This window comes from Solwaraspora sp. WMMD1047 (assembly GCF_029626155.1).
Taxonomy (GTDB): domain Bacteria; phylum Actinomycetota; class Actinomycetes; order Mycobacteriales; family Micromonosporaceae; genus WMMD1047.
In genome coordinates this window covers 2,912,688-3,026,110 of the sequence record NZ_JARUBL010000001.1, presented here as the reverse complement: position 1 = coordinate 3,026,110, position 113,423 = coordinate 2,912,688, and the positions used below count along the sequence as shown (strand labels likewise).

Below are 113,423 nucleotides of genomic sequence, written 5' to 3'. Positions count from 1 at the left end.
CTCCAGCAGCAGGCCGGTGAGGGCGAAGTGGCCCAGCAGGTTGGTGCCCAGGTGCAGTTCGAACCCGTCGGCCGTGGTGCGGCGCGCACCGAGCAGCACCAGGCCGGCGTTGTTGATCAGCAGGTCGATCACCGGGTGGTCGGCGGCCAGCTTGGCGGCGAAGGCGCGGACCGAGGCGAGCGAGGCCAGGTCCAGCTCCCGGACCTGGACGTCACCGTCGATCTGCCGGGCCGCCGCCGCGCCGGCCGCGGTGTTTCGCACCGCGAGGACGACCCGGGCTCCGGCGCGGGCCAGTTCGGTGGCGGTCACCAGGCCGAGCCCCGAGTTCGCGCCGGTCACCACGGCCACCCGGCCGCGCTGGTTCGGAATGTCTGTGGTCATGCCCCGACGCTAGGGGCGGCCCGGCGCGTTCCGGTCGCACCGGTTTGCCTAGGACCGCCAGACCTACCCACACCGCCGCCGGCAGCGGCACACTTGCCGCATGGCCGGCACTCATCCGTACGCCCAGGAACTCGGCAGCTTCCTGCGCGCCCGCCGCAGTCGACTCCGTCCGCAGGACGTGGGCCTGGCGCCGGGCGGCCGCCGCCGGGTGACCGGGCTGCGGCGCGAGGAGCTGGCCCTGCTGGCCGGGTTGAGCACCGACTACTACCAGCGGATGGAGCAGGGCCGGGAGGTACGCCCGTCGGACGCCGTCCTGGACGCGCTCGCCACCGCCCTCGCCCTCGACACCGAGGAACGCCGGCACCTGTTCACCCTGGCCCGGGCCGCCCGCCGGCCGGCGCCCACCCGGGTGGAGCGCGAGCCGGAGCGGGTGCCGGAGAGCACCTGGCGGCTGCTGCGAGCGCTGGGCACCCCGGCCGTGGTGCTCGGCCGGCACCTCGACCTGCTCGCCTGGAACCACCTGGCGGAGGCGCTGCTCGGCGACCCGGACAGCTACCCACCCGACCGGCTCAACATGCTCCTGCTGCTCTTCGACGACGCGCGCACCGACGGGCGGCGGTGCCGGGACTGGGAGCAGCAGGCGCTGGACTACATCAGCATGATGCGCGCCGGGATCGCGGCCGACCCGACCCACCCGCGCGCCACCGCGATCGTCGGCGAACTGAGCATCCGCAGCGCGGAGTTCCGGCGGATGTGGGCGCGGCACGACGTCCGGGAATCGGTGCACGGCACCAAGACCTTCCAGGTCCCCGAGGTCGGCGAGATCATCCTGGACTGGGACACGTATCCGCTGCCCGGCAGCCCCGGGCCGGTGCTGCTGGTCTTCACCGCCGAGCCGGGCAGCGCGGACGCCGACCGCCTCGAACTGCTGGCCACCCTGCACGCCACCCGGGCCGGCGCGGCGGCTGAGCGCTCCCGGGTGGCTGATCGGGAGATCCGGCGCTGATCGGCTGCCGGTCAGGGAACGATCACCACCCCACCCCGGACTCCGCCCCGGGCCAGGCGGTCGTGCGCCGCCGCCGCCTCCGCGAAGGAGAACACCTCGGCGACCCGCAGCGGGATGTCCCCGCTTTCGACGAGTTTCACCAGGTCGCCCAGGCGGGCGCCGTCCGGCGAGACGTCGAGTGCGTGGACGCCGATCCCCCGCACCGGCTCCGGGCGCAGCGGCGGCGAGGCCGCCACGAAGCCGCCGCCGTCCCGGACCAGGTCCAGCAGCGGCTCGCCGACCACCGCCAGATCGACGACCGCGTCGAAACTGGCGGGCGGCACCGCGGGCGGACCGTCCGAGCGCGGTACGAAGGCGGCGCCCTGGGACTCGACGAACTCCCGGTCACCGGCCCCCGCGACCCCCGTGGCGCGCAGGCCGGCGGAGCGGGCCAGCGCGAGGAGGAACCCACCGACCTGCCCGGCGGCGCCGGTGACCAGCACCGACGAGCCGGCCGGGAGCCCGAGCAGGTCGAGGGCCTGGGCGGCGGCGAGGCCATTGGTGGGCAGGGTCGCGGCCTCGGTGGCGGGCACCCCGGCCGGTGCGGCGGTCAGCCATTCGGCCTGCATGACCACGAACTCCGCGTGCGTGCCGACGGTGGTTTGCAACCAGGGCGAGAAGCCGACGACCTCGTCGCCGATGGTGAGACCGGCGACGGACGGGCCGACCGCGTCGATCCGGCCGGCCACGTCCCAGCCGGGGGTGTACGGCAGTCCGGTCGGCAGCGGCGCCGGGAACCGGCCGGCGCGAACCATCAGGTCGACCGGGTGGACGACGGACGCGCCCACCCGTACCCGCACCTGCCCTGGCCCGGGCTCCGGCACCGGCCGGTCCGCGACGTGCAGGACCTCCGGCCCGCCGAACTCCGCATAGCTGACTGCGCGCATCGCTGTGCCCTCCCCTTCATGTCCTTGACGCCACGACCGTAGGTACCGGCGGGCACTGGGGGAAAGTAGGTACCTTGAAGTGCCTAGGGCACCGGCAAGGATCGTGAGACATGTCGACAGTAAGTGCTGAGCAACGGCGTGAGCAGGCAAAACGCGACTATGACGCGTTCCTGGCGGCCTGCCCGACCCGGGAGTTGCTGATCACGCTCACCGACAAGTGGGCGGCGCTGGTGATCGCGGCGCTCTCCGACGGCCCGAAGCGGCATGGTGAGCTCGCCCGCCGCATCGCCGGGGTCAGTCAGAAGATGCTCACCCAGACCCTGCGCAAGCTGGAACGCGACGGTCTGCTCACCCGTACGGTGACCGCGTCGGTGCCGGCCCGCGTCGACTACGCGCTGACCCCGCTGGGCTGGGAGCTGGTCCCGGTGATGGTGGCGATCAAGACCTGGGCGGAGACGCACATGGATCGGGTTTTCGAGGCCCGCGCCCAGTTCGACGCCCGGCCGTGACGACCCGAGGCACCTCCCGGGCGGGGGCGGCACCGCACGCCGTCCGGGCGGGCCGGCGGGACCGTCAGTCGGCGAAGGTCATGCCCCGTTCGGCCAGGGCGGCGGCCAGGATGCCGACCGCCTTCGGCCCGACCCCGTGCATCGCCAACAGGTCGCGGCGGGAGTGGCCGGCCGCCTGCGCCAGGGTGGTGATGCCGGCGCCGAGCAGGGCGCTGTTGGCCGGCCGGCCGAGTGGTGGCAGGTCACCGATCTGCGCGGGCACGTCGCGGGTACTCACCCGGCCACGATAGTCGCGGGCCACTGCCGGCGGAGCGGGTCCCGGCCGGCACGCGACTGCGCTGGAGCGACCTGGCGCCGATCAAGGACAGCAACGTCGGTTACCACGGCAGCCCGGGGCGCCGCCGCCGGCACCAGCTTCCGCCCTGACCGACTCACCCGTTCGCGGTCGTCGTCACGGCCAATGGGAAGGTGACGCCGGTCAGCTGCTCGGAGACCGTCCACAGGCGACGGGCGAGTGCGTCGTCCCGGGCACTCCTCGACCGGCCGACGAGCTTCGGCGCCCCGCGCCCCTGCAGGAATCCGTCCGGGCCGGCGTAGCTTCCGCCGGGGACGTCCGCCACCGCCGCGTAGAGGGTGGGCAGCGCACCGGCTTCCTCGCTCTGCGAGAAGCGGCTGAGGAAGGCTCTGTTCACCGCGGTCAGCACGGACCGTCGATTCTCGGTGTGCCCGAGGAGGTTGGTGGCCGCCATGCCGGGGTGCGCGGCGGTCGCGAGCACCGCCGAGCCGGCCCCGATGAGCCGGCGCTGCAGTTCCGCGGTGAAGAGCAGGTTCGCCAGCTTCGACTGGGCGTACGCGGCGAACGGCCGGTAGGAGCGGCGTTCCCAGTTGGGGTCGTCGAAGTCGATCCGGCCGACCTGGTGCGATCCGGAGGAGACGGTCACCACCCGGCCGCGGATCCGCGACAGCAGCAGGTTGGTGAGCGCGAAGTGCCCGAGGTGGTTGGTGCCGAACTGGAGTTCGAAGCCGTCGGCCGTCCGGCCGAGCGGCGGGATCATCAGGCCGGCGTTGTTGATCAGTACGTCGATCGGCTCGGTCCAGCGCTCGGCGAACGTGCGGACCGAGGCGAGATCGGCCAGGTCCAGGCGCCGCACGTCGAGGTCGCCGGTCATGGTTTCGGCGGCGGCACGGCCCTTGGCGAGGTCGCGGACGGCGAGCACGACCCGGGCGCCCCGGGCGGCCACCGCGCGGGCGGCGGACCGCCCGATGCCACTGTTCGCGCCGGTGATCACGAAGGTGCGGCCGGTCAGGTCGGGGAGCTGCGCGGGGGTGAATGTTGTCATGAGAAACAATGTAGTCAGCGCAAACAATGCTGTCAACGGCAACATCTGGGTAGGGTGTGACCGTGCCCTCGTACCATCACGGGAACCTCCGCCCGGCGCTGCTCGCCGCCGCCGAGCGCAGCCTGCGCCAACACGGCGCAGATCAACTGTCGCTACGCGAGCTGGCCCGCGAGGCCGGGGTCAGCCACGCGGCGCCCCGCCGACACTTCCCGGACCGGCAGGCGCTGCTGGACGCACTGGCCGAGACCGGATTCGCCCGGTTGGAGGCGGAGCTGCGGGTGGCACTCGACGCCGCCGGGGCCGGGTTCAGGCCCCGCCTGCATGCCATGGCGGCGACCTACCTGCGATTCGCCACCGAGGACGCCGCGCTGCTGGAACTGATGTTCACCAGCAAGAAACGCGCGGGCGCCGATCGGCTCGTCGCCGCCGCCGCGGCGCCGTTCGGGCTGATGCAGGATCTGATCGCCCAGGGCCAGGACCAGGGCATCCTCCAAGCCGGCGACCCCGAGCGCGTGGGGGTCGTCCTGTTCGCCACGCTGCAGGGCATCGCCACGCTCACCAACGGCAAGCTGGTGCCGCCGGAACTACTGGAGGGCATCGGGCAGACCGCCGTCGACCAGTTCATCCGAGCAGCGGGACCAGCGACGTCGGCACCCGGGCCGGCCGGTAAGGCGCGGCAGTGACCTGCCCGTCCCTCTTGCTCGACCCGTTGCCGCCCCACCGGCGTCGACGTGGTGGTCCGGCCAGGTAGCCCTGCGGGTGCCGGGGGCGCCTCAACGCCGCCGGTAGTAGTCGGCGAGGGCGCCGAACGCGGCCTTGGGCTCCCACGGCAGGTCCGGGTAGGTGTCGCCGGGCCGGTCTTCGAGGACCTTCACGATGCCGTAGCTGGCGAGGTCCAGGTCGTCGCGGGGGTCGCCGGTGCGGCGGTGCCGGATGGTCGTAGAGCGCGAAGATGAAGACGAAGGCGGCGTCGACCCCACCGGCGTCGAACACCGCCAGCAGCTCGCGCAGGTACGCGGCCTGGCCGGCCTCGTCGCGGGCGTACTCGCCGTCGAGTCGGACCGGGCCGCCGCGCTCGTCGTACTCGACGATCTCCAGACCGTGCGTGCCGCGGTCGCCGGCGCCGCCGTAGGTGGCCGAGCCGAACTCGGTGATGGCGACGGGTTTTCCCTGCCGGGCGAGGCTGCGCATCCCGTCGGTGAAGCTGGCGGCGAACCCGCCGGCGGTCTCAGCCGACCGGTAGACATCCATCATCGACGACGTGTACCTGCCGCTGGTACGCGGCCGCTCCGCCGGTCGAAGCTGACCGCGCCGGCCGAACCGACCAAGAATGTCAGAGGTCGCTGAGAGAGTGGGCGACATGGACAACGTTCTGGAGGACAACGTTCTGGAGGGCAGGGTCGCGCTGGTGGCCGGGGCGACCCGGGGAGCCGGGCGGCAGATCGCCGTGCAGCTGGGCGCCCGGGGGGCGACCGTCTACGTCACCGGGCGCAGCACCCGGCAGCAGCGGTCGGAGATCGACCGTCCCGAGACGATCGAGGAGACCGCGGAGCTGGTCACGGCGGCCGGTGGCACCGGGATCCCGGTGCAGGTCGATCACCTCGAAGCAGACCAGGTCCGCGCCCTGGTCGAGCGCGTCGACGCCGACCACGGTCGGCTGGACGTGCTGGTCAACAACATCTGGGGCGCCGAGGCACTGTTCAGCTGGGACCAGAAGCTGTGGGAGCACCCGCTGGAGACCGGCCTGCGGATCCTGCGGTTGGCCGTCGACACGCACATCGTCACCAGCCACTTCGCGCTGCCGCTGCTCACCCGTCGGCCCGGCGGACTGGTGGTCGAGATGACCGACGGCACCGACGCCTACAACCGGGAGAACTACCGGATCTCGTTCTTCTACGACCTGGCCAAGACGTCGGTGCTGCGGATGGCGTACGCCCAGGCGAAGGAGATCGGCCCGCTCGGCGGGACGGCCGTGGCGCTGACCCCGGGCTGGATGCGGTCCGAGCTCATGCTGGAGCACTTCGGGGTCACCGAACAGAACTGGCGGGACGCCATCGCCAAGGAGCCGCACTTCGCCATCTCGGAGAGCCCCGCGTTCGTCGGCCGGGCGGTCGCCGCGCTGGCCGCCGATCCCGAGGTCGCCCGTTGGAACGGGCAGTCGCTCTCCAGCGGCGGGCTCGCCCGGGAGTACGGCTTCACCGATCTGGACGGCAGCCGACCCGACGCCTGGCGCTACCTGGTCGAGGTGCAGGACGCCGGCCGGCCCGCCGACGTCACCGGCTACCGCTGACCGATCGGCTCCGCGCCGGTCACGCTCCGACGAAGTACTCGTACGGGCCGACGGAGACGCCCTCGGAGACGGCGCGCTCGTCGTCCTCGTCGGCGTTCGGGTCCAGGTCCAAAGCCCACCGGGACCCCATCGACCAGACCGCGAAGCCGGCGCGGAAGTCGTACCCGATGTCCGACGGGGTGTATTCGTGGCCCTTGGCCTCGAGGTCGGCGACCACCTCCTCCAGGAACCGGAAGGTGAGCTGTACACCGTCGAAGAAGACCTCCTCGCCACCGTCCCCGGCGTAGCCGATCTCGACCAGCTCGACCCGGTCGTCAGGCGTGTACGCGATGACCAGGCCGGGGGTGGTGTCGTAGACGGCCTTGCGACCGCCCGGTCCGTGGACCGGTGCGCCGATCCGGGCCTCCACATCGGACCTGGGTTCGCCGATCCGGGCCTGCTCGACACCGATGCCGGGAATGATCTCCATGCGGCTCAGTATGCCCTGGCCGGGTCGAGCCGATCGCGGGCGGCTGCGCACCCGAGCCCGTCGCGGACGCGGACGGACCGGCCCGCCGCGCCACGGCGCGGCGGGCCGGGTGGCTCGCGATGTTCCGCGGCGCGGCATCACCCGCCTTTCCGGGTCGGCTGTGGACGGTCGACTTCTCAGCGGGCGGGCGGCGGGGATCGCTGCCGGCTTCTCGGCCGCGCATCGGCTCGCGGCCGTCGCCCGGCCGGTTCCCGGCGGGGTGCCGGCGTCGCCGGCCACCCGGCGGGGCGCGGCACCGGGCGCGGCAGCGCCGGTGGTGGCGGGGGCGGCGGCCGGGTGGGCCAGTTGGCGGCGATCAGCGCGTCGAATTCGGCCCGCATCAGATCGTCGTCGTGGCGAACCGCCTCGACGAAGGCTTCCCGTACCGGGTCGAGGGTTGATCCGCGGCTGCCGGCCGACGGACCGGTGATCGTCGTCCGCATCATGCTTGGCCACCTCCCGGTTCTGTCCGGTCCCGGCCGGTGCATCACCGGCCGGGACGGTGCCCTGCGAGCTGTCAGGCGTTGATCGCCACGCGATCGGTCAGGCGTTGATCGCCACGCGATCGGTCAGGCGTTGATCGCCCTGCGGGTGGTGTCGGTCGTGCCGATCGCCACCTTGCGGGGCTTGGCCTGCTCGGCGACCGGGATCCGCACCACCAGCACCCCGTTGTCGTAGCTGGCCTGGATGCGTTCGGTGTCCAGGGAGTCGCCGAGGAACAACTGGCGGGAGAAGACGCCGAGCGGGCGCTCGCTGAGCTGCACCTGGGCGTTCCCGTCGAGTTGCAGAGGTCGTCTTTCGGCCTTGACCGTCAGGACGTTGCGTTCGATGTCGAGGTCGATGGCGTCCGGGTCGACCCCGGGCAGATCGAACGCGACGACGAACTCGTCACCGGTACGGAAGGCGTCGATCGGCATGGGTGCCGGGCGGGACCAGGTGCCCGATTGCACGGTGCCGAAGAACTGCTGGGCGAGGCGGTCCACCTCACGGAAGGGATCTGTGCGCATCAACATCTCTGCACCTCCTGTTGCTTGACGACGTGGCCGTCAATGCGCGATACCTAATCTTGTAGCATGTCGTCAGAACGTTGACAAGCAGATCGTCATCACAACGATGACGAGCCGGGAAGGGGCAGCCGGTGACCGGGACCCAGGGGGCACCCGAGGGCGTGGCGGACCCGCCCGCCGGGCCGGCCGACCGCGCCCTGAGTCGGGCGATCCACGCGATCGAGCAGCTTCCGGCGGACCTCTCCCCCGCCGACACGGTCGCCGCCCTGGCGGCCCTGCGCCGGCTGCGGACCCGGCTCGACCTGCTGGAGCCGCGGCTGATCGCCGCCGCGCGGTCGCAGGGCGCGAGCTGGGCCGAGCTCGCCCCGGTGCTCGGGGTGGCCAGCCGGCAGGCCGCCGAACGCCGGTTCCTGCGGATGCGGGTCGCGGACCAGGAGGCGCCGGCCGCGACCCGGGAGTCGCGGGTGCGGGCCGAGCGGGACCGGCGGGCCGGCGACCGCGCGGTCGACCGCTGGGCCCGCGACCACGGCGCCGACCTACGTCAGCTCGCCGGCCAGATCACCGCCCTGACCGACCTGGACACCCGGGCCGGCCCGGACGTCGCCCGGCTGCACCGCGCGCTGGGCGCCGCCGGGGTCACCGACCTGGTCGACTCGCTGGTGGAGGTCGCCGACCACCTGCGCGCGGATCACGTCGGCCTGGCCGAACGCGTCGACACCGTACGCCAGGAGACCGATCAGGTCCGCCACCTGACCCAACGCCGCCGCGACGCCACCAGGGCCGAGGCCGACTGACCCGGCCCCGGCGGCACCGCGGGCGGCGCCGGCGCCGGCCAGGACGCCGTCGGTCCCGACGGGACCGGCGATGCCGCCGCCACACTCCCACCCGGGCCGGGACGCGCTGCGTCACCCCGGCGTGAAGCGGATCCGGCTCCGCAGTCGCCGGAACCCGGTCCGTTCCAGCTCCGCCACCGTCGCGACCCGGTGCGCGTCCACATCGGCCACCACCTCGCGCGCACCGGCCCCGGCCAGCGCCCGGACCGCCTCGGCCAGCAGGTCGCCGCGCACCCCCTCGTCGAGCAGTCCCAGGTAGCCGATCAGCGGGAAACACGCCTCGCCGGCCGTGCCGACCAGACCGACCGGTTCGCCGCCGTCCAGCGCGATCCGCCACTCGGTGGCCGGGCCGGTCAACCAGGCCAGCGGATCGGTGGCCAGGTCCACGCCGGCCACCGCCAGCGCGGTCTCCTTCCCGGTCAGCACCTCCGGTCGGTCGACGCGGGCGACCAGCGCGGCGACCTCGGCCGGGCCGGTGGCAGGGCGGAACGTGTACCGACCGGACGAGGCCGGCAACGGGGTGCCCGTCCACGAGCAGCGCAGCCGCTCGTCGCGTTCGACGAGGCCGGCGAGCCGGGCCGCCGCCATCGGTGCCCGCAGCACGGCGCGCACCTCCGGGCGCCGCCGCCAGTACGGCGGCGCCGCGGCGTGGTAGACCAGCGGGCCGCCGAACGCCTCGTGGGCGGCGCGCAGCAGCGCGGCCCCCACCTCGGCGTCGGCGGCCAGGTCGAAGCGTTCCAGCCAGGGGTCGCCGACCGCGCCCGGCAGGTGGAGCCAGGCGGCCCGGCCGACCACCCGGCCGGCCCGCACGGCGATCCAGGTGTTCCCGGGTCGGTAGCCGCCGCCCGCCAGCCCGTCGGCGTAGCCGATCTGGCGTAGTTGCGGCAGCGGGTCGGGCAGGGCGTCGAACAGTGCTTCCTCGCCCGCGCCGAGCGGGCGGATGACCAGGTCGGTCATGGGTTGAGCCTCCGGAGAGCAGGCGCCCGGATCAGCCCCGCGGGAACGCCGGAACGCGGAGGGGGCGCAGAACATTGGACATTGCTCTGGACCTCCTCCCGGCTCGACGGCGTGTCCGCAAATTACTCGACCACCCGGGCGGCCGCAACTGCCGTCCGCGTCGGCGCGATCGCCCTGGGTTGTGTTACCAGCACGTTACCGAGATGTGCCCGGTGATCGTCGGCGAAGTGTTGACCGTAATACAGGATGACAGTATGTTGCTCTGACAGACATACAAGTGGTGATCGCCAAGCTAGCTGCGCAGGTCACCGCCGCTGCCGCCCGACCGGCGGGCAGCGCGACCGGGGTACCCCACCCCTGACGACCGGGGTCCCCAAGCACGGGACGACGAACCTTCGCCGCCGACTCGACCCCGGCGCCGACTCACCCCTTTGTTGATGACTACGCATGGAGGTATCTCCGTGACGAAGCGTTATGGCCGCACGGCCATGGCCGCCCTCAGCACCATCGTCATGCTGGTCGGGATAGCCGCTTGTGGCGGCGATTCGGCCGAAACCACCGGCACCGACTCCGACGGGATCCTCCGCTGGGGATCCTCGACCAAGCCCGCCTCGCTCGACCCCCGCAAGTCCGCCACCTTCGACCCGATCTTCCTGCTCGAGATCTACGACCCGCTGATCCGCCGCGACGCGCAGGGCGAACTGCAGCCGTCGCTGGCCACCGAGTGGAACCTCTCCGAGGACGCCCGGACACTGGAGCTGACCCTGCGTGAGGGCGTGAAGTTCCAGGACGGCGCGGACTTCAACGCCGAGGCCGTCAAGGCCAACATCGACGCCGGGCGGGCGCCCGGCAGCAACCTCACCGCCAGCCTGTCGGTGGTGGAGTCGGTCGAGGTCGTCGACGCGACCCACGTGACCCTCAACCTGAACACCCCGTCCAGCCACATCCTCAACGTGCTCGCCGGCGAGGCCGGCATGATGATCAGCCCGGATGCGCTGAACAACGAGGACCTGGCCACCAAGCCGGTCGGCGCCGGACCGTTCACGGTCACCACCTACAACCAGTCGACGCTGGTGTACGAGAAGTTCGACGACTACTGGGACGCCGACAACATCAAGTTGCAGCGGATCGAGATGACGTTCCTGCTCGACGAGGAGACCCGGCTGCGGGCGCTCACCTCGGGCCAGGTGGACGCGGCCCCGATCCGGTCCAACCAGAAGGAGCAGGCGTCCGCGGCGAACCTGGAGTTCACCGAGGGCGAGGCCGCCTTCCTCTACGGTCTGATGCTCAACACCAGCCGCTCGGAGCTGGACAAGCCCCTGGTCCGGCGGGCACTCATCCACGCCATCGACCGGGAGGCCATCAACCAGGCGTTCTTCGACGGCGACTGCGCCCCGGTGGTGCAGCCGTTCCCGAGCAGCCACTGGGCGCACGTCGACGGGTTGGAGGAGTCCCCCGAGGGCCGTTACGACCCGGCACTGGCCAAGCAGCTGCTCGCCGAGGCCGGGTTGCCGAACGGGTTCGACCTGAACATGTTCATGGGCACCGCGCCGACCTTCCAGGCGGTGGCCCAGGCCATCCAGGCCCAGCTCGGCCAGGTCGGCATCCGGGTGAACCTGACCGCGATGGAGAACACCGCCCTGGCCACCGCCCGCCGCAAGGGTGAGTTCGAGTCCAGCTTCGCGTCCATCCAGTCCGGACGGCCGGACCCGAGCCAGTTCGCGGTCGACTTCTACACGCCGAACGGGGTGTTCAACCCCGGCAAGGCGACGATCGAAGGGATCGAGGCTCCGCTGCAGCGGGTCCGGGAGGCCGCCGACCCCGACGAGCGGGCCGCGGCGATGGCCGAGATCGTCACCACCGCCCTCAAGACCGGTCCGCCGATGACTCCGGTCTGCAGCGCGCTCGTCGTCTGGGCGCACACCGACAAGGTCAAGGGGCTGGAGATCGCGGTCAACTACGACTACGACTTCCGGTCGGTGTCGATGGCCGAGTGACCCCGGCGGCGGCGCGCGGCCCCGCCGGCCCGCGCGCCGCCGTTCCGGTCAACCCCCAAACACATTCCCGGGTACGGAGAGGAGGTGTCGGCATGAAGGCGACGGTGGTGATCCGCCGCATCGGTGGCGGACTGCTGGTCATGTGGCTGGTCTCGCTGCTGACGTTCGCGTTGATCCAGTTACTGCCCGGGGACGCCGCCCAGGCCATCGCCGGGGAGACCGCGACCCAGGCCGATGTCGACCGGATCCGCCAGGAACTCGGCTTCGACCGGCCGCTGGTCGAGCAGTACTCCGGCTGGTTCGGCAACGTCCTGACCGGCGACTTCGGTAATTCGCTCTACACCGGCCGTCCGGTCATCGACCTGATCGTCGAGGCGGCCCCGGCGACGCTGAGCCTGACCGCGATGGCCATCGTGATCGCCGTCCTGATCGGGGTGACGGCCGGCCTGGTCGCCGCCGTCCGGCAGGGCGGCTGGATCGACCGGCTGGTCACCTCGGCCGCCACCGTCGGCATCGCGATGCCGAGCTTCTGGGTGCTGATGCTGCTCCTGCTGCCGTTCGCCGTGCTGAACCGGTGGTTACCGGCGACCGGTTACGTGCCGCTGTCGGACGGACTCTGGCCGTGGCTGAGCCACATTCTGCTGCCCGCGACCGCGCTGGGGCTGGCCTCGGCCGCCGAGCTGGCCCGGCACACCCGCGGTTGCGCCGCCGACGTGCTGGCCCGGCCGTACGTGCGCACCGCCCGGGCCCGCGGCGCCGCCGGCGGCTGGCTGATCCGCCGGCACGTGCTGCGCAACTCGGCCATCCCGGTGATCACCGTGCTCGGCCTGCACGTCGGGCGCCTGCTCGGCGGGTCGATCGTCATCGAGTCGGTGGCCGGCATCTCCGGGCTCGGCACCCTGGCGATCCAGGCCATCCTGCAGCGCGACTACACCACCATCCAGGGCTACGTGCTGTTCAGCGCGGTCATCGTCGTCGTGGTGAACCTGCTGGTGGACCTCCTCTACGGCTGGATCAACCCGAAGGTGAGGGCATGATGACGGTGACCGTGGCCGATCAGGTGGCCGAACCGGTCGCGACCCCGAGGCGACGACGCGCTGGTTCCACGTTCTTCGCGCTGCTGCGCCGCCCCTCCTTCGTGGTGGCGTTCGGCTTCCTGGTCTTCCTCATCGTGGTGGCGGCCGCGGCGCCGCTGATCGCCCCCCGCGACCCGGACGCCCAGGTGCTCGCCGACCGGCTGCAGGGCCCCAGTGGGCAGTACCTGCTGGGCACCGACAACCTCGGCCGGGACGTGCTGAGCCGGCTCATCTTCGCCGCCCGGTTGGCGCTGCTCGCGCCGCTGATCGCGGTGGGCGTGGCGATCCTGGTGGGGGTGCCGGCGGGGCTGTGGGCGGGGCTGCGCGGCGGCTGGGTCGACGCGGTCACCGGGCGGCTCTCGGACACCCTGCTCAGCCTGCCCGGCCTGGCGTTCGCCCTCGCCGTCGTCGCCGTGCTCGGCCCCGGCCTGGTCAACGCGATGGTGGCGATGGGCATCGTCTTCGCCCCGAGTCTGTTCCGGGTGGTGCGGGGCTCGACGCTGGCGGTGGCGGAGGAGTCCTTCATCGAGTCGGCGCGGGCGATCGGCGCCTCGGTGCACCGGATCATCTGGATCCACGTGCTGCCGAACATCGCCGCGCCGTTCCTGGTCCAGGTGACGATCCTGATGGGCGTCGCCCTGCTGGCCGAGGCGAGCCTGAGCTTCCTCGGCCTCGGCGTGCAGGCGCCCGATTCGAGCTGGGGATCGATGCTCGAGGTCGCCTACCAGAACCAGTACGCCGCGCCGCTGGGCGTGCTGCCGGCCGGCGCCGCGCTGGTGCTGACCGTGCTGTCGTTCAACACGATCGGCGACTGCATCCGCGACGCGGTCGCCAGGAGGCGGGACACATGACCGAGGCGGGACAGACGACCCCGGTGCTCTCCGTCGACGGACTGACCATCGACCTCACCGGCCCGGGCGGCCAGCGCGGCCTGGTCCAGGACGTCTCCTTCGAAGTGCCGCGCGGCGGCTCGGTGGCGCTGATCGGCGAGTCGGGGTGCGGCAAGACCCTGACCGCGATGTCGATCCTCGGGCTGCTGCCACCCCGGCTGCGCGCCACCGGCGGGGCCATCCGGTTCGAGGGCACCGACCTGCTGACCGCCTCCCGGCGGACCCTGCGGGGCATCCGCGGCGGACCGGTCGGGATGGTCTTCCAGGATCCGATGAGCAGCCTCAACCCGACGATGACAGTCGGTGACCAGATTGGCGAGGCCCGCCGGCTGCACCTCGGGGAGAGCCGCCGGCAGTCCCGGCTCAAGGCCCGCGAGCTGCTGGACCGGGTCGGCATCGCCAACGCCGCCCGGCGGGTCGACGTCTACCCGTTCGAACTCAGCGGCGGCATGCAGCAGCGGGTGATGATCGCCGCCGCGATCGCCTGCGACCCCCGGCTGGTCATCGCCGACGAGCCGACCACCGCCCTGGACGTCACCATCCAGGCCGAGATCCTCGAACTGCTGCGCGACCTGCAACGGGACCTGGGCCTGGCGGTGCTGCTGGTCACCCACGACCTGGGCGTGGTCGCCGACTTCTGCGACGACGTGGTGGTGATGTACGCCGGGCACGTCGTCGAACGGGCGGCCGTCGGCCCGCTCTTCGCCGCGCCGCAGCACCCGTACACCCGGGCACTGCTGGACTCGGTGCCGCAGTCCGGCCGGGCGCACACCCCGCTCGACGTCATCCCCGGCCGGGTGCCGCCGGCCGGGTCGTTCCCGACCGGCTGCCGGTTCCGGCCCCGCTGCGGGTACGCCGTCGAGCCCGCTTGCACCCAGCCCCAGCCGGAGTACCAGCCCGAACCGGGACACCGCTGCCGCTGCGTGCGGGTGGGCACCCACGAGCTGACCCTGGAGGCGGCCCGATGAGCCACCCCGAGCCGACGAGCCAGACCAGCCCGATGAGCCGGGCCAAGTCGAGCAACCAGCCCCGGCCGAGCAACCAGACCGGACCGAGCGACCAGACCTGGCCAGCCGACCAGACCGGGCCGGTGGGGACGGCCGTCGGTGGCCCGGCGATGGCGTTGCAAGCGACCGGGCTGCGCAAGGCGTTCCCGCTGCGGCGTGACCTGCTCGGGCGGGTGACCGAACGGGTGCACGCGGTCGACGGGGTCGACCTGGCGGTGCCCCGGGGCGAGACGCTCGGCCTGGTCGGCGAGTCCGGCTCCGGCAAGAGCACCGCGGCCCGGCTGGCGGCACTGCTGATCCGCGCCGACGCCGGCCGGGTCGAGGTGGACGGCGTGGACGTCACCCGGGCCCGGGGACGGGAGCTGAAGGCGCTGCGCGGGCGACTGCAGATGGTGTTCCAGGACCCGTACAGCGCGCTGGACCCGACCAAGACGGTCGGTCACGCGGTGACCGAGCCGCTGGTGGTACACGGACGCCGGGACGACCTGGCCGACGCGGCGGCGGCGCTGCTGACCCGGGTGTCGCTGGACCCGGGCCTGGCCGCGCGCCGGCCCGAGGAGCTCTCCGGCGGCCAGCGGCAGCGGGTCTGCGTGGCCCGCGCGCTCGCCCTGGAACCCCGGGTGCTGATCGCCGACGAACCCACCTCCGCGCTGGATCTGTCCACCCGGGCCGGCATTCTCAACCTGCTGCTGCGGCTGCGTCAGGAGTCCGGCCAGTCGATGATCCTGGTCTCCCACGACTTCGCCACGGTGCGACACCTCTCCGACCGGATCGCCGTGATGTACCTGGGGCGGGTCGTCGAGGAGGGGCCGGCCGAGCAGATCGTCGAGGCGCCGCTGCATCCGTACACGAAGGCTCTGTTGTCGGCCGTGCCGGTCCCCGACCCGGTGGTGCAGCGGGGCCGGCGCCGCACCGTGCTGCAGGGCGACCCGCCGAACCCGGCCGCCCCGCCGGCCGGCTGCAACTTCCGGGCCCGGTGCCCGATCGCGGTGGCCGAGTGCGCCCGGGTGGACCCGGAGCTGCTGGCCGTCGGCGCCGACCACCGGGCGGCCTGCATCCGGGTAGACCCGGCGGGCACGCCGCCACCGGACCCGGCGGGCACGCCGCCACCGGACCGGGCGGACCAGCCGCGACCGGGCACCGGCCCGACGACCACCGAATCCGTCAAGACGAGGAGCTGACGCCGATGTCCGAGCCGACGATCGCCGCGTACCACGACTTCAACGACCGGGACCCGGACGAGACCGGGGAGCTGGCCGCGCACTGGTACGCGCCGGCCACCAATTTCGTCGTGGTCACCTCCCGGGTCGACCCCGGCGCCCGGCTGGTCACCGAGGCCAACCCCGACGAGCACTGCCTGATCCTGCCCACCGGAGCCGCCTCGGTCCGGGTCACCGCCAGCGGTGACGAGGTCACCGCCGAGGAGAACACGCTCGTCGTGCTCCCGCCCGGGGACAGCGTCATCGAGGTGCTCACCGCCGGTCACGTGCACCGGGTGTTCAGCAGCGCCACCGCGACCTACGCCCGCGCGAAGCGGTACGCCGTGCCGGTGCATCCGGCCGCGCCGGTCGCCCCGCTGGTGCCGTGGCCGGACCCGGTGGACGGGTTCCGGTTGCGCCGGTACGCGCTGGCCGAGCTGACCCACCTGGACGGGGTGCAGCGCACCTTCCGGACCACCAACATGATGATCAAGCTGGCGCCGGCGAAGGACCACCGCCGCGAGCCGACCGCGCTCTCGCCGCACCAGCACGACGACTTCGAGCAGGCGTCGCTGGTCGTGCACGGCGAGTGGATCCACCATGTACGCAGCCCCTGGGGGAAGGACTCCACCACCTGGCGGACCGACGAGCACCGCCGGGTCGGCTCCCCGTCGGTGACCATCATCCCGCCGCCGCAGATCCACACCTCGCAGAGCGTCGGCCCCCGGCTCAACCAGCTCATCGACATCTTCGCCCCGCCGCGGGTGGACTTCTCGCTGACCCCCGGCAAGGTCACCAACGCCGACGAGTACCCGATGCCGGAGGGGCTGCGATGACCTCGTTCCGGTCGCTGCTGGGCGGCGACGACGGGCCGGCGCTCGGGATGTTCGTGAAGATCCCGGCCCCCGAACTGACCGAGATCATCGCCGGGGCCGGCGTGCAGTTCGTCGTCATCGACACCGAGCACGCGCTGCTGTCGGTCCGCGACGTCTACGACATGACGGTGCTCTACGCCAGCCTCGGCGTCCGGCCGCTGGTCCGGGTCGCCGACCACGGCTACGGCGACGCCCAGCGCTACCTGGACGCCGGCGTGGACGGGCTGCTGTTCCCGCACGTCTCCGACGGCGCCGAGGCCGCCGCGCTCGGCCGGCAATTCCTGTTCCCGCCCCGGGGCGCCCGCGGCATGGGCTTCGCGTCGCGGGCCGGCCGCTGGGGGATGCTGCCGGGCGGTCGGGCCGAGTACCTGCGCCACGGCGACGACGAGGTGGCCCGGGTGGCGATGGTCGAGGAGCGCGGCTCGGTCGACGACATCGACGCCATCCTGGCCGCCGAGGGCATCGACGCGGTCTTCATCGGCCCGAGCGACCTGGCGTTGAGCATGGGCGCGTCGGGAAAGTCGCCCGAGGTCTCCGCCGCCATCGACCACGTGATCGAGCGGGCGGTGGCGGCCGGCAAGCCGGTCGGCACGGTGGCGGCCGACCCGGCCGACGCGGCCCGCCGCGCCGACCAGGGCTGCGACTACCTGCTGGTCGGCAACGACACCGGCATCTTCGCCCGCGCGCTGCGTACCTCGTACCAGGGCTTCCGGGCGGCCCTGACCGGCGCGGAGGAGGACCGATGATCAACAAGCTGGTTCCGGACCCGGCCACCGCCACCGCCGAGGTCCGCTCCGGACACAGCGTCGCGATCGGCGGCTTCGGCCGGGCCGGCATCCCGTTCAACCTGATCGACGCGATCTGCGACCGGGACGTGACCGACCTGCACGTGATCTCCAACAACGCCGGCAAGGACGACGACGGGATCACCCGGCTGGTCCGGGAGGGGCGGGTCCGGAAGCTCACCTGCACCTTCCCGGCGCGGCCGGAGTTCCTCGACCGGTACCAGGCCGGGCAGATCGAGCTGGAACTCGTGCCACAGGGGACGCTCGCGGAGCGGCTGCGGGCCGGCGGCGCCGGCATTCCGGCGTTCTACACCCCGACGGCGGTCGGCACCATCCTGGCCGACGGCGGACTGACCAGCCGGTACGGCCCGGACGGCGAACCCGCCGCGCGGCAGCCGGCCCGGGAGACCCGCCGGATCGGCGACCGCGACTACGTCCTGGAGCACGCGCTGCGACCCGACATCGCCCTGGTCACCGCGCACCGGGCCGACCGGTACGGCAACCTCCGGTTCCGGCTCGCGGCCCGCAACTTCAACCCGCTCTGCGCGATGGCCGCCCGGATCGCCATCGTCGAGGTCCGGCACGCCGAGACCGAGGCGGTGCTCGACCCGGACGACATCCACCTGCCCGGCCCGTTCGTCACCCACGTGGTGCAGTGCGAAGCCAGATTGGACAGCGCGCTGTCCGGGGCCAGATCGGATAGTGCGCTGTCCGGAGCCAGATCGGACGGCACGCCGTCCGGTGCCCAGGCGGCCGGGGTGCGGTCGTGACCGCCGCCGGGCGGGGCTCGGACGCGCTGGCGGCGCGGGTCGCCGCCGACCTGCGCGACGGCTGGTACGTCAACCTCGGGCTGGGCATGCCGACAAAGGTCGCCCGGCACGTGGCACCCGACATCGAGGTGATGTTCCACTCCGAGAACGGGCTGATGGGCATCGGCGACGTGGCCGAACCCGGGTCCGAGGACCCGGACCTCTGCGACGCCGGCAAGAACTACACCACCCTGCACACCGGCGCCGCCGCGTTCGACTCCTCGCTGTCGTTCGCGCTGGTGCGCGGCGGCCACCTGGACGCGGCAATCCTCGGCGGGCTGCAGGTCAACAGCGCCGGCGACCTGGCCAACTGGTACGTGCCCGGCGGCCAGCCCGGCGTCGGCGGGGCGATGGACCTGGTGGTCGGCTCCCCCCGGGTCTGGGTGGTGATGACGCACACCGACCGGTCCGGCCGGCCCAAGGTGGTCGACGAGTGCAGCTACCCGCTGACCGGGCGGGCGGTGGTGGACCGGGTCTACACCAACCTCTGCGTCTTCGACGTACGGGACGGCCGGCTGGTCCTGATCGACCTCTCCCCCGGCATCGGCGTCGACGACGTCCGGGCGGCGACCACCGCGACCTTCGACACCGCGATATGAACGCGAACCCCACCACTACGCCTGGAGGCGCCAGCATGGACGTGACCGCTCAGCCGCACCCGGACCTGGACGGCGACCGGGCCACCCCGGACCCGGAGGTGGACGACCTCCTGGTCGGCGCGGTGGACCTGCACACCCACCCGAGCCCGAGCCCGTTCCCGCGCCGGATCAGCATCATGGACGCGGCCCGCGACGCCGCCGGGGCCGGCTTCCGGGCGATCGCCTGCAAGTCGCACCACGACAGCACCCAGCCGATGATCCTGGCGCTGCAGTCGGCCGGCCTGGCCGACATCGACATCGAGGTGCTCGGCGGCATCGCGCTCAACCGCACGGTCGGTGGCATCAACCCGTACGCGGTGGAGCTGACCCTGCGCACCGGCGGCCGGATCGTCTGGTTCCCCACCCTCTCCTCGGTGGCCCACTCGAACCACACCCACTCCGCCGACAGCACCTTCTCCAACGCGGCGGTGAAGCTGCGGCCCAACGAGCCGCAGACCATCTTCGACGAGAACGGGAAGATCCGCGAGGTGGTCCGCGACGTGCTGGCCGTCATCGCCGGCGAGGACGCCATCCTCAACTGCGGCCACCTGGGGGCCGAGGAGATCGACGCGCTGCTGCCGGCGGCCCGCGAGGCGGGGGTGCGGCGGATCGTGGTCAGCCACCCGATGTTCGTCATCGGCGCGACCCCGGAGCGCACCGCCGACTGGGTCCGGCAGGGCGCCAAGATCGAGCAGTGCATCGCGGTGGCCCGCAAGCTCGACCCGGCCGAGTTCGCCGCGTACATCGACGCGGTCGGGGCGGAGAACACCATCATCTCCTCGGACTTCGGGCAGAAGAAGAACCCGCTGCCGGTCACCGGATTCCGCCGGATGGCCCGCACCCTGCTCGACGCCGGCCGCAGCCACGACGACGTGCGCAGGATGATCGGCGGGAACGCCGCCGAGCTGATCGGCCCCCGTCCCGCCGGGGTCGGGACGCCGTGAGCGCTCGCGGATCGGCGGTCATCGTCGGCGCGTACGAGCACCCGGAGCGGATCATCCCGGACGGCTCGGTCGCCGGGGTGGTGGCCGAGGTGGCGCACGGCGCGCTGGCCGACGCCGGCCTGGGCGTCGAGGACGTCGACGGCTTCTGCTACGCCGGCGTACACCAGGGCGTGAACCTGGTGTCGATGGCCGACCACCTCGGTCTCGGGTCGCTGTCCTACTACGACTCCACCGACACCGGCGGCGCGTCGTACCCGACCCAGATCGGGCACGCGGCGCTGGCGATCGCGGCCGGGGTCTGCTCGGTGGTGCTGGTGGCGATGGGCGGGCTGGCCCGCTCCCAGCCGCGCGGCTCGACCGGCGGGCCGGTCCCGCAGGACGGCTTCGAGGGCGTCTACGGCCTGACCCAGCCGGCCGCGTACGCGATCGCCGCGCAGCGGCACCGGCACGAGTTCGGCACCACCGCCGAGCAGTTGGCCCAGGTCCGGGTGGCCGCCTCGCACCACGCGCAGTTCAACCCGCACGCGCTCTACCGCGACCCGGTCACCGTCGAGCAGGTGCTCGACTCGCCGCTGATCAGCGACCCGTTGCACCGGCTGGACTGCTGCGTGACCACCGACGGCGGCGGCGCGGTGGTGCTGGTGTCGCCGGAGGTGGCCCGGCGGCTGCCCCGGCGCGGGGTGCGGGTGGTCGGCCACGGCGACGCGGTCAAGACGCCGGGCGCCGGCCGGATCGACCTGGTGCACAGCGCGGCGGCGGTCTCGGGGCCCCGGGCGTTCGCACAGGCCGGCATCTCGGTCGGCGACATCGACATGGTGTCGCTGTACGACTCGTTCACCATCACGGTGCTGATGTCGCTGGAGGATCTCGGCTTCTGCGCCAAGGGCGAGGGCGGCCGGTTCGTCGCCGACGGCGCCCTGCTGGCCCCGGACGGCGCGCTGCCGTTCAACACCGACGGCGGCGGGTTGTGCAACAACCACCCGGACCGGCGCGGCGGCATGATCCGCACCATCGAGGCGGTCCGGCAGCTGCGCGGCGAGGCCGCCCCGCAGGTGCAGGTCCCCGACTGCGAGTTCGCCCTGGTGCAGGGGCAGGGGCACGCGTTGGGCACCCGGTCGGCGGCGTCGACGCTGATCCTCGGACGGGAGGACGTGTGATGACCACGTTGCCGACGCCGGAGCCGCACCAGGACCCGACCGGTCGGGGCTACTGGGACGCGGCGGCGCGCGGGGAGCTGCGGGTGGTGCACTGCCCGTCCTGCGAGAGCCTGAGCTGGTATCCCCGGTCCCGCTGCCCGCGCTGCCTCGCCGACGGGCTGGAGCTGGTGCCGGTCTCCGGCGACGGGACGGTCTACAGCTTCACGGTGAACCGGCGGCCGGCGGGTGCCTACCGGGAGGCCGGGCCGGTGGTGATCGCGTACGTGGAGCTGGCCGAGGGGCCGCGGGTGCTGACGAACCTGATCGGCGTCGAACCCGACCAGGTCCGCATCGACCTGCCGGTACGCGCCGTTTTCGACCCCACCGCGGCCGGCGCCGGCCTGCTGCGGTTCACCCCCCGGGAGGTGAGTGCCGGATGAGTTTCCCGACCTACCGGGAGCTGCGCGAGCGCACCGACGCGCCGGCCGGCTCGTCGTGGGGGGTCTTCGGCCCCGGCGACCAGCTCGGCTCGGCCAACAACGTCACTCCGGAGGCGGTGGTGGCGGCCGCCGGGCTGATCCGCACCGGGGAGTTGTTCAACCTGGACTACCCGGTGAACACCTTCGTGCCGAGCCCGGCCGGCACCCGGCCGGCGACCCAGCACCGGATCTTCTCGAACAACCCGAACCACCGCGACGACTGGCTCGACTCGTTCTATCTGCAGGCGACCTCGCAGATCGACGGGCTGCGACACATGCGGCACCCGGAGCACGGCTTCTACGGCGGGGTGCCCGACGAGGCGGTCGACGTCGGCACGCCGGACCTGGGGATCGGGCTGGTCGCCGAGAAGGGGATCGCCGGACGCGGGGTGCTGCTGGACCTGGGGCGGTACTTCGAGAAGATCGGCGACCCGATCGACCTGAGCACGAACCGGATGATCACGCCGGCGGAGCTGGACGCGGCGGCCGCCGACGCCGGGATCGCCTTCCGGCCCGGCGACATCCTGCTGCTGCGGCTCGGCTGGGTGCCGTTCTTCCTGGGGCTGCCGCTCGACCAGCGGCCGAAGGGCAAGGGACGGTCCGGCAACCCCGGGCTGATCCAGTCCGAGGAGATGCTGGCCTGGCTCTGGGACCACCGGTTCGCGCTGATCGCCGCCGACAACTCCGGGCTCGAGGCGACCCCGGTCAATCCGGACTCCGGCTGGATCGACCCGGACGAGCCGCCGCCGCCGGCCGGTCCATCGCACAACGGCATGCTGCACCGGCCGCTGCTCGCGCTGCTCGGCATGTTGATCGGCGAGCTGTGGAACCTGGAGCCGCTGGCGCGCTCGTGCGCCGCCGACGGGGTCTACGAGTTCTTCCTGACCGCCAAGCCACTGAACCTCGTCGGCGGCGTCGGCTCCCCGGCCAACGCCGTCGCGATCAAGTAGTCGGAAGGAGTGCCATGGGAAGCATGACCGCGGACCTGATGGACGACATCGGGGCCGGCTACCAGAGCTGCGAGACGCAGTTCCGGCAGTTCGGTGGGCGGGACCGGTTCGAGGGTCGGATCCGGACGGTGCGGTGTGACGGCGACACGGTGCTGGTCAAGCGGGTGGTCGAGGAGCCGGGCGAGGGTCGGATCCTGGTCGTCGACGGCGGTGGATCGCTGCACACGGCCCTGCTCGGCGACCGGACCGCGGCGGTGGCCGCCGGCAACGGCTGGGTCGGGATCGTCATCCACGGGGCGGTCCGGGACGTCGACGAGCTGCGCAACGTGCCGATCGGCATCAAGGCGCTCGGCACCAACCCGCGCAAGCCCCGGCAGGAGGGGGCGGGCGAGGTGGACTGCGAGGTGGTCTTCGGCGGGGTCACCTTCCGGCCCGGGGAGATGGCCTGGAGCGACGGTGACGGCCTGGTCACCACGGCGTTGCGGTGACCGCGACCGACCGGGTTATACAGTACGACGATAGTCCGGGACGACGAGACATCCCGATGCGTCGATAGTCCCGAACCCGCCTTCCGAACATCAGTCGACCGAGGTGAAGCCAGTGAACGGTTCCCGCTCATACCGCACCGGGGCGGTCTCCGAGACCGCCATCGACGGCACCCCGAGGCAGTTGCTCCGGGTCGCCGCGCCGCTGCGGCAGGAGCTGATCAACCAGATCAGGTCGTCGATCCTGATGTTCGAGCACGAGCCCGGCAGCCGGCTGGTCGAGCGCACCCTCTGTGACCAGTACGGCGTGAGCCGGACCGTGGTCCGGGAGGCGCTGCGCCACCTGGAGGCCGAAGGGCTGGTCACCATCGTCCCGAACCGGGGCCCGGTGGTGACCGTGCTCAGCCGCGAGGACGCGGTCGCGCTCTTCGAGGTGCGGGGTGATCTGGAGGCGTTGGCGGCGCGGCTGTTCGCCCAGCGGGCCACGGCGGACGAGCGGCGCCGGTTGCAGACCACCGTCGACGAGGTCGAGACCGCCTTCGCCTCCGGCGACCTGCAGGAGGCGTTGGCCGCCAAGGACGCGTTCTACGACGCGCTCTGCGCGGGCGCGCACAACGAGATCATGACCGGCATCCTGTTCGGACTGCACGCCCGGGTGCAGCTGCTGCGCGGGGTGTCGCTGCGGGCCAGCGGCCGGCAGCCGGAGACGCTCAAGGAGATCCGGCGGATCTGCGAGTGCGCGGTGGCCGGTGACGCCGAGGCCGCCGCCGGGGCCGCGGCGTTCCATGTCCAGCAGGCGGCGACGGTGGCGTTGCGACAGATGGCGGGGCAGAAAACCGAGGTCTGATCCCGAAAGTCCACAACCGAACAGATCATTTCTCGGCGTTGATTTCCCACTCCGAGCGCATTCCGCCGTGCCCGGAAACAGTTTGAGAAAAGGCGATGTGGATTCGCATACGCGCCTTGACCGTCATACGATCAGACCGTAATACTGTCAGTCATTGAGCAAGGGATGGGAGGCGTCGTGGATTCGGAACATCAGCTGTACGCGTACGCCGCCGGCCTGCGCTTCACCGACCTGCCCGCCGGCACCGTCGAGTCGGCCGCCGCGCTGATCCTCGACCACCTCGGCTGCGCCCTGCTCGGCATGCCGCTGCCCTGGACCCGCGCCCTGCTCACCGCGCTCGCCGACGGCGGCGAGCTGACCCCGCCGGGCGACCGGCCCGGCGGGCACGCGGTCGGCCGGCCCGGCGCCCTGCCGCCGGGCATCGCCGCCCTGGTCAACGGCACCGCCGCCCACGGATTCGACCTCGACGACACCCACCTGCCGACGATGAGCCACCCCGGCGCCGTGGTGATCCCGGCGGCCCTGGCCGCCGCCGAGGCCACCGGCGCCGACGGCCGGGACCTGATCACCGCGGTGGTGGCCGGGTACGAGGTGATGGGTCGGATCACCCGGGCCACCGGCCTGGGCTTCGGCGAGAAGGGCTTCCACGCCACCGGACAGGTCGGCCCGATGGGCGCCGCGGTCGCCGCCGCCCGGCTGCTCACCAACGGCACCCCCGGTGCCGCGGGCTCAGCCAGTCTGGCCGGGGCGGTGGGGCTGGCCGCCTCGTTCGGCGGCGGCATCAAGGCGTTCAGCGTCGGTTCCGGCAACGTCAAGCGGCTGCACGCCGGCCGGGCCGCCCAGGCGGGGTACTTCGCCGCGACCGTGCAGCGGGCCGGGCTGGCCGGCCCGCCCGCCGCGGTCGCCGGCAAGTTCGGCTTCGTACCGACCTTCTCGACCGACCCGGAGCCCGCCTACCACGCGCTCGCCGACGGGCTCGGTGACCGGCACCTGGTCGACGAGATCTACCTCAAGCCGTACGCGGCCTGCGCCGCCGTGCACGGCGCGGTGGAGGCCGCCGCCGCGCTCGCCCCGGTCGACGGCGACCGGGTCGACCGGGTGCTCGTCGGCACCTCCCGCCGCGCCCTCGCGCAGAACAGCAACCCCGACCCGAGCGACGTCATCGCCGCGCAGTACAGCACCGAGTACTCGGTCGCGCTGGCCCTGCTCGGCGGTGCCACCGACCCCCGCCGCTACCTCGACGTCGGCACCGGCGCCGACGCCGCGGTCCGGCGCCTCGCCGCGAAGGTCACCCTGCGGGTCGACGACCAGGCGGAGCAGTCCTACCCGGACGCCAACGGCGCGCACGTCGAGGTGACCGACGCCGACGGCGGGCGGCGTGCCGCCCGCGCCGCGGTCTCCGCGGCCACCGGTCCGGGCTGGGCGTCGGCCGAGCAGAAGTTCACCGCCATCACCACCGGGCTGCTCACCCCGGCGCGGCAGTCCCGGCTGGTCGGGGCGGTCGCCGCCCTCGCCGACGGCGGCCGGGCCGCCGACTGCCTGACCACCACCACGGAAGGAACCAGTCATGACTGACCCGGTCGGCGGCACCAGCCTGCCGTTCCTGCGCCGCAACGAGCGCGCCGGCAAGCCCCGCGAGGTCGGGGTGACCGAGGTTCGCGGGCCGTACTACAGCACCTTCGGACCGGCGTACCTGCAGGACCTGCTCGACGCGGCGGCCGAGTACGTGGACTGGATGAAGATCCCCGGGCCGTCGTTGGCGCTGCTGCCCCGGCCCGCGCTGGCCCGGATCGTCGAGGTCTGCCACGACCACGGCGTACAGGTGAGCGCCGGCGGACTGATCGAATCCGTGGTCGGCCAGGGCGCCGCCGCCGTCGACAGCTACTTCGGCGCGCTGGAGGAGCTCGGCTTCGACGTGGTCGAGGTCTCCGCCGGCATGATCTCGCTGCCGACCTCGGACTACCTGCGCCTGGTCGAGCGGGCCGCGCGGACCTCGATGAAGGTCAAGGCCGAGGTGGGCATCCAGTTCGGCGCGGGCGGCACCTCCGACGCGGGCGCGCTGGCCGCCGAGGGCACCGGCTCGGTCAGCTTCGCCGTCCAGCGCGGCCGGGCCGCCCTGGAGGCCGGCGCCGACCTGGTGCTGCTGGAGTCCGAAGGGGTCACCGAGTCGGTGACGACCTGGCGCACCGACGTGGTCTCCGCCTTCGCCGAGGCGTTCGGCCTGCAGCGGCTGATGTTCGAGGCCGCCGACGCACGGGTCTTCGAGTGGTACATCAAGCACTACGGGGCCGAGGTCAACCTCTTCGTCGACCACAGCCAGGTGCTCCTGCTGGAAAGCGTGCGCTCCGGAATCTGGGGATCACATTCGCTGTGGAATCGGGTCTACACCTACAAGGGCTGAATCGACCAAGGCTGGGAAAGGGATGGTTTCAGTGACGGACGTCGTCATCATCGGAGCCGGCAACGCCGGACTGTGCGCCGCTTTGGCCGCCGTCGAGGCGGGCGCGCGGGCCACCGTGGTCGAATGGGCCGAACGGGATTCCTACGGCAGTGACTCGTACTTCTCCGGAGGTCTGTTCCGGATCGCCTACGACGACCTGACCGACCTGGAGCGGATCGTCGGGCCGATGGAGCTCGGCGACGCCGCGGGCCTGGAGGACCACCGCCGGTACGACGAGTCGGACTTCCTGGCCGACTGGGGGCGGGTCACCGGTTACCGCTGCGACCTCGAACTGGCCGACCAGGTGGTGTCGCGCAGCTTCGAGACGCTGAGCTGGATGTCGACCTTCGGGGTACCGTTCCGGTCCCCGATCGTGGTGGACGAGACCGGTCGGGCCCGGCACAGCCGCCCCGGCTGGCACGGCGGTTTCGTCGAGGTCAGCGGCGCCGGCGTCGGACTGACCGAGGCGTTGCTGAAGTCGGCCGAGAAGGCCGGCGTCGCCATCGTGTACGGGGTCGAGGCGCGCGACGCCAGCCAGGATCCGACCAGCCGGCGGTGGACGCTGACCGGCCGCCGCTCCGACGGCACCGCCGTGTCGTTCGAGGGCGACGCGCTGATCGTGGCCAGCGGCGGTTTCCAGGCCGACACCGAGTGGCGCACCCGCGCGCTCGGCCCCGGCTGGGACCTGGCCAAGGTACGCGGCTCGCGGTTCAACACCGGCCGGGGCCTCCGGATCGCGATGGAGCACGGCGGGGTGCCGTACGGCAACTGGTCCGGCTGCCACGCGGTGGCCTGGAGCACCGGCTCGGGCGAGGCCGGCCGGGCCGACGCCAACCACGTCTTCGAGCGGGAGAGCTACCCGTTCGGCATCACCGTCAACCGGGACGGGCTGCGCTTCATCGACGAGGGCAGCGACTTCGGCGCGTACACCTACGCCCGGTACGGCCGGGAGATCCTGCGCCAGCCCGGCCAGACCGCGTGGCAACTCTTCGACCAGCAGGCCGTCGACCTGATGACCACCGAGTACCACTACAAGAACCCGGAGGCGGCCCGGCTGCAGCTGGACTCGATCGAAAAGATCGCCGACCGGCTCGCCACCCAGGGGGTGGACCGCGACCAGCTGCTGCGCACGGTCGCCGAGTACAACCAGGCGGTCGACGGCGCCACCGACTTCAGCCCGTACGTCAAGGACGGCAAGCGCACCAACGGGTTGGCGATCGACAAGACCAACTGGGCCACCCCGCTGACCAAGGGGCCGTTCTACGCCTTCGAGGTGACCTGCGGCATCACCTTCACCTTCGGCGGCGTGCGGGTGAACGAGGACTCGGCGGTGCTGGACCGGGCCGGCCGGCCGCTGCCCGGCCTGTACGCCTGCGGCGAGGCGGTCGGCGGCCTCTACTACTTCAACTACCCGAGCGGGACCGGGCTCACCGCGGGCGCGGTGCTCGGCCGGGCCGCCGGAACGAAGGCCGCCGCGACGACGGCCGCCGGGGGCCGGGCATGACCGGCTGGCAGGACCAGGCGTACGCGACGCTGCGCGAACGCGGCACCACCCAGTTCTGCTACGTGCCGGACTCCGGGCACCGCCGCCTGATCGAGTTGGCGCACGCCGACGAGGCGGTCCGGGCGATCCCGCTCACCTGCGAGGAGGAGGGCGTCGGCGTGGTCGCCGGGGCACACCTCGGGCTGTCCCGGGGGGTGCTGCTGATGCAGAGCAGCGGGGTCGGCAACACCATCAACTTCCTCTCCCTCATCCAGCACTGCCGGATCCCGTTCCTGACGCTCGTCACGATGCGCGGCGAGTTCGGCGAGCAGAACCCGTGGCAGTTCGCGATGGGGCGGGCGGTGCCCGCGACCCTGCACGCGATGGGGGTGAGCACCTGCCGGGCCGACTCCCCCGACGACGTGGCGCCGGTCCTGCAGGCCGCGATCGGCATGGTCGACCAGGGCGGGCAGGCGGTGGCGGTGCTGCTCGGGCAGCGGCTGCTCGGGGCCAAGAAGTTCGGGCCGGCGTGATGGCGGGCGGCATGGGACAGGGAGACGCGATGAATCGGCGGGACGTGGTCGATCGGCTGCTCGGGGACGCGAGTGAGCTGCTTGTCGTCACCGGCCTGGGCAACGCCGCGAACGACGTGGCCGCCCTGACCGACCAGGGCGCCAACGTGTTCGCGATGGACGGCGTGATGGGGGCGGCCGTCTCGGTCGGCCTGGGGCTGGCGCTCGCCCAGCCGGACCGGCGGGTGCTCGTCGTCACCGGCGACGGCGAGCTGCTGATGAACGTCGGCGCGCTGGCCACGGTCGCCGTGCAGCGGCCGGCGAACCTCGGGGTGCTCTGCCTGGACAACGGCAGCTACGAGCTGACCGGCGGCCAGGCCACCCACACCGCGCACGGGGCCGACCTGGCGGCGATGGCACTGGCGGCCGGCTTCCCGGCCGCCACCACGGTCCGCCAGCCGGCGGAGCTGGCCGCCGCCGGGGCGCTGCTGCGCGGCGACGGGCTGGCGTTCGTCCGGGTGTTGGTGGCCCCCGGGAACACCCCGTACGACCGGTTGGACCGCAACGGGGAGAGCATCCGGCTGCGGTTCCGGCGGGCCCTCGCCGGCGACGAGCGGCTCGGATAGCGGCCCTTCGGGCCCGGACATCGACAGGCGGAGGGGTGATGACGGCGACACGGCGGACCGCAGGCAGGCAGGACCGGCGGATGCTCATCGACGGCGAGTGGGTCGCCGGCACGGGCGACTGGATCGAGGTACGCGACCCGTACTCGGGTGACTGCTGGGCGCGGGTGCCGGAGGCAACTCCGGAGCAGGTCGACGCGGCGGTGGCGGCGGCGGGGCGGGCGTTGCGGGAGGGGCCCTGGCCGGCGTTGACCCCGACCGCGCGAGCCGGTGTCCTGCGCCGGTTCGCCGAGGTCGTCGCCCGCGAGGCCGATGAGCTGACCACCCTGCAGGTGCGGGAGAACGGCAAGGCGATCCGGGAGCAGGCCGCGCAGACCCGGGGACTCGCCGCGCATCTGGCGTTCTTCGCCGGGGTGGCCGAGGACATCTGCGGCCGGACCATCCCGATGGGCGCCGAGGACCTGGCCTACACGGTGCGTGAGCCGGTCGGCGTGGTCGCCGCCCTGACCCCGTGGAACAGCCCGCTGAGTCTGCTGGTGTGGAAGCTCGCGCCGGCGCTGGCGGCCGGGAACACCATGGTGATCAAGCCGTCGGAGATTTCCCCGGTCTCCACCCTGCGGTTCGTGGAGCTGGCCGCCGAGGCCGGCGTCCCACCGGGGGTGCTCAACGTGGTGACCGGCGCGGCCGGGGCCGGCGCGGTGCTGGCCGGTCACCCCGACGTGGACCGGATCGCGTTCACCGGCTCCACCGCCGCCGGCCAGGCCGTCGCCCGGGCCGCGGCCGACTCGCTGGCCCGGTACTCGCTGGAGCTGGGTGGCAAGTCGGCGAACCTGGTCTTCGCCGACGCCCGGCTGGACGCCGCGATCGAGGGGGTGGTCGGCGGGATCTTCGCCGCCGCCGGCCAGAGCTGCGTGGCCGGTTCCCGGGTGCTGGTCGAGTCGTCGGTGTATGACGAGTTCGTCGAGCGGCTGGTGGCCCGCACCGGGCGGATCCGGCTCGGTGACCCGATGGACTGGGAGACCGAGGTGGGCACCATCTCCTGCCGGCGGCAGTACGACAACGTGCTGGCCCGCATCGAGGCCGGCCGGCGGGAGGGCGCCACGCTGCTGGCCGGCGGCGGTCCGACCGGCGATGCCGGCGACGGGTTGTTCGTCGCACCGACGATCTTCGGCGACGTCGAGAACGACATGCGGATCGTCCAGGAGGAGATCTTCGGGCCGGTGGTCTGCGTACAGCGGTTCGAGACCGAGGAGCAGGCCGTGGCGCTGGCGAACAGCACCCCGTTCGGGCTGGCCGCCGGGGTCTGGACCGACGACGTCCGGCGGGCGCACCGCCTCGCCCGGCGGTTGCGGGCCGGCACGGTCTGGGTCAACACCTACCGCCGCACCTCGCACCTGACGCCGTTCGGCGGGCGGGGTCTCAGCGGCGTCGGCCGGGAGAACGGGCGCGACGCAGTGGACGAGTACACCGAGGTGAAGACGGTGTGGCTGGGGCTCGGTGCCGGGCTCGGCGACCCGTTCAACCCGTTCGCAGGACAGGAGTCGACACGATGAGGGTGCTGTTCGTCGGACTGGGCGCCATGGGTACGCCGATGTCGCGACACCTGGCCGAGGCCGGTCACGACCTGGTCCTGTGCGACCTGCGCGCCGAACAGGCCGACCGGCTGGCCGGCGAGTACGGCGCGACGTCGGTGCCGCTCGCCGGGGTGGACGAGGTGGCCGGCGCGGTCGACGCGGTGATTCTGATGCTGCCCGACTCCCCCGCCGTGGAGGCCGTGCTGGCCGGTGGGGACCGGGGCGGGCTGTTCGCCGGTCTGGCCCCCGGCTCGCTGGTGATCGACATGAGCTCGGCCTCCCCCACCTCGACCGTGGAGCTGGCCGCCCGGGCCGCCGAGCGAGGGCTGCTGATGCTGGACGCGCCGGTCTCCGGCGGGGTGGCCCGCGCGCAGACCGCGGAGCTGGCCATCATGGTCGGCGGCGAGCCCGAGGCGGTCGAGCGGGCCCGGCCGCTGCTGGACGCCCTCGGCTCGACCACCCACGTCGGGCCGGCCGGCGCGGGCCACGCGATGAAGGCCCTGAACAACCTGCTGTCGGCGATCGGCCTGGTGGCGGCCTCGGAGGTGCTGGCCATCGGGACCAGGTTCGGCCTGCAGCCGCAGGTGATGCTCGACGTGCTCAACTCCTCCACCGGCGGCAACCACGCGACCCGGGTCAAGATGGCCCGCTACGTGCTGTCCCGATCGTTCGACGCCGGGTTCTCCCTCCAGCTCATGGTCAAGGACCTGCGCACCGCGCTCGACCTGGCGCAGGAGACCGGCACTCCGACGCCCGTGGCGGCGGCGTGTCTGCAGGAGTGGACCGCGGCCCGGCGGACCCTGCGCGGCGACGCCGACCACACCCACATCGCCGCGTACGTCGAGGCCCGTTCCGGGATCGAGTTCCACGCACCACCCGCGGATACCCCCACCGGCACACCATCTTCAGATCGAGAGGCCAGCTGATGACCGTTCAGGACACCTCACCGCCGGACGAGCGGCAGGAGTACATCGACGCGATGGCCCGCAGCCGCGGGTACGTGCTCAACTATCACAAGATCATGGCGAAGCACGACTACGAGACGTTGAAGGCCGCCAACGAGATGGTGCACGCCGCGTACCTCAAGGAGCGCACCCTCGACCGGCGGACCAAGGAACTGATCTTCATCACCAGCCTCACCGTGATCCGGGCGCCGAAGAGCCATATCCAGAGCCACATCCGGGTCGCCCTGGAGCTCGGCCTCTCGCCGACCGAGATCCTGGAGGCGATCGAGATCGCGCTGCCGGAGGCGGGGGTGGTCGCCTTCCAGTGTGGCTTCGACGCCTGGGCCGAGGTGGTGGGCGCGGACGGCATCGAACCAACGGTGGAGGCCTTCAACGCCAGCGCAAGCTCCGAGTAACCGTTGGCGAGGATGCAGTAAGCTCCTCGGCCGACGGCCCGCCGCCGCCCGCCGGCGACCCGGTCGGAGCCGTCGGCAGACACGGGGAGGACGGATCCGATGGCACGTCGGTTGCTGACCGCGTTGACCCTGGCCGGCGTGGCCGCGCTGGCCCTGACCGGTTGCGGGACGCCGGCCGGGGTGGACGGCGACCTCACCGACGACTGGGCTCCCGTCGCCGAACCGGTCGCCCTGGTACCGCAGGCCGGTGACTGTCACCCGCGGTTCGAGGAGGTCGGCTACCTGCACTCCTACGAGCCGGTGGACTGCGGGCAGTCGCACAAGGCCGAGACGGTGCATGTCGGCACCTTCACCGGCGCCGACGCCGGCCTGCCCGCGCCGCCGCAGCCCGGCTCGCCGGGCATGAAGACCGCCCGGGCGGACTGCGAGAAGCGGATCAACGACACGCTCGGCGCGCCCTGGCGCAGCGGGCCGATGGCGGTCCAGGTGGTACTGCCGTCGCCGCAGGGGTGGAGCGGTGGGGCCCGCTGGTACCGCTGCGACGTGGGCCAGATCCGCAGCCTGGACGACGAGGACCTGGTCATCCGCACCGGCAGCCTCAAGGGCGCGCTCGGCGACTCGTCCGACATCCGGTACGGCTGTTTCCAGACCACCCTGGTCGACGGCGACATCACCGAGATGAAGCCGGTCGCCTGCACCGAGAAGCACAAGGCCGAGTTCGTCGGGGTCTGGGACGCGCCGGCCGGCAGCTACTCGGCGTTCAGCGGCGACAAGGAGCGGCAGAACCGGGCCTGCCGGAAGCTGGTCGCCGGTTACGCGAAGGTCCCCGACGACGGCAACCTGCGGTACCGGACCGGCACGATCGTCTACCCGCCGAGTCCGGAGGACTGGGAGAACGGCAGCCGGGGCATGAAGTGCTTTCTCTGGTCGAGCGACAAGGACCTGACCCGGTCGATGAAGGGCGCCGGCACCGCCGGCCTGCCCATCAACTACGCCTGACGCGGGGCCGCACCGCCGACGACGCAGGGCGACGCGGACGACCCGTGATCATGAGCTTCTAGTCGACGATGGCCGTTATCAACTGCGCGATCGAGGATGACCAGTCGTCCGAAAAGTCGAGATGGTGTATCTGCTCCAGCGTCTCGCCAGCTCCGATCGGATACTTCGGGATCTCACACTGATCAAGTGTGATCGGGATGAACCAACGGCGTGCCCGGGGGCGACGACGCAGTTGCTCCACCGCGAGCAGCAACTCCTCGTTCATGTACGTGCTCGTTCGATTTGAGTAGGCACGCGAGAAGAATGCAAGGAAGTAGTCACCCTCGGAGATCGCATCCTTGATGGTGTCCGCCCACCGATCGCCGACCTTGAGGTGGGTCCGATCCATCCAGACATCTATTCCCACCATGCGAAGCGCATCGGCGATCTTGACGACCGCCGCCAGATCTTCGCGGACATAGGACAAGAATGCACGCCGCTTGACGACCATGTCGATCGGCCTCACCAGTTCACCCTGGAAGGCAATCAGTCCGTTCTGTCGCTGCTGCGGGTCCATCACCGGAAGCCGACATTCGGAACCGGTCACCACACTGGCCAACCGTTCATAGACAGCGAGCAACGTACCCGGTTGCCCCGGCAGTTCCACAAAAGCCGCAAGCAGCTCGCCATAGCCGTAAGGTTTCTTGAACGGAACTGCGATCGAGGGCCAGTAGTCGTTTACGCTGGCAACCCCAGAGTCTTCGACCATGCGGTCGAAGCGCTGCCTGATGTAGCTCTGCGAGTTGTTGCGGAGGTGAGCGATGTCGTCTTCATCGACCCGCATCGGTACGGGAAGCAGGCGCAGTGGCCGCTGCGCGAGTTGACGAACAGAAGCGGCCACGGCGGCCGCACCATCGATGCTCTGTCGATTCATGAGGAAGCAGAACAACACGTCATCCGGCAGCGCGACGGCACATATGCCCGCCGTGTCCGAAGTGCCCGTGCGGCTGTCGACGAGTATGAAGTCGTAATGCTCTCGCATGCTGCACTTGAGCGCTTCGATGAACTTGTGCCCGCCGTACCGCTCCCAGAAGCTGTCCCAGTCAAATCTGCTCACCCGGGCCGAGTAGGCCGAGTCCTGACGTCCGGGTGGTAGAAAGTCGAGCTTTCCGCCGCCCGGAAACTCCCAATCCAGAGTAACCACGTACTCAAGTACCTGGGCCAGCCCTTCAATCACCTTCTCATCGGAGAAGGCGACGTCGTCGCGGGCGGCCTTGTAGCAACGGTCGAGCAGGTCGATGACGCCGCTGGAACTTATCTGGTCCTTGTCCCCGAGAAAGGGGTAGAAGTAGCGATGCAGACCTGGTGAGTCGAGGTCCCAGTCAACGGCCAGTACCCGCCTGCCGGTGCTCGCCAGGATCCACGCGACATTCGCCAGCGCCATGGTCCGCCCGACGCCGCCCTTGTATGAGTAGAAGGTAATGATCTTGCCGTCCCGCCGGGCCTCGACGCCCTCGCGCCCGCGATCCGTCATGCATCCAAGGTAGTACCGCCGGGCACATTCCTGGCCGGGCACGGTGCTGGCCGGCTGCCTTGCACCCCGCCACGCTGCCGACTAACGTACAACCACATGGTTGTAGGTGAGCTGGCGCCGCCGGACGCCGACCGGGTCTTCCAGGCTCTGGCCGACGCCACCCGTCGCGACATCATCGCCCGGGTGATCCGCGGCGAACAGTCCGTGTCGTCGCTGGCGCGGCAGTTCCCGATCAGCTTCGCGGCGGTGCAGAAGCACGTCGCCGTGCTGGAACGGGCGGCGTTGATCACCAAGGAGAAGCGCGGGAGGGAACAGATCGTACGCGCCGACGTGACGGTCCTTCGCCAGGCGACCCGGCTGCTTGAGGCCTACGAGCGGCTCTGGCGCGACCGGGTTCGGGCTATCGACCAGATCCTGGCCGAGGACCACGCAAGCTAGACGAACGAGACAGGAAGAGGTGGCACCGTCATGCCCGTCATCAGCTCCGAACGCGACACCGAGTCATTGACCTTCACCTTCGTCGCCGAGTTCGACGCCAAGCCGGACCGGGTCTGGCAGGTCTGGCAGGATCCGCGCCAACTGGAGCGCTGGTGGGGTCCGCCCGGCTGGCCGGCGACCTTCGACCGGCACGAGTTCGAGGTCGGCGGTGCTGTCAGGTACCACATGACCGGGCCGGACGGTGAGAAGGCGCCCGGCTGGTGGACGATCACCGCGATCGACCCGCCGCATCGGCTGGAATTCGACGACGGCTTCGCCGGGGACGACGGCGAACCACTCGACGTCAAGGACAGCACCCACGCCGTCGTCACCCTCAAGGAGATCGACTCCGGCACCCGGATGACGCTGGTCTCCACGTTCACCAGCGTCGAGCAACTGGAGAACATGGCCGCGATGGGCATGGAGGAAGGCCTGCGGCAGGCGATCAACCAACTCGACGCCCTGTTCGCCGACTCCACGAGCTGACCTTTCGCGCCGGACCGGGTCGGGACCGCGCGGGTCCGCTACCCGGTGGCCGCCCGGTCCTGGCCCGGTCCGGTGCGGCGCAGCAACGCCAGGAACATCGCGTCGGTGCCGTGCCGGTGCGGCCAGAGCTGCACCGTCGGTCCGTCGCCGAGGCCCGGCATCCCCGGCGGCAGCAGCGGCCGCGCGTCCACAAAATCCACCGGTACGCCGCTACGGCGGGCCGCCTCGGTCACCGTCACGTGGGTCTCCACGGTGTGCGGGGAGCAGGTCACGTAGCCGACCACCCCACCGGGGCGGACCGCCCGCAGCGCGGCGGCCAGGAGTTCCCGCTGCAGGCGGGTCAGCGGCGGCAGGTCCGAGGGCTGTCGCCGCCAGCGGGACTCCGGCCGGCGGCGCAGCGAGCCCAGCCCGGTACACGGCGCGTCGACGAGAACGCGGTCGAAGCCGCCCTCGGGCAGACTCGGTTCCCGGCCCACCGCCCGGCCGTCGGCCGTCAGCACGGTGACCGGCAGACCGCGGACGGCCTGGGAGACCAGTCGGGCCCGGTGTTCGGCGACCTCGACAGCGGTCAGCCGGGCACCGCGCTGCGCGGCGAGCGCACCGAGCAGCCCCGCCTTGCCGCCCGGCCCGGCGCAGAGGTCAAGCCACCGGCCATCCCGCCCCGCCACGATGCGGTCCCCGGGCTTACCGTCACCCGACGCACCGGCGCCCGAGCCGCCACCGCCCGCAGCACCGTCACCCGGCGCACTGTCGTCCGGGGGGCCGTCGCCCGGCCCGTTGGCGTACGGTGCGCCGTCCAGGGGGGCGTTGGCCAGCGCGATCGCCACCAGTTGGGAGCCCTCGTCCTGCACGTGCGCGCGGCCGTCGGCCAACGCCGCCAGCTCACCGGGCGCCCCGCCGGCCAGGTAGACGGCGTACGGCGAAAAGGCCCCCGGCGCGCCGCCGACCTGGTCGGCCAGCTCCACCGGGTCAGCCCGCCCCGGCCGGGCACAGAGGTGCACCGGTGGGCGTTCGTTGTTCTCGATCAGCAGTCGGGTGGTCTCCGCGAGGTCCCCGCCGAGCGCCTCGGCGAAGGACCTGACAATCCACTGTGGATGGCTGTGGGCCAGGGCCAGATGGCCGACCGGGTCGGCATCGTAGGCCGGAGTCAGTTTGGCGATCCAGGTGTCGATATCCTTGCCGGCGATCTCCCGCAGGACCGCGTTGGCGAAGCCGGTGGCGCCCGGCGCCACCGCGCGGACCAGGTCCACCGTGGACGACACGGCCGCGTGCGGTGGCACCCGGGTGTGCAGCAGCTGATAGGCGCCCAGCCGCAGCGCGTCGCGGGCCGGCGGGTCGATCCGGTCGACCTCCCGGCCGGCCGCCGAAGCCAGGATGGCGTCCAGGGTGCCCCGGTGCCGCAGCGTGCCGTAGGTCAGCTCGGTGGCGAAGGCGGCGTCCCGCCCGTGCAGCCGCATCTCCCGCAGGATGTTCGGCAGCACCAGGTTCGCGTACGCGTCGTCGCGATGCACGGCCGCGATCGCCTCGTACGCCGCCTGCCGGGGCAGATCGGCGGCCCGCCGGTCGGGCCGGCCGCCGGCCCGGTCCGGCCGCCCATCGCGAGCCCGGTCCGGCCGGCCATCGCGGGCACGATCGGGCCGGCCATCGCGGGCCCGGTCCGGCCGCCCATCGCGGGTACGATCGGGCCGGCCATCGCGGGCCCGGTCCGGCCGGCCGTCGTGGCCACGGGCGGAGGGCTGCCCACGGTCGAACCGACCGGAGCGGTCCGGCTGGTCGGGACGGCCGCGACTACCCGCCGGCGTCTGCGTCACGCGGACCGCTCCCCCTCGCCAGACCGGCCGCCATCGCCAGACCGGCCGCCATCGCCGGGTGGTACGTCATCGCCGAAGCTCTCGCCGCTGGCCACCCGGGCGCCGCGGGCCCAGTCGGGGCCCGGCATCGCCCGCTTGCCGGCCGCCCGGACCTCGCCGAGCGCCACCGTGGTGGTGGCCGTGCCGACCAGCACCCGGCCCCGCTCGACGAAGAGCTCACCCGGTTTGAGGTCGGGGCCGTCGGCCACCGGTCGGACCGGTCCCAGCTTGATCCGGTCCCCGCGGAAGGTGCTCCAGGCGCCAGGTGCGGGGGTGCAGGCGCGGATCCGGCGATCCACCGCGAAGGACGGGTCGGTCCAGCGGACCCGGGCGTCCTCGACGGTCAGCTTCGGCGCCAGCGACACCCCGTGGGCCGGCTGCGGTTCGGCCCGGGCGGTGCCCGCCTCGATCGCGTCGAGCACCGCGGTGAGCAGCCCGGCACCCGAGGCGGCGAGCCGGTCGAGCAGGTCACCGGCGGTGTCGGTGGCGCGGACCTCGTCGGTGACGGTGCCGAAGACCGGGCCGGTGTCCAGGCCGGCCTCCAACTGGAAGACGCTGGCCCCGGTCAACTGGTCGCCGTGCAGCACGGCGTGCTGCACCGGTGCCGCGCCGCGCCAGGCCGGCAGCAGGGAGAAGTGCAGATTGATCCAGCCGTGCCGGGGGATCTCCAGCGCGACCGGTGGCACCAGCGCTCCGTAGGCGACCACCGGGACGCAGTCCGGTGCCAGGTCGCGCAGCCGGTCGAGGAACTCCGGCTCGCGGGGGCGCTGCGGGGTCAACACCTCGACGCCGTGTTCCTCGGCCCAGGCCCCGACCGGAGAGCGGACCAGGTTACGGCCACGGCCGGCCGGCGCGTCCGGGCGGGTGACCACGGCGACCAGTTCGTGGCCGCTGTCGTGCAGGGCGGCCAGGGCGGGCAGCGCGACGGCCGGCGTACCGGCGAAGACCAGGCGCACCCGCTACCGCCCCAGCCCGAACGGATCCGCGGTGACCCGGTGCGGGCTGAGCTTCACCACCGGCGGGGCCGCCTGGTCATACCAGTCGGCCTCCCGGATGGCCTTCATCGCCGCCTTGCGGGCGGCCGGGTCGAGCCGGTCCACGAAGAGCACCCCGTCGAGGTGGTCGGTCTCGTGCTGGACGCAGCGGGCCAGCAGACCGGTGCCGACGACCTGCATCGGGTCGCCGTAGGAGTTGTAGCCCTTCGCCACCACGTTCATCCGGCGCTTGGTGTCGAAGTGCAGCCCGGGAATCGAGAGGCAGCCCTCGGGACCGTCCTGTTCCTCCTCGTCGGGGAACTTCAGCACCGGGTTGACCAGATGACCGAGCACGTCGTCGACCTCGAAGGTGAAGACCCGGACACCGACGCCGAGCTGCGGGGCGGCGAGTCCGGCGCCACCCTGTTCGCGCATCGTGTCGGTGAGGTCGGCGACCAGCCTGCGCAGCTCGGCGTCGAAGTCGACCACCGGCTCGGCCGGTGTACGCAGCACCGGGTCGCCGAACAGGCGGATGGGCTGGACGGTCACGCGGACGGACTCCTTCGGGCGGGCGGGACGATCTGCCGTACCAGTCTACGGAGTCCGCGGGCAGCGACCACCGCCCCAGGGCGTGCCCCGCTCGGCGCGGCCCGGTGCCGGGACGCTAGGCGCCGACGCCGCCGGGCTCGCCCGCCAGCACCGCGTCGCCGGGCTCCAGCACGTGCGCGGGCACCGGCAGCCGGATGTTGTGCGCGGCCTCCCAGTCGCAGATCGTGCTCAGCCCGACCTCGGAGCGGAAGTAGTCGATCGCGTTCAGGCCGCCGACCACCGGCTCGGTGCCCTCCGCGACCAGCCGGCCCGGCACCACCTTGAAGCCGCCGCGCAGCGCGGCGGAGAGCCGCTGGTGGCCGTCGACCACGAAGAAGTGCTCACCGGTGTAGCCGATGTGCAGCGGCTCCAGGGCCTCCTCACCGGCCTGCTCGACCTTGGTGACGAAGTCGGAGTCCCAGCCCTCCCGCAACGCCTGGATCTCCTGGGTGGGGAAGATCCGGCCCGGGTCGAGCAGCAGCAGCGGCGGGGCCTGGCGCAGGATCTCCGCCGCGAACCGGCCCTCGAAGGCGGCGATCACGTGTTCCACCACCTCGTCCGCGGACGCCCGGGTGGAGTCACAGATCAGGTCGTAGTTGCGCAGCTTCGCCTTGTCCACGCCGTACCGGAGGATGAACCGTCCGCGCTCGCTCTCGCTGCGCTCGCGCAGCTTGGTGCGGGCCTCCTCGACCGAGGTGTAGCTCTCGGCCGGACCGGACGGCCGTTCGAGCACCCGCCGGGCGGCCTCGGACGGCTCGGTGATCATGTGCACCTTGAGGGCGTGGGTGAAGAAGTGCCAGGCCAGCCGGCTGTCCACGATCAGCTGCTCGCCGGAGTCGGCGATGTCCTGCTGCAACTGGTCGACGTAGCCGTCCACGGCCTGGTCCAGCTCGGCATGCAGATTGAGCTGCAGGGCGGTCATCTGGCGTTGCTGAGCCATCTCCCGATAGAGGTCGCCGACGCTCACCCGGCGCAGGCCGAGCCGTCGGGACAACTCCTTCGAGACCGTGCTCTTGCCGCTCCCGAGATCACCGTTCAGGACAATCGACTGACGAACGGTCACGACTCACTCATTCCCTGCTCGCGCGCGGTTGGTCAGCGCCGCGTCCCGCAGACGTCAGCATGAGGCCGGATGCTACCACGCAAGCCGCGCCGAACCATCAGAACCGCAGGTCACCGGCCTGGGACAGCCGGTAATCGGATCAGAACAGCGCCAGCGGATCGACCTGGATCCGGACCGGTTCGGCGGCCTTGCGGGCGGTCCGCACGGCGGCCGCGGAGTGCAGGGCGGCCGCCAGCGGGGCCGCCCGGGCGCGCGGCACCCGGACCAGCATCCGCTCCTGGTCCGGCCCGGCCGGCACCGGACCGAGCAGCTCCGCGCCGGCCGGCAGCCGGGCGGCGGCCAGCAGGTCGGCGACCGCCTCGGCGGTCCCGGTCAGGCTGGCCATCCGGGCCGCCGGCGGGAACCCGAGTTCCCGGCGCTCGGCCAGCTCCCGGGTGGCGAACCAGCCGGGGTCCCAGCGCAGCAGCGCCTGCACCGGGGCCAGCGAACCGTCCGCGACCACCACCACCCGGCCACCGGCGGCCGCCGGCCGGGCCAGCGCCGCCGCGGTCAGCCACCGGCGCAGCGCCTCCTCCCCGGCGCGCAGGTCGGCCCGGGTCAACAGGGCCCAGGAGTCGAGCAGCAGCACCGCCCCGTACCCGCCCTCGGCGACCGGTTCGGCGCCCGGAGTGGCGATCACCAGCCCCGCCCCGCCGGGCACCCGGGGCAGCACCTCCTCGCGGCCGGAGGTCCGCACGGGCGTGTCGGGAAAGGCACGTCCCAACTCCTCGGCGGTGCGGCGGGCGCCGACCACGGAGGCCCGCAGCCGGCGGCCGGCGCAGTGCGGGCAGGTGTATCCGACCGCGACCCGGCCGCACCAACGGCAGGCCGGCACGGCCCGCGCCGAGGTCAGCGCGAGCGGACCGGCACAGTGCGGGCAGCGGCCCGGGGTACGGCAGTCGGCGCAGGCCACCGCCGGCAGGTAACCGCGCCGGGGAACCTGCACCAGCACCGGGGTCTGGTCGCGCAGCGCGGCGCGGGCGGCCTCCCAGGCCAGGCTGGGCAACCGGGCGGTGGCCGCCGCCGGGTCGCGGGCCAGCTGCGGGTCGTCGCCGGTCGGCGTCACCCGGGGGGTACGCGCCCGGACCGTCTCCCGGTCGGCGGCGATCTCCCGCGCCCAGCCGGTCTCCAGCAGCAGTTGGGCCTCGGCGGTCCGGCTGTGCCCGGCGACCAGCACGGCCGCGTCGGCGAGCCGGGCCCGGGTCAGCAACACGTCCCGGGCGTGCGGGTACGGCGCCCGCGGTTCGGCGTGCAGGTCGTCGCCGTCGTCCCAGATCACCACCAGGCCGAGCCGGCGCACCGGGGCGAACATCGCCGCCCGGGTACCGATCACCACCGGTACCGATTCGCGGCTGGCGGCGAGAAACGCCCGGTACCGGCGGGCCGGCCCGAGCGCGGCCGACAACGTCACATGCCGGCCGGGACCGAGGACTGCGGTGAGGGCGGCGTCCAGCCGATCCAGGTCCCGGGCGTCCGGTACGACCACCACCGCGCCCCGGTCCGCGGCGACGGCGGCGGCCACCGCCTCGGCCAGCCGGGCCGGCCACTCCTCCCCTGCCAGCGCGGACCAGACCGCCCGGGGCGCCCGGCCGGCGGCCAGCGCCCGCAGGAACGCCGCCCCGGCGGGGTAGCTCCCCCAGCCGGCCGGCCCGGCAGAGCTGGGCGGCGGCGCTGCTGGTGTCTCGGCGGCGGGACAGTCCGCGGCGGCCGGGGCGGACTCGCGTTCGACCCGGGCGTGTCGGGGCGGCACCGCCAGCCGGAGCACGTCGGCGAGGCTGCCGGCGTACCGGTCGGCGACGGCGCGGGCCAGGGTGCGGACCTCGGCGGTGAGGACCCGTTCGGGCGAGACCACCTTGTCGAGGTAGGTGAGCTTGCCGGGGTGCTCCGAGGAGCCGGCCCGGGCCAGCAGCCAGCCGGCGACCAGCTGACCGGCGAACCGGACCCGGACCCTGGTCCCGGGCTGGGCCGCCTCGTCCCACTCGGCCGGGACCAGATAGTCGAAGGGCCGGTCCAGGTGGGCCAGCGGTACGTCCACACAGACGCGAGCGACCGGCAGCCCTGCGGCGGGCTGCCGGTCGCTGTTCTTGCCGCTGGTCAGGCTCCCGCTGCCGACTTGAGGTCGGCGGCGCGGTCGGTGTTCTCCCAGGTCAGGTCCGGCAGCTCCCGGCCGAAGTGGCCGTACGCGGCGGTCTGCTGGTAGATCGGGCGGAGCAGGTGCAGGTCCCGGATGATGGCGGCCGGGCGCAGGTCGAAGACCTCGCTGATGGCCTTCTCGATCCGCTCCACCGGCGCGTTCTCGGTGCCGAAGGTCTCCACGAAGAGGCTCACCGGGTGCGCCTTGCCGATCGCGTACGCGACCTGCACCTCGCACCGCTCGGCCAGCCCCGCCGCCACCACGTTCTTCGCCACCCACCGGGTCGCGTACGCCGCGGAGCGGTCCACCTTGGACGGGTCCTTGCCGGAGAAGGCGCCGCCGCCGTGCCGGGCGTAGCCGCCGTAGGTGTCCACGATGATCTTCCGGCCGGTCAGGCCGGCGTCACCCATCGGGCCGCCGATCTCGAACCGGCCGGTCGGGTTCACCAGCAGCCGGTAGCCCTCGGTGTCCAGGCCCAGCCCCTCCACCTCGGGGGCGATGACGTGCTCGCGCACGTCGGGGGTGAGCAGCGACTCCAGCGAGATGTCGGCGGCGTGCTGGCTGGAGACCACCACGGTGTTCAGCCGCACCGGGCGCAGCCCGTCGTACTCGATGGTGACCTGCGTCTTGCCGTCCGGGCGCAGGTAGGGGATCGTGCCGTCCTTACGGGCCGCCGACAGCCGGCGGGCCAGCCGGTGGGCCAGGGCGATCGGCAGCGGCATCAGCTCGGGGGTCTCGGAGCAGGCGAAGCCGAACATCATGCCCTGGTCGCCGGCGCCCTGCGCGTCCAGCGCGCTCTCCGAGGACCCGGAGCGCAGCTCGATCGCGCTGTCGACACCCTGGGCGATGTCCGGCGACTGCGAGCCGATCGACACGCTCACCCCGCAGGACGCCCCGTCGAAGCCCTTCTTCGACGAGTCGTAGCCGATGCCGAGAATCGTCTCCCGGACGATCGCCGGAATGTCGGCGTACGCCTTTGTGGTCACCTCGCCCGCGACATGCACCTGCCCGGTGGTGATCAGGGTTTCGACCGCGACCCGGCTGCGCGGGTCCTGGGTCAGCAGGGCGTCGAGGATGCCGTCGCTGATCTGGTCAGCGATCTTGTCCGGGTGGCCCTCCGTGACCGACTCGGAAGTGAACAAGCGACGTGCCACGGTGCTCCTAAGAACTCGAAGATTGGTTGGGCGGCAGTGTAGTCACTGCGGTCCGATCCGCTGACCGTCGGTCACCGGTCGGACCAGGTCCGCCGCGTGCTGCCTCATCATGTGCTGCTTAAGCGCGTTACTACCAGATCCCACACCCGGTCGGCGAGCCCTTCCTTGGATTGCTCCGGAAATGCCTGCCGCGAGCCGTCCGCCCCCAGCACCGTCGCGGTGTTGTGGTCGGCGCCGAAGACCCGGTCCGGGCCGACCTCGTTGACCACGATCAGGTCGGCCCCCTTGCGGGCCAGCTTGGCCCGGGCGTTGGCCTCCGCGTCGGCGGTCCGGGCGGTTTCGGCGGCGAAGACCACCAGCACCTGGCCGGCCCGGCGGCGCTGCCCCAGCTCGGCCGCGATGTCGGGGTTGGTGACCAGTTCGATCACCGGGGCCGCGCCGTGGTCCGACTTCTTGATCTTCTGGTCGGCGTACCGGGCCGGCCGGAAGTCGGCCGGTGCCGCCGCCATCACCACCGCGTCCGCCTCGGCGGCGGCGGCCAGGGTGGCCTGCCGCAACTCCTCGGTGGTGCCGACCCGGACCAGCTCCGCGCCGGCCGGATCGGGCAGGGTGACGTTCGCCGCGATCAGGGTGACCTGGGCGCCGCGGGCGGCGGCGGTGCGGGCGAACGCGTAGCCCTGCTTGCCGGAGGAGCGGTTGCCGAGGAACCGGACCGGGTCGAGCGGTTCGCGGGTGCCGCCGGCGGTCACCACCACCCGCCGGCCGGTCAGGTCCCGCGGCGCGGCGCCGCCCCGGGCCAGCACCCCGCGGGCGACGGCGAAGATCTCGGCCGGGTCGGGCAGCCGGCCCCGGCCGGTGTCGGCGCCGGTCAGTCGGCCGCTGGCCGGTTCGATCACCAGCACCCCCCGGCCGCGCAGGGTGGCCACGTTGGCCACCGTGGCCGGGTGTTCCCACATCTCGGTGTGCATGGCCGGGGCCAGCAGCACCGGGCAGCGGGCGGTCAACAGGGTGTTGGTGAGCAGGTCGTCGGCGAGTCCGTGCGCGGCCTTGGCGAGCAGGTCGGCGGTGGCCGGGGCCACCACCACCAGGTCGGCCCGCTGGCCGAGCCGCACGTGCGGTACCTCGTGCACGTCCGACCAGACCTCGTCCGCGACCGGCTGGCCCGACAGTGCGGCCCAGGTCGGCGCGCCGACGAACCGCAACGCGGACGCGGTCGGCACCACCCGGACCCGGTGCCCCGACTCGGTGAAGAGCCGGAGCAGTTCGGCGGCCTTGTACGCCGCGATGCCCCCGCCCACGCCGAGTACGACGGAAGCCTCGCCTGCGGCGGACGCCTCGGGAGCCGCGGTGGTCGTCATTGGACGACGGGCTCCGTCATCGGCTGGCCGGCCCGGGACTACGGCTGGTCGGTCGGCTCGGCGGTCAGCAGGCCGGCGTTGATCTCGCGCATGGCGATCGACAGCGGCTTCTCCTGCGGCGTGGTCTCCACCAGCGGCCCGACGTACTCCAGCAGACCCTCGCCGAGCTGGCTGTAGTAGGCGTTGACCTGACGGGCCCGCTTGGCCGCGAAGATCACGAGCGCGTACTTGGACGTGGTCTTCTCAAGCAACTCGTCGATCGGCGGGTTGGTGATGCCTTCGGGACTGGCGATGGATCCCACGGGAGGTAACCTCTGCGTCTCTCACCCGGCGGCCGGGGGCCGGCCGGTGGTCTCCGGCTCGGCCGGGACCGGATACTCGGCCGGGACCGGAAATGAACAACCGACGAAGTCTATCAGTTCGCCGGCGGCGACCTCCGCCAGGTGGTTGACCACCACCGCGTCGCAGCCGCCGTGCGGGTCGTGGCCGTCCGGGGCCACCCGCTCGGCCGGGCCGGCGAGCCGGACCAGTCGGGCCTGCGGCATGGCCGTGCGGACCTGCCGGGCGCCCGCCGGGTCGGTGCGCAGCAGCACCGGCCGCCCGGCCCGCAGCCGGGCCTGCACCGCCGTCCGGGACGTCCCGTAGAGGTGCCCGCCGATCTCGGTCCACTCCAGCAACCGGCCGGCGGCCCGCAGCCGCTCGAACTCGGCCCGGTCGACGAAGTGGCGCTGCGCACCCTCGGGCTCGGACGGTCGCCGTGGCCGGGTCGTCAGCGGAACCGACAACCACAGCAACGGCGAACGCGCCCGGATCAGCTCGATCACGCTCATCACTCCGACCCCGGAGGAGGCGGCGATGACCGTGAGCCGAGCTGCCGGGCGCGCGTCGTGACGCATCTTTCTCCATCCGCCACCCCCGCGGCAACGAGGGCGGCGGCCTACCTTGTGCTAACTACCCACGGCTCGTTTCTACCCGGAGCCGTGGGCTAATTTCCGGAAAACTCGCCGAGCAGCGCCTTACGCTGCTGCTCGCCGAGGCCACGGAGGCGACGGCTGTCGGCGATCTTGAGCTTCTCCATGATCTGGGTGGCTCGGATCTTGCCGATACCCGGCATCGCCTGCAGCACGGCCGAAACCTTCAGCTTGCCGACGACATCGTCCCCCTCCGCTCGGTCGAGGACGGCGGCGAGGGTGGTCTTGCCCTGCTTGAGCTGCTCCTTCAGCTCAGCGCGGGCTTTGCGGATCTCCGCAGCCTTCTCCAGCGCGGCTGCGCGCTGCTCGGGGCTCAGTGACGGGAGCGGCACCAGTTCTCCTCAGGTCCCTATCGCGACGGGCGGAACGCACCGCCGCATCTGTGAAACGTGGTGTGGCTGGGAACCAAAGGGGTACACGGTTCCCAGCGCCGGGAAAACTAGCGGTCAACGGAGCTTTCGGCAACGTGGGCGCGCCATGATCACTTGAGCGTGATCGGCGAATTACTCAGGGCCGATGCTCAGCGCGGCCCGACAGTCGGCCGACGCGCGGTCGGCCGCAGCCCGCAACGCATCGCCGTCGGGACCCTCTTCGAGCACCTCCCGGGAGTACGACGGGAGCACTCCCGAAAGGTTTCGGCCGAACACCACGCGCAGGTCGGCGGCCGTCGCGCCCTGTGCTCCGAGTCCCGGCGACAGGATCGGGCCGCCCAGTCGAGACATGTCGTGGCCGGTGTCGCCGATCGTGGCACCGACCACCAGCCCGAAGCTGCCCAACGGCGTCGCACCCCCGTTGAGCTGGGAAATCTCATCGATGACGGTCTGCGCCACGGTCCGGCCGTCGGCGGTTCGCGCGTGCTGGACGCTCGGCCCCTCGGGATTCGAGGTGAGCGCGAGGACGAACACGCCGCCACCGTGAGCAACGGCCGTGTCGAACATCGGTGCCAGCGAGCCGACTCCCAGGTAGGGGCTCGCGGTGATCGCGTCGACATACAGCGGGCTGGATGGATCGAGGTAGGCGCGCGCGTACGCGGTCACCGTCGAGCCGACGTCGCCGCGTTTGACGTCGAGCAGAACGAGCACGCCGGCCTCGCGCAACTGTCGGATAGTTGACTCAAGTATTTCCAAACCGCGAGATCCGAAACGTTCGAAGAATGCGGATTGCGGCTTTACCACCGCGAGCCGATCGCCGAGCGCCTCGACGAAGATGCGGCAGAACCGGTCCACTCCCGCCGGGTCGTCGGGCAGCCCCCACCGGTCCAGCAGCGACGGATGCGGATCGATCCCGACACAGAGCGGACCGCGCTCGGCCATCGCCCGGTGCAACCGGATCCCGAAGCTCTCCACCGTGCTCCTCCTTCCGGCCGCGGCGACGTCACCGCGGCCCTCGCCGGGCGCCGGGCGGATCCCGGGACGCCCCGTCAGGCCGCCGCCGCGGCGGCCCCCATCGCGGCCGCGATCCGGGCCAGATCGGCGTCGTCGGTCAGGTACGGCGGCATCGCGTAGATCAGGTCCCGGAACGGCCGTAGCCAGACGCCGTGCGCCACCGCCGCCGCCGTCGCGGCGGCGACGTCCACCGGCCGGTCCAGCTGCACCACGCCGATCGCGCCCAGCACCCGGACGTCGATCACCCCGGTGGCGCCCCGCAACGGCGCCAGACCGGCCGACAGCCCGGCGGCCACCCTCGCCACCTCCGCCGGCCAGTTTCCGGCCCGCAGCAGGCCGATGGAGGCGTTCGCGACCGCGCAGGCGAGCGGATTGCCCATGAAGGTGGGTCCGTGGGCCAGCACCCCGGTGCGGGAGATACCCGCCGCGATCTGCGGCGTGCACAGCGTCGCGGCCAGGCTCAGGTAGCCGCCGGTGAGCGCCTTGCCCACGCACAGCACGTCCGGTGCGACGTCGGCGTGCTCGGCGGCGAAGAACGTGCCGGTGCGGCCGAACCCGGTGGCGATCTCGTCGAAGATCAGCGCGATGTCGTGCTCCCGGGTCACCTCCCGCAGCACCCGCAGGTAGTGCGGGTGGTGGAACCGCATCCCGCCGGCCCCCTGCACCACCGGTTCCACGATCACCGCCGCCACCGTGTCGGCGTGTCGGGACACGGTCTCCGCCAGGGTGGTCGCGTACCCTTCGTCCACAACGGAATCAAACCCGTTCGGGGGCGGGTCGGTGAAGATCTGCCGGGGCAACACCCCGGTCCAGAGCCGGTGCATGCCCCCGTCCGGGTCGCAGACGCTCATCGGATGGAAGGTGTCCCCGTGGTAACCGCCCCGCCAGGTGGCCAGCCGGTGCCGCTGCGGCCGACCCCGACCGCGCTGGTACTGCAGTGCCATCTTCACCGCGACCTCGACCCCGACCGAGCCGGAGTCGCAGAGGAAGACGTGTTCCAGACCGGGTGGCGCCAGCTCGACCAGGGTGCCCGCCAGCCGGACGGCCGGCTCGTGGGTGAGGCCACCGAACATCACATGGCTCATCCGGCCGGCCTGCTCGGCCAGCGCGGCGTCCAGCACCGGATGCCGGTAGCCGTGGATGGCCGCCCACCACGACGACATCGCGTCGACCAGCTCCCGGCCGTCGGCCAGCCGCAGCCGGACCCCGGCGGCGCTCGTCACCAGGTACGGGTCGACGGTGGCGGGCATCGGCGCGTACGGGTGCCAGACGTGCCGCCGATCGGCGGCGAGGACCGCCTCCGGGGTGGGGAACGGACCCGACGGGCCGGCCGGGCCGGGGTCCACCGTCGGGCCGCCGCTCACGGCCGGGCCGCCAGGGCCGCCGCCCGGACCAGGCCGGGACCCCGGTAGATCAGCCCGCTGTAGAGCTGCACCAGGCTCGCGCCGGCGTCCAGCAGCGCGGTCGCGTCCGCCGGGTCGAGGATGCCGCCCACCCCGATCACCGGCAGCCGGCCCCCGGTCTCCCGGGACACGAACGCCACCACCTGCCGGGCCCGGGCCGTCAACGGACGGCCGGAGAGCCCGCCCGCCTCGGTCCCCCGGGGCTCGTCGACCGGCGCCAGCCCGGCCCGGCCGAGGGTGGTGTTGGTGGCGATCACGCCGGCCGCGCCGCGGGCCAGGCAGACCTCCAGCAGGTCGGCGATCGCCGCCTCGGTCAGGTCCGGCGCGATCTTCACCAGGATCGGCTTCTCCCCGACCAGCGCCGCGAGCAGCGCGTCGAGATGGTCCCGGTCCTGCAGCTGGCGCAGCCCGGGGGTGTTCGGCGAGGAGACGTTCACCGCGAAGTAGTCACCGAACCCGCGCAGCGCGCGGTAGGAGGCGAGATAGTCCTCCACCGCGTCGGCCAGCGCGGTCACCTTGGACTTGCCCAGCGAGATGCCCAGCGGCACCCCGAGCGGCCGGTCCAGCGCGGCGAGCCGCCCCGCCAGGGCCGCCGCGCCGGCGTTGTTGAAGCCCATCCGGTTGATCACCGCCGTGCTGGCCGGCAGCCGGAACAGCCGCGGCCGGGGGTTGCCCGGCTGCGGGTGCGCGGTGACGGTGCCGACCTCCACGAAGCCGAACCCGAGCGCCGGCCAGGCCGGCAGCGCCGCGCCGTCCTTGTCCATGCCGGCCGCCAGGCCGACCGGATTGGGGAACTCGACCCCGAAGACGGTCCGCGGGGCGGCCACGGCGTACCGCGCCCGCAGGGCGGCCAGCAGCGCCGGCCGCCCGGACAGCGCGGCCAACCGGCGCAGGGTCCACTCGTGGGCGGCCTCGGCATCCCCGGCACCGAGCCGGAACAGCGCCGGCCGCACCGCCCGCTCGAAGATCACGACAGCCGACCCCCGCCGGCCCGGCCGGTCACTCGGCGGCCCAGAGCGCGGCGTGCAGCTCCTGCAGCGGGCGGACCGACATGTCGCCGCGGATCAGCGCCTCGATCCCCATCACCGCCGCCGCGACCCCCGGCACCGTGGTCACACACGGGATGTCGGCGGTCACCGCCGCGCTGCGGATCTCGTACCCGTCGGAGCGGGCGCTGGCCCCCGAGCCCTGCGGCGTGTTCACCACCAGGGCCACCTCGCCGGCCGCGATCAGCGACACCGCGTCCCGGCCCGGACCGGACTGCCAGTGCTTGCGGATCAGCTCGCAGGCGATCCCGTGCCGGCGCAGCACCTCCCCGGTACCGGCCGTCGCGATGATCTCGAAGCCGAGGTCGGCCAGCCGCTTCACCGGGAAGATCATCCCGCGCTTGTCGCGGTTGGCCACCGAGACGAAGACCCGGCCGGTGGTCGGCAGCGACCCGTACACCGCCGCCTGCGACTTGGCGAACGCGTTGCCGAACGCCGGGTCGATCCCCATCACCTCGCCGGTGGACTTCATCTCGGGGCCCAGCAGCGAGTCCACGCCCTTCCCCGCCGGGGTGCGGAACCGCTTGAACGGCAGCACCGCCTCCTTGACCGCGATCGGCGCGCCGTCGGGCAGCGACCCGCCGTCGCCGACCGGTCGCAGCATCCGCTCGGCCCGCAGCTGCGCGATCGTCGCCCCGAGCATGATCCGGGCCGCCGCCTTGGCCAGCGGCACGGCGGTGGCCTTGGAGACGAACGGCACCGTCCGGGAGGCCCGCGGGTTGGCCTCCAGCACGTACAGGGTGTCGTCCTTGAGCGCGTACTGGACGTTGAGCAGCCCGCGTACGCCGATCCCGCGGGCGATCTGCTCGGTGTAGCGGCGGACCTCGGCCAGGTGCGAGCCGGCCAGGGTGATCGGCGGCAGCGCGCAGGACGAGTCGCCGGAGTGGATGCCGGCCTCCTCGATGTGCTCCATCACCCCACCGAGGTAGACCTCCCCGGTGGCGTCGCAGAGCGCGTCCACGTCGATCTCGATCGCGTCGTCGAGGAACCGGTCCACCAGCACCGGATGGTTCGGCGAGATGTCGGTGGCCCGGCCGATGTAGTCGGCGAGCGTCGGCTCGTCGTACACGATCTCCATGCCCCGCCCGCCGAGCACGTAGGAGGGGCGCACCAGCACCGGGTAGCCGATCTCGTCGGCGATCGTCTTGGCCTGTTCGAACGAGGTCGCGGTCCCGTGGGCGGGAGCGCGCAGGCCGGCCCGGCCGAGCACCGCGCCGAACGCGCCCCGGTCCTCGGCCAGGTGGATCGACTCCGGTGGGGTGCCGACGATCGGCAGTCCGGCGTCGGCCAGCCGCTGCGCCAGACCCAGCGGCGTCTGGCCGCCGAGCTGCACGATCACCCCGACCACGCCCGGCCCGCCGGCCGCCCGGCCGGACGAGTCCTCGGCGTGCCAGACCTCCAGCACGTCCTCGAAGGTGAGCGGTTCGAAGTAGAGCCGGTCGGCGGTGTCGTAGTCGGTGGAGACCGTCTCCGGGTTGCAGTTGACCATCACGGTCTCGTAGCCGGTACCGGCCGGGACCGACCCGGCGGCGCGGTCCGCGTCCGGTCCGGCCTTCAGCGCCATCACCGCGTGCACGCAGGAGTAGTCGAACTCGATGCCCTGGCCGATCCGGTTCGGCCCGGAACCGAGGATCAGCACCTTCGGCCGGTCCGAGCCGGCCACCTCCGTCTCCTCGTCGTAGGAGGAGTAGTGATAGGGAGTGGTGGCGGCGAACTCCGCCGCACAGGTGTCCACCGTCTTGTAGACCGGTCGCACCCCGAGCCGGTGGCGCAGCCGGCGTACCCCGTCCTCGGCCGCCAGTTCCGGTCGCAGCGCCGCCAACTGCCGGTCCGAGAGCCCGGCGCGCTTCGCCCGCCGCAACAGCTCCCCATCGAGTACGGGGGCAGCCACGATCTCGGCCCGCAGCTCGATCAGGGTGGCGATCTGGTCCAGGAACCAGGGATCGATGCCGCCGGAGGCGGCCGACACCTCGGCCACCGAGGCGCCCAGCCGCAGCGCCCGCTCCACGGTGTAGAGCCGCCCGTCGTGCGGGGTGCCCAGCGCCGCCAGGGTGGACTCGCGGGTGGCACCCGCCGGGTCCGGCACGGTCCAGAACCCCAGTGCCGAGGTCTCCATCGAGCGCATCGCCTTGTTCAGCGCCTCGGTGAAGTTGCGGCCCAGGCTCATCGCCTCGCCCACCGACTTCATCGTGGTGGTCAGCTCCGGGTCCGCGCCGGGGAACTTCTCGAACGCGAACCGGGGGATCTTCACCACCACGTAGTCCAGGGTCGGCTCGAACGCCGCCGGGGTCTTGCGGGTGATGTCGTTGGGGATCTCGTCGAGGGTGTAGCCGATCGCCAGCTTCGCGGCGATCTTGGCGATCGGGAAGCCGGTCGCCTTCGAGGCCAGCGCCGAGGAGCGGGAGACCCGCGGGTTCATCTCGATCACGACGAGTCGCCCGTCGACCGGGTTCACCGCGAACTGGATGTTGCAGCCGCCGGTGTCGACGCCGACCTCGCGCAGCACCGCGATGCCCAGGTCCCGCAGCCGCTGGTACTCCCGGTCGGTGAGCGTCATCGCCGGCGCCACGGTCACGCTGTCGCCGGTGTGCACGCCCATCGGGTCGAGGTTCTCGATGGAGCAGACGACCACCACGTTGTCGTGCCGGTCGCGCATCAGCTCCAGTTCGTACTCCTTCCAGCCGAGCACGCTCTCCTCGATCAGGACCTCGTGCACCGGGCTGGCGGCCAGCCCGGCCCCGGCGATCCGCTCCAGGTCGTCGTCGGTGTGGGCCATCCCGGAGCCGAGCCCGCCCATCGTGAACGACGGCCGGATCACCACCGGCAGACCCAGCTCGGCGACCGTGTCGCGGACCTCGTCCATCGAGTGGCAGACCCGGCTGCGCGGCACCAGCGAGCCGGGGTCGGCCAGGCCCAGCCGCTCCCCGGCCTGCGCCACGATCTGCTTGAACAGCTGCCGGTCCTCGCCGCGCCGGATGGCGTCGATGTCCGCGCCGATCAGCTCGACGCCGTACTTGGCCAGCACCCCGGATTCGTGCAGCGCCACCGCCGTGTTCAGGGCGGTCTGGCCGCCCAGGGTGGGCAGCAGGGCGTCCGGTCGTTCCCGGGCGATCACCAGCTCCACGAACTCCGGCGTGATCGGCTCGACGTAGGTGGCGTCGGCGAACTCCGGGTCGGTCATGATGGTCGCCGGGTTGGAGTTGACCAGGCTGACCCGCAGCCCCTCGGCCCGCAGCACCCGGCAGGCCTGGGTGCCGGAGTAGTCGAACTCGCAGGCCTGCCCGATCACGATCGGCCCGGAGCCGATCACCATGACGTGTCGCAGGTCGGTCCGCTTAGGCATGCCGGCCCTCACTCTGGTCGCCGTTCCGGTTGCCCTCGATCAGCTCGGCGAACCGGTCGAAGAGGTAGTCCGCGTCGTGCGGCCCGGCGGCCGCCTCCGGGTGGTACTGCACGGTGAAGGCCGGCACGTCGCGGGCCCGCAGCCCCTCCACCACGTTGTCGTTGAGGCAGACGTGGCTGATCTCCACCCCGCCGAACTCGGTCTCGATCAGCCGGTCCGGCACCACCGCGCCGGGCCGGTCGCCCGCTGCCTCCTCGCGGCCCGGCCAGCCGACCGCACCGGGCTGGTTGTCGCGGCCCGGCCAGGCGACCGCGAAGCCGTGGTTGTGGGAGGTGACCTCGACCTTGCCGGTGACCCGGTCGAGCACCGGCTGGTTGATGCCGCGGTGGCCGTACCCGAGCTTGTAGGTGCCGAAGCCCAGCGCCCGGCCGAGGATCTGGCTGCCGAAGCAGATGCCGAACAGCGGGATCCGCCGGCGCAGCACCTCGGCGGCGAGCGCCACCGGGTGCGCGGCGGTGGCCGGGTCACCCGGGCCGGGCGAGAAGAAGACCGCGTCGGCGCCGGTGGCCAGCAGGTCGTCCAGGCTCGCGGTGGCCGGCAGCACGTGGGTGGTGACCCCCCGGGCCGCCAGCCGGCGCGGCACGTTGCGCTTGATGCCCAGGTCCACCGCGGCCACCGTGAACCGGTGCTCCCCCTGCGCCGGCACCGTGTACGCCGCCCGGGTGGTCACCTCGGCCGACAGGTCCGCGCCCACCATCGCCGGCGACTCGCGGACCCGGCGCAGCAGCGCCTGCGGGTCGTCGTCGAGGCTGGAGACGCCGACCCGCATCGCGCCGCGTTCGCGCAGGTGCCGGGTCAGCGCCCGGGTGTCGATCCCGCAGATGCCGACCACCCCCTCGGTCGCCAGCCGGTCCTCCAGGCCGCCGGTGGCCCGCCAGTTCGAGCCGACCCGGGCCGGGTCGCGGACCACGTAGCCGGCCACCCAGATCCGGTCGGACTCGTCGTCCTCGCCGTTGACCCCGGTGTTGCCGATGTGCGGCGCGGTCTGCACCACCACCTGCCGGTGGTAGGACGGGTCGGTGAGGGTCTCCTGGTAGCCGGTCATGCCGGTGTTGAAGACGGCCTCGCCGAAGGTCTCCCCCACGCTGCCGTACGACTCGCCCCGGAAGGTGCGGCCGTCCTCCAGCACCAGGATCGCCGGCCGGCGCCGGCCGCGCTCTGCTCCGCCGGTCACCGGACCGCCTTTCCGTCCAGCACGGTCGGCTCGCCGTGCAGGAAGGTCGCGACGATCCGGCCCGGCAGCTCCATCCCGGCGTACGGGGTGTTGCGGCTGCGGCTGGCCAGCTCCGCCGGGTCGACGGTGCGCCGGGCGGCCGGGTCGACCAGGGTGAGGTTCGCCGGCACGCCCGGTGCCGGGTCCCGGCCGTGGTCGGTGAGCCCGGCGATCCGGGCCGGCACCCGCGCCATCCGCTCGGCGATCAGGTCCCACCTCTCCCCCAGCACCGACAGCAGCACCGGCAGCGCGGTCTCCAGGCCGAGCATGCCGGGCCGCGCGTACGCCCACTCGCACTCCTTGTCCTCCAGGGTGTGCGGGGCGTGGTCGGTGGCGACCACGTCGATGATCCCCTCGGCCAGCGCGGCCCGCAGCGCGGCGACGTCGGCGCCGGTGCGCAGCGGCGGATTGACCTTGAAGACCGGGTCGTAGCCGGTGGTGAGCTCGTCGGTGAGCAGCAGGTGGTGCGGGGTGACCTCGGCGGTGACCCGCACGCCGCGCGCCTTGGCCTGGCGTAGCAGGTCGACGCTGCCGGCGGTCGAGACGTGGCAGACGTGCAGCCGGCTGCCGACGTGCTCGGCGAGCAGCACGTCCCGGGCGATGATCGCCTCCTCGGCCACGGCCGGCCAGCCGGTCAGGCCGAGCCGGACCGAGACCTCCCCCTCGTGCATCTGGGCGCCCTCGGTCAGCCGCGGCTCCTCGGCGTGCTGGGCGATCACCCCGTCGAAGGCCTTGACGTACTCCAGTGCCCGGCGCATCAGCCGCGGGTCGGCGACGCAGTGCCCGTCGTCGGAGAAGATCCGCACCCGGGCGGCCGAGCTGGCCATCGCGCCCAGCTCGGCGAGTTGGCCGCCGGCCAGTCCGACGGTGACGGCGCCGATCGGCTGCACGTCCACCAGGCCGGCCTCCCGGCCGAGCCGCCACACCTGCTCGACCACGCCGGCGGTGTCGGCGACCGGCGAGGTGTTGGCCATCGCGCAGACGGCGGTGTAGCCGCCGAGGGCGGCGGCCCGGGAACCGGAGGCCACCGTCTCGGCGTCCTCCCGGCCCGGCTCGCGCAGGTGGGTGTGCAGGTCCACCAGGCCGGGCAGGGCGATCAGCCCGTCGGCGTCGACGATGCCGGCCCGGCCGGTGGTCAGGCCGCGTCCGACCTCGGCCACCACGCCGTCGCGGATCAGCAGGTCGGTCGGGTCGGCGCCGAGGATCCGGGCCCCCCTGATCAGGTACGTGCTCTCGGGCACTACTGGTTCCTTCCGCCTAGCAGCAGGTAGAGGACGGCCATCCGCACTGACACGCCGTTGGCGACCTGCTCAACGATGGTGGACCGGGCCGAGTCGGCGACCTCGGGTGCGATCTCCATGCCCCGGTTCATCGGCCCCGGGTGCATCACGATGGCGTGCTCCGGCAGCCGGCGCATCCGCGGTCCGTCCAGGCCGTAGCGGCGGGCGTACTCGCGGGCCGAGGGGAAGTAGGAGTCGGCCATCCGCTCCCGCTGCACCCGCAGCATCATCACCACGTCGGCACCGGGGAGTACCGAGTCCAGGTCGTAGGAGACCGCCGCGTCGGGCGCCAGGGCCGCCGCCACGTCGACCGGGATCAGGGTGGGCGGGCCGACCAGGGTCACCTTGGCGCCCAGGGTGGAGAGCAGCAGCACGTTGGAGCGGGCCACCCGGCTGTGCAGCACGTCGCCGACCACGGCGACGTGCAGGCCGGCGAGCCGGCCCAGCCGGGACCGCATCGTGTACGCGTCGAGCAGCGCCTGGGTGGGGTGCTCGTGGGTGCCGTCGCCGGCGTTGAGCACCGAGCCGTCGATCCAGTTGGCGAGCCGGTGCGGGGCGCCGGAGGCCGGGTGCCGGATCACCACCGCGTCGGCGCCCATCGCCTGCAGGGTGAGCGCGGTGTCCTTGAGGCTCTCCCCCTTGGAGACGCTCGACCCCTTGGCCGAGAAGTTGATCACGTCGGCGGAGAGCCGCTTGGCGGCCGCCTCGAACGAGATCCGGGTCCGGGTGGAGTCCTCGTAGAAGAGGTTGACCACGGTCCGGCCGCGCAGGGTGGGCAGCTTCTTCACCTCCCGCCCGGCCACGGTCGCCATCTCGGCGGCGGTGTCCAGGATCCGGGTGGCGGTGGCAGCGTCCAGGTCGGCTCCGGAGAGCAGGTGCCGGATCACCGGTGGGTTCCCCCGATCAGTCGTACCTCGTCGGTGCCGTCGGTCTCGGCGAGCGTGACCTTCACGCTCTCGGCCAGCGCGGTGGGGATGTTCTTGCCGACGTAGTCGGCCCGGATCGGCAGTTCGCGGTGGCCGCGGTCGACGAGCACCGCCAGCTGCACCGAGCTGGGGCGGCCGAGGTCGGCCAGCGCGTCCAGGGCGGCCCGGACGGTCCGACCGGAGAAGAGGACGTCGTCGACGAGGATCACCCGCCGCCCGTCCACCCCGCCGGCGGGCACCTCGGTCGGGCCGACCGCGCGGGTGGCGTTGCGGCTCAGGTCGTCGCGGTAGAGGGTGATGTCGAGCACACCGACCGGGACCTGGATGCCCTCGAAGGTGTTGATCCGGTCGGCCAGCCGGCGGGCCAGCGGAACCCCCCGGGTGGGGATGCCGATCAGCACAGCGTCGGCGGCGCCCTGGGTCTTCTCGAGAATCTGGTGTGCCATCCGGTCCACCACGCGCTGGAGATCGGCGCTGGTCAGGATGGCCTTCACTGACGGTGGCGAGGCCACCGGGGGCCGGGCAGCCTGCGGGTAGGCCACGGCGGACCTCCTTCCCCGCCTCACGGGACGGGTCGTTAAAGGATGTCTGTCCGGTCCGCCCCGCCACGAGCTGCCGGGCCGAACCGATTGGCTACGTTACCAGTGCCTACGACCGGCGGGCCGGCGCCCCGCTGACCGCCGAGTCAGGCAACGAAAACGCGAAAGGACAGGGGGAAAAAGGGAAATCTACCCACGTTCTAGCCAACGGGTAGGTAAGTAGCACTTGACCCCGTGTCCCAATCCCCGTACCGTCACGCTCCGTAGCGACCGCTGGGGAGATCCCCGAGCCAGCACTGGGAGTGTCCGAATGCCCTCTGAATACGCCAAGTCTTTGGGCGCCCGCCTGCGCTCCATCCGCCAGCAGCAGGGGCTCTCCCTGCAGGGGGTGGAGGAGAAGTCAAACGGGCGTTGGAAAGCGGTGGTCGTCGGCTCGTACGAGCGGGGTGACCGCGCGGTCACGGTGTCCCGCCTGGCCGAGCTCGCCGACTTCTACCGCGTTCCCGTGGCCGAACTGCTGCCCGACGGCAGCGGGGTACGCCACGAGCCAACCAACAAGATCGTGCTCGACCTGGAGCGGCTCTACGACGAGGCGTCCGAGGAGCTCGCCTACGTCGCCCGCTACGCCCGGGCCATCCAGCAGCAGCGGGGTGACTACAACGGGCGGGTGCTGTCGATCCGCGCGGACGACCTGCGGGCGCTCGCGATCGTGTACGACGCCTCTCCGTCCGGTCTGATCGAGCGGTTGACCGAGCACGGTGTTCTCGTCGCCGACCCCAGGGCGCTGTTCGCCTCCTGAGCGCCGGCCACCGGCCTGCCGGATCCGTCATCGACGGGTCCGGCAGGCCGGTGTGCGCTTCCGGGGTGCCAGCGGGTGGGCCGGCCGACCCGGGCCGGGGGCGCGCCACGCCGGGTCGGCCGCCCGTGCGCCGGGGGCGCCCCGTACGACGCCGGCCGGCTCAGCGGGTGGCGTACTCGGCGATCCGGCCGAGGATGCCGTTGAGGTAGCGGGGTGAGTCGTCGGTGGACATCTGGCGGGCCAGCTCGACGGCCTCGGTGATCGCCACCGCGTCGTCGATCTCGTCCAGGTAGAGCAGCTCGTAGACGGCGATCCGGGCCAGGTTCCGATCGACCACCGGCATCCGGTCCAGCGTCCAGCCCTCGGCGTAGCTGCCGATCAGCTCGTCGATCCGGTCCAGGTGCCCGGCCACCCCCTCGACCAGCCCGATCGCGTAGTCCAGGTGCTCGGGGCGGGGCTGCTCCAGCCGGCGCAGGTAGCCGGTGAGCACCTCGGCCGGCGGCAGATCGCGCAGATCGGCCTCGTAGAGCACGTCAAGTGCCCGCTTGCGCGCCTTGCGGCGGGCCGGCATCGGCGATTTGGCGCCTTCGGCCATCAGGAGCGGCCGAGGTAACGGCCGTCGCGGGTGTCGACCTTGATCTTCTCGCCGGTGGTGATGAAGAGCGGCACCTGGACGGTGGCGCCGGTCTCCACGGTGGCGGGCTTGTTGCCGCCGGTGGAGCGGTCCCCCTGCAGGCCCGGCTCGGTGTAGGTCACCTCGAGCACGACGCTTGTCGGCAGCTCGATGTAGAGCGGGACGCCCTCGTGGGTGGCGACGGTCGCCTCCGCCTCGGGCAGCAGGTAGTTGGCGGCCTCGCCGACCGTGCCGCCCGGCACCGGGATCTGGTCGAAGGTCTGCAGATCCATGAAGACGTAGTCCTCACCGTCGGCGTAGAGGTACTGCATGGTGCGCTTGTCGACGGTCGCCGTCTCGACCTTGGTGCCCGCGTTGAACGTCTTGTCGACGACCTTGCCGGAGAGCACGTTCTTCAGCGTGGTGCGCACGAAGGCACCGCCCTTGCCGGGCTTGACGTGCTGGAACTCCACGACGGTCCAGAGCTCGCCGTCGAGGTTGAGGACCAGACCGTTCTTGAGGTCGTTGGTGGTGGCCATTTCCTGCCTTGCTCTTCAATTGGCGGACGGACCCGGCAAGTCTACTAGGAGGCCCAGTTGATCATGAGCCGCCGGTCGGCCTCAGGCCGGCCGCTGGGCCAGGTGCCGCAGGGCGAGCAGGTAGCCGTCCACGCCGAGCCCGGCGATCACCCCGGTCGCCACCGCGGAAACCACCGAGTGGTGCCGGAACTGCTCCCGGGCGTGGATGTTGGAGATGTGCACCTCGACCAGCGGGGCCTGCAGCATCGCGCAGGCGTCCCGGACTGCGTACGAGTAGTGCGACCAGGCCCCGGGGTTGAGCACCACGGCCGCCTGCTCGTCGGCCGCCGCGTGCAGCCAGCCCAGCATCTCGGCCTCCGCGTCGGTCTGCCGGACGGTGACGTCCAGGCCGAGCGCCTGCCCCTCCTGCTCGCAGCGCTCGACCAGCTCGGCGTAGCTGGTCACGCCGTACACGTCGACCTGCCGGCTGCCCAGCCGCCCGAGGTTGGGGCCGTTGAGCACGTACACCCTCACGCTGCCACCGCCCGGTCGTCGGCGACCTCGGCCAGGAACGCCGCGCGCAGCTCCTCGTCGTCCGGTCCGGACAGCACGCCCGGTCGGGCCAACCCGTCGAGCACCACGAAGCGCAGCCGGCTGCCGCGGGCCTTCTTGTCGACCCGCATCGCGGCCAACAGGTCCGGCCAGGCCGCCGCCGGATAACCGGTGGGCAGCCCGAGCAGGTTCAGCACGGACCGGTGCCGGTCGGCGGTCGGCGCGTCCAGCCGGCCGGTCCGCCGGCCCAGCGCCGCCGCGTAGATCAGGCCCACGGCGACCGCGTGCCCGTGCCGCCAGCGGTACCCCTCGACCTTCTCGATCGCGTGCGCCAGGGTGTGGCCGTAGTTGAGGATCTCCCGCTGGCCGGACTCGTACAGGTCGCCGGAGACCACGGCCACCTTCACCCGGATCGCCCGCTCGATCAGCTCGCGCAGCACCGGCTTGCCCGCGTCGGCGGCGCCGGCCGGATCGGCCTCGATCAGGTCGAGGATCGCCGGGTCGGCGATGAAGCCGCACTTGACCACCTCGGCCAGGCCGGCGACCAGATCGACCGGCGGCAGCGTGTCCAGCATGGACAGATCACAGAGCACCCCGGCCGGCGGGTGGAACGCGCCGACCAGGTTCTTGCCGGCCGACGAGTTCACCCCGGTCTTGCCGCCGACGGCCGCGTCGACCATGCCGAGCAGCGAGGAGGGCACCGGCACCCAACGGACCCCGCGCAGCCAGCAGGCGGCCACGAAGCCGGCCAGGTCGGTCAGGGCGCCGCCACCGATCCCGACCACGGCGTCGGTGCGGGTGAAGCCGGCCGCGCCCAGCCGGTCCCAGCAGGCGGCGGCCACCTCGATGTCCTTGCCCGCCTCGGCGTCCGGCACCTCGATCGGCACCGGTTCGACTCCGGCGGACCGCAGCCGGTCGGCGACCGCGCCGGCCCGGTCCCCCAGCGCCGGGGTGTGCAGGACGGCCACCCGGGCCGCGCCGACGACCAGCTCCGGCAGCTCGGCCAGCAGGTCCCGGCCGACCAACACGTCGTACGGCCGTTCGCCGCCCACCGGGATCCGGGTAATCTGCTCCATGGTCGCTGAGCCTAGACGCGGTTCCGGGCGACGGAGCAGCGGGACGGCGTCACGCGCCCCGGCCGGCGGTGTAGCCGGCGGATGGATGGGTCCGGCGGCGGTCCGCGGCGCTCAGGTCGAGGATGCGGATACCCGCGTGGTGGCGGCTCCCCGTTGTCGCACGGTCAAGGTACGCGCGACCCCGACCATCCACAGGAACGTGAAGGCGATCACCGTCGGGTTCTTCACGCTGACGAACACGGCTGTCACCAGGTCCTGTCGATGGTCGGGCACCCACCGGTCGATGGCGACGGTGGGCAGGATGTCCAGGACGATGAAGGCGACCGCCAGGACGACGAGTTGGAACCAGAGATCCCGGGCGTGCTCACCGAGCCCAGCAGCCAACCGCCGCCAGCTCTCGGCGGGAGTCAGGTCGGACAGGCCGACCTCCCGGACGGCCAGGCGAAGGATGAGATAGATCAGGAGCAGCCGGGCCAACCCGCTGACAATCTCGCCGCCGATCTGGAGGGCGACTGGAAGATCATCGCCGTGTTGGATCGCGACGTAACGCTGCCCGGCCGGAACCAGCGACAGCCCGAACACGAGCCAGAAGTGCCGGGCGTAGAACCCTGCCGCCCACCGCGCCGCTGTCGCGCTAAGCCTGAGACCCGTTCGCATGACACCGACCTCCCGTCGATATACTTCAGTGAGACGTATAATTCACCGTACCGAACTATTCGTGAGAGTGAAATACATGACGGTCAGCGGAGCGGACCTCGGTTGGGAACTCAGCACGGCGATCGTGCTGTTCCATGAGGCGATCGCGCGCCGGCTCGGGCTGAACGCGGCCGAGCACAAAGCACTGGGTTTGATCATCCGCAGCGGGCCGTTACCGACGGGAGCGTTGGCACCGCAACTCGGCGTCGGGCTCAGCACCGTCACCGGGATCGTCGACCGGTTGGAGCGGGCGGGGTACGTCCGCCGTGGGCCCGATCCCGCCGACCGGCGACGGGTGCTCGTCAGTGCCGATCCGTCCCGAATCCCCGACCTCACCGGCGTCTTCGCCGACCTGAGCCGGGAGATGGGCGCCTTCATGAGCCGGTACGACGAACGAGAGATGGCTGCGGTGATCGACTACATCGGCAACACGATCCGGGTTCTGAAGGCCCAGACGGCTCGACTCACCGCCCAGGGCGGCGACGACAGCGCCGGCCTCCCGGCCAGATCGACGCGGGACGGCGGATAGCGGCCGATGCCGGCAGCGCGGCCAGCGGGTGCCGGCCGACCAGAACGTCGTACGGCCGGTCGCTGCCGACCGGGATCCGGGTCATCTGCTCGATGGCTGATGAGCCTGGACGCGGTTCCGGACGACGGGGTAGCGGGACGGCGTCACGCGCCGCCGGCGGGACGGGCTTCGGCGTAACCGGCGAACCGGGCGGCGTACCCGGTGACGGCGGTGCGCAGCTCCTCGGGACGCAGGATGGTGAACGGCCAGCCCAGCCCGGCGAGCAGCTGGGCCATCCCGGTCAGGTCCTGGGCGCGGGTCCGCATCAGCACCCCGTCGGCCGACTCGGTCAGCTCGGCGACGGTGGCCGGGATCCGGCGGCGGGCCTGGGCCGGATCGGTCTCCAGCAGCACCTCCACCTCCCACCGGTACGGCACGGCGGCCAGCGACCGGGTGACGTGGCCGACCGGGTCGAAGCCGGCCGGCACGGTGAATCCGGTCGGCAGGACCTCCACCGAGCTGATCCGGTCCAGCCGGAAGGTGCGTACCTCGGCCCGGCGGTGGTCGTGTCCCGTGACATACCAGCGGCCGGCGTGGAAGACCAGTCCGTACGGGTCGAGCTCGCGTAGTGAGACCTCGCCCCGCCAGGACCGGTAGCTGAGACTGACCCGGCTGCGGTCCCGGCTGGCCGCGCCGAGGGTGAGCAGGGTGCCGGTGGCCGGGCGGGCGGTGGCCGGCCGGGCCCGGGTGGTGAAGCCGAGGCTCTCCTGCACCCCGGCCAGCCGCTCCGCCAGGGCCGCCGGCAGCACCCGGCGGATCTTGGCCAGGGCCGATGCGGTGGCCGGCGCCTCGGTGCCGAGCCCGATCCGGTCTGCCGCGACCAGGCCGAGCACGACCGCGGCGGCCTCGTCGTCGGTGAGCATCAGCGGCGGCAGCCGGTAGCGGGGGGCCAGCCGGTAGCCGCCGTACCGACCCCGCGCGGCGACCACCGGGATGCCGAGGTCGGCGAGGGTGCCGGCGTACCGGCGCACGGTCCGCTCGTCCACTCCGAGCCGGGCGCCGAGGTCGGCACCGGTGAGCCGGTGGTGGCTCTGCAGCAGTTCGAGCATCGCCAGCACCCGGCCAGCGGCATGTGGCACCGGTCACACTCCTTATCCGGACCGAAGTCGTCCGGATAAGAGTCTACGGTCGGCTCCGATCCACCCCGCGAGCAACAGCTGAAGGAGACGAGATGGCGTCATTCGTACTGGTTCCCGGCTTCTGGCTGGGCGGCTGGGCCTGGTCGGCGGTCTCCGACCGGCTGCGGGCCGCCGGCCACGACGTGCACCCGGTCACCCTCACCGGCGTCGGCGACCGCGCCCACCTGGCCGGTCCCCAGGTCACCCTGGAGACCCACGTCGACGACCTGGTCGGGCTGATCGAGTCGGCCGACCTGCGGCAGGTGATCCTGGTCGGGCACTCCGGCGGCGGGATGCCGGCCTGCCTGGCCGCGCAGCGCGTGCCGGAGCGGATCGCCCGGCTGATCTACCTGGAGAGTGGGCCGCTGCCGGACGGCGTCTCCCAGTTCGACACCAACCCGCCGGCCGAGCGGGACCGGCTGCGCGCGCTGATCGGTTCCGGTCACCTCCTGCCACCGCCGCCGTGGCAGCCGGCGGACGACCCGGCGAATCTCGCCGGCCTGGACGACCAGGCGTTGACGACGTTGCGGGAGCGGACGACGCCGCACCCGGTACGGGCGGCCACCGACCCGGTCCGGCGGACCGGTCCGCTCCCGGTGCCGACCGCACTGATCGCCTGCACGTTCCCGCTGGCGCAGGTGCGGGAGCTGATCGCGCAGGGTCACCCGTACTTCGCCGAGCTGGCCGACGCCGACCTGTACGCGCTGCCCACCGGGCACTGGCCGATGTTCAGCAAACCGGACCGGCTGGCCGACCTGCTCGACGGGATCAGCGGTCCTTGAGGACCGCCGCGATCTCCTCGGCGACCTGCCGCGGGGTCCGGCCGTCGGTCACCACCGTCACGGTGGCGACCTGCGTGTAGAGCGGGCGCCGCTGGTCGAGCAGGTGCTTGAGGGTGGCCCGGGGGTTTATCGCCAGCAACGGCCGGCCGGCCCCGAGGCCGACCCGGCGGACCGCATCCGGCAACTCGACGGACAGATACACCACGGTGTGCCCGGCCAGCGCCGCCCGGGTCGACTCGGCGAGGATCGCTCCGCCCCCGAGGGCGAGCACCCCGTCGAAGGAGGCCAGCGCCGCCGCCACGGCGGCCGCTTCCAGGGTACGGAAGTGCGCCTCGCCGTCGTCGACGAAGATCTCCGGGATCGGCTTTCCCGCCTGGGCCTCGATGTCGCCGTCGGTGTCCCGGAAGGCCACCCCGAGCAGGGCGGCCAGGGCCTGTCCGGTGCTGGTCTTACCGGAGCCCGGCGCCCCGACCAGCACACAGACCGGCGCGCTCGCGCCGGCCTCCGTCCCGGCCAGACCCGTCACCGGATCACCAGGTGGTCGAGGTAACCGGCGAGGTTGCGGCGGATCTCGACGACCGAGTCACCGCCGAACTTCTCGGTCGCCGCCTCCGCCAGCACCAGGGCCACCATCGCCTCGGCGACCACCGCGGCGGCCGGCACCGCGCAGACGTCGGAGCGCTGGTTGATCGCGGTGGCCGGCTCGCCGGTGGCGACGTCGACGGTGCCCAGCGCCCGGTTCAGCGAGGAGATCGGCTTCATCGCGGCCCGGACCCGCAGCGGCTCGCCGGTGGTGATGCCGCCCTCCAGCCCGCCGGCCCGGTCGGTGACCCGCCGGACGCCGGTGGCGGTGGGCACGATTTCGTCGTGCGCGACCGAGCCCCGGGAGCGGGCCTGCAGCCAGGCGTCGCCGATCTCCACGCCCTTGATCGCCTGGATCGAGGTGAGGGCGGCGGCCAGCCGGGCATCCAGTTTGCGGTCCCACTGCACGTGGCTGCCGAGCCCCGGCGGCACGCCGTAGGCCAGCACCTCGACGATCCCGCCGAGGGTGTCGGCGTCCTTCTTGGCGGCGTCGACCTCGGCCACCATCCGGGCACTGGCCTCCGGGTCGAGGCAGCGCAGCGGGTCGGCGTCGACCCGCTCCGCGTCCTCGGGGCGGGGCTGCAGGCCGGGCTTGGCGGCGACCGACCCGAGTTCGACGACGTGCGAGACGATCTCGATGCCGAGCGCCTGGCGGATCAGCTCGCGGGCCACGGTGCCGACCGCGACCCGGGCCGCGGTCTCGCGGGCGCTGGCCCGCTCCAGGATCGGCCGGGCGTCGGTGTGGCCGTACTTCTGCATGCCGGCCAGGTCGGCGTGGCCGGGTCGGGGACGGGTGAGCGGCGCGTTGCGGGACTGGCTGGCCAGCTCCGCCGGGTCGACCGGGTCGGCCGCCATCACGGTCCGCCACTTCGGCCACTCGGAGTTGCCGACCCGGACCGCGACCGGGCTGCCGAGCGTCACGCCGTGCCGGATGCCGCCGATGATCTCGATCTCGTCCTGCTCGAAGCTCATCCGGGCGCCCCGGCCGTAGCCGAGCCGGCGCCGGGAGAGCTGGCGGACGATCTCGGCACTTGTCACCTCGACCCCCGCCGGGACGCCCTCCAGGACCGCGACCAGGGCCGGGCCATGGGACTCACCTGCGGTCAACCAGCGCAACACGGAAACTTCCCCTCTCAGGCGACGCCGGCGGGCGCACGCACGGCGATCAGTCTGGCACGCCGCCGGCCGGCCCCGGCGGGCCGCCCGGATCGTCCCGCCCTGCGGACCCGCCGCCGGCCGGACCGCCCGGTTCGGCGACCACGGCGATCAGGTCGACGAGGTCACGCAGGTGGCCGGCGGCGCGGACGATCTCGTCCCGGGCCGGCCGGTCGAGCCGGCGCAGGGCGGCGACGACCAGTTCCCGGCGCTGGGCCGTGTACTCGGCGATCCGGTCGTGGGCGAGCGCGGTCAGCCCGAGCCGGACCACCCGGCGGTTGCCCGGATCGCGGCCGCGCTCCAGCAGCCCGGCCCCGGCCAGCTCACCGACCAGGGTGCTCACCGTGTTCGGCGCGGTACGCAACCGGTCGGCCGCCTCCTTCACGCTGATCCCCGGCTCCCGTTCGACCAGCCGGAGCACCTCCGCCTGGGCGTCCGGCAGCGGGGTGCGGCCGAGCCGGCCGCTCACGCTCCGGCGCAGCACGCGGTGCAGGTCACCGAGGGCGTCCGCCAGTTCGGCGGCGGCCGCCACGGTCGGGTCATCGATCACCGGGGGTCGTCCATTTCACATCCCAACAGCTCTGTATCCAGAGCTATTGTCGCGGGTGGGAGCAGAGTTTGGGGGTACCAATCGTGCCGTACACGCCAGGTCGGGGCGCGCCCGACCTGGCGCCGTCGGCGGCCGGCCGGACCGTGGACCGGGCACCCGGGCAGCCACCGTCGCGCCCGGCCAGCGCACCCGAAGGGCGCCGGGCGGCACTGACCCTGCTGGTCCTGCTCGGTTCGCTCACCGCCATCGGTCCGCTCTCGCTGGACATGTACCTGCCGGCGTTCCCCGAGATGACCGTCGAGTTCGGCGCCACCGAGACCCGGATCCAGCTCTCCCTCACCAGTTGCCTGGTCGGCATCGCCCTCGGCCAGTTCGTCACCGGGCCGCTCAGCGACCGTTGGGGCCGCCGCACGCCGGTGCTGCTCGGCCTCGCCGGGTACGCCGTCTTCTCGCTGCTCTGCGCGTTCGCGCCGAGCCCGGAGACGCTCACCGGGCTGCGGCTGGCGCAGGGCTTCACCGGCGGGATGGGGGTGGTCGTCGCCCGTGCCGTCGTCCGCGACCGCTACGCCGGCACCGCCGCCGCGAAGTACTTCTCCCGGCTGACCCTGGTGTTCGGGGTGGCACCGATCGCCGCGCCCGCCTTCGGCAGCCTGGTACTGCGGTTCGCCTCGTGGCGCGGGGTCTTCGTCGCGCTCACCGTCATCGGCGTCGGGCTTGCCGCCGCCGCCGCGTGGCGGCTGCCGGAGACCCTGCCCCGCACCCGCCGCAGCCGGGGCGGGCTGGCGGCCACCGCCGCCACCATGCGGACGGTGCTGGCCGACCCCGGGTTCGTCGGCTACGCCCTCACCCAGGGGCTGGCGTTCGCCGGGCTGTTCGCGTACATCTCCGGGTCGTCGTTCGTGTTCCAGGAGGTCTTCGACGTCCCGGACGGAACCTACAGCCTGATCTTCGGGCTCAACGCGGTCGGGCTGATCGCGCTCGGCCAGCTCAACGCCCGGCTGCTGGACCGCTTTCCGCCCCGCACGCTGCTCACCGCGACGCTCGTCGCCGGGCTGCTGGCCGCCGCCGCCCTGATCGGCGCGGCGCTGATCGGCAGCCTGGTGCTCTTCGCCGTCGCGCTGTTCGGCTACGTGGCCACCATCGGCATGGTGATGCCGAACGGCACCGCGCTGGCCCTGGAGGCGCACGCCGGCCGGGCCGGTACCGCCGCCGCCCTGCTCGGCGCCTTCCAGTCGATGATCGGGGCACTGGCCGCGCCGCTGGTCGGGCTCGGCGGATCCGGCAATGCGCTGCCGATGGCGGTGGTGGTCTGCGGCTGCGCCGCGGCGTCCCTGCTGGGCGCGCTCACCCTGACCCGCCGCCGCGTCGCCACCTGAGGTACTGGAGAAGTCGGGCTGACAGCCCGTCAGGAGGTCAGCGGTCAGCGGTGCCGGTAGCCGGGCGCTGGTCAGGCCGGTGGGCCAGGCGGTCAGTCGGGTGGGCGGGTCGCCGCCGCGAGGGCGGCCGACATCGCCGGCACCGGGGCGGGGACGCCGGTGAACTGCTCGAACTGGCCGACCGCCTGGGCCAGCAGCAGATCGAGGCCGGAAACCACCGGGCAGCCGGCCGCGGCGGCCACCGCCGCCAGCGGGGTCGGCCAGGGTACGTAGACCACGTCGAAGAGCACCGTCTCCGGGCGGGTGAAGATCGCCGCGTCGGCCAACTGATCGGCCGCCCCCCGGGGCACCGTGGAGATCAACACCTCGGCACCGGCGAGCGTCGCCGCGTCCGCCCAGTCCAGGACCTCGGTGCACAACCCCAGCCCGTCGGCCACCCCGGCCAGGTCCAGGCCGGCCGCTCGACGGCGGACACAGATGGAGACCCGCTCGGCACGCAACCGGGCGGCGGCGGCCAGTGCCGCGCGGGCCGTCCCGCCGGCCCCGAGCAGCGCGAACCGTGCCCCGGGACGGACCCCGGCCTCGGTCAGCACGGCCACCATGCCGGTGACGTCGGTGTTGTCGGCGAACCAGGAGCCGTCCGGCCGGCGGACCAGGGTGTTGGCGGCACCGACCGCCGCCGCGACGGGCGCCACCTCGGTGGCGACCGTGAGCGCCACCTCCTTCAGCGGCATGGTCAGCGACAGGCCGGCCCACTCGGGGCCGAGGCCGGCCACCAGGTCCGGCAGCTCGGCCTCCGCGCACTCCACCGCCGTGTACGACCAGCCGGTCAGCCCGGCCGCCCCGTACCCGGCGTTGTGGATCACCGGGGAGAGCGAGTGGCCGATCGGCTTGCCCAGCACCGCGGCCCGGCGCGGGGCCGGCAGCGGCCCGGTCACCGGGTCACCGGCTCAGAGCACACCGTTCTCTCTCGCCTTCTGGACGTTCTGCTCGTGTTCGGCGTTGGTCTCGGCAAAGGCCGACTTGCCGTTCTTCTCGATCGCCACGAAGAACAGCCACTTGCCCGCCGGCGGGTCCATGGCCGCCTCCATGGCCAGCTTGCCCGGGTTGTTGATCGGGCCGGGGATCATCCCCTCGAGCTTGCGGTTGTACGGGTTCTTCGGGTTGTCCAGCTCCGCGGCTGTCATCTCCCCCGACGACTTGGTCGGCTTGCCGGTCGCCTCCAGCCAGTAGTTGACCGTGACGTCCATCTCCAGGCATCCACAGAAGAAGTCGCCGCTGTAGACCCGGTTGTAGGCGACCCGGGCCACCTTGCCGAGGTCCTCGGGGATGCCGGCCTCGGCCTGCGCCAGCGAGGCGACGATGAGCGCCTCGTACGGGGAGACCCCGCCGCGTTCGGCCTCCACCCGCTCGACGAACTTCATCTCCTCGGCCACGCTGAGGAAGTTCTGCACCATCAGCTCGAGCAGGCTCTCGGCGGTGACGTTCGGTTCCAGGTCGTAGGTGTCCGGGTAGAGGAAGCCCTCGACCGACCCGGCGGCCTTCTTGCCGTCGGTGCGGTTGAACCAGAACTCCGGCACGCCGAGCGCGATCGGGTCCTTCGCCGCCTGCTCGAACTCCGCCAGCGGGATCTCGGTCGCCTCGGAGAGCAGTTTCAGCACCTGTTTGGTGGTGCGCCCCTCCGGGATGGTGACCCGGTTGGAGACCTTGTTCTTCAGGTCCAGCAGCATCGACAACGCCGTGTCGGCCGACATCTCCTTGCGGACGATGTAGAAGCCGGGCTGGATGTTCTGGCTGAGCGAGTTCTCCTGGGCGGCGTTGATGAACGCCTTCGCGCTCTTGACCACCCCGGCGGTGACCAGGGTGTTGCCGATCTCGGTGGCGGTGTCGCCGGCCTTGACCTCGATGGTCACCTCGCCCGTGCCGCCGCCGTCGTAGTCGGGCGCGGAGAACATCCCCTGCACCCGGTCGAAGCCGTACCAGGCGGCGCCGCCAAGGACCCCGAGCAGGACGAACGCCATGAGCAGTGACACGACGGTCTTGCCCCGCCCGCCGGACTTCCGCCGTCGGGTGCCGCGGTGGCGCCGCCGCCCCTTCTCCTCGCGCTCGTCGAACGCGAGCTCAAGTTCGTCGATCATCTAGGTCCGCCTCCGCTGCGCGTCCAGCCAGCTCTGCAGGATCTCCACCGCGGCCGCCTGATCGACCACGGCGCGTTGGCGCCTTCCCCGGACGCCTCGCTCGGACAGCCTACGACTAGCCACCACCGTCGACATCCTCTCGTCCACCAAACTCACCCGCACTGGTGCGATGACCTCGGCCAAACGTCTGGCATACGCGCTGACCTGGGTGGCCGCCGGGCCGTGTCGGCCGGCCAGGTTGACCGGCAGGCCGACCGCCACCTCGACGGCTGCGTGGAATTCAACGAGACGCGCGAGTTCCGAGATATCAGCCGGAATCCCCTCATTTACGGTCGTAACGTCGCGGGCCAGGGTCACCAACGGGGTGGCCAGGATGCCGTCCGGGTCCGAGACAGCCACCCCGACCCGGACCTGGCCGACATCGACGCCGAGCCGTACGCCTCGTGAGAAGTCACTCATCCGCGGCTACCGAACCTCCCGATCAGTGGTACGGGCGCCCGCGCCGGATGGTTCAACGAGCGGCCCGGTCACGCGTCGGCAAGCGCCTTCTCGACCGCGGTCAACAGGTTCGGCGCCTCCGCCGCCGGCAGCCCGCCGCCCTGCGCCAGATCGGCGTTGCCGCCGCCCCGACCGGAGAGCGCGCCCTTGACCAGATCGGCCGCCGACAGCCCCCGCGCCTTCGCCGCCGCGTTGAGCGCGACCACCAGCGACGCCTTGCCGCCGGAGCGGGCGGCCACCGCCACCACCGCCGGCCGGGCCGGGTCGACCTTGCCCCGGATCTCCTGCGCGAGGGTCCGTACGTCGTTGCCGCCGGCACCCTCCGGCGCCTCGGTGCCGACGTAGGCCACCCCGCGCACGTCCCGGGCCTGCGCCGCCAGCGCCGCCGCCCCACCCAGCACCAGCTGGGCGCGCAGCTTCTCCAGCTCCTTCTCGGCGTCGCGCAGCTGGGTCACGGTCTGCTCCACCCGGTCGGCCACCTGGTCGGTGGGGACCCGGTACAGCTCCGCCAGCCGGGACACCAGCAGGTGCTCCTTGGCCAGGAACCGGAACGCGTCGATGCCGACCAGCGCCTCGACCCGGCGCACGCCCGAGCCGATCGACGACTCGGAGAGGATCTTCACCAGGCCGAGCTGGCCGGAGCGCGCCACGTGGGTGCCGCCGCACAGCTCCCGGGCGTAGTCGCCGACCTCGACGACCCGCACCTCGTCGCCGTACTTCTCGCCGAAGAGCGCCATCGCACCGAGCCGGCGGGCCTCTTCCTGCGAGGTGATGAACGCGTGCACCTCCAGGTCGGCCAGGAGCACCTCGTTCACCTGCTGCTCCACGTCGACGAGCACGCTCGGCGCCACCCCGGTCGGGGTGTTGAAGTCGAACCGCAGCCGGCCCGGCGCGTTCAGCGACCCGGCCTGGGTGGCGGACTCGCCGAGGAAGTTGCGCATCGTCTGGTGGACCAGGTGGGTGGCGGTGTGCGACCGGGAGATCGCCCGCCGCCGGGTGATGTCGATCTCCGCCAGCCCGCCCTCTCCGCTGCGCACCTCGCCGCGCAGCACCCGGGCCTTGTGCACGATCAGCCCCGGCACGGGCTGCTGCACGTCCAGGATCTCCAGCTGGCCACCGCCGACGGTGATCAGACCCTGGTCCGGCTGCTGGCCGCCGCCCTCGGCGTAGAACGGGGTGGCGTCCAGCACCAGCTCCACCAGGTCGCCCTCGCCGGCCGCGGCGAGCGCCCCGCCGGTGCCGTCGAGCAGCGCCCGGACCCGGGACTCGCGGGAGACCTCGGTGTAGCCGGTGAACTCCACCGGTCCGCCGTCGTCGAGCACCGACCGGTACGCCGACACGTCGGTGTGGCCGGTCTTGCGCGCCCGCGCGTCGGCCTTGGCCCGGGACCGCTGGTCGGCCATCAGCCGCCGGAAGCCGTCCTCGTCCACCGTGAGGCCCTGCTCGGCGGCGATCTCCAGGGTCAGGTCGATCGGGAAGCCGTACGTGTCGTGCAGCTGGAACGCCTTCTCCCCCGACAGCGCCGCGCCGCCGGACGAGCGGGTCTGCGCGAGCGCGGTGTCGAGGATCGTGGTGCCGGCCCGCAGCGTGGACAGGAACGCCTCCTCCTCCGCGTACGCGTACTGCGAGATCCGGTCGAAGTCGGTCGCCAGCTCCGGGTACGACGGCGACATGCAGTCCCGGGCCACCGGCAGCAGCTCGGGCAGCGCCCGGTCCTGCCAGCCGAGCAGCCGCATCGCCCGGATCGCCCGCCGCATGATCCTCCGCAGCACGTAGCCGCGGCCCTCGTTGCCCGGGGTCACCCCGTCCCCGATCAGCATCAGCGAGGTGCGGACGTGGTCGGCGATCACCCGCAGCCGTACGTCGTCCGGGTGCGACTCGTGCGCCGCGTGCCCGGACCGCGAGCCGTACCGCTTGCCGGTCAGCTCCGCCGCCCGGTCCAGGATCGGCCGCACCTCGTCGATCTCGTAGAGGTTGTCGACGCCCTGCAGGATCGAGGCGATCCGCTCCAGGCCCATGCCGGTGTCGATGTTCTTCGCCGGCAGGTCCCCGACGATTCGGAAGGTCTCCTTGTCGACCACATCGGTGATCTCGAACTGCATGAAGACGAGGTTCCAGTACTCCAGGTAGCGGTCCTCGTCGACCTCGGGGCCGCCGTCCGGCCCGTACGCCGGGCCACGGTCGTAGTAGAGCTCCGAGCAGGGGCCGGCCGGACCGGGAATCCCCATCGACCAGAAGTTGTCCTTCTTACCCCGGCGCACGATCCGCTCGACCGGCACCCCGGTCTGCCGCCAGATCTCGAATCCCTCGTCGTCGTCGAGGTAGACGGTCGCCCAGATCCGCTCCGGATCCAGCCCGAAGCCGCCCTGCTCCACCGGCTTGGTGGACAGCTCCCAGGCCAGCGGGATGGCGCCCGCCTTGAAGTAGTCGCCGAAGGAGAAGTTGCCGTTCATCTGGAAGAACGTGCCGTGCCGGCTGGTCTTGCCCACCTCGTCGATGTCCGGCGTCCGGATGCACTTCTGCACGCTCGCGGCCCGCTGCCACGGCGGGGTGCGCTGGCCGAGGAAGTACGGCACGAACTGAACCATGCCCGCGTTGATGAACAACAGGTTCGGATCAGAGATGGCGGGCAGCGGAGCGGACGGCACCACGGCATGGCCGTTGGCCTCGAAATGCGCGAGGAACCGCCGCTTGATCTCCGCCGTCTTCATCGTGCGCCTTCCTCCGGAAAGATCTCCTGGTCGCCGATCCGCGGGTCGTCCCGCAGCTCGGCGAACTGGTCGTCGAACGCGACGCCCTCGGCGAACGCGTCATGGATCTGCTGCTCCCGCTCCGCCATGCCGAGCCGGACGTCCTCCACGAAGCTACGCAGCGCCTCGACCGCGCCGCCAGCGGATTCCGACAGGGAGCCGGCGATGCCGCCGGGGGTGAACGACTGCGCGGTACGGGTCATCTTGCGCACCACCAGGGCGCCGACGGCCAGGCCCACGCCCAGCCAGAGCAACCGCTTCATCTTGGCGCTACCTCCGTCAGCGGTTGCCGCGCCGGCTCGCCCGGCGCTGCTGCTTGAGTGTGGTCCGGACCTCGCGCTCGGTCTCGGCGTGCCGGCGGGCGGCTGCCGCCCGGCGCACGCCGTACCCGAAGGCGGCGACCTTGACCAGCGGATTCGCCGCCGCGGCCGAGACCACGGTGGCGAGGTTCGCGACGTTCGCGGTGACGTTCTGCGCGTGGCCGGTCATCGTGTCGATCTTGGCCAGCTGGATGTTCACCCCGTCCAGCGAGGTGTGCACCTGCTCCAGCGCGGTGTTCACGTTCGCCACGGTGGTGTTGACGTTGCCGAGGATCGGCCCCGCCTGGTCGTTCAGGTCGTTGATGGCCCGGGTCGCCGCGTCGACGGTGTGCCGCAGTCGCAGGATGGGCACGGCCAGCACGATCACCAGCATCAGGAACGCGCCGGCCGCGACGAGCGCGGCGATCTGTCCAGGGTTCACCCGAGTCCTCCTCTACCGAACAATCCGAATCGCGACCGTGTTACCCAGGCCCGTGGCCCGGCTACCACCGGCGGACCCGCCACCTCAGGTCGCCGCCCCGACGCACCATGCAGACCCTACCGTCCGTGACGATCGGTCCGTCAGGACGGTGACGGAGTCAGCTCCTGCAGCGGGTCGTCGGTGAAGATCGGATCGGGATCCTCCCCGGTGAAGGAGGGGTCGATGCTCGGCTGGGGCCGCAACCGCTCGTCGTCGATCGCGTTGCGGACCTTCACCGACACCACCGAGCCGTCGCACTCGTCGGTGCCCGGCAGCTGCTGGTCGGCCGGCGGTTCCCCGGCGGACTCCGGCGGCGCCCCGGAGGGGTCGGCGGTCGGGTCCACCGTGGGACGGCCCCGCAGCGGGTCGGCGGCGCAGGCCGGTGCCCGGACCCACAGGTCGAGGGTCAGCTCGTCGCGCTGCCAGCAGGTGTAGCTTCCCTCCACCGGCTGCTCCGGGCAGTAGCCGGCCGGCTTCCAGGAGCGCCAACCATCGGCCACCAACGCCTGCTGGTAGGCCTGGGCCGTCTCGACCGGCGACCGCTGCGACTCGACGTTGCGCTCCCGGAACCGGCAGTCGATCAGGCACCAGCGGCTCCCGCTGACCCCGTCCACCGTCTGCTCCGCCGCCCACGCCGGCACCGCCAGCGAGTCCAGCGAGGTGAACACCGGGTCCCGGGTCGCGGTCCGGATTCCCATGTAGACCGGAACCGCCGCGACCAACGCCACCAGCACCAGCGCCAACGCGACCAACCGGAGCCGCTTCTTCTCGCGGATCTGGCGGCGGACCTCGGAGCGGGCACCGTCGAAGGTGCTCATCCGGGCGACCAACTGCCGGCCGGAGCCGGCCGACCGGCCACCGTCGCGGTCGTCGTCGCGGTTGGGGTCCCGGTCGTCGCCGGTCGCCGGCGATACCGGTACGGCGGCACCCGGGCCGCCCGGCAGCGGTCCACTGGTACGCGGATCTGCCAGCGCACCGGGGGTGGCCGCAGCGCGGACCGGCGCGGCGGCCACCGGGGCCGCCGCCCGGGCCGGCGGGGCCGGCACGGCAGCCGCGGCCCGGGCCACCGGCGCTCCGTTGCCGCCGGGCGGACCGTCCGGCGGCTGCTCCGGCCCCATCCGGTCCCGATCCGGGCCAGCGCCCATCCGATCCGGACGCGGGCGGTCGGGGCCGGGACCCATCCGATCCGCGCCCATCCGATCCGGGCCGGCGCCCATGCGATCCCGGCCCATCCGGTCCGGACCGGGACCCCGGTCATCCGGGCCCATGCGGTCCGGACCCGGACCCATCCGGTCGGACGCGGGGGGTCGGCCCGATCGAGGTGGCGGGCCGTCGCCCGGTCCGGCGCCTCGGCTCCGGCCCAGGTTCTCCCCGTCCCGCAGCGGACCGCGCTCCCCGGCCCGTTGGGGGGCCGTCGGTGCGCCGGGCCGCGACGGTCCGTTCATCGAAGCCGCTCCGCGCGGTCCGCCGGTGGGGCGGGGTCCGGCATCCGGCGCCGGGTCGTGCCGGCCGTGGGGGCCGGGGCGGTTGTCACCTCGGCCGGGAACGATCGGTGGCGCGCCGTCGCCCCGCCCGGGAACGATCGGCGGTGCCGTGGGCACCCGGGCGGCACCGCTGGGGGCACCCGGTCCCGGCGCCGGACCACGCCGCGGGCCGCCATCAGCACCACGGAGCGGACCGTCAGCACCACGGAGCGGGCCGTCAGCACCACGGGCCGGGCCGCCATCCGCGCCACGGAGCGGACCATCAGGGCGACGGTGCGGACCATCGATCCCACGAGGCGGGCCGCCGTCCATTGGCTGGCCGCCGATGCCGGCCGGCCCGCGGGTTCCGACACCGCCGGCCGGGCCACCGGGCGGCGGGCCGGCCGGGCGGTCCGGGTGCACCGTGGTGTCCCCCGGGCGACTCCGGGCGGCCCGGCGGATCCAGTCGGAGGGGCGCGCCGGGCGGTCCGGCGGCGCGGGCGGCCCGGGTTCGGTCGCCGGCGTCGGGGCCCGCCGGTCGGCCGGCCCCGGCCGTGGCTCGGGCGGGCCGGCCGGGCGGGAGCCACCCTCGTCGGCGGGCCGGGAGCGGTTGAACCCGCCGTCCGGCGCCCCGTGCCGGCCCGCGCCCATCGGCGGGGGAACCGGCGGCGAAGGCGGCGTCCGGGGAGGATCGGGGTTGGCCAGCACCGGCGGCGGGGCGTTGCCGGACTTGGGCACGACCACCGGGCTGCCGCCGCTGCCGCCGTGCGGTCCGAACCTGGACCTCGGATCCGGTCCGACCGGTCGGTCGGGGGCGCGACCGCTGGTGGCGGAGTGGGCACCGGTCGGCGTGTCCGGTGGCACGGCCGCCCGGCGGCCGACGGGTGGCTCCGGCTCCCGGGGCTCGGCCGCCCGGCGCGGGGCACCGGCCGGACCGGGCCTGCCCTCCGCCGCCTCGTCGCGACCGTGCCGAGGCCGGTCACCGCGCGTCAGGTCAGGACCGGCCAGATCCGGCCGACGCGGATCAGAACCGGCCAGATCCGGCCGACGCGGATCAGGACCGACCGGGTCGCCGCGACGCGGGTCGGGGCCGTCGTGGGCACCGTGCCGACCGCCCGCCGGTGGCGCCGCTGCCCGTCGACGGCCCTGGTCGGGCTCACCCGAGGGGTATCCGGCGGGCGGGTACCCGCCCGGCGGACGCTCGCCGCCCGCGGGGAAGTCGACCGACGGGTACTCCCCCGACGACCGGTGGACCGGGGGCACCGGGCTCCGATTCCCACCCGGCGGCGGCATCGGCGGCCCCGGCCGCGAGGCCGACGGGTGCGGTGCGTCGGGCCGTGACGGCTCGGGCGGCGAGCCGCCCGGGCGAAATCCGCCGGGACGGGGGGCACCGGGCTCGGCACCCGGCTCCCGCCGGTGGGGCGGGCCAGATGGTGGGCCGGGCGGAGGGCCGACCGGGGGCGCACCCGGAGGCGGCCCGGCGGGCGGACCGAACGGCAGACCGTTCGACGGGCCGGGCGCACCCGAGGTGGGCGCCTCAGGCCGCGGCCCGGGGGCACGCTTGCGCCCGCCGCCCGGATCCGGCGGCGGTTCGTCGGCGTCGGCCCCCTCCGGGCCGATCGCGGCCCGCTGTTCCTTGGCGGTACGAAGGTCGGCGATCCAGCCGAGTTCCTCGCCGCTGACCTCGGGCTCGGCGGCGGCGGATTCCGGGGCCGCCTTGCCCCGCCCCCACCGGCGGCCCTTCGCTCGCGGCTCCCGCCGCTCGTCGGGGCCGTCCTCGGACCGGTCCGGACCGCGCGATCTCACTGTTGATCCTTCCCGGCGGCCGAGATGCCGCCGTTGACTGTCGCACCGCCGTCGGCGGCGCCCCCCTCGACCGTGCTCTGCGCGGCCCGCCCACCCCGGACGATGCCGCGCAGTACCGGCAGCCGGCCGGCCACCGCCCGTTCGGCACCGTGGCCGCTGGGCTGGTAATAGTCGACCCCCACCAGGTCGTCCGGCGCGTACTGCTGGGTCACGACGCCCCGCTGGTCGTCGTGTGGATAGCGGTAGCCGGTGCCGTGGCCGAGGCCACGGGCACCGGAGTAGTGCGCGTCCCGCAGCGCCCGGGGCACCCCGGCGCCCCGACCGGCCCGGACGTCACTGATGGCCGCCCCGATCGCCCGGGTGGCCGAGTTCGACTTGGGCGCGGTGGCCATGTGGATCACGGCCTGGGCCAGGTTGAGCTGCACCTCGGGCAGGCCGACGTACTCGACGGCGTGGGCGGCCGCGGTGGCCACCGTCAGCGCGGTCGGGTCGGCCATCCCGATGTCCTCGCTGGCGAAGATGACGATCCGGCGGGCGATGAACCGGGCGTCCTCGCCGGCCACCAGCATCCGGGCCAGCCAGTGCAGCGCCGCGTCGACGTCGGAGCCCCGCATGCTCTTGATGAAGGCGCTCGTCACGTCGTAGTGGGCGTCGCCGTCCCGGTCGTAGCGCACCGCCGCCACGTCGACGGCCTGCTCGGCGGTGGCCAGGTCGATCACGCCGCCGCCCCGGGCCGCGGCCGAGCCGGCCGCCGCCTCCAGCGCGGTCAACGCCTTGCGGACGTCGCCGGCCGCGAGGCGTACCAGGTGGTCTTCCGCGTCGTCGGCGAGGGTGAGCGCGCCGGCCAGGCCGCGCTCGTCGGAGATCGCGCGACGCAGCAGACCGCGGACGGCGTCGTCGCCGAGCGGCTGCAGGGTCAACAGGACACAGCGGGACAACAGCGGCGAAATGACCGAAAAGTACGGATTCTCGGTGGTCGCGGCCAGCAGCGTGACGGTCCGATCCTCGACCGCGGCCAGCAGCGCGTCCTGCTGGGTCTTGCTGAACCGGTGCACCTCGTCGATGAAGAGCACCGTCGGCCGGCCACCGGCCCGCCGCTGCTGGCGGGCGGTGTCGATCACCGCGCGGACGTCCTTGACCCCGGCGGTCAGCGCCGACATCGCGACGAACCGGCGGTCCGTCGCGCCCGCCACCAGGTGCGCGATCGTGGTCTTGCCGCTGCCGGGCGGCCCCCACAGGATCACCGACATCGGCGCGGTGCCGGTCACCAGCTGCCGCAGCGGCGCGCCCGGGGCCAGCAGGTGGTCCTGCCCGACCAGTTCGTCCAGGGACGCCGGTCGCATCCGGACCGGCAGCGGGGAGTCGGCCGTGGCCGGCGTCAGGCCGTTCCCGACGCCACCGGCCGGGGGTGCGGTGCGCACCCCGCCGGGTTCGGCGAGTGGGAAGAGACCGTCGGTTTCCACTCCGAAGACAGTACCGGCCCGGTCTCGGGCGCCGGAAATGCGCCGAAAACCGGGCCGGTCCGCCAGGCGTACCAGGTCAGCCCCGACCTGGGCGGCGACCGCGGTACCAGCGGCCGCCTCCTCCACCGCCCGGGCCGCTTCCGACGCCGGCCAGGTAGAGAGCCGTCAACAGCAGGCCGATGAGTACCAGGGTGTTCCAGTTGAACAGGTCCGGGGCGCCGAGGTCGGTGTCGAGCAGGTCGAGCAGCAGGGCAAAGCCGAAGACGGCGGCGGCGGCTATCGCGAGCATTATGTCCTCCGAGGGGGTGTCAGTAGGTCGGCCCGGATGTACCCACCTGGTCAGCGCGCTAATCCACGGTGGACCGGCGCCGCCGGGACCGGAGACCGCCGGCTGGCCCAACCACGGCATTTGTACGGTTATGCTGCTTTCATGGTTGGCCGCGCGGTGACCACCCGGACACCCGTCCGCGACGGGACGGCGGTGCTGCCGGTGCTGATGTACCACTCCGTCTCCGCCCTGCGGGCCGGGCCGCTGCGGGAGCTGGCCGTGCCGCCGCACCGGCTCGCCGAGCACCTGGACGCGCTGACCGCGGCCGGCTACCGGCTGGTCGGCCTGACCGAGGCCCTCGACCTGACCCGGTCGGGCACCCCCACCCCGCCGCTGGTGGCGCTCACCTTCGACGACGGCTTCGCCAACTTCCTGCACCGGGCACTGCCGCTGCTCACCGCCACCGGCTCGTCGGCGACCCTCTACCCCGCCGTCGGCCATCTGGGCGGACCGGCCGACTGGCTGGGCCGCTGGGCCGGCGTGTTCGGCCGGCTGCTCCCGCTCTCCGCGCTGCCCGAGGTGGCCGCCGCCGGGGTGGAGATCGGCAACCACGGGCTGGTCCACCAGCCGCTCGACATGCTCCCGCCCGGCCTGCTGAACCAGCAGCTCACCGACAGCCGGGACCGCCTGGAGCAGGTGCTGGGTCGACCGGTCCGGTCGTTCTGTTACCCGCACGGCTACCACGACCGCCGGGTCCGCGAACTGGTCCACCGCAGCGGGCACGACAACGCCTGCGCGGTGGGTCGGCGGCTCTACCGGCCCGGGCCGGCGGGGCGCACCGACGACCGGTTCGCCGTACCCCGGTTGCAGCCCACCCCCGACCACACCGGCGCCGACCTGCTCGACCTGGTCCGCGGCGGCGGTCCGCGCCTGATCCCGGAGGCCAAGCGGCTGGCGCAACCGGCCTGGCGGCTGACCCGCCGGCTGGCCCGCCTGGCCGGCCGGCGGCTGACCTGAGTGGCCGGCGACCCGCCCGACCGGCGACCCGCCTCCGGACCCGGCCCGACCTGGTCCCGGGTGACCCGAAGCCGGGCCGGCTGGGTGGTGCTCGTCGCCGGCGCGCTGGTGGTGCTGGTCTACCTGGCGGTGATCCGCCCGCTGACCCGGTTCGACGCGGACCCGACCGAGCCGCACGGCCCGCACCGGCCGCCGGCCACCGCCGCGCCGGGTCGGGCGCCGTCGGGCACCCCGACCGCCGTCGCCCCCGGCGCCAACCCGTCCGGGGTACGCCTGCCGCAGGGCGACATGCCCGGCTGGCGGCAGATCTTCACCGAGGACTTCTCCGGCACCGCCCTGGACGACCGCTGGTTCGCCTACGAGGGCCAGCCCGACGGCGACCCGGGCGGCTGGTTCGACCCGTCGCACGTCTCGGTCTCCGGCGGGCTGCTCACCATCGGCGGCTGGCGCGAGGCCGACCGGGGCAACATCTACGCCACCGGCGGCATCTCCAACCGGCGGGTGGTCAGCCGCACCTACGGCCGCTTCGACATCCGGTTCCGGATGGACCGGGGCACCGGCATCGCATACGCGCTGCTGCTCTGGCCGGCCTCCAACGTCTACCCGCCGGAGATCGACATCGCCGAGGACAACGGGCGCGGCCGGGACCGGATGTACGGGGTGCTGCACCCGGTGACCGGTCGGCCGGTCGAGCGGAGCGTGCCCGGCGACTTCACCCAGTGGCACACCGCCGGCCTGGAGTGGACCCCCGGCAGGCTGGTCTTCACCCTCGACGGTGAACCGTGGACCGAGATCACCGGCGACCAGGTGCCCGACGAGCCGATGGCGCTGGCCCTGCAGAGCCAGGCCTGGTACTGCGGCCACACCTGGGAGGCGTGCCCCGACGAGACCACCCCGGAGCGGGTGAACCTGCAGGTCGACTGGGTGAGCATCTACGCGCCGGCCTGACCGCGCACCCGGTCAGCCGGTGAACTGGTAGACCACCACGTCACCGTCGCGGTGGAACACCGACCAGTCCGGGTCGGCGGCCAGCGCCCCGGCGAGCCGGTCGAACGCGCCGTCGGGCAGGTAGCCGAAGTACGCGGCCTGGCGCTGCATCCCCTCGCTGAGCACCAGGTAGCTGGCGGTGCCGCCGAACCCGCGCAGGTAGTTCTCGATCGCCGGCAGGTACTCCACGCCCAGCGGGGCGTCCCGCAGCCCGGCCCCCGCGACCAGGTCCGGCTCGCCGACCGGCACCGTCCGGTTGAACTCGCCGTAGTTGCCGGCCAGCCGGCTCGGGAAGTTCGACGAACCGAGCGCGATCGTCGACCCGGGTACGGCGTTGGCGTACAGGTACCGGGCCACCCGCACGTCCGCGCTGGTCTGCCGGTCCACCACCAGTTGCCCGTGCCGGCCCTGCACGGTGGCGAGCGCCGCCAGGGCGAGCGCCAGCCCGAGCACCCCCACCAGCACCGGCCGCCGGGACGACCGACCACCGGCCGGCTCGACCGCCCCGGCCGCGGGCCGGTCGAAGATCGCGGCGGCGATCAGGTACGCGCACCACGGGGCGGAGAAGAGGAAGACCCGGTAGATCGCCTCCCCGCCGTAGCTCTGCCCGGCCAGCAGGACGAACGGGGTGGCGGCCAGCACCGCCGGCAGCAGCACGGTACGCGGCCGCCGCCGGGCACGCAGCACCGCCAGCGCGGCCAGCCCCCAGACGGTGAGCGCCAGCACCCGCACCACCACGGCGGAGAACGCCTGCCCGGTCGAGCCCCAGTCCTCGGCGTTGCCGCCGGCGTTGGCGAAGATGTTGATCCCCTCGAAGATCCCGAACGAGCCGGCGACCAGGCCGTAGCGCGGCCACAGGTACGCCAGCAGGATCGCGCCCATCAGCAGCGGCGTCCACCACGGCCGGACCAGCCGCAGCACCACGAGCGCCGCCACCTGGGCGAGCAGCAGGTACGGCGAGAGCTGGTGCGCGGCGGTGAGCACCGCGAAGATCCCGAGCAGCCCGGCCAACGCCACCGCCCGCCCGACCCGCGACCCGCCGGCCCCGACACCGCTACCGCCGGCGGCCGCCACCGCGCCCGGTCGGCGCAGCCAGCGCAGCAGGACCAGCAGCGCGCCGAGGCTGAGCAGGAAGGCCAGCGCCTGCGGCGCGAGGTAGTCCTCCTCCACCCAGTTGACGGCGAGGAACCCGAAGACCGTCAGGTGGGCCACCCGCGGGTCGGCCGACAGGGTCCGGGCGATGGCGAACAGCACCAGCGCCCCGGCGAGGTTGAAGAAGACGGCCGACCAGTCCGCCAGGCCGAGCGCGGTCACCCCGGCGAGGTCGGCGAGCTGGGCGACCCCGGCGAAGAGGGCTGGCCACTGCTGGTAGATGTCGTCGGGCGCGCCGACCGCGCCGGTGGTCCGGATCAGCTCGACCACGCCGAGATGCTTGTAGGTCCAGGCGTACTGCGGCTGGTCGAGCAGCAGCGGGGTGCTGCCGTGCAGGATCAGGATCAACAGCACCGGGTACGCCGCCAGCAGCGGCGACGGCCCGCCCGGCCGGGTCAGCCCGACGGCGAAGCCGATCGCGCAGAGTCCCAGCGCCGCCAGGTAGGCCGGGTGCACGGTGGCCAGCAGCCCGTACCCGCCGACCTGGTCGATGTCGGTGTTGGCGAGCGCGACCAGCCAGAGCGCCCCGGCACCGGCCAGGATCGCGGCGTGCACCGCGAGCGCCCGGTCCCGCCGTGCCCACTCCCCGGGTTTCCCGAACCCGAGGGCCGGACGGCGGAGTGCTGGGCGCCCGTCGGGTGCCGGGCGGCGCAGCCCGCCGGTCCGGGCCAGGGCCGCGGCGCAGGCGGCGGCCACCAGCGCGGCGCCGGCCGCCGCCACCAGCCGCGGATGCCACCAGCCGACCCAGACCGCCACGGTGGCGGTACCGACATAGCCGGTGAGGCTGACCAGCACGGCCAGCGCCCAGGCGCTGACCGGCTGCCGTACCCGCAGGTGGCTCAGCACCGCCAGCCCCGGACCGAGCGCCGCGAACGCGACGGCGGCCGGTGCCCGCAGCGGACCAGCTGCGGCCAGCCCGATCAGCGCAGCCACCGCGATACCGATCCCCAGCCAGGCCATCGCCCGCTGCCGACGGACCGGCCCGCCGTCAGCCGGTCCGTTGTCCGCCGCCCCCACGGTGGTCGGTGCCGCGCCTGTGCCGGTGGCAGCCCGCGTGCCCGTGGCGGCTGGCGGGGTCGACGGGGTGGCTACGCCGAACCGGCCCCGGTCCGGCTCGGACACCGGAACCGGACCGGCCGGTGGGGTGCGGCGTGCGGTCGGCCGTACGTCGAAGTCGATCATCCGGTCCTCCCGGTCGAGGTCGTGGCGTCGGAGTCGGTGCCGGCGGCGGCCAGGTCCGGCCGGTGGGCCGACCCGGTGGCCCAGTCCGGGCGGCGGTGGGCGGAGCCGGTCGCCCGGTAGCGGCGGATCAGGCCGGGCAGCAGGACGGCGGCGACGGCGGCCTGGGCGGCGAGCAGCGCCAGCGCGGGCGCGACGATGCCGAGCCGGGGCAGCCCCAGCCAGCTGCCGGCGAGGAACGCAACCGCCCCGGCCGACTGGATCGCCACCATCCGCCACATCCGCTTCTCCATGATCGCGAAGGCTGCGTAGAGCAGGACGACGCCGGTGAACGGCAGGGAGAGCCCGATCAGCCGCAACGCGTCCGCGCCGTGCTCGGCGTACGCGGGGCCGAGCGGGCGCAGCAGCGGCCCGGCGGCCAGCGCCAGCAACACGGCGGCCGGCCCGACGACCAACCCGACCAGGGTGGCGGCCCGGTTGACGTGGGCGCGCGCCCGGCTGCCGTCGCTGGCCGCCTCCACCACGAACGAGGTGACCACGTTCCACAGCAGCGTGGTGCCGGCCACCCCGATTACCCAGGGGATGTAGAAGTACGCGCCGTCGGCCGGCCCGAGTGCCCCGGCGACCAGCACCGGCGGCAGGAAGGCGACGGCGTTGGTGACGAACCCGTTGACGTACTCGGCGGAGGCGAAGCTGAGCACCTCCCGCCGGGCGACCGGCGCGGCGGCCCCGGGCAGCCGACCCCGGGCCGGCGCCAGCCGGGCCAGGATCCACCAGTTCACCGCCAGCATCGTGGCCAGCATCGGCAGCGCCCAGGCCAGCAGCAGCCCGTCGCCGGTGGCGGTGCCGGCCAGCAGCGGCAGCAGGGCGAGCTTGGCGGCGGAGGCGACCACGTTCTTGGCCGGCACCCAGCTCGGGCGGCGCAGCGCGGCGAGCACCCCGTCCTGGATGAAGAAGATCGCGGAGGCGACCACCGCGCCGGTGAAGATCAGCCGGCCGGCCGGCTGCGCGCCGATCAGGCCGGCGCCGAGCCCGAGCGCCAGGAATCCGGTCGCCAGCGCCACGGACATCGCGGCCGAGGCCAGGTAGCCGCCGACGATCAACCGCCGGGTGTTCGGCCCGGCGGTCGGCAGGAACCGGGCGTAGAGGCTGGTCAGGTTGAGCTGGGCGAGCCCGGCGAGCAGCGACATCGAGGAGACCGCGGCGGACGCCCGGCCGACCACCTCGGCCGGAAACCAGCGGGCCGCGACCACCCAGAAGACGAAGCCGAGCGCGGCGCTGGCCACGGTCGAGGTCATCAACGCCATGGCGGTACGCACCATCGCGTGCACCACCGGCGCCGACGCGGCACCGGCCGAAGCGACATCCGCAGGTCGGATTCCGGCCGCCGTGCCCGGACCGATCTCGGCCGGGACCGTCGGCGTGTCGACGGCGGGGATGGCGGTCACGTCGCCGCCCCCGATCCCACCTGCGCCCGACCATCCCGAAGGCGACCCGGAGTGTCCCGGCGACCGTGGCGATCACGGCGGTCCTGGCGATCACGGCGGTCCTGGCGATCACGGCGGTCCTGGCGCCGGTCGCGGCGGCGGCCGCGCAGGTAGGCCAGCGGGCCGCGGAGCATGCCGCGGCGGTTCTCGCCGAGCAGGTCGCGGGGGAACCCGGCGCCGAGCCCGGCCAGCCGGGGGCCGTCCGGCTGGCGCAGGTCGCGCAGCGCGGTCGGCGCCAGCCGCAGCAGCGGCCAGAGCAGCCCCGGCCGGTCCAGCAGCAGCGACGTGTACGCGGCGGTCAGCCCGGCCCCGTACCCGATCATCTGGGTGCGCAGCCCGGCCAGGTCACGGCGGTGGTAGTGCCGGACCAGCGCGCCGGGGTGGTAGGCGATGGTGCCGCCGGCGAGCAGGACCCGGGTGAAGGCCAGGGTGTCCTCGGAGCCCATCGCCGGGGTGCCGGCGCCGAGCGCGGTGTCGAAGCCGCCGATCCGCTCGATGACGCCGGGCCGGAAGGTCATGTTCGCGCCGGTGCCGAAGGGCGGCAGCGGGTAGAGCGGGCTCTGCCGGTGCGCGGTGGCCGGCGAGAAGACGTCCGGGGTGAAGCCGCGGCCCTTGCTGTGCCCGCCGAACTCCTCGAACCACAGCTGCGGGTCGGTCTCCAGCTCGGCCGGCACGATCACGCCGGAGATCACGTCGGCGGTCGGGTGGTCGGCCAGCGCCCGGGCCACCTCGGCGAGCCAGTACGGGTCGGCGACCTCGTCGTCGTCGATCCAGGCGAGGATCTCGCCGGGCGCCGCCGCGACAGCCGCGTTGCGGGCGTGCGAGAGGCCGGGCCGGGGGGCCAGCAGGTAGTCCACCGGGCCGGACCGGGCCGCGGCCGCGGTGACCGCGCGGGTGGCGTCGCTGGTGGGGGCGTTGTCCACCACCAGCACCCGGAAGTTCGGGTAGTGCTGGCCGAGCAGGCTGTCCAGGCAGCGGGCCAGCGGGCCGGGGCGTTCCCGGGTGCAGATCACTACGGTGATCGGCGGCGCGTCGCGCAGCACCTCGGCCCGCCGGGCCAGGTACGCCGACGTGCCGGACGCCCGCAGGGCGGCCAACGCCCGGTCGGGGTCCGCCGGGGTGTCTGCGGCCGGCCAGTCGGGCAGCCGGCGCCGCAGCTCGTCGCCGAGCGTGGCGTGGATGGCGGCGGCCAGGTCGGCGGGGGACAGCCCGGTCCCCGGCACCGGCAGCAGCACCGGGCCGATCGGCTCGGTGTGCAGTCGGACCAGCAGCCAGGCCCGCTCGGCCCGCCGGCCGTCCGGCCCGGTCGCGGCGATCCGGGGCAGCGCCCCGGTCAGTTCGACGTCCGCGACCAGGGCCGGCAGCCGGTCGGCCGCCGGGACGGTCCGGGCCGGGATCACCCGGGTCGGTGGGACGGTCGGGGCCGCGCCGGCCACCGCGGGAACGCCGAAGTGGGGCCGGCGGGCGTGCTCGGTGCTCTGGGTGGGGTTCACCGGTTCGCTCCGATCCGGCCGACGGGGACCGAGGTGGGGACGGGACGGGTGGCGGGTTTGGCGGCGAGGAGTTCGGCGAGCGCGCCGACGGCGGCGGCGGCCAGCCCGACGAGCACCGCGCCGGAGCGCAGCGCCGGCCGGACTCCCCGCCCGCGCAGGGTGTCGGCGAGGCCGCGCAGCACGGCCAGCGGCAGCGCCCGGCGCAGGTAGCCGCGCTCCGCGCCGAGGCTGGCCGGGTCGCCGAGCAGCCGGGCCATCAGCACCTTGCCCCGGCCCTCGTGGTAGCAGCGGGTGACGAAGTAGCGCCAGGTGGCCCGGTTGGCCTGCACCGGGTGCGAGATGGTGGCGCTCGGGACGTACATCCAGTGCCCGCCGGTGCGGCGGCTGACCCGCAGGCAGAACTCGGTGTCCTCGGGCCGGGACCGGTCGCCGACCTTGCCGAAGTCGGTCCGGAAGCCGCCGACGGCCAGGAACGCCTCGCGGCGGACCGCCATGCTGCCGGACCAGACGTTGCGGACCGGGGCGGTGTCGACCGGCTGGCCGGCGTAGGAGCCGCCGACGGCCCAGAGGAACTCGTCGGGGAACCAGGTCGGCTGGCTGGTCTCCCAGCGCGGCACGATGCCGCCGCCGGTGCCGACCACGGCGGTGTCGGCGAACGGCCCGATCAGGCCGGCCAGCCAGCCCCGGTGCGCCAGCACGTCGTCGTCGAGGAAGGCGACCAGCGGGGTGATGGCGTGCCGGGCGCCGGTGTTGCGGGTGCCGGAGACGCCGCGCTGGAACTGGTTCTCCAGCACCGTCACGCCCGGCAGGTCCCGCCGGAGTCGCTGGTAGAAGGCGGGGTTGTGGTCGACCACGACGACGATCTCGGCCGGCGCGGGGTTCTGCGAGCGGGCCGATTCGACCGTCGAGACCAGGTAGTGCAGGCGCCGTTCGCTGTGGCAGGGGATGACGACGGTGGTGGGTGACTGGGTCCAGTGGTTCATGCCGCTGCCTCCTGCCCGGCCAGCGCGAACGCCGGCTGCACCCCGAACGGCGGCGCCAACCCGAGGTCGCCGACCCGGCCGGGTGCCACGGCGACCAGGTCACGCAGCCGGCCCATCGGGACGACCGGCACGGCCGCCGGCCGGGCCGGGCGCGGCGCGGCGGTGGCGAGCCGGCGGAACTCGCTGAGGATGGTCCGCAGCACCCGGGTGCCGTCCCGGAAGGTGTTCAGGTTGCTGTCACCGTGGATGCGGGCGTGCTCGACGCTGGCGACCTCGCGGACGCGGTAGCCGTGCGCGGCGACCCGGATGTTGATCAGGGTCTCGATCTCGAATCCGTCGCCCCAGAGCTTGCCGCCGTCGGCGGGCCGGGGCAGCGCCGGGTCGGGCAGGTCGAGGGCGGGCAGCAGCCGCCGCCAGAAGGCGTTGTAGCCGTAGCAGAGGTCGGTGAACCGGGTGCCGAAGAGGGTGTTGACGATCCCGTTGAGGCCCTCGTTGCCGAGCCGGCGCAGCCGGGTGATGTCGTGGCTGTCGCCACCGGCGCGGAACCGCGAGCCCTTGGCGAAGTCGGCGCCGGCCAGCAGGGTGTCGACGAAGCGCGGGATCTCGGCCGGGTCGGTCGAGCCGTCGGCGTCGATCATCACCACGATGTCCCCGGTGGCGGCGGCGAAGCCACAGGCCAGGGCGTTGCCCTTGCCGGTGCGGGTCTGCTGCACGACGCGCACGTCCGGGCGCAGTTCGCGGGCCACCTCGACGGTGCGGTCGGTGGAACCACCGTCGACCAGGATCACCTCGTGCACGTCGCCGGGCAGCCGCTCGAAGACGTGGGGCAGGTTGCGTTCCTCGTTGCGGGTGGGGACGACCACGGTGACCGTGGGGCGTCGACCGGGCCGCAGGCTGGGGGCGGGGGTGGCGTACGGGGGCATGGCGGAGATCCCTTCCGGCAGGGCGCCGTCAGGCGGGGATTGGGAGGGGGTCCGGCGGGCGCAACCGCGGTGTTCGACGCCGCCGCTGGAGCTAACGAACCATCACCAATACTCAACTGACCGGAAGGCCGGAAATTTCCCCACTCAACGGGGTGAGTCACGCAAATCGCGACCCGTCAGTCACACCAAACACCCGCGCCCCGGGGGCATCCCGGGGCGCGGTGCGCAGGCGTGGCTGACGGGTCAGGAGTGCTCCACCGGGGCGGCGATGCCAGCCGTGCCGGTGTGGGCCGGGCCGGCCGGCTTGGGCTTGGCGTCGACGCCGGCCTCGGCGCGCTGCCGGCCGGTGATCGGGGTCGGCGCCCCGGTCAGCGGGTCGTACCCGCCGCGGGACTTCGGGAAGGCGATCACCTCGCGGATCGAGTCGGCCCCGGCCAGCAGCATGCAGGTCCGGTCCCAGCCGAACGCGATGCCGCCGTGCGGCGGCGGGCCGAACGTGAACGCCTCCAGCAGGAAGCCGAACTTGTCGGCCGCGTCCTGGGCGCTGATCCCGAGCAGGTCGAAGACCCGCCGCTGCACCTCGGCCCGGTGGATACGGACCGATCCGCCGCCGATCTCGTTGCCGTTGCAGACGATGTCGTACGCGTACGCCAGCGCCTGGTCCGGTGCCTGCTCGAACCGGTCCTCCCAGTCCGCCTTCGGCGAGGTGAAGGGGTGGTGCACGGCCGTCCAGCCCCCCTGGTCGTCGCGCTCGAACATCGGCGCGTCCACCACCCAGCAGAACGCCCAGGCGCTCTCGTCGACCAGCCCGGCCCGCTTGGCGATCTCCACCCGGGCCGCCCCCAGCAGCTCCTGCGCCTCCCGCCGCTCGGCGGCGGCGGCGAAGAAGACCGCGTCGCCGGGCTTGGCCCCGACCGCGTCACCGAGGCCGGCCAGGTGCTCGGCGGAGAGGTTCTTCGCCACCGGCCCGCGCGCCTCGCCGGTCTCGGCGTCGAGCACCACGTAGGCCAGCCCCTTCGCGCCGCGCGCCTTCGCCCAGTCCTGCCAGCCGTCCAGCTCCTTGCGGGTCTGCGACGCCCCGCCGGGCATCACCACCGCGCCGACGTAGCCGCCCGCGTCGATCGCCCCGGCGAAGACCCGGAACGCGGTGCCGCGCAGGTAGTCGGTCAACTCGGTCAGCTCGACGCCGTACCGCAGGTCGGGCTTGTCGGAGCCGTACCGGGCCATCGCGTCGTGCCAGGTGATGCGCGGGATCGGCCGGGGGATCTCGTGGTCGGCCAGCTCCCGCCAGAGCGCCCCGACGATCTCCTCCCCCAGCTCGATCACGTCGTCCTGGGTGGCGAACGACATCTCGATGTCGAGCTGGGTGAACTCCGGCTGCCGGTCGGCCCGGAAGTCCTCGTCCCGGTAGCAGCGGGCGATCTGGTAGTACCGCTCCAGCCCGCCGACCATCAGCAGCTGCTTGAACAGCTGCGGCGACTGCGGCAGCGCGTACCAGGATCCGGGTTGCAGCCGGACCGGGACCAGGAAGTCGCGGGCGCCCTCGGGGGTGGACCGGGTCAGGGTGGGGGTCTCGACCTCCAGGAAGTCGCGCTCGTGCAGCACGCCCCGGGCGAGCTGGTTGGCCCGCGAGCGCAGCCGCATCGCGGCGGCCGGCCCGGACCGGCGCAGGTCCAGGTAGCGGTACCGCAGCCGGATGTCGTCGCCGGCCTCCACCTGGTCGTCCACCGGCATCGGCAGCGGCGCCGCCTCGGAGAGCACCTCGAGCGTCGCGGCGGTCACCTCGATGTCGCCGGTGGCCAGCTCCGGGTTCTCGTTGCCTTCCGGCCGGCGGGTCACCTCGCCGGTGACCCGCACGCAGAACTCGTTGCGCAGCGCGTGCGCCGACTCCATGCCCTCCCGGAACACCACCTGCACCACGCCGGAGACGTCCCGCAGATCCACGAAGATCACCCCGCCGTGATCACGCCGCCGGGCCACCCAGCCGGCGAGGGTCACGGTCGCGCCGGCGTCCGTCGCACGCAGGCTTCCGGCTTCATGGGTACGGATCACAGCGGGTGTCTCCTCGTGACAGGTGTCGTTCCGGTCCTCGGAGCAAGTCTGTTCCCTACGTGACCGGTGTGCATCCGCATTCTGTCAGGGCGGCCCGTCGAAGCCGAATGGAACCCCGACGAGGCTCGAACGGCGAGACGTCGGGGCGGTGCATCAGCGCGGAATGTCCCACGCGCTCACCTTCACAGTGACTGCCTGGTCGGCTCCCACGCCGGTCACCTCCAAGCGCACCATCCGCTGCGGGTCGCCTCGTTTCTGCGCCGCTGAGAACGAGGTCATCACACAGATCACAACGCCCTGCTTGACCGGGACCCTCGAAGACCCGAGCGGTGCCGTCCGGATCTTCTCAGCGCAATCGTAGGGCGTCGATCCTGGACCGGCCCCCTCGCTTCCCTGCACATCCTCGACCAACTCGAGGTACCGCTGCGCCGTGCCGTACTCCACCTCCAACCTGATGTCCGCCTCATCGCGTACATTGGCCCGCGGCTCGTCAAGATCGAGTTCCATGGACTCGGTCTCAGTCGCCTTCAAGGTAAGCGTCTGATCCTCATACTTGATGTTGTAGACGGTCCGCTCGTCTAGCCGCGGCGGTTGGCCGCTCGCGGTTGGTCCACCGAGGTTACCTGCAGAGGAATCGGTCGATTCGGTCAAATCGGTAGGATTTGTCGGTGCCCGTCGTTCCAACTGAGGCTCGTCGCCACGGCCGGCAAGGGCGATCTCCTTCGCATCCTCTGCTTGATCGATCGCCCGCCAGGCGAAGACGGCCGAGCCGAACGCGATAAGCAGTGCCATCACCGATACAGAGAGTGCGAACGGAACGATCAAGGACCGCCTAGAACCGACCACGGGTCTTGCGAGCGGCCGGCCCTGGGCCGCATCCGCAACCGGAATAGCAGGTGGCGGCGAAGGCGGGGCGGCGCCGGGAGGCGTCGCGGAAGGCTGGCGGAGCGATCCGGCCGGCCCCGACGAGGCGACATTCGGGTTCGGGCCCTGTGTGGACATCCGTACACCTCCATTGTCTATGCGATCATCGGGAGAGGACCAGACGCAAGCGCGTAGACCCAACCTGACTGATGATCAAAGTGTCGGCGATCGACCTGATGTTGGACATACCACGCACCGGGTGATGCGATGGCGTCCTAATAACTACCACAATGGAGCCCATACCAGGTTCACAGCCCTACCTCCGACAGGTGACAAGTGCCCGACAGCGAGCCATACACATCGTCTACCAGCCATCTTGAACGACACCAGCGGAACACAAGTCCACAATGGATCACGATACTCCTAGCCTTCGCCGGGTTACTGGTCGCGATTCTTGCGTGGCAGTTTCCGCGTTTCGCGGATGATCAACAGCCAAGCACGACACCCATCCTTGACCGATCTGCCCGATCCACGCAGCCACCGACCAGCGGCAGGGAAAGCATTCCGTCATCGGGTCATCCGTCAGCAACGATCTTCCTGGACACGCTTACTGTTCAGACCGGTGGGGCCAACCTAAGAGAACTTCCCCGCGACCTCCGAGGCGCACCAGGCTACGAACACTCAATCGCCATAGCCTGCCCCAGTAATCAGAACGCCGACAAGGAGCGCTCAGTCTCGTACCTGCTACGGGGCCGCTACCGGGAATTCGCGACGACCGTGCGACCACACTTCACGGCAGTATCGGACTCGGTGGTCTACGCTCATGCCCTGACAGCACAACGGCAGCGCGACGGCACTCTCAACTGGCAGACTACCGGCTCTCAGTTCGGAGCGCTGATGGGACGACCAGCGTCGCTGACCGCCGATGTGGACGATGCCGAGGAACTGATGCTCCGGATTGAGTGCGAATATCCCGAAGGCATGGTAATCCTCGCTGGCGCCAGTCTCCTCCTGGACGATCAATGAGCCATTCTCAATAGTGGTGGGTATGTACAACTAACTTGACACTCCCCGAGTCCGGCGCCTCAGCGCTGTACGCGCACCCCGACGGGGTCGCCATCAGACTGCTCGTGCTGGCGCTGGGCCAGGTCGCCCACGGCAGCCTGTTTCTAGCCACCTTCGCCACCGGCATCACCGTGGCCACCTTCGGCCCGAAGCGGCGGGCCGCGCTCGAGCACTTCGGGGAGAGCGTCATCTCGGTCACACTGCAGCCCTCGACCGACGTGGTGATCACTCGCGCCTTTGACCAAGCCGGGGGTACGCCGACTTGACACGCCGTTCTGCACTCGGTGCGGCATCATCGCGGGAGGCCGGCGGATGACTTCGACGCCGGACGATTCGTCGCCGTGCATCGACCCGGGTCGACCTGCACCCGCATTCTGTCAGCCGCGCCCGCTGCCATCGACACCTGGCCGGACCCCCTACCAACCGGCGCGAACCGTCCGGGTTCGCGGCTCGACGCCCCGCCGCCGTCAGGTCACGGCCCCGGCCAGCCGACTGACCTCGGCGATCAACTGCCGCAGGCCGGGTGTCTCGATCGGATAGTGCCCGGCACCGGTCAGCGGAACCAGCCTGGTCGGCCCGGCGACCCGCTCCAAGGACCGGCGGCTCAGCTCCTCCGGGGTCCACCGGTCGTCGGCCGGGTGGGCGAGCACGGGCGGCGGCCCGGCGTACCGGGCGGGCTCCACCGCTGGCGCCGACGCCAACCAGGTACGCAGAAAGCCCAGCGGGACCCGGCCTCCCCCGCCGGCCGGGTCCCGGGCACAGAGCGCGGCCAGCCCGGGGTCGTTGCTGATCGCGGCCAGGTTCGCCAGCCACCGGATCGGCACCCGCAGCCGGTCGACCGCCGGCACCGCCGCCGCCAGCGGCGGCAGCAGTCGCGCCCCGAGCGGCCCGGACCAGCGGATCCGGCCGATCCGGGCCAGCGCCGCCGGGTCGCGCGGGTCCAGCAGGCAGGTCACCAGCGGGCCCGCCACCTGATCCGGCAGCCGGCCCGCGACGTCGTAGCAGAGCAGTCCGCCGAGGCTCGCGCCGAGCAGGATCAGCGGCCGGTCGTCGGCGGCCCGCTCGTGCCGGACCAGGTCCGCGACGCAGTCCACCCAGTCCGGGTAGCGCACGCCAGCCGGATCCGGCACCCGGCTGTGGCCGTAGCCGGGCAGGTCGGGGGCCATGACCTCGATGCCGGCGGCGGCGATCAGCGCCGCGACCGGCCAGAGGGCGCCGGACCAGCCGCCCGCGCCGTGCACCACCAGCACCCGGGCGGTCGCGCCCGGCGGCCGGGACCTGGCCACGTGCAGCTCGGCGTCGCGCCAGCACCACCAGGTCGGCTCGGGGTCGATCGCGGCGGCCACGGTACGCAGGTCGGCCGGCAGGAAACGCAGGTAGTCGTCAGGCACGCCCACTACGATCTGACGCGCCACCGGGCTGGACAACTCGCGTTGGAGGCCACCATCGACGTACCCCGCCGCACCCCTCGCCAGCTGCGGTCCCGGGACACCGTCGAGGTGTTGCTGGAGGCGGCTGCTCAGGTTTTCCAGCGCGAAGGGTACGCCGCCACCACCAACCGGATCGCCGACCGGGCCGGGGTGTCGATCGGCTCGCTGTACCAGTACTTCCCGAACAAGAACGCCATCCTGCACGCGCTGGCCGAGCGGCACCTCGCCGACGCGACGGAGACCCTGACCGGGCTCTTCGCCGCGTTGCGGGTCGAGAAGCCGCCGCTGGAGCCGCTGCTGCGCCGGATCATCGAGACCGTGCTGGCGCTGCACGCCCGGCACCCGGTCACCCACCGGCTGCTGTTCGAGCGGTCGCCGCGTACCCCCGGCAACCTGGACCGGTTGGCGCGGCTGGAGGAGCTGCTCGTGGGCGAGCTCGCCGACCACCTGGACCGGCTCGACGCCGGTGGCCCCGACCGGAGGCTCACCGCCCGGCTGCTGGTCACCGGCGTGGAGGCGCAGCTGCACCGGGTGCTGATCGACCGGTCGCCGGAGGAGCTGCCGCCGGCGGTCGGCGCCCTCGTCGACCTGCTCACCAACGGCCTGGCCCGACGGCCCGGGGGCCGGCGACCCGATCTGGCCGGACGTCCACCGTAGGGCCGCCTGTCGGCACCGCCTGGCCTACCCGGCGTCGGGTCCGCCCGTCCGCCCGCCGGTGGCGTGCCGGTAGAGCCGCAGTCCGGCGGCGGCGGTCAGGCCGTGCGCGACCACGCTCGCCGCCACGACCAGGGCTCCGGCGGCGACCAGGGGTCGATCCACGTCCAGGCGGCCCGCCTCCAACATCAGGTAAAAGAACGCCGACACTCCGACCGGCCCGAACCAGCCCAGGTAGATCGCGTCCGGACGCCCGAGCCGCAGCGGCCGGCGCAACAGCATCAGCAGCGGAATCCGGCGTAGCAGCAGGACGGCCGTGACCAGCGCGACCCCGCGCCAACCCAGGTCCCGCCAGTCCGACCACGGCAGGGCGGCCCCGAGCAGCAGGAACAGCGGGATGCTGAGGAAGCGGTTGATCGCGTCGTCCGCCTTCGTGCTCCCGCCGCGTTCGTGCGCGTCGACCATCGCATTGAAGACCAGTCCGGCGACGAAGACCGCGAGCACCCCGTCGGTCTTCGCCAGACCGGCGACGCCGAGGACGCCGAACGCCAGCAGCAGCGTGAACAGCAGGGCCGGGGCCGCCTCGGTCGCGCCGTGCGCCTGCCCGGCCCGCAGCGCCCACCCGCCGACCGCGCCGAGCCCGGCTCCGATGACGATGGCCGCCAGCACCTGCCACAGCGCGGTCAGGCCGGCGCCGGCCAGCGAATCGGAGCCGGCCAGCGCCACGGCGATGACCACGACCGGCAGGGCGAGCCCGTCGTTGGCCCCCGATTCCAGCGACAGCAGCAGCCGGCTACGCAGCGGAATGGCCCCTTCCGCCGGATCGCCACTCACCGCGCTGGAGGCCAGCACGGGGTCGGTCGGCGACAGCGCGGCGCCCAGCAGGGCCGCGACGGCGAGCGGCAGGCCGAGGATGAGGGCCGCCGCCGCGCCCGTGACCAGGGTCATGCCGAGCATGCCGACGAGCAGCAGCAGGAGCACCGAGCCGGTCTCCCGCCGGATCTGCCGGACGGGGAAGCGCAGCGCCACCGCCATCACCGAGATGGCGAGCAGGAACCGGGCCACCTGCTCGTAGCCGGCATGGCCGTCCGGCAGGACCGGTACGTCCAGCACCCCGGTCAGCTCCGGACCGAGCAGCACCCCGACGAACAACGCCAGCATGGGGGCCGACAGCGGCATCCGCCGGAGCCGGCCGGACAGCGCCGCCACCACCACGCCCAGCGTGCCCGCGGCGGCCAGGATCACATCGAGCGCCATGCCGCCTCCGGCCTCCGCTGGCCCGATCCCCTTCTTCGCATGTCGGGCTGCTACCCGATTGCCGGAGCCGCTACCCCCGGACGGCACCGACGTGTTCCGGTCGGTCCCGGCCCCAGTAGGATCGGCCGGTCCACTGACGCGCCGGGAAGTCTGGTCGGCAGGTCGACGAGCCGGGTCCCGAGGAGCGTGCCGTGCTGTTGCTGAGCTTCGCCGTCGTACTGCTGCTCGCCGTGCTGCTCTCGGCGCTGGCGCATCGGACGATCCTGTCGACGGCGGCGCTGTTCCTGCTGGCCGGGTTCGTGCTCGGCGAGGAGACCACCGGCGTGCTGAAGCTGCACGCCGACTCGCCGATCGTGGCGACCCTGGCCGAGTTGGCGCTGTTCGCCGTGCTCTTCACCGACGGAATGCGGGTCGGCTGGGCGGACCTGCGGGCGGCCTGGCGCCTGCCCGGTCGGGCGCTAGGCTGGGGCCTGCCGCTGACGCTGCTGATCACCGCCGGGTTGGCCCACTACGTGGCCGGGCTGGACTGGCCGGAGGCGTTGCTCATCGGCGCTGTCCTCGCCCCGACCGACCCGGTGTTCGCGGCGGCGCTGGTCGGCAACGACAAGGTGCCGCCCCGGCTGCGGCATCTGCTCAACGTCGAGTCCGGCGTCAACGACGGGCTAGCCCTGCCGTTCGTGATCGTGTTTCTCTCGGTGGCGGCCGGCTCCGACGACCTGCACATCGGTGAGCTCGCCACCGAACTCGCCGTCGGCCTGGCCATCGGGGTGACGGTGCCGGCCCTGGCCATCGCGCTGGAGCGGACCCGCTGGTTCGCCGCCTCCGCGCTGTACGCGCCGCTCAACGGCGTCGCCATCGGGCTGCTCGTGCTGGCGCTGGGCCAGGCCACCCACGGCAACCTCTTCCTGGCCGCCTTCGCCGCCGGCATCACCGTGGCCACCTTCGGTCCGAAACAGCGGGCCGCGTTCGAGCACTTCGGGGAGAGCATCGCGGAACTGCTCAAGCTCGGCGCGCTGCTGGTCTTCGGTGCCCTGATCTCGGTCGAGTTCCTCGGCGAGATCTCCTGGCCGGGCTGGGTGTTCGCGGTCCTGGCCATCTTCGTGGCCCGGCCGGCGGCGCTCGCGATCGCGTTCCTGCGCTCCGGCCTCGGCGCCCGGGAGCAGGTCGCGGCGATGTGGTTCGGCCCGAAGGGCTTCGCGTCGGTGGTCTACGGCCTGCTGGTGCTGGAGTCCGGCATCGCCGCGGGCGACGAGGTGTTCCATCTGGTCGCGTTGACGATCGTGTTCTCGATCCTGCTGCACTCGTCGACCGACGTGGTGATCGCCCGCGCCTTCGACGATGCCGACGAGTCGCCGACCTGGCACGCCGCCCTGCACCGGCTCCGGCGTCGCCGCCGTCGGCGAGAGCCGGATGAGCCTTCGATGCCGGACAATACATAATGCCGCGCTCATACCATTGACATTCGGCTGGTATTTGTCCCCCGCCATCCGAAATTCTCGCTATTTATTCTTGTCGCTGAAACGTCGGCTCCCTACCCTCTGGCCTCACCGGCACCACCGGTGTCAGGCCCGACCGGCCCGGGGATCCCGGGTACACCCCCTCGGTAAGGAGCCCTCCTTGCGCATTCGTCTCACCCTGGCCACCGTCGCGACCGCCCTCGTCGGCGCGTTCGTCGCCCCGTCCACCGCCGCCGCCGCGCCCTCGGAGCCGCAGCAGATCATCGGCGGCAGCACGGTCTCCTCCGCCCCGTGGGCGGCGGCCGTGTTCCAGAACGGCTCGTTCGCCTGCTCCGGCTCGATCATCGCGTCGCGCTGGGTACTGACCGCCCGGCACTGCATCGGCGGCACCATGTCGGTGCGGGTCGGCAGCGTCTACCGCTCCTCCGGCGGTGTCACCAGGACGGTCAGCGCCACCTACAGCCGCTACGACCTCGGCCTGCTCTACCTGAGCTCGGCGGTCTCCACCACGTACGTGACGCTGGCCAGCGCGAACCCGCCGGTGAACTCGACGAACACCATCTTCGGCTGGGGCCGCACCTGTAGCAACTGCGACGCGTCGCCGCAGCTCAAGACCGCCTCGGTCCGGGTGACCACGACGGGTTCGTCGGATGCGTACGGCGGGCCGGCGATCCAGAGCACCGGCGTGAACGGGGTCGCCTGGCGGGGCGACTCGGGCGGTCCGCAGTTCTACAACGGACAGCAGGTCGGCGTCTGCTCCACCGGCAACGGCTCGACGTACCAGAACTACGCCTCGGTCGCGTCCAGCCGGAGCTGGATCCGGTCCACCTCCGGCGTCTGACGCCCTCCCCGACCCGCGCGGGGTGCCCGACCGGGCACCCCGCGCGGTCGCGTTGAGACCCACCTCACACTCTCGGAAGAACCGATCCGGTACGCCTGCCGTCTAGCAGGACGTGACTGCTGACGAGGATGGTGGCGTGGCGGAGCCGGACGATGAGGCGTTACTGCGCCGGGTCGCCCGCGGTGACCAGGCCGCGTTCGACGCCTTCTACCGCCGGACCGCGCCGTGGCTGGCGATGCGGTTGCGCCGCCGCTGCGCCGACCGGGAGCTGGTGGCCGAGGTGATGCAGGACGCATATCTCGCGGTGTGGCGGGCGGCCGGGTCGTACGTCGGTACCGCCGGAGGGGGCAGTGCCGCCGGCTGGCTCTGGACCATCGCCGCCCGGCGCCTGGTGGACCGGTTCCGCACCCGCGCCCGGCAGGCGCCCGCCCTTTCCGCGCTGCCGGCCGGCGCCCGACCCGGGTCCGAGCCGACCGTGCCGGCCGCCGAGGACGAGGTGGTCGACCAACTGCTCGACGACCCGGTCGCCGGCGCGGTCCGCGATCTCGCCCCGGAGCTGCGCGCCGTGGTGCAGGCGATGGTCCTGGACGGACTGTCGGTGCGGCAGACCTCGGTGCTGCTCGGCGTCGCCGAGGGCACCGTCAAGACCCGGGCCCGCCGGGCCCGGCTGCTGCTGCGCGAGGTGTTGTCATGACGACCCCGACCATCCACCCCGCCCCGGCGGTGCTCGACCGGTACGCGGAAGGCCTCGACCTGCCGGCCGACGCGCTCTGGGCGGTGGAGACCCATCTGGAGGGCTGCGCCAAATGCCGTGGCCGGCTGGCCGCCGACACCGCCGAGGTGGCGGCCCTGGTCGACCAGGTCTGGGCCCGGGTGGCGCCGGTGGTGGCCGCCGAGCCGCCGGCGCGGCGGCGCCGCTGGCCGCTGCTGGCCCGATGGGCCGCCCCCACCTCGCTGCCGTGGCTGGCGATGACCGTGCTCGTCCCGCTCGCCGCGATGCTGATGGACCTGGCCGCCGGCGGGTCCGGACCGACCCGGCCGTCGCTGCTGCTGCTGGTCGCGCCGGTGGTCCCCGTACTCGGGGTCGCTGCGTCCTGGAGCGGTCGGCTCGACCCGACCCACGCGCTGGTGGCCAGCGCCGCGCGGGCCGGGTTGGGGCTGGTGCTGCGGCGTACCCTCGCCGTTCTGTTGCTGGTCCTGCCGCCGTTGGCGGTGGCCGGCGCGATCGTCGGCACGGCACCGGCGGCCTGGCTGCTGCCCAGCCTGGCGTTCGTGGCCGGCACCCTCGCGCTCGGCGCCCACGTCGGGATCGGCCGGGCGGCGACCGTGCTGACCACCGGTTGGGTGGCCGCCGTGGTGGCGCCGAGCCTGCTCTGGTCGCGTACCCCGGTGGTGTTGGACCCGGCCGGGACCCCGGCCTGGGCGGTCTGCGCGGTGCTCGCCGGCGGCGCCGTCGTGTGGTGGCGGGACACCTTCCGACGGGCCGGCGGCCTGCGATGAGACCCGGTGAAAGGAACCAGATGATCCGGACGGTCAGCGCGGCGGAAACCGCGCCGACGACGTACGCCTTCCCCATCCAGGCCCGGCGGCTGCGGCTGCGGGCCGGGCTGCGGACCGCCGTCGACGGCCTCGACCTGGCGCTCGGCGACGGCGTACACGGGTTGCTCGGTCCGAACGGTGCCGGCAAGACGACCCTGCTGCGGGCGCTCGCGACGCTGGTCCGGCCGACCGGCGGGGAGTTGGAGATCCTCGGCGAGGCGGTGCACGCCGGCGGCGGCGGGGACCTGCGGGCGGTCCGGCTGGGTCTGGGCTACCTGCCGCAGGACTTCGGCTACTACCGCTGGTACACCCTGCGGGAGTTCGTCGAGTACGTCGCCTGGCTGCGAGAGGTGCCGGCGGGTGACATTCCGGACGCGGCGCAGCGGGCCATCGACCGGGTCGACCTGGCCGCCCGGGCCGGCAGCCGGCTGCGGTCGCTCTCCGGCGGGATGCTGCGTAGGGTCGGCATCGCCCAGGCCATCGTCAGCGAGCCCCGGGTGCTGCTGCTCGACGAACCCACCGTCGGCCTCGACCTGGAGCAGCGGGCCCGCGCCCTGGCGCTGCTGCGCGACCTCGGCTCCGACACCTGCGTGGTGCTCGCCACCCACCTGGCCGACGACGTCGCCGGCGCCTGCACGGACGTGGCGCTGCTCGACGGGGGCCGGCTGGCGTTCCAGGGCACGGTGGCGGAGCTGACGGCCGCCGCCGGCGACGCCGACCCGGACCTGCACCCGGGCGGCAACGACGTGGAACGCGGGTACGCGGTGCTGCTGCGCCGCCACCGCGCGGTGGGCGGTCAGGGATGACGGGCCGGCTGCTCCTCGTCGAGTTGCGCCGCTCGGCGGCGGTCTGGGTGGGTCTCGGCTTCGCCGGGGCCGCGGCGATGCTCACCGGCGATCCGGAACGCTGGGACGGTCTCTGGATGGCCACGGTGTTGGCGCACCACATCGGCCTGGAGCTGCTCTGGCCGCTGGCGCTGGCGGCCGGGGCCTGGCAGGGCCGCCGCGACAAGGCATCGGGGGTCACCGAGCTGGTGGCCACCACTCCGCGCTCCGGGCTCAGCCGGGTGGCGCCCCGGGCGGCGCTTGTCGCCGGGTGTCTGGCCGGCGGCTACCTGGCCGGCCTGGCCGACGGGCTCGGCCGGGCGGTGCTGGCCGCCAGCTACCAGCCGCCGGGGTGGCACTGGCCGGTGCTGGCCGGCGCGGTCGGCGTCGCCGCCGCCGGGCTGCTCGGTCTGGGCATCGGCCGGCTGCTGCCGTCCCGGCTGATCCCCGCACTGCTGGCGGTGCTGGCAATCGTGGCGGTCGCCGGGCCGTACCTGCTGTGGGAGGAGGGCGGCCCGTCGGCGCTGCTGCTCGCGCCGGGTCGGCTCGGCCACGCCGACGGCTATTCCGTGGTGGACGGCGCAGCGGTGGCGGGGGTGCTGGTCTGGTTCGCCGCGTTGGCGGGGACCGGGTGGGCGCTGTTCGCCGCCGACACCCGCCGGGCCCGGCTGCTCGCCGCCCTACCGGCGGTCGTCGGTCTGGCGGTGGCCCTGCTGGTGCTCCCGCCGACCGGCGAGGCCGTCCGCCCCGACGCGCGGGCCACCGAGCTGGTCTGCGCGGACGGTGCACCCCGGGTCTGCGTCAACCGGGTGCACGAGTCGTTCCTGCCGCAGATCGTGGGGCCGGCCCGGGAGGCGCTGGCCGTCCTCGCCGCCCGGCTGCCGGACCCGCCGACGGCCGTGGTCCAGGAGACCGGCGTGTACGGCGAGCCGATCGCGCAGCGGCCGGACACCGTCCACTTCGAACTGACAGTCGTCGGCGACGGGACGATCATTCCGATCCTGGACTCGCTGCGCGACTACCTGTTGGAGGGCGCCGGGACGTGGAGCTGCGGTGCAGCCCTCGACGACGTCGAGACCTGGAACCGCATCGACGGCGCCCGGATCGCCGCCGGGCTCTGGCTGCGCGGCGAACGCGCCGCCCCGGACCACGTCTGGGACACCCACCGCGAGCTGGCCGACCAGGCGCTCGCCACGCTCTACGCCCTCCCGGCGGACGTGCAGGTGACCCGGGTGGCCGCCATGCGCCGGGCCGCCCTGGACTGCCGCCCCGACCTCTACGAGATCCTGACCTCCCCCGCCCCCTGAGCCTGCGGGTACCGCCAGTACGGCCCCACCGCCCCCGGCCTCTACTTCCTCTGGACCTTCACCTGCTTAATTGGCGGTGTCCGGTTGAGGTGCCGTGACGGGTTCGAGTAGGGCGGCGGTCGATGACTGGTGGAAGTGTCTGGCCCAGTCCAGTGGGGTTCCGTCGAAGCGGTGGTCGCGGAGGTTGGGGTCGGCGCCCAGGTCCAGCAGCCGGCGGGTGAGGGCGACGTTCCCGTTCACCGCGCTGTGGTGCAGGGCGGTCTCCCACTCCTCCTCGACCGGGGCGTCACCCCGCCCGTAGGCGTTCACGTCGAAGCCGAGCTCGACCAGCATCACGACCGCCTCCGTCGGTGCCCGGGTCGCCGCCCACACGACGAGTCCGGGGCGGCTGCGGCGGGCCTGATCGACGACGTCGGGATGGGCGGTGCGGATCCGGTCCAGGCCGGACCGGTCGGCGCGGAACACCGCGGCGATCAGCTCGCGCACCGGGTCGGGACCCGGTGGCGCGGCACCCTGGGCGACGAGGTAGTAGGCGATCTCGGTGTCGCCGTTGAGGTGGGCCAGTTCGACCGGGGTCCGGCCGTCGCCCAGACTCCACGCCGGCCCGGCGCCCTCGAACGGAGAGCGGAAGTCCACCCCGTGTTCGACGAGCAGGCGGACCCGGGCGGGCTGCTGATGCTCGACCGCCCAGCGCAGCTGGACGCGCAGCATCCGCGCCGGGGTGTCCAACTCCTCGATCCGGTGCTTCCACGGACCACCGTCACCGGCGCCGAGCCCGTACTCGAACAGCAGCTCAAGGTGCGAGTCGTCCGGGTCGAACATCCGGTTGTAGAGGGTCTGCGCGTCGTTGGGGTCGGCCCCCGCGTCGAGCAGCAGCCGTGCCAGCGCCCGCCAGTGCGGGTGCGGCGGCTGCCGGTGCCGGCCCAGCTCGCCGTGGCCGAACACCCCGGTCAGCAGCGTGAACGGCGACGGCAGGGCGTCGAAGAGGTAACCCTCGTTGGGGTCGGCGCCGGCGTCGAGCAACTGCCGGGCGACGGCGAGCACGCGGTCGGCCGGCACGGCTGGGTCGTACCGCGAGTAGACGAGGTGATACAGCGGCCGCCACCGGAACGGGCCACCCCGCTCGTGCACCCGCTGCGGCCGCTCGGCGAGCAGCCGCCCGACGTCGTCCGGTCGGGCCGCCGCCGCGGCGGCCCAGACGTTCCCCGCGGTCAGCCCGGGATGCTGTGCGAGCAGTTCCCGGGCGCCCGCCCAACGCGCCGGCCCGTCCTCGCGGCCGTAGGTCAGGCAGGCGAGGCGGCAGAACTCGTCCGCCGGATCGACCGCCGGCACCGCGGCGAGCCCGGTCGTCCAGCCGTGCTCGGCCACGGTTTCCAGATAGCGGGTGAGCCGGGGCCAGCTGGCGAAGCCGTACTCGCGGGCGACGACCAGCTGCGCCGCGCTGAGCCGCAGGCCGTCGCCGGAGACTCTCCCGGGATGGTGGCGGGCCAGCCGCGCGAGAGCGTCGGGATCACCGGACCGGGCGGCGCGCTGCAGGGCACGGGCCTGCCGGCGGAAGCTGTCGAGGTGCGGACGGTCGGGCAGGTCCAGGGTCGGCACGGCGGCCTCCTCTCGTCTGCCTGCTGTCCGCTGGGTCAGGCCGAAAGGAGAGCGGTGGTGACACGTGGCGCACCGGCCCAGGTGGGCTGAGCCCATTCCCGCGGACCGGTGGCTTCCCTGGTAGCCGCCGTCATCCTAGCCGTTGCGGCCAGTCTCCCGGGTCACCCGAGCAGGTCGGCGATGGCCGCCGCGATCTGGTCCGCGGTCAGCTCGGCCGAGTTGAAGGTCGCGTCGGCGGGGATGCTGGGCAGCAGGGTGCGGAACCGGTCGTGCGCGCGGTGATGGAATTCGGGGTCGCGGGAGAGAACCCGGCTCGGGTCGGCCCGGGCGCGCGGGAACGTCACCGACACCGGCGCGTCGACCACCACCCACAGCCGGCTCACCCCGTCCGGCAGGGGCCGGGTGAGCGCGGCCCGCTCCTCGGCCGTGTGGAACGGCCCGACCGCCACCACGTGGTCGACGGTCGACCGCAGCCACTGACCGACCAGCGCCCCGTGCGCCTCGTGCGCCGCCGGCCACAGGCCCGCCGCGCCCGCGCCGGGCGCCGCCACCATGGCCGCCACGTCGTCCACGTCGGCGATGACCACGGTACGACCCCGCTGCGCAAGGAGTGCAGCGAGCCGCTCCGCGACGGTGTTCTTGCCGGCCGCGATCGGCCCCGTGATGATCACGAGTCGAGACATGGTCCCCATCCTCCCCGTCCCGCCGCTCGGCAACGCTCAGCGTCTTCACAGCGGCGTTCCAGCATGATGGCGGACATGCGAGCGGCGATGTTCACCACGTATGGACCGCCCGAGGTCCTCACTCTGGCCGACCTGCCCGAGCCGGCGCCCCGGGGCGACGAGGTGCAGGTGCGGGTGCACGCCACCACGGTCACCTCCGCCGAGTGCGGGATGCGCCGGGGCGAGCCCCGGTGGGGACGGGCCATCCTCGGTCCGTTCCGACCGCGCAAGGGAGTCCGCGTACTCGGGTTGGAGTTCGCCGGCGAGGTCACGGCGCTCGGGCCGACCGCCAGTCGGTACCGGGTCGGCGACCGGGTCTTCGGGTTCACCGGGTTCGCCGTCGGCGCGAACGCCGAGTACAAGTGCCTGTCGGAGCGGGCCTCGCTCACCACGATGCCGCCGAACGCGAGCTACGCCCAGGCGGCGGCCAGCGTCGACGGCTTCACCACGGCCTGGCACTTCCTCCGCCACCTGGTCCCGGTCCAACCCGGCCAGTCGGTGCTGGTCATCGGTGGCTCCGGCAGCATCGGCACGTACGCGGTCCAGCTCGCGAAGCTGGCCGGCGCCAGGGTGCACGCCGTGTGCAGCGGCCGTAACGCCGGCCTGGTCGGGTCGCTCGGCGCCGAGCGGGTCTTCGACTACACCGTCGAGGACTTCACCGCCAGCGGCGAACGGTACGACGTCGTCTTCGACACCGTCGGCCGCAGCTCGTTCGCCCGCTGCCGGCCGGTGCTGGCCCCGGGCGGCAGCTACCTGCCGACGACCGGCCTGGTCACCAACAACCTCCTCGCGCTGGGCACCGCGGTCACTCCCGGCCCGCGGGTCCGGACCGGGATGTCGGTACGCAAACACGCAGCCCTGGCCGAACTGCACGACCTGATCAGCCGGGACCAGCTCCGGATCGTGATCGACCGCAGCTACCCGCTGGCCGACATCGTGCAGGCCCACCGGTACGTCGACGGCGGCCACAAGGTCGGCAACGTGGTCATCACGGTGGTGGACGACTGACGACGATCGGGGCGAGAGGGCCTACGACGGCCCGCCCATCGGCCCATCCTCGATGGAGTCCCGGCCGGCGAGGCAGATCGGATGTCGACTCCTCGTGATCAACCGCGTCCACTAGGGTGACCCGGACCATGGGCCACAAGGGAGGACGCGGGCCGGATGAGCTACCTGATCGACGTGCCGGTGGAGGGCGGCGGACGCCTGGTCGTCCAGGCTTCCGACGAGGACCTTCCCAACGAGCTGGTGCTGGCCGCCCGGCCCGGTGAGGTGGTCGCCCGTGCCGGCCAGACCCTGGAGGCGGCGCTCGACCAGCTCAAGCCGGCGCTCGGCGCGATCCGGACCGGCCTGGCGGCTGTGGCACCTGACGAGGTGACTGTCGACTTCGGCATCGTCGTCGGCGCGGAGACCGGCATCGTGGTGGCCAAGGGCAGCACCGAGGTGCACTTCACCGTCACGCTCACCTGGAAGCGCGCCGAGGCACCTGCCGTCCCTCCGGCGACCCCTACCCATGGCTGAGCCGGACCCCGCACCGTTCATCGTCAGCTTCCTCGGCCCGTCCGGTGAACCGGTCGGGGTTGGTGTGCTGGTCGGACCACGGCAGGTCCTGACCTGCGCGCACGTGGTCAACACGGCGCTGGGCCTGCCGGTGACCAGGTCCGCCCAGCCGGACACTCCGGTACGGCTCCGGTTCCCGATGCGGCAGCCGGCCGATGCCGTGCCGCTGCTGGCCCGGGTGGTGCGCTGGGTGCCGCCGCCGGACGGACGCCGTCCCGGCGACGACATCGCCGGGCTGGAACTGGTCGACGCTGATCCGCCGGCCGGGACCGAGCCGGCGAAGTTGCTGGTGAACATGCCCAGGGATGGCCACGAGCTGCGGGTCTTCGGCTTCCCCGGCAGGCCGCCGCGCCCGGACGGGGGGTGGGTACGGACCGCGTACCGAGGTCGGGTCGGCGGGGACCGGATTCAGTTGGAGTCCGGCCGGGACGCCGCGCTGCGGGTGCAGCCCGGATTCAGCGGCAGCCCGGTCTTCGACGATGTTTCCGGCCGGGTGGTCGGCATCGTCGCGATGGCGCCCCCGGCTGCCACCGGCGACCGGGACAGCTACGCCATCGCGCCGGATCGGCTCCGGCGTACCTGGCCCGAGGTCCTGGACCGGCGCGCGTCCAGTCGCCGGCCGGGTTCGGGACGGCCGGGCCGGATCGTCGAGCCGGGTCGACCGGGCCGGCGGCTCGGTGTCGACGGGCCGACCGGCGCTGGGCTGGACCGGTTGACCGTGCTGCACGTGTCGGACCCACAGTTCGGCAAGGAACACCTCTTCGGCGGCAACGGCGGCACCTCCGCCGACCAGGCGTACGACACGCTGCACGCCCGGCTGCACGAGGACCTGACCGGGCTCGCCGAGGAGCACTGGCTGCGTCCGGACCTGCTGGTGGTCACCGGTGACCTGGCCGAGTGGGGCCTGCGCAGCGAGTTCGAGCAGGTCACGGCGTTTCTGGGGGCGCTGGCCGAGGCGGTCGAGCTGGACCGTTCCCGGGTGGTGGTCGTCCCGGGTAACCATGACGTCAACCGCAAGGCGTGCGAGGCGTACTTCCTCAGCGAGGAGGGCGAGGAGCGCAAGCCGGTGCCGCCGTACTTCCCGAAGTGGAAGCCGTTCGCCGCCGCGTTCGAGGACTTCTACCGCGACGTGCCGGGGGTGGCGTTCACTCCGGACGAGCCGTGGACGCTGTTCGAGATCCCCGACCTAAAGGTGGTGGTCGCCGGCCTCAACTCGACGATGATCGAGAGTCACCGCCCCACCGACCACTACGGCTGGGTCAGCGAGCCCCAACTGCGCTGGTTCGCCGCCCGGCTGGCCGACTACCGGGCGCGGGGTTGGCTGCGGCTGGGCGCCGTGCACCACAACGCGGTCCGCCAGGCCGTCAACGACGACGAGAACCTCCGCGACGCCGACGACCTGGACCGCATCCTCGGCGAGACCGGCCTGGTCAATCTGCTGCTGCACGGCCACACCCACGACGGCCGGCTGCACCGCCTCGACTCCGGCCTGATCGTCCTGGCCACCGGCAGCGCCGCCGTCACCCCCGCCGCCCGCCCCACCGAGGTCCCCAACCAGTACCAGCTCATCACCCTCACCCGGCATCTGGTCACCCGGCACGCCCGCCAGTACGTCCCCAGCCAGAAACGCTGGATCGGCGACACCCGGATCAGCCCCACCGGCTCCACCTGGCAGGTCACCACCGACTGGCAGCCCACCGGCGTCACGGCCACCTTCGCCACCCCCGCGCCGCCGGACCCCGCCGGCTACGACCACCACGACCGATCATCGGGTACGCCAGGTCGCGCGCCAGCCGCCCACGACGCCACCGACCCGGACAGTTTCCTGGGCCTGGTCCTCGACGCGACCCGGGTCCGGCATCCACACGCAACCGTCGAGTCCCGCCCGCACGGCAGCTATCTGCGGGTCACCGAGCCGATGCCGGGCGGCCTGGGTTCGGTCCGCTGGGCGGTCGGTGTACTCGACGCCGCGCCGACGGCGCAGGCACTGGACCGGTTCGGCACAGTGCACGCCGGGTTCGCCGCCGCCGATCCCAACACCAGCTCCTACCTGATCCACCCCGGCGGCGAGGCGGCCGAGGAGACCCTGGTCGCCGAGGCACGGCGCCGGGGAATCCTGCTGCAGACCTTCGTGGCGTACCAGGGCATGCTGGACCTCGGGTCGCTGGTGGCTCGGCAGACCGGTCGGCTGGCCGAGGACCGGATCTACCCGCCGTCGATGTATCTGCCACAGCGCTACCGGTCGCTGGATGCCGGGCGCCGCGACGAGCCGGTCCGGGAGGATCTGGCCCGCACGGTACGGAGTTGGCTCGGCGCCGAGAGCGCCCGGCTGGTGCTGGTGCTTGGCGACTTCGGCCGGGGCAAGACGGCGCTGCTGCGCCATCTCGCGCTCACCCTCCCGGAGTCGTTGCCGGATGTGACGCCGATCCTGGTGGAGCTGCGCACGCTGGAGAAGGCGCCGACCCTGGACGAGCTGCTCGGCCAGCACCTGATCCGGCAGGACGTTGAGGAGATCAATCCGGAGAAGCTGCGCTACATGGTTCGCTCCGGCCGGATCGCGTTGCTCTTCGACGGCTTCGACGAGTTGGAGTTGCGGGTCGGCTACGGCAACGCCGCCGACTACCTCAAGGTTCTGCTTGCCTCGGTCACCGACCGGGCGAAGTTGGTGCTGACCAGCCGCAGCCAGCACTTCCGCTCCACCGCCCAAGTCCGCACCGCCCTCGGCGACCGGGTCGCCGCACTGACCGCCACCCGCATGGTGGAGCTTGAAGACTTCACCCCAGGCCAGATCATGGCCTACCTCACCAATCTCTACGAGGGCGATCGGGCGGCGGCCCAGGCACGCTATGACCTGCTCGACGAGATCGAGGACCTGCTCGGGCTGGCCCGCAACCCAAGGATGCTTGCCTTCATCGCCAGGCTGGACGAGGACCGGCTCCGCGAGGTGCAACGGCGGCAGGGCCGGATCAGCGCCGCCGAGCTCTACCGGGAGCTTGTCGACTTCTGGCTGGTCGGCGAGGCCGACCGGCAACGCCACCGGGGCGGCCTGCGCACCCTGGGCGAGCAGGAGCGGCTGGCCGCCTGTACGGCGCTGGCGAAGCGGCTCTGGGCCGCCACCGGCCTCACCATCCCGGAGAGCGACCTGTCCGCCGAGGTGTCGGCCACGCTGACCCGACTGGCCGAGCGCGGCTACACCGCCGACCAAGCCACCCACACCGTCGGCTCCGGCACCCTACTGGTACGCACCGAGGACGGCGGCTTCACCTTCGTCCACCAGTCGATCATGGAATTCCTGGTGGCCGACGCCGCCGCGACGAAGCTGGACGATGACGGCGACAACATCCTGCGTGCCCGGAAGATCTCCCCGCTGATGGCTGACTTCCTGGTCGATCTCGCCGGCTCGGAGACCGTGGTCGGTTGGGCCTTCCAGACCCTGGCCGATCCAAGGGCGCCTGCGATCGCCAAACAGAACGCCCTGCTGCTCCGGAAGCGGCTCACCGAGACCCGACCCGACCCGCAGCCGGGTCCGGGCCCGGCGGGGCCCGGACGCCAATGGCTGGCTTCGATGGATCTGCGGTCGCAGGACCTGACCGGCCGAGACCTGCGCGGCGCCGACCTACGCGGCGCCGACCTGCGTGGGATGCGGCTGGAGCGGGTCGACTTCACTGGCGCCGACCTGCGCGAGGCCGACCTGACGGGCGCCCGGCTGATTGAGGGCAGCCTGCGTGGCGCGAACCTGGCGGGCAGCCGTTGGACCCGGGCGGCGCTGCTCGGCACCGCACCCCCCGAGACCGCCGACCTGCCGCCCGAACTGCGGTCGGCCGCCATCCTGTTGCCTGCCGGCACCGCCCGAACAACCTGGCCGCAGGACCCCGTGACGCCGGTCGTGGCCCCCGGCGGCGTCAGCCTGGGTGTCGCGTTCTCGCCGGATGGCGCGCTGCTGGCGATCGGCCGGGGCAACGCGGTGGAACTGATCGACCGAACGCGAAACCAAACCGTCGGACTGCTCACCGGACACACCGACTCGGTGACCGCCGTCGCGTTCTCCCCCGACGGCACCCTGCTCACCACCGCCTCATGGGACAACACCGCCCGCATCTGGGACCCCACCACCGGCGACCACCACACCACCCTCACCGGACACACCAGCGCAGTGAACGCCGTCGCGTTCTCCCCCGACGGCACCCTGCTCACCACCGCCTCCCGCGACGGCACCGCCCGCATCTGGGACCCCACCACCGGCGACCACCACACCACCCTCACCGGACACACCGACTCGGTGAACGCCGTCGTGTTCTCCCCCGACGGCGCCCTCCTCGCCACCGCCTCATGGGACAACACCGCCCGCATCTGGGACCCCACCACCGGCGACCACCACACCACCCTCACCGGACACACCAGCACGGTGAACGCCGTCGCGTTCTCCCCCGACGGCACCCTGCTCACCACCGCCTCCTACGACGGCACCGCCCGCATCTGGGACCCCACCACCGGCGACCACCACACCACCCTCACCGGACACACCAGCACGGTGAACGCCGTCGCGTTCTCCCCCGACGGCACCCTCCTCGCCACCGCCTCCCGCGACGGCACCGCCCGCATCTGGGACCCCACCACCGGCGACCACCACACCACCCTCACCGGACACACCGACTCGGTGAACGCCGTCGCGTTCTCCCCCGACGGCACCCTGCTCACCACCGCCTCCCGCGACGGCACCGCCCGCATCTGGGACCCCACCACCGGCGACCACCACACCACCCTCACCGGACACACCAGCGCAGTGAACGCCGTCGCGTTCTCCCCCGACGGCACCCTCCTCGCCACCGCCTCATGGGACAACACCGCCCGCATCTGGGACCCCACCACCGGCGACCACCACACCACCCTCACCGGACACACCGACTCGGTGAACGCCGTCGCGTTCTCCCCCGACGGCGCCCTCCTCGCCACCGCCTCATGGGACAACACCGCCCGCATCTGGGACCCCACCACCGGCGACCACCACACCACCCTCACCGGACACACCAGCACGGTGAACGCCGTCGCGTTCTCCCCCGACGGCACCCTCCTCGCCACCGCCTCCTACGACAACACCGCCCGCATCTGGGACCCCACCACCGGCGACCACCACACCACCCTCACCGGACACACCAGCGCAGTGAACGCCGTCGCGTTCTCCCCCGACGGCACCCTCCTCGCCACCGCCTCATGGGACAACACCGCCCGCATCTGGGACCCCACCACCGGCGACCACCACACCACCCTCACCGGACACACCAGCGCAGTGAACGCCGTCGCGTTCTCCCCCGACGGCACCCTCCTCGCCACCGCCTCATGGGACAACACCGCCCGCATCTGGGACCCCACCACCGGCGACCACCACACCACCCTCACCGGACACCAAAGGCCGGTGACCGCCGTCGCGTTCTCCCCCGACGGCACCCTCCTCGCCACCGCCTCATGGGACAACACCGCCCGCATCTGGGACCCCACCACCGGCGACCACCACACCACCCTCACCGGACACACCGACTCGGTGAACGCCGTCGCGTTCTCCCCCGACGGCACCCTCCTCGCCACCGCCTCCCGCGACGGCACCGCCCGCATCTGGGATCCCACCACCGGTCGGTGGGTCGCGACGCTGGTGTCGCTGCCCGGGGACGGGCACGCGGTGCTGCTGGCGGGCGGCGGTTACAAGATCGTGGGGGATCCGAGGGATGTGCTCTGGTGGGCGGTCAAGCTGTGTCGGTTCGAGGCGGGGGAACTCGACCCGTACGTGCCGGAGCTGCGGCCGGTGCCGGCGGACCATCCGATCCGGGCCGAAGCCGGTTAGCCGAGGACGCTGGCGGGGCGGTCAGGGTGGGTCGCGGCGGGTCCAGGCGATGAAGCGGGTGAACAGGTCGGCCGAGTCGGGGCCGGGGTCGGGGTTGAGGCGGGTGAGGTCGCGGGCGGCGTCGTGCAGCACCGCCGCGAGGTAGACGGCGAGGCTCACCCGGTCGCCGTGGAACTCGGCGGTCAGCAGCAGCCGGGCCGAGGCGCACGGCCAGGGCACGGCACAACTCCGGCAGATCCAGAGTGGCCGCAACGGATCGTGCGGCCGGCGCCGGTTCGACAGCGCACGGCGACCGGTCAACGCGTCGGGATCGGACGCCTGGCGGGGACCGGGCGAGCTGGGTGGCTGGGGCGGGTTCACCACCGCGCCGGGTTCAGACGGCTGGCCGGGACCGGGCGGGTGGGGCGGCCGGGTCTTGTTCACCACCGGCCGCCGTTCGCGCGCCAGCGCTGGGCCGGGGTGAGCCGCCCGGCTCGACCGATGACCGGGCCGGCCACCGTCAGCGCGTCCCAGGCCGGCCGGTTGTCACACCGCCGCCGGCCGGCCGACGCCGAGCCGTCACCGACATCCTTCACCGCCGGCACCCGACCTGGGCGCGCGGAAGTCGGGGCAGGCGCTCTGTTGCGGGTCGCCCCGCTGATCGCATTGAGGATGCGGCGGCTGCGGGTGCGTTGGCACTGCTTCCACCGCAGGCCGCATGCGCACCAGCGGCGCAGCCGCCGCCACACCAGCGAGTGCGAGGAGTACCGCGCGTGAGGCTGGCCATCCTTCGTGACATGGCCGACCGGCATCGTGAACCTAGGAGAGATCAAGGGATCGGGTTTGCCTGCTCTCAGCATGGGCATGCTGCCGAGCCTGGCACGGGGGTTGGCAAGTAGTCAACAACCCCGTTGACAACTTGCCTACCTGTTTGTGCGGATGGTGCGGCGGTGCAGGTCATGGCGCTCGCGGAGGTGGCCGCGTTCCTGGGGGTGAGCCGGCAACGGGCCGCCGTCCTGGTGGACCGGCCGGACTTCCCCGCGCCGATCGACACCCTCACCGTCGGGCGAATCTGGTCGGCCGCCGAGGTACGGTCGTACGCCGAAAAGCGCAACCGACGCACGGACGGCTCCGACGCCGGCTGACCCGACGCACGCGCCAGGGCCGCCAACCTGATCCAGCTCCGATCGTGGCGCACCCAGCCGTTGAATCCGGCCCACCACAACGGCTGACCGCACGATGATCATGAGAACGCGGCCCGCTCCCGGAGGCGCTGGACCCTGGGTCGGTCGCTCCGGTGTGGAGTGAAAGCATGGCGGGATGGACATCTTCGAGGACGCCCGTACCGTCTCCCGGACCGATCTTGCCGCCTGGCTGCGTCAGCTCGCGAACCAGTTGGAGGACACCGGCCAGCTCTTCTACGGCGCCGCCGGCACGGTCACCGTCGCCGACCAGGTGCGGTGCGAGCTGGAGATCGAGGCGGAGGACGACGAGTTCTCGATCGAGATCGAGTTCTCCTGGGCGAAGCCGAAGGCGGTCGAGGCGGCTGCGGCGGCTGGGGCGACCGACCAGTCCGATCCGGCCGAGAAGCCGCAGGAGACCGAAGCCGAGGCCGAGGCGGAAGCCGAGAAGGAGCCGCTGGAGGCCGCCGCCTAGGACATCGCCGAAGATGCCGGCACCCTGATCGTGGCGCACCCAGCCGTCAAATTCGCGCTTTCACAACGGCTCACTGCGCCATGATCATGCGTTCCGGACCGACGCTTCGATCGTGAGGGCGGTGGCGCAGAGCAGGTCTTCGGCGTGCATCGGGGCGACGAGTTGCAGGCTGACCGGCACCGGAAAGCCCGGTGACGGCACCGGCATGGCGAGCGCCGGTACGCCCGCGAGGTTGAACGGCGCGGTCAGCTCGGTGATCGGGAAGCCCACGTAGTCGGTGACCAGCGGCGGCGGCCCGACAAGCGTCGGCAACGCCAGCACCTCGACCTCGGCCAGTGCCGCCGCGACCTCGGCCTGCCACCGCCCACGCGCGGCCAGCGCCTCGGCCAACCGCTCGCCGGTCAGGCCCCGACCCGCCCACAGTCCCCCGTTGACCAGCTCCCCCACCCCGTCGGCGTCGAGCAGGTCGCCGTGCGCCCGCCACAGCTCGCCGACGATGATCGTGCCGAAGGCGTCGTAGGTGTCCGCCCAGCCGGCCAGCCGCACCTCCCGTACCGCCAGCCCGGCCGCGTCGAGCGCGGCGTCGACGGCGTCCCCAACGCGCGCATCGACGCCGGCGATCCGTAGCCGGCCGACCCGGCGGGCGGGCGGCCTGGCCACGGTCCACCCGGGTTCGAGCAGGCGCATCCCGGTCACCACCCCGGCCACGTCCCGGGCCAGTGGGCCGACGGTGTCCAGGGTGGGCGCCAGCGGCCATACCCCGGCCATGGGCACCCGGCCCCAGGTGGTCTTCAGCCCGACGATCCCGCAGCAGGCGGCCGGGATCCGCACCGAGCCACCGGTGTCGGTGCCCAACCCAATGTCGGCCTCGCCGGTGGCGACCGCGACCGCGCTGCCGCTGGACGAGCCGCCCGGGATCCGGTCGGGCGCCACCGGGTTGACCGGGGTTCCGAACTCCGCGTTGTCCCCGATCGGGCTGACGCACATTTCGGTGAGCGTGGTCTTGCCGACGAGGTACGCCCCGGCCGCCCGTACCCCGGCCAGGCAGGCCGCGTCGGAGGTGGCCGGTACCGCCCGGTCCCGGACCGCGACGCAGCCCGCCGTGGTGATCGTGCCGGCCACGTCGAAGGCGTCCTTGACGGCGACCCGGACCCGGTCGGCCGGCCCGCCGGCGGGCGGGTCGAAGCGGCTGATCCAGGTCGACACTCGGCACCTTCCCCGGTTGGCGCGGCGGCCCGACCAGCCTAGAGACCGGTCCCGCCCGGCGGGGCGTCTGCCGGGTGAGGCGGGGTCGCCGGCCGGGGGCCGACCGCGACGCGGGACTCGGCGGCGCGGAGCACCC

111 protein-coding genes and 4 pseudogenes (2 of these 115 cut by a window edge) are annotated in these 113,423 nt (G+C 73.0%); 51 read left to right on the top strand and 64 right to left on the bottom strand.

Translation table 11 applies throughout. The features are described 5' to 3' along the window. Positions 1–381 carry the start of an oxidoreductase gene (locus O7627_RS14005; protein WP_278093944.1) on the bottom strand. The gene continues 513 nt to the left of window position 1, outside the view, so 381 of the gene's 894 nt are visible here — the first part of the coding sequence; it begins with the start codon at positions 379–381; the stop codon falls past the left edge of the window. Positions 382–481: 100 nt separating this feature from the next. On the opposite strand from O7627_RS14005, the gene O7627_RS14000 reads away from it, so the two are divergent. Continuing rightward, complete coding sequence (locus O7627_RS14000) at positions 482–1,387, top strand: helix-turn-helix transcriptional regulator (RefSeq protein ID WP_278093943.1); 906 nt, start codon at positions 482–484, stop codon at positions 1,385–1,387. Positions 1,388–1,398: 11 nt separating this feature from the next. Here the strand turns inward: O7627_RS14000 and O7627_RS13995 are convergent, their stop codons facing one another. Next, on the bottom strand, positions 1,399–2,313 hold the full coding sequence (locus O7627_RS13995) for an NADP-dependent oxidoreductase (protein ID WP_278093942.1): 915 nt from the start codon (positions 2,311–2,313) through the stop codon (positions 1,399–1,401). A 110-nt stretch (positions 2,314–2,423) separates the two neighbouring features. Here O7627_RS13995 and O7627_RS13990 point away from each other — a divergent pair, with 110 nt between their 5' ends. After that, complete coding sequence (locus tag O7627_RS13990) at positions 2,424–2,822, top strand: helix-turn-helix domain-containing protein (RefSeq protein ID WP_278093941.1); 399 nt, start codon at positions 2,424–2,426, stop codon at positions 2,820–2,822. Between the two features lie 64 nt (positions 2,823–2,886). On the opposite strand, the gene O7627_RS13985 is transcribed toward O7627_RS13990, so the two are convergent. Further along, positions 2,887–3,099, bottom strand: coding sequence for a DNA-binding protein (locus O7627_RS13985; protein ID WP_278093940.1), 213 nt, complete (start codon positions 3,097–3,099; stop codon positions 2,887–2,889). 154 nt (positions 3,100–3,253) lie between these two features. Further along, entirely contained in the window at positions 3,254–4,162 is a 909-nt protein-coding gene (locus O7627_RS13980) for an oxidoreductase (RefSeq protein WP_278093939.1), read from the bottom strand. A 62-nt stretch (positions 4,163–4,224) separates the two neighbouring features. Between O7627_RS13980 and O7627_RS13975 the strand changes: the two genes are divergently transcribed. Beyond that, positions 4,225–4,845: a TetR/AcrR family transcriptional regulator gene (locus O7627_RS13975; protein ID WP_278093938.1), complete on the top strand. Its 621-nt coding sequence runs from the start codon at positions 4,225–4,227 to the stop codon at positions 4,843–4,845. On the opposite strand, the gene O7627_RS13970 is transcribed toward O7627_RS13975, so the two are convergent. Then, positions 4,784–5,416 (bottom strand): hypothetical protein, encoded by a 633-nt coding sequence (locus tag O7627_RS13970; RefSeq protein ID WP_278093937.1) that lies wholly within the window; start codon positions 5,414–5,416, stop codon positions 4,784–4,786. The genes O7627_RS13975 and O7627_RS13970 overlap by 62 nt on opposite strands. Positions 5,417–5,522: 106 nt before the next feature. Here O7627_RS13970 and O7627_RS13965 point away from each other — a divergent pair, with 106 nt between their 5' ends. Next, positions 5,523–6,452: an SDR family oxidoreductase gene (locus O7627_RS13965; protein ID WP_278093936.1), complete on the top strand. Its 930-nt coding sequence runs from the start codon at positions 5,523–5,525 to the stop codon at positions 6,450–6,452. A gap of 19 nt (positions 6,453–6,471) precedes the next feature. Here O7627_RS13965 and O7627_RS13960 read toward each other — a convergent pair whose 3' ends face one another. From O7627_RS13960 to O7627_RS13950, 3 genes are all read right to left on the bottom strand, one after another. Continuing rightward, positions 6,472–6,921, bottom strand: a complete 450-nt coding sequence (locus tag O7627_RS13960; RefSeq protein WP_278093935.1) for a hypothetical protein — start codon at positions 6,919–6,921, stop codon at positions 6,472–6,474. A 176-nt stretch (positions 6,922–7,097) separates the two neighbouring features. Then, complete coding sequence (locus O7627_RS13955; protein ID WP_278093934.1) at positions 7,098–7,406, bottom strand: hypothetical protein; 309 nt, start codon at positions 7,404–7,406, stop codon at positions 7,098–7,100. 123 nt (positions 7,407–7,529) lie between these two features. Continuing rightward, entirely contained in the window at positions 7,530–7,973 is a 444-nt protein-coding gene (locus tag O7627_RS13950; protein ID WP_278093933.1) for an Hsp20/alpha crystallin family protein, read from the bottom strand. 125 nt (positions 7,974–8,098) lie between these two features. Between O7627_RS13950 and O7627_RS13945 the strand changes: the two genes are divergently transcribed. Beyond that, the gene (locus O7627_RS13945; RefSeq protein ID WP_278093932.1) at positions 8,099–8,761 is read left to right on the top strand and encodes a hypothetical protein; all 663 of its coding nucleotides are present in this window, start codon (positions 8,099–8,101) and stop codon (positions 8,759–8,761) included. A 111-nt stretch (positions 8,762–8,872) separates the two neighbouring features. Here O7627_RS13945 and O7627_RS13940 read toward each other — a convergent pair whose 3' ends face one another. Next, positions 8,873–9,757, bottom strand: a complete 885-nt coding sequence (locus O7627_RS13940) for an acetyltransferase (RefSeq protein ID WP_278093931.1) — start codon at positions 9,755–9,757, stop codon at positions 8,873–8,875. Between the two features lie 461 nt (positions 9,758–10,218). On the opposite strand from O7627_RS13940, the gene O7627_RS13935 reads away from it, so the two are divergent. From O7627_RS13935 to O7627_RS13820, 24 genes are all read left to right on the top strand, one after another. Beyond that, positions 10,219–11,754: an ABC transporter substrate-binding protein gene (locus O7627_RS13935; protein ID WP_278093930.1), complete on the top strand. Its 1,536-nt coding sequence runs from the start codon at positions 10,219–10,221 to the stop codon at positions 11,752–11,754. A 92-nt stretch (positions 11,755–11,846) separates the two neighbouring features. After that, positions 11,847–12,791 carry an ABC transporter permease gene (locus O7627_RS13930; protein WP_278093929.1) on the top strand — a complete coding sequence of 315 codons (945 nt, stop codon included), beginning with the start codon at positions 11,847–11,849 and terminating at the stop codon, positions 12,789–12,791. Further along, entirely contained in the window at positions 12,788–13,681 is an 894-nt protein-coding gene (locus O7627_RS13925) for an ABC transporter permease (RefSeq protein ID WP_278093928.1), read from the top strand. The genes O7627_RS13930 and O7627_RS13925 overlap by 4 nt, the downstream gene beginning before the upstream one ends. Next, positions 13,678–14,688 (top strand): ABC transporter ATP-binding protein, encoded by a 1,011-nt coding sequence (locus O7627_RS13920; protein WP_278093927.1) that lies wholly within the window; start codon positions 13,678–13,680, stop codon positions 14,686–14,688. The genes O7627_RS13925 and O7627_RS13920 overlap by 4 nt, the downstream gene beginning before the upstream one ends. Next, positions 14,685–15,908: an oligopeptide/dipeptide ABC transporter ATP-binding protein gene (locus O7627_RS13915; RefSeq protein WP_278093926.1), complete on the top strand. Its 1,224-nt coding sequence runs from the start codon at positions 14,685–14,687 to the stop codon at positions 15,906–15,908. Before O7627_RS13920 ends, O7627_RS13915 begins: the two co-directional genes overlap by 4 nt. 5 nt (positions 15,909–15,913) lie before the next feature. Beyond that, positions 15,914–16,762, top strand: coding sequence for a hypothetical protein (locus O7627_RS13910; protein WP_278093925.1), 849 nt, complete (start codon positions 15,914–15,916; stop codon positions 16,760–16,762). Further along, positions 16,759–17,547 carry an aldolase/citrate lyase family protein gene (locus O7627_RS13905; RefSeq protein WP_278093924.1) on the top strand — a complete coding sequence of 263 codons (789 nt, stop codon included), beginning with the start codon at positions 16,759–16,761 and terminating at the stop codon, positions 17,545–17,547. The genes O7627_RS13910 and O7627_RS13905 overlap by 4 nt, the downstream gene beginning before the upstream one ends. After that, a complete protein-coding gene (locus O7627_RS13900) occupies positions 17,544–18,356 on the top strand; it encodes a 3-oxoacid CoA-transferase subunit A (RefSeq protein ID WP_278093923.1) in 813 nt (270 codons plus the stop codon). The genes O7627_RS13905 and O7627_RS13900 overlap by 4 nt, the downstream gene beginning before the upstream one ends. Next, a complete protein-coding gene (locus O7627_RS13895; RefSeq protein ID WP_278093922.1) occupies positions 18,353–18,994 on the top strand; it encodes a 3-oxoacid CoA-transferase subunit B in 642 nt (213 codons plus the stop codon). The genes O7627_RS13900 and O7627_RS13895 overlap by 4 nt, the downstream gene beginning before the upstream one ends. A gap of 35 nt (positions 18,995–19,029) precedes the next feature. Further along, complete coding sequence (locus O7627_RS13890; protein ID WP_278093921.1) at positions 19,030–19,977, top strand: DUF6282 family protein; 948 nt, start codon at positions 19,030–19,032, stop codon at positions 19,975–19,977. Then, entirely contained in the window at positions 19,974–21,134 is a 1,161-nt protein-coding gene (locus O7627_RS13885) for a thiolase domain-containing protein (protein WP_278093920.1), read from the top strand. The genes O7627_RS13890 and O7627_RS13885 overlap by 4 nt, the downstream gene beginning before the upstream one ends. Further along, positions 21,134–21,553, top strand: coding sequence for a Zn-ribbon domain-containing OB-fold protein (locus O7627_RS13880; RefSeq protein ID WP_278093919.1), 420 nt, complete (start codon positions 21,134–21,136; stop codon positions 21,551–21,553). The genes O7627_RS13885 and O7627_RS13880 overlap by 1 nt, the downstream gene beginning before the upstream one ends. Next, entirely contained in the window at positions 21,550–22,542 is a 993-nt protein-coding gene (locus O7627_RS13875; protein WP_278093918.1) for a cyclase family protein, read from the top strand. Before O7627_RS13880 ends, O7627_RS13875 begins: the two co-directional genes overlap by 4 nt. 14 nt (positions 22,543–22,556) lie before the next feature. Continuing rightward, positions 22,557–23,030, top strand: coding sequence for a ribonuclease E activity regulator RraA (rraA, locus tag O7627_RS13870; RefSeq protein WP_278093917.1), 474 nt, complete (start codon positions 22,557–22,559; stop codon positions 23,028–23,030). A gap of 112 nt (positions 23,031–23,142) precedes the next feature. Beyond that, on the top strand, positions 23,143–23,874 hold the full coding sequence (locus O7627_RS13865; protein WP_278093916.1) for a GntR family transcriptional regulator: 732 nt from the start codon (positions 23,143–23,145) through the stop codon (positions 23,872–23,874). Positions 23,875–24,051: 177 nt separating this feature from the next. Further along, entirely contained in the window at positions 24,052–25,449 is a 1,398-nt protein-coding gene (locus O7627_RS13860; protein WP_278093915.1) for an MmgE/PrpD family protein, read from the top strand. Then, positions 25,442–26,275, top strand: coding sequence for a phosphosulfolactate synthase (locus O7627_RS13855; RefSeq protein WP_278093914.1), 834 nt, complete (start codon positions 25,442–25,444; stop codon positions 26,273–26,275). The genes O7627_RS13860 and O7627_RS13855 overlap by 8 nt, the downstream gene beginning before the upstream one ends. Before the next feature lie 31 nt (positions 26,276–26,306). After that, positions 26,307–27,818, top strand: a complete 1,512-nt coding sequence (gene tcuA, locus O7627_RS13850; protein WP_278093913.1) for an FAD-dependent tricarballylate dehydrogenase TcuA — start codon at positions 26,307–26,309, stop codon at positions 27,816–27,818. After that, positions 27,815–28,330, top strand: coding sequence for a hypothetical protein (locus tag O7627_RS13845; protein WP_278093912.1), 516 nt, complete (start codon positions 27,815–27,817; stop codon positions 28,328–28,330). The genes tcuA and O7627_RS13845 overlap by 4 nt, the downstream gene beginning before the upstream one ends. Positions 28,331–28,359: 29 nt before the next feature. Then, entirely contained in the window at positions 28,360–28,935 is a 576-nt protein-coding gene (locus O7627_RS13840; RefSeq protein ID WP_278093911.1) for a thiamine pyrophosphate-dependent enzyme, read from the top strand. A 38-nt stretch (positions 28,936–28,973) separates the two neighbouring features. Beyond that, the gene (locus tag O7627_RS13835) at positions 28,974–30,485 is read left to right on the top strand and encodes an aldehyde dehydrogenase family protein (RefSeq protein WP_278093910.1); all 1,512 of its coding nucleotides are present in this window, start codon (positions 28,974–28,976) and stop codon (positions 30,483–30,485) included. Then, entirely contained in the window at positions 30,482–31,432 is a 951-nt protein-coding gene (locus O7627_RS13830; protein WP_278093909.1) for an NAD(P)-dependent oxidoreductase, read from the top strand. The genes O7627_RS13835 and O7627_RS13830 overlap by 4 nt, the downstream gene beginning before the upstream one ends. Continuing rightward, positions 31,432–31,866, top strand: coding sequence for a carboxymuconolactone decarboxylase family protein (locus O7627_RS13825; RefSeq protein ID WP_278093908.1), 435 nt, complete (start codon positions 31,432–31,434; stop codon positions 31,864–31,866). The genes O7627_RS13830 and O7627_RS13825 overlap by 1 nt, the downstream gene beginning before the upstream one ends. Positions 31,867–31,980: 114 nt before the next feature. Further along, a complete protein-coding gene (locus tag O7627_RS13820; protein WP_278098278.1) occupies positions 31,981–32,865 on the top strand; it encodes a septum formation family protein in 885 nt (294 codons plus the stop codon). A 58-nt stretch (positions 32,866–32,923) separates the two neighbouring features. Here O7627_RS13820 and O7627_RS13815 read toward each other — a convergent pair whose 3' ends face one another. Then, positions 32,924–34,378 (bottom strand): TIR domain-containing protein, encoded by a 1,455-nt coding sequence (locus O7627_RS13815; RefSeq protein ID WP_278093907.1) that lies wholly within the window; start codon positions 34,376–34,378, stop codon positions 32,924–32,926. Positions 34,379–34,474: 96 nt separating this feature from the next. Between O7627_RS13815 and O7627_RS13810 the strand changes: the two genes are divergently transcribed. Further along, a complete protein-coding gene (locus O7627_RS13810) occupies positions 34,475–34,816 on the top strand; it encodes a metalloregulator ArsR/SmtB family transcription factor (RefSeq protein WP_278093906.1) in 342 nt (113 codons plus the stop codon). Between the two features lie 30 nt (positions 34,817–34,846). Beyond that, positions 34,847–35,341 carry an SRPBCC domain-containing protein gene (locus tag O7627_RS13805; RefSeq protein WP_278093905.1) on the top strand — a complete coding sequence of 165 codons (495 nt, stop codon included), beginning with the start codon at positions 34,847–34,849 and terminating at the stop codon, positions 35,339–35,341. Between the two features lie 38 nt (positions 35,342–35,379). Here O7627_RS13805 and O7627_RS37195 read toward each other — a convergent pair. The 19 genes and pseudogenes from O7627_RS37195 to pyrR all read right to left on the bottom strand — a co-directional run. Continuing rightward, positions 35,380–35,997 (bottom strand): annotated as a pseudogene (locus O7627_RS37195) (RsmB/NOP family class I SAM-dependent RNA methyltransferase); the annotation flags it as partial. A 135-nt stretch (positions 35,998–36,132) separates the two neighbouring features. After that, a pseudogene (locus O7627_RS37190) lies at positions 36,133–36,888 on the bottom strand (transcription antitermination factor NusB); the annotation flags it as partial. Positions 36,889–37,232: 344 nt separating this feature from the next. Then, positions 37,233–38,147, bottom strand: a pseudogene (gene fmt / locus O7627_RS13795) (methionyl-tRNA formyltransferase); the annotation flags it as partial. A gap of 3 nt (positions 38,148–38,150) precedes the next feature. Further along, positions 38,151–38,714 (bottom strand): peptide deformylase, encoded by a 564-nt coding sequence (gene def / locus O7627_RS13790; RefSeq protein WP_278093904.1) that lies wholly within the window; start codon positions 38,712–38,714, stop codon positions 38,151–38,153. A 115-nt stretch (positions 38,715–38,829) separates the two neighbouring features. Next, complete coding sequence (locus tag O7627_RS13785; RefSeq protein ID WP_278093903.1) at positions 38,830–39,816, bottom strand: AAA family ATPase; 987 nt, start codon at positions 39,814–39,816, stop codon at positions 38,830–38,832. Positions 39,817–39,955: 139 nt separating this feature from the next. Beyond that, a complete protein-coding gene (locus O7627_RS13780) occupies positions 39,956–41,890 on the bottom strand; it encodes a primosomal protein N' (RefSeq protein ID WP_278093902.1) in 1,935 nt (644 codons plus the stop codon). 59 nt (positions 41,891–41,949) lie between these two features. Next, positions 41,950–43,143: a methionine adenosyltransferase gene (gene metK, locus O7627_RS13775; protein WP_278093901.1), complete on the bottom strand. Its 1,194-nt coding sequence runs from the start codon at positions 43,141–43,143 to the stop codon at positions 41,950–41,952. A 107-nt stretch (positions 43,144–43,250) separates the two neighbouring features. Then, on the bottom strand, positions 43,251–44,501 hold the full coding sequence (gene coaBC, locus O7627_RS13770; RefSeq protein WP_278093900.1) for a bifunctional phosphopantothenoylcysteine decarboxylase/phosphopantothenate--cysteine ligase CoaBC: 1,251 nt from the start codon (positions 44,499–44,501) through the stop codon (positions 43,251–43,253). A gap of 38 nt (positions 44,502–44,539) precedes the next feature. Beyond that, positions 44,540–44,803, bottom strand: a complete 264-nt coding sequence (gene rpoZ / locus O7627_RS13765) for a DNA-directed RNA polymerase subunit omega (RefSeq protein WP_101366725.1) — start codon at positions 44,801–44,803, stop codon at positions 44,540–44,542. 21 nt (positions 44,804–44,824) lie between these two features. Then, positions 44,825–45,397 carry a guanylate kinase gene (locus tag O7627_RS13760; RefSeq protein ID WP_278093899.1) on the bottom strand — a complete coding sequence of 191 codons (573 nt, stop codon included), beginning with the start codon at positions 45,395–45,397 and terminating at the stop codon, positions 44,825–44,827. An 89-nt stretch (positions 45,398–45,486) separates the two neighbouring features. Beyond that, on the bottom strand, positions 45,487–45,804 hold the full coding sequence (mihF, locus tag O7627_RS13755; RefSeq protein WP_278093898.1) for an integration host factor, actinobacterial type: 318 nt from the start codon (positions 45,802–45,804) through the stop codon (positions 45,487–45,489). Between the two features lie 171 nt (positions 45,805–45,975). Continuing rightward, positions 45,976–46,818 (bottom strand): orotidine-5'-phosphate decarboxylase, encoded by an 843-nt coding sequence (pyrF, locus tag O7627_RS13750; protein ID WP_278093897.1) that lies wholly within the window; start codon positions 46,816–46,818, stop codon positions 45,976–45,978. 74 nt (positions 46,819–46,892) lie between these two features. Continuing rightward, positions 46,893–48,203 carry an adenosylmethionine--8-amino-7-oxononanoate transaminase gene (locus tag O7627_RS13745; RefSeq protein ID WP_278098276.1) on the bottom strand — a complete coding sequence of 437 codons (1,311 nt, stop codon included), beginning with the start codon at positions 48,201–48,203 and terminating at the stop codon, positions 46,893–46,895. A 14-nt stretch (positions 48,204–48,217) separates the two neighbouring features. Beyond that, positions 48,218–49,231 carry a quinone-dependent dihydroorotate dehydrogenase gene (locus O7627_RS13740; RefSeq protein ID WP_278093896.1) on the bottom strand — a complete coding sequence of 338 codons (1,014 nt, stop codon included), beginning with the start codon at positions 49,229–49,231 and terminating at the stop codon, positions 48,218–48,220. A 28-nt stretch (positions 49,232–49,259) separates the two neighbouring features. Further along, positions 49,260–52,649, bottom strand: a complete 3,390-nt coding sequence (carB, locus tag O7627_RS13735; protein ID WP_278093895.1) for a carbamoyl-phosphate synthase large subunit — start codon at positions 52,647–52,649, stop codon at positions 49,260–49,262. Further along, on the bottom strand, positions 52,642–53,883 hold the full coding sequence (gene carA, locus O7627_RS13730) for a glutamine-hydrolyzing carbamoyl-phosphate synthase small subunit (protein ID WP_278093894.1): 1,242 nt from the start codon (positions 53,881–53,883) through the stop codon (positions 52,642–52,644). Before carA ends, carB begins: the two co-directional genes overlap by 8 nt. Then, a complete protein-coding gene (locus O7627_RS13725) occupies positions 53,880–55,163 on the bottom strand; it encodes a dihydroorotase (protein WP_278093893.1) in 1,284 nt (427 codons plus the stop codon). Before O7627_RS13725 ends, carA begins: the two co-directional genes overlap by 4 nt. Further along, positions 55,163–56,089, bottom strand: a complete 927-nt coding sequence (locus O7627_RS13720) for an aspartate carbamoyltransferase catalytic subunit (RefSeq protein ID WP_278093892.1) — start codon at positions 56,087–56,089, stop codon at positions 55,163–55,165. Before O7627_RS13720 ends, O7627_RS13725 begins: the two co-directional genes overlap by 1 nt. Beyond that, the gene (gene pyrR, locus O7627_RS13715; protein ID WP_278093891.1) at positions 56,086–56,670 is read right to left on the bottom strand and encodes a bifunctional pyr operon transcriptional regulator/uracil phosphoribosyltransferase PyrR; all 585 of its coding nucleotides are present in this window, start codon (positions 56,668–56,670) and stop codon (positions 56,086–56,088) included. The genes O7627_RS13720 and pyrR overlap by 4 nt, the downstream gene beginning before the upstream one ends. Before the next feature lie 307 nt (positions 56,671–56,977). Between pyrR and O7627_RS13710 the strand changes: the two genes are divergently transcribed. Beyond that, positions 56,978–57,466, top strand: a complete 489-nt coding sequence (locus O7627_RS13710) for a transcriptional regulator (protein ID WP_278093890.1) — start codon at positions 56,978–56,980, stop codon at positions 57,464–57,466. 160 nt (positions 57,467–57,626) lie between these two features. Here the strand turns inward: O7627_RS13710 and nusB are convergent, their stop codons facing one another. From nusB to O7627_RS13685, 5 genes are all read right to left on the bottom strand, one after another. Beyond that, a complete protein-coding gene (gene nusB / locus O7627_RS13705; RefSeq protein ID WP_278098275.1) occupies positions 57,627–58,037 on the bottom strand; it encodes a transcription antitermination factor NusB in 411 nt (136 codons plus the stop codon). A gap of 23 nt (positions 58,038–58,060) precedes the next feature. Then, positions 58,061–58,618, bottom strand: coding sequence for an elongation factor P (gene efp, locus O7627_RS13700; protein ID WP_278093889.1), 558 nt, complete (start codon positions 58,616–58,618; stop codon positions 58,061–58,063). An 81-nt stretch (positions 58,619–58,699) separates the two neighbouring features. Then, positions 58,700–59,131: a type II 3-dehydroquinate dehydratase gene (gene aroQ / locus O7627_RS13695; RefSeq protein WP_278093888.1), complete on the bottom strand. Its 432-nt coding sequence runs from the start codon at positions 59,129–59,131 to the stop codon at positions 58,700–58,702. Next, positions 59,128–60,225 carry a 3-dehydroquinate synthase gene (aroB, locus tag O7627_RS13690; protein WP_278093887.1) on the bottom strand — a complete coding sequence of 366 codons (1,098 nt, stop codon included), beginning with the start codon at positions 60,223–60,225 and terminating at the stop codon, positions 59,128–59,130. Before aroB ends, aroQ begins: the two co-directional genes overlap by 4 nt. Positions 60,226–60,336: 111 nt before the next feature. After that, a complete protein-coding gene (locus O7627_RS13685; protein ID WP_278093886.1) occupies positions 60,337–60,882 on the bottom strand; it encodes a hypothetical protein in 546 nt (181 codons plus the stop codon). A gap of 76 nt (positions 60,883–60,958) precedes the next feature. Here O7627_RS13685 and O7627_RS13680 point away from each other — a divergent pair, with 76 nt between their 5' ends. After that, entirely contained in the window at positions 60,959–61,450 is a 492-nt protein-coding gene (locus O7627_RS13680; RefSeq protein WP_278093885.1) for a MarR family transcriptional regulator, read from the top strand. A 143-nt stretch (positions 61,451–61,593) separates the two neighbouring features. Here O7627_RS13680 and O7627_RS13675 read toward each other — a convergent pair whose 3' ends face one another. Then, complete coding sequence (locus O7627_RS13675) at positions 61,594–62,538, bottom strand: YafY family protein (RefSeq protein WP_278098274.1); 945 nt, start codon at positions 62,536–62,538, stop codon at positions 61,594–61,596. A gap of 122 nt (positions 62,539–62,660) precedes the next feature. Here O7627_RS13675 and O7627_RS13670 point away from each other — a divergent pair, with 122 nt between their 5' ends. Next, positions 62,661–63,389, top strand: coding sequence for an alpha/beta hydrolase (locus O7627_RS13670; protein ID WP_278093884.1), 729 nt, complete (start codon positions 62,661–62,663; stop codon positions 63,387–63,389). On the opposite strand, the gene O7627_RS13665 is transcribed toward O7627_RS13670, so the two are convergent. Genes O7627_RS13665 through O7627_RS13655 form a run of 3 tightly spaced genes read right to left on the bottom strand, consistent with a single transcriptional unit; the run spans position 63,376 to position 65,676 of the window. Next, entirely contained in the window at positions 63,376–63,906 is a 531-nt protein-coding gene (locus O7627_RS13665) for a shikimate kinase (RefSeq protein WP_278098273.1), read from the bottom strand. The two genes, O7627_RS13670 and O7627_RS13665, sit on opposite strands and share 14 nt — an antisense overlap. Before the next feature lie 5 nt (positions 63,907–63,911). Next, a complete protein-coding gene (gene aroC, locus O7627_RS13660; RefSeq protein ID WP_278093883.1) occupies positions 63,912–65,090 on the bottom strand; it encodes a chorismate synthase in 1,179 nt (392 codons plus the stop codon). Between the two features lie 46 nt (positions 65,091–65,136). Then, positions 65,137–65,676, bottom strand: coding sequence for a MarR family transcriptional regulator (locus tag O7627_RS13655; protein ID WP_278093882.1), 540 nt, complete (start codon positions 65,674–65,676; stop codon positions 65,137–65,139). An 83-nt stretch (positions 65,677–65,759) separates the two neighbouring features. Here O7627_RS13655 and O7627_RS13650 point away from each other — a divergent pair, with 83 nt between their 5' ends. Continuing rightward, entirely contained in the window at positions 65,760–67,052 is a 1,293-nt protein-coding gene (locus O7627_RS13650; protein ID WP_278093881.1) for a multidrug effflux MFS transporter, read from the top strand. Positions 67,053–67,144: 92 nt separating this feature from the next. Here the strand turns inward: O7627_RS13650 and O7627_RS13645 are convergent, their stop codons facing one another. From O7627_RS13645 to O7627_RS13595, 11 genes are all read right to left on the bottom strand, one after another. Then, on the bottom strand, positions 67,145–67,978 hold the full coding sequence (locus O7627_RS13645) for a shikimate dehydrogenase (protein WP_278098272.1): 834 nt from the start codon (positions 67,976–67,978) through the stop codon (positions 67,145–67,147). A gap of 24 nt (positions 67,979–68,002) precedes the next feature. Continuing rightward, positions 68,003–69,190 (bottom strand): endolytic transglycosylase MltG, encoded by a 1,188-nt coding sequence (gene mltG / locus O7627_RS13640; protein ID WP_278093880.1) that lies wholly within the window; start codon positions 69,188–69,190, stop codon positions 68,003–68,005. Further along, positions 69,191–69,649 carry a Holliday junction resolvase RuvX gene (ruvX, locus tag O7627_RS13635; protein ID WP_278093879.1) on the bottom strand — a complete coding sequence of 153 codons (459 nt, stop codon included), beginning with the start codon at positions 69,647–69,649 and terminating at the stop codon, positions 69,191–69,193. A gap of 68 nt (positions 69,650–69,717) precedes the next feature. Beyond that, entirely contained in the window at positions 69,718–72,399 is a 2,682-nt protein-coding gene (gene alaS / locus O7627_RS13630; protein ID WP_278093878.1) for an alanine--tRNA ligase, read from the bottom strand. Further along, entirely contained in the window at positions 72,396–72,701 is a 306-nt protein-coding gene (locus O7627_RS13625) for a hypothetical protein (RefSeq protein WP_278093877.1), read from the bottom strand. Before O7627_RS13625 ends, alaS begins: the two co-directional genes overlap by 4 nt. Positions 72,702–72,717: 16 nt before the next feature. Then, positions 72,718–73,179: a DUF948 domain-containing protein gene (locus tag O7627_RS13620; protein WP_278093876.1), complete on the bottom strand. Its 462-nt coding sequence runs from the start codon at positions 73,177–73,179 to the stop codon at positions 72,718–72,720. 140 nt (positions 73,180–73,319) lie between these two features. After that, the gene (locus tag O7627_RS13615; protein ID WP_278098271.1) at positions 73,320–74,036 is read right to left on the bottom strand and encodes a hypothetical protein; all 717 of its coding nucleotides are present in this window, start codon (positions 74,034–74,036) and stop codon (positions 73,320–73,322) included. Positions 74,037–74,659: 623 nt separating this feature from the next. Beyond that, positions 74,660–74,986 (bottom strand): hypothetical protein, encoded by a 327-nt coding sequence (locus tag O7627_RS13610; RefSeq protein WP_278093875.1) that lies wholly within the window; start codon positions 74,984–74,986, stop codon positions 74,660–74,662. 684 nt (positions 74,987–75,670) lie between these two features. After that, positions 75,671–75,841 carry a hypothetical protein gene (locus O7627_RS13605; RefSeq protein ID WP_278093874.1) on the bottom strand — a complete coding sequence of 57 codons (171 nt, stop codon included), beginning with the start codon at positions 75,839–75,841 and terminating at the stop codon, positions 75,671–75,673. A gap of 642 nt (positions 75,842–76,483) precedes the next feature. After that, the gene (locus tag O7627_RS13600; RefSeq protein WP_278098270.1) at positions 76,484–77,908 is read right to left on the bottom strand and encodes a replication-associated recombination protein A; all 1,425 of its coding nucleotides are present in this window, start codon (positions 77,906–77,908) and stop codon (positions 76,484–76,486) included. A 118-nt stretch (positions 77,909–78,026) separates the two neighbouring features. Then, positions 78,027–78,239, bottom strand: coding sequence for a hypothetical protein (locus O7627_RS13595; RefSeq protein WP_278093873.1), 213 nt, complete (start codon positions 78,237–78,239; stop codon positions 78,027–78,029). 141 nt (positions 78,240–78,380) lie between these two features. Between O7627_RS13595 and O7627_RS13590 the strand changes: the two genes are divergently transcribed. Together O7627_RS13590 and O7627_RS13585 are read left to right on the top strand one after the other, a co-directional pair. Next, positions 78,381–79,235, top strand: coding sequence for a polysaccharide deacetylase family protein (locus O7627_RS13590; RefSeq protein ID WP_278093872.1), 855 nt, complete (start codon positions 78,381–78,383; stop codon positions 79,233–79,235). Between the two features lie 60 nt (positions 79,236–79,295). Further along, a complete protein-coding gene (locus O7627_RS13585; RefSeq protein ID WP_278093871.1) occupies positions 79,296–80,183 on the top strand; it encodes a glycoside hydrolase family 16 protein in 888 nt (295 codons plus the stop codon). Positions 80,184–80,195: 12 nt separating this feature from the next. On the opposite strand, the gene O7627_RS13580 is transcribed toward O7627_RS13585, so the two are convergent. From O7627_RS13580 to O7627_RS13550, 7 genes are all read right to left on the bottom strand, one after another. Next, a complete protein-coding gene (locus O7627_RS13580) occupies positions 80,196–82,556 on the bottom strand; it encodes a hypothetical protein (protein ID WP_278093870.1) in 2,361 nt (786 codons plus the stop codon). After that, entirely contained in the window at positions 82,553–84,001 is a 1,449-nt protein-coding gene (locus tag O7627_RS13575) for a hypothetical protein (protein WP_278093869.1), read from the bottom strand. The genes O7627_RS13580 and O7627_RS13575 overlap by 4 nt, the downstream gene beginning before the upstream one ends. After that, complete coding sequence (locus tag O7627_RS13570; RefSeq protein WP_278093868.1) at positions 83,998–85,533, bottom strand: glycosyltransferase; 1,536 nt, start codon at positions 85,531–85,533, stop codon at positions 83,998–84,000. Before O7627_RS13570 ends, O7627_RS13575 begins: the two co-directional genes overlap by 4 nt. Then, a complete protein-coding gene (locus O7627_RS13565; protein ID WP_278093867.1) occupies positions 85,530–86,516 on the bottom strand; it encodes a glycosyltransferase in 987 nt (328 codons plus the stop codon). The genes O7627_RS13570 and O7627_RS13565 overlap by 4 nt, the downstream gene beginning before the upstream one ends. Beyond that, positions 86,513–87,439, bottom strand: a complete 927-nt coding sequence (locus O7627_RS13560; RefSeq protein WP_278093866.1) for a glycosyltransferase family 2 protein — start codon at positions 87,437–87,439, stop codon at positions 86,513–86,515. The genes O7627_RS13565 and O7627_RS13560 overlap by 4 nt, the downstream gene beginning before the upstream one ends. A gap of 243 nt (positions 87,440–87,682) precedes the next feature. After that, the gene (gene aspS, locus O7627_RS13555; protein ID WP_278093865.1) at positions 87,683–89,491 is read right to left on the bottom strand and encodes an aspartate--tRNA ligase; all 1,809 of its coding nucleotides are present in this window, start codon (positions 89,489–89,491) and stop codon (positions 87,683–87,685) included. Positions 89,492–89,644: 153 nt separating this feature from the next. Then, positions 89,645–90,316: a hypothetical protein gene (locus O7627_RS13550; protein WP_278093864.1), complete on the bottom strand. Its 672-nt coding sequence runs from the start codon at positions 90,314–90,316 to the stop codon at positions 89,645–89,647. 375 nt (positions 90,317–90,691) lie between these two features. On the opposite strand from O7627_RS13550, the gene O7627_RS13545 reads away from it, so the two are divergent. Next, positions 90,692–91,381 carry a hypothetical protein gene (locus O7627_RS13545; protein WP_278093863.1) on the top strand — a complete coding sequence of 230 codons (690 nt, stop codon included), beginning with the start codon at positions 90,692–90,694 and terminating at the stop codon, positions 91,379–91,381. A gap of 80 nt (positions 91,382–91,461) precedes the next feature. After that, positions 91,462–91,608 (top strand): annotated as a pseudogene (locus O7627_RS13540) (sodium:proton antiporter); the annotation flags it as partial. A gap of 279 nt (positions 91,609–91,887) precedes the next feature. Here O7627_RS13540 and O7627_RS13535 read toward each other — a convergent pair. After that, entirely contained in the window at positions 91,888–92,811 is a 924-nt protein-coding gene (locus O7627_RS13535) for an alpha/beta fold hydrolase (protein WP_278093862.1), read from the bottom strand. Between the two features lie 42 nt (positions 92,812–92,853). On the opposite strand from O7627_RS13535, the gene O7627_RS13530 reads away from it, so the two are divergent. Continuing rightward, positions 92,854–93,507 (top strand): TetR/AcrR family transcriptional regulator, encoded by a 654-nt coding sequence (locus O7627_RS13530; RefSeq protein ID WP_278093861.1) that lies wholly within the window; start codon positions 92,854–92,856, stop codon positions 93,505–93,507. 24 nt (positions 93,508–93,531) lie between these two features. Here O7627_RS13530 and O7627_RS13525 read toward each other — a convergent pair whose 3' ends face one another. Further along, complete coding sequence (locus tag O7627_RS13525) at positions 93,532–94,761, bottom strand: cation:proton antiporter (RefSeq protein ID WP_278093860.1); 1,230 nt, start codon at positions 94,759–94,761, stop codon at positions 93,532–93,534. Between the two features lie 191 nt (positions 94,762–94,952). Here O7627_RS13525 and O7627_RS13520 point away from each other — a divergent pair, with 191 nt between their 5' ends. The 6 genes from O7627_RS13520 (at position 94,953) to O7627_RS13495 (ending at position 100,729) form a co-directional block, all read left to right on the top strand. After that, a complete protein-coding gene (locus O7627_RS13520; RefSeq protein WP_278093859.1) occupies positions 94,953–96,200 on the top strand; it encodes a cation:proton antiporter in 1,248 nt (415 codons plus the stop codon). A gap of 178 nt (positions 96,201–96,378) precedes the next feature. Beyond that, on the top strand, positions 96,379–97,059 hold the full coding sequence (locus O7627_RS13515; RefSeq protein ID WP_278093858.1) for a trypsin-like serine protease: 681 nt from the start codon (positions 96,379–96,381) through the stop codon (positions 97,057–97,059). A gap of 136 nt (positions 97,060–97,195) precedes the next feature. Beyond that, the gene (locus O7627_RS13510) at positions 97,196–97,753 is read left to right on the top strand and encodes an RNA polymerase sigma factor (RefSeq protein ID WP_278093857.1); all 558 of its coding nucleotides are present in this window, start codon (positions 97,196–97,198) and stop codon (positions 97,751–97,753) included. Further along, positions 97,750–98,559: a zf-HC2 domain-containing protein gene (locus O7627_RS13505; RefSeq protein WP_278093856.1), complete on the top strand. Its 810-nt coding sequence runs from the start codon at positions 97,750–97,752 to the stop codon at positions 98,557–98,559. The genes O7627_RS13510 and O7627_RS13505 overlap by 4 nt, the downstream gene beginning before the upstream one ends. A gap of 20 nt (positions 98,560–98,579) precedes the next feature. After that, positions 98,580–99,404, top strand: coding sequence for an ATP-binding cassette domain-containing protein (locus tag O7627_RS13500; RefSeq protein ID WP_278093855.1), 825 nt, complete (start codon positions 98,580–98,582; stop codon positions 99,402–99,404). Further along, positions 99,401–100,729, top strand: a complete 1,329-nt coding sequence (locus tag O7627_RS13495) for a hypothetical protein (protein WP_278093854.1) — start codon at positions 99,401–99,403, stop codon at positions 100,727–100,729. Before O7627_RS13500 ends, O7627_RS13495 begins: the two co-directional genes overlap by 4 nt. Before the next feature lie 66 nt (positions 100,730–100,795). Here the strand turns inward: O7627_RS13495 and O7627_RS13490 are convergent, their stop codons facing one another. Then, positions 100,796–102,328 carry a hypothetical protein gene (locus O7627_RS13490; protein ID WP_278093853.1) on the bottom strand — a complete coding sequence of 511 codons (1,533 nt, stop codon included), beginning with the start codon at positions 102,326–102,328 and terminating at the stop codon, positions 100,796–100,798. A 161-nt stretch (positions 102,329–102,489) separates the two neighbouring features. After that, the gene (locus tag O7627_RS13485; RefSeq protein WP_278093852.1) at positions 102,490–103,011 is read right to left on the bottom strand and encodes an AAA family ATPase; all 522 of its coding nucleotides are present in this window, start codon (positions 103,009–103,011) and stop codon (positions 102,490–102,492) included. A 75-nt stretch (positions 103,012–103,086) separates the two neighbouring features. Here O7627_RS13485 and O7627_RS13480 point away from each other — a divergent pair, with 75 nt between their 5' ends. The 3 genes from O7627_RS13480 to O7627_RS13470 all read left to right on the top strand — a co-directional run bounded on the left by O7627_RS13480 (position 103,087) and on the right by O7627_RS13470 (position 110,446). Continuing rightward, the gene (locus O7627_RS13480; RefSeq protein ID WP_278093851.1) at positions 103,087–104,058 is read left to right on the top strand and encodes an NAD(P)-dependent alcohol dehydrogenase; all 972 of its coding nucleotides are present in this window, start codon (positions 103,087–103,089) and stop codon (positions 104,056–104,058) included. Positions 104,059–104,214: 156 nt separating this feature from the next. Beyond that, positions 104,215–104,571 carry a CU044_2847 family protein gene (locus tag O7627_RS13475; RefSeq protein WP_278093850.1) on the top strand — a complete coding sequence of 119 codons (357 nt, stop codon included), beginning with the start codon at positions 104,215–104,217 and terminating at the stop codon, positions 104,569–104,571. After that, positions 104,564–110,446 carry a pentapeptide repeat-containing protein gene (locus O7627_RS13470; RefSeq protein ID WP_278093849.1) on the top strand — a complete coding sequence of 1,961 codons (5,883 nt, stop codon included), beginning with the start codon at positions 104,564–104,566 and terminating at the stop codon, positions 110,444–110,446. Before O7627_RS13475 ends, O7627_RS13470 begins: the two co-directional genes overlap by 8 nt. A gap of 21 nt (positions 110,447–110,467) precedes the next feature. Here O7627_RS13470 and O7627_RS13465 read toward each other — a convergent pair whose 3' ends face one another. Beyond that, positions 110,468–110,728 carry a hypothetical protein gene (locus O7627_RS13465; RefSeq protein WP_278098269.1) on the bottom strand — a complete coding sequence of 87 codons (261 nt, stop codon included), beginning with the start codon at positions 110,726–110,728 and terminating at the stop codon, positions 110,468–110,470. A 137-nt stretch (positions 110,729–110,865) separates the two neighbouring features. Then, a complete protein-coding gene (locus tag O7627_RS13460; RefSeq protein ID WP_278093848.1) occupies positions 110,866–111,021 on the bottom strand; it encodes a hypothetical protein in 156 nt (51 codons plus the stop codon). Between the two features lie 363 nt (positions 111,022–111,384). Between O7627_RS13460 and O7627_RS13455 the strand changes: the two genes are divergently transcribed. Together O7627_RS13455 and O7627_RS13450 are read left to right on the top strand one after the other, a co-directional pair. Beyond that, on the top strand, positions 111,385–111,570 hold the full coding sequence (locus O7627_RS13455; protein WP_278093847.1) for a hypothetical protein: 186 nt from the start codon (positions 111,385–111,387) through the stop codon (positions 111,568–111,570). A gap of 175 nt (positions 111,571–111,745) precedes the next feature. Beyond that, positions 111,746–112,081 (top strand): amphi-Trp domain-containing protein, encoded by a 336-nt coding sequence (locus O7627_RS13450; protein WP_278093846.1) that lies wholly within the window; start codon positions 111,746–111,748, stop codon positions 112,079–112,081. A gap of 84 nt (positions 112,082–112,165) precedes the next feature. On the opposite strand, the gene O7627_RS13445 is transcribed toward O7627_RS13450, so the two are convergent. Together O7627_RS13445 and O7627_RS13440 are read right to left on the bottom strand one after the other, a co-directional pair. Then, on the bottom strand, positions 112,166–113,287 hold the full coding sequence (locus O7627_RS13445) for an amidase (protein ID WP_278093845.1): 1,122 nt from the start codon (positions 113,285–113,287) through the stop codon (positions 112,166–112,168). A gap of 38 nt (positions 113,288–113,325) precedes the next feature. Next, on the bottom strand, positions 113,326–113,423 hold the 3' end of the coding sequence (locus O7627_RS13440; protein ID WP_278093844.1) for a hypothetical protein. It continues 436 nt past the right edge of the window; the window shows 98 of its 534 coding nt (coding positions 437–534); its start codon lies beyond the right edge, outside the window; its stop codon occupies positions 113,326–113,328.

What these genes read in the sequence shown, in the direction of transcription:
- O7627_RS14000 (WP_278093943.1), top strand. Translation starts at nt 482, where the DNA reads ATGGCCGGCACTCATCCGTACGCCCAGGAACTCGGCAGCTTCCTGCGC.
- O7627_RS13995 (WP_278093942.1), bottom strand. Translation starts at nt 2,313, where the DNA reads ATGCGCGCAGTCAGCTATGCGGAGTTCGGCGGGCCGGAGGTCCTGCAC.
- O7627_RS13990 (WP_278093941.1), top strand. Translation starts at nt 2,424, where the DNA reads ATGTCGACAGTAAGTGCTGAGCAACGGCGTGAGCAGGCAAAACGCGAC.
- O7627_RS13980 (WP_278093939.1), bottom strand. Translation starts at nt 4,162, where the DNA reads ATGACAACATTCACCCCCGCGCAGCTCCCCGACCTGACCGGCCGCACC.
- O7627_RS13970 (WP_278093937.1), bottom strand. Translation starts at nt 5,416, where the DNA reads ATGATGGATGTCTACCGGTCGGCTGAGACCGCCGGCGGGTTCGCCGCC.
- O7627_RS13965 (WP_278093936.1), top strand. Translation starts at nt 5,523, where the DNA reads ATGGACAACGTTCTGGAGGACAACGTTCTGGAGGGCAGGGTCGCGCTG.
- O7627_RS13960 (WP_278093935.1), bottom strand. Translation starts at nt 6,921, where the DNA reads ATGGAGATCATTCCCGGCATCGGTGTCGAGCAGGCCCGGATCGGCGAA.
- O7627_RS13955 (WP_278093934.1), bottom strand. Translation starts at nt 7,406, where the DNA reads ATGATGCGGACGACGATCACCGGTCCGTCGGCCGGCAGCCGCGGATCA.
- O7627_RS13950 (WP_278093933.1), bottom strand. Translation starts at nt 7,973, where the DNA reads ATGTTGATGCGCACAGATCCCTTCCGTGAGGTGGACCGCCTCGCCCAG.
- O7627_RS13940 (WP_278093931.1), bottom strand. Translation starts at nt 9,757, where the DNA reads ATGACCGACCTGGTCATCCGCCCGCTCGGCGCGGGCGAGGAAGCACTG.
- O7627_RS13930 (WP_278093929.1), top strand. Translation starts at nt 11,847, where the DNA reads ATGAAGGCGACGGTGGTGATCCGCCGCATCGGTGGCGGACTGCTGGTC.
- O7627_RS13925 (WP_278093928.1), top strand. Translation starts at nt 12,788, where the DNA reads ATGATGACGGTGACCGTGGCCGATCAGGTGGCCGAACCGGTCGCGACC.
- O7627_RS13920 (WP_278093927.1), top strand. Translation starts at nt 13,678, where the DNA reads ATGACCGAGGCGGGACAGACGACCCCGGTGCTCTCCGTCGACGGACTG.
- O7627_RS13915 (WP_278093926.1), top strand. Translation starts at nt 14,685, where the DNA reads ATGAGCCACCCCGAGCCGACGAGCCAGACCAGCCCGATGAGCCGGGCC.
- O7627_RS13910 (WP_278093925.1), top strand. Translation starts at nt 15,914, where the DNA reads ATGTCCGAGCCGACGATCGCCGCGTACCACGACTTCAACGACCGGGAC.
- O7627_RS13905 (WP_278093924.1), top strand. Translation starts at nt 16,759, where the DNA reads ATGACCTCGTTCCGGTCGCTGCTGGGCGGCGACGACGGGCCGGCGCTC.
- O7627_RS13900 (WP_278093923.1), top strand. Translation starts at nt 17,544, where the DNA reads ATGATCAACAAGCTGGTTCCGGACCCGGCCACCGCCACCGCCGAGGTC.
- O7627_RS13890 (WP_278093921.1), top strand. Translation starts at nt 19,030, where the DNA reads ATGGACGTGACCGCTCAGCCGCACCCGGACCTGGACGGCGACCGGGCC.
- O7627_RS13880 (WP_278093919.1), top strand. Translation starts at nt 21,134, where the DNA reads ATGACCACGTTGCCGACGCCGGAGCCGCACCAGGACCCGACCGGTCGG.
- O7627_RS13875 (WP_278093918.1), top strand. Translation starts at nt 21,550, where the DNA reads ATGAGTTTCCCGACCTACCGGGAGCTGCGCGAGCGCACCGACGCGCCG.
- rraA (WP_278093917.1), top strand. Translation starts at nt 22,557, where the DNA reads ATGGGAAGCATGACCGCGGACCTGATGGACGACATCGGGGCCGGCTAC.
- O7627_RS13855 (WP_278093914.1), top strand. Translation starts at nt 25,442, where the DNA reads ATGACTGACCCGGTCGGCGGCACCAGCCTGCCGTTCCTGCGCCGCAAC.
- O7627_RS13845 (WP_278093912.1), top strand. Translation starts at nt 27,815, where the DNA reads ATGACCGGCTGGCAGGACCAGGCGTACGCGACGCTGCGCGAACGCGGC.
- O7627_RS13840 (WP_278093911.1), top strand. Translation starts at nt 28,360, where the DNA reads ATGAATCGGCGGGACGTGGTCGATCGGCTGCTCGGGGACGCGAGTGAG.
- O7627_RS13835 (WP_278093910.1), top strand. Translation starts at nt 28,974, where the DNA reads ATGACGGCGACACGGCGGACCGCAGGCAGGCAGGACCGGCGGATGCTC.
- O7627_RS13830 (WP_278093909.1), top strand. Translation starts at nt 30,482, where the DNA reads ATGAGGGTGCTGTTCGTCGGACTGGGCGCCATGGGTACGCCGATGTCG.
- O7627_RS13825 (WP_278093908.1), top strand. Translation starts at nt 31,432, where the DNA reads ATGACCGTTCAGGACACCTCACCGCCGGACGAGCGGCAGGAGTACATC.
- O7627_RS13815 (WP_278093907.1), bottom strand. Translation starts at nt 34,378, where the DNA reads ATGACGGATCGCGGGCGCGAGGGCGTCGAGGCCCGGCGGGACGGCAAG.
- O7627_RS13810 (WP_278093906.1), top strand. Translation starts at nt 34,475, where the DNA reads ATGGTTGTAGGTGAGCTGGCGCCGCCGGACGCCGACCGGGTCTTCCAG.
- O7627_RS13805 (WP_278093905.1), top strand. Translation starts at nt 34,847, where the DNA reads ATGCCCGTCATCAGCTCCGAACGCGACACCGAGTCATTGACCTTCACC.
- coaBC (WP_278093900.1), bottom strand. Translation starts at nt 44,501, where the DNA reads ATGACGACCACCGCGGCTCCCGAGGCGTCCGCCGCAGGCGAGGCTTCC.
- O7627_RS13760 (WP_278093899.1), bottom strand. Translation starts at nt 45,397, where the DNA reads ATGCGTCACGACGCGCGCCCGGCAGCTCGGCTCACGGTCATCGCCGCC.
- carB (WP_278093895.1), bottom strand. Translation starts at nt 52,649, where the DNA reads ATGCCTAAGCGGACCGACCTGCGACACGTCATGGTGATCGGCTCCGGG.
- O7627_RS13710 (WP_278093890.1), top strand. Translation starts at nt 56,978, where the DNA reads ATGCCCTCTGAATACGCCAAGTCTTTGGGCGCCCGCCTGCGCTCCATC.
- nusB (WP_278098275.1), bottom strand. Translation starts at nt 58,037, where the DNA reads ATGCCGGCCCGCCGCAAGGCGCGCAAGCGGGCACTTGACGTGCTCTAC.
- efp (WP_278093889.1), bottom strand. Translation starts at nt 58,618, where the DNA reads ATGGCCACCACCAACGACCTCAAGAACGGTCTGGTCCTCAACCTCGAC.
- aroB (WP_278093887.1), bottom strand. Translation starts at nt 60,225, where the DNA reads ATGGAGCAGATTACCCGGATCCCGGTGGGCGGCGAACGGCCGTACGAC.
- O7627_RS13685 (WP_278093886.1), bottom strand. Translation starts at nt 60,882, where the DNA reads ATGCGAACGGGTCTCAGGCTTAGCGCGACAGCGGCGCGGTGGGCGGCA.
- O7627_RS13680 (WP_278093885.1), top strand. Translation starts at nt 60,959, where the DNA reads ATGACGGTCAGCGGAGCGGACCTCGGTTGGGAACTCAGCACGGCGATC.
- O7627_RS13675 (WP_278098274.1), bottom strand. Translation starts at nt 62,538, where the DNA reads ATGCTCGAACTGCTGCAGAGCCACCACCGGCTCACCGGTGCCGACCTC.
- O7627_RS13670 (WP_278093884.1), top strand. Translation starts at nt 62,661, where the DNA reads ATGGCGTCATTCGTACTGGTTCCCGGCTTCTGGCTGGGCGGCTGGGCC.
- mltG (WP_278093880.1), bottom strand. Translation starts at nt 69,190, where the DNA reads ATGATCGACGAACTTGAGCTCGCGTTCGACGAGCGCGAGGAGAAGGGG.
- ruvX (WP_278093879.1), bottom strand. Translation starts at nt 69,649, where the DNA reads ATGAGTGACTTCTCACGAGGCGTACGGCTCGGCGTCGATGTCGGCCAG.
- alaS (WP_278093878.1), bottom strand. Translation starts at nt 72,399, where the DNA reads ATGAAGACGGCGGAGATCAAGCGGCGGTTCCTCGCGCATTTCGAGGCC.
- O7627_RS13625 (WP_278093877.1), bottom strand. Translation starts at nt 72,701, where the DNA reads ATGAAGCGGTTGCTCTGGCTGGGCGTGGGCCTGGCCGTCGGCGCCCTG.
- O7627_RS13615 (WP_278098271.1), bottom strand. Translation starts at nt 74,036, where the DNA reads ATGAGCACCTTCGACGGTGCCCGCTCCGAGGTCCGCCGCCAGATCCGC.
- O7627_RS13610 (WP_278093875.1), bottom strand. Translation starts at nt 74,986, where the DNA reads ATGGTCCGCACCGTCGCCCTGATGGTCCGCTCCGTGGCGCGGATGGCG.
- O7627_RS13595 (WP_278093873.1), bottom strand. Translation starts at nt 78,239, where the DNA reads ATGCTCGCGATAGCCGCCGCCGCCGTCTTCGGCTTTGCCCTGCTGCTC.
- O7627_RS13590 (WP_278093872.1), top strand. Translation starts at nt 78,381, where the DNA reads ATGGTTGGCCGCGCGGTGACCACCCGGACACCCGTCCGCGACGGGACG.
- O7627_RS13580 (WP_278093870.1), bottom strand. Translation starts at nt 82,556, where the DNA reads ATGATCGACTTCGACGTACGGCCGACCGCACGCCGCACCCCACCGGCC.
- O7627_RS13565 (WP_278093867.1), bottom strand. Translation starts at nt 86,516, where the DNA reads ATGAACCACTGGACCCAGTCACCCACCACCGTCGTCATCCCCTGCCAC.
- O7627_RS13560 (WP_278093866.1), bottom strand. Translation starts at nt 87,439, where the DNA reads ATGCCCCCGTACGCCACCCCCGCCCCCAGCCTGCGGCCCGGTCGACGC.
- O7627_RS13525 (WP_278093860.1), bottom strand. Translation starts at nt 94,761, where the DNA reads ATGGCGCTCGATGTGATCCTGGCCGCCGCGGGCACGCTGGGCGTGGTG.
- O7627_RS13505 (WP_278093856.1), top strand. Translation starts at nt 97,750, where the DNA reads ATGACGACCCCGACCATCCACCCCGCCCCGGCGGTGCTCGACCGGTAC.
- O7627_RS13500 (WP_278093855.1), top strand. Translation starts at nt 98,580, where the DNA reads ATGATCCGGACGGTCAGCGCGGCGGAAACCGCGCCGACGACGTACGCC.
- O7627_RS13495 (WP_278093854.1), top strand. Translation starts at nt 99,401, where the DNA reads ATGACGGGCCGGCTGCTCCTCGTCGAGTTGCGCCGCTCGGCGGCGGTC.
- O7627_RS13485 (WP_278093852.1), bottom strand. Translation starts at nt 103,011, where the DNA reads ATGTCTCGACTCGTGATCATCACGGGGCCGATCGCGGCCGGCAAGAAC.
- O7627_RS13480 (WP_278093851.1), top strand. Translation starts at nt 103,087, where the DNA reads ATGCGAGCGGCGATGTTCACCACGTATGGACCGCCCGAGGTCCTCACT.
- O7627_RS13475 (WP_278093850.1), top strand. Translation starts at nt 104,215, where the DNA reads ATGAGCTACCTGATCGACGTGCCGGTGGAGGGCGGCGGACGCCTGGTC.
- O7627_RS13470 (WP_278093849.1), top strand. Translation starts at nt 104,564, where the DNA reads ATGGCTGAGCCGGACCCCGCACCGTTCATCGTCAGCTTCCTCGGCCCG.
- O7627_RS13455 (WP_278093847.1), top strand. Translation starts at nt 111,385, where the DNA reads ATGGCGCTCGCGGAGGTGGCCGCGTTCCTGGGGGTGAGCCGGCAACGG.
- O7627_RS13450 (WP_278093846.1), top strand. Translation starts at nt 111,746, where the DNA reads ATGGACATCTTCGAGGACGCCCGTACCGTCTCCCGGACCGATCTTGCC.